This is a genomic window from Mesorhizobium sp. ESP-6-4 (assembly GCF_020164735.1).
Lineage (GTDB): Bacteria > Pseudomonadota > Alphaproteobacteria > Rhizobiales > Rhizobiaceae > Mesorhizobium.
Genome location: NZ_JAIUGS010000020.1, coordinates 1 through 104925, shown reverse-complemented (window position 1 = coordinate 104925; position 104925 = coordinate 1). Strand labels below are relative to the sequence as shown.

Genomic DNA, 104925 nt, shown 5'->3' with positions numbered 1-104925 from the left:
AACAGAGGGCAGACCTAGAAGCAAACTTCTTCGTCGCCAGCGGCGCACCGCCCTCGTTCGTGGGCCGTATATAGTCGGACCTCCCTCGACGCGTCAACACCGATTTCGAACTTTTTTGAATTTTTTGCGACGAATTTTTCGAACCGCTTTTTCGATAGCGGACTGCCCTTGCGGCAGCCCCTGGGTTATCCCCAACGAGGCCCTATTGCCGCCGCATTGGGGCGTGAAACCGGCCCGTATAAGGAAGGCGCGCGCGTACATGCGAGGCGCGCCGACGACGGATGACAGGGCGCCCTGCGCAAGGGGGCGCATGATTGGGGATATCGGCCCCGGCCTGCCGCTTCGTTGACTTCAACCGCCGTGACAGGCAATTGTCATGGCCACAACGACAACGACAAGCCGTTTCGCCTGGGGAAGAAGCAGCCTTTCTGGATGCAAGACACCGAAGAGGTCATAGCCGAACTCGGCAACGAGCCGCCGCTGATCGCGGACGGCCGCAGCGGTCCGCCCGACCGCCGCGAGGTCTCGGCGCGCTGGCTGTCAGGCACCTTCCTCACCGGCGTAACATCGAGCGTGTTGATGGGCGTGGCGTTGTTCGCCGCCCTTGACGGGCGCCAGCAATTGGCGACCCCGCCGGAAATCGCCGAGCTCATCGGCCTTGCCAGCGGCGGCGATGATTCCGGCGAGCAGGCAAAGACCACAAGGCTGGTGGCACCCCGACAGATCGCCCGGGCGAAGGACCGGCGGCGCATGGAAGTGTCGATGGTCACCAAGGTCGGCGACCGTGACGTTATCCACACCATGCCCTTCGTGCAGATCAAGATGGCCCTGGCCGCCGGCCACACCACCAGCCGCCCCTACCCGCCGTTCGACCCGATGCAGGTGTTCGGCGACGACGGCGACGACAACGCGCAACCCGCAACGGCCACCGCGGTCGCCGGACAGATTTACGGCGCCAAGGTCGAAAGCGAGATGAGCCTGAAGACGGTCGATTTCCCGATCGAGACGGCCTCCTTCGACGAAAAAAGCGATCTCTCCGCCGACGAGGTTGAAAAGGTGGTGCGGGACGCCGGCACCGGCTTGAGCGACGGCGCCGTCCAGGTGGCAGCGCTGCACTATATCGATCCGCAGCGGTTCGGCGATGCCTTCGCCGAATCGATGGCCGGCTCCTACGACGTGAAGATCACGCAGGAAAACGTCTCGGTGGCGCCGCGTGCCACGCCGGATGACCAGACGCCTGCCTTCGCCGAGGAAATCATTCCCTTCACCAAGGATACCGATATCGCCGAGGCCTTTGCCGATTCGGGCTACACCGGCGATGACGCGACTGGCATGGCGGAGGCGATCGCCAAGCTTTTGAACGCCCCGGCGCTAAAGGCCGGAACGGTGCTGCGCGTTGGCCTCGAGGTGCGCGGCGACATCGCCAAGGTCGTGCGCACCAGCGTCTACGACAAGACCACGCACATCGTCACCATAGCGCTCGACGACCGTGGCCAGTATGTGCCGGCGCAGGAGCCGGAGCCCAATCCCGAGCTTTTGACGGCGTTCGACGATTCGCAGCCCGTCGTGGTGCGTGGCAATCTGCCCAATGTCTATGACGGCATCTACCGCACCGCCTATTCCTATGGCATGTCGAAAGCGATGACGCAGAAGCTGATCAAGCTGCTCGCTTCCGACGTGGATTTCCAGTCGCGGCTCTCGCCTTCCGACCGCCTCGAAGTGCTGTTCTCCCAACCCGACGGCGACGACCAGGCCTCCGACGGCTCCGAGCTTCTCTACGTCTCATCGACCTTCGGCGGACAAACACGCAACTTCTATCGCTTCCAGATGCAGGACGGCAGCGTCGACTATTTCGATGAGAACGGCAGCAGCGCCAAGCAGTTCCTGCTGCGCAATCCGCTTCCCAATGGGCGCTTCACCTCCGGCTTCGGCGCACGCCGGCATCCAATCCTTGGCTACGTCCGGATGCACACCGGCACCGACTGGGCAGCGCCGATCGGCACGCCGATCATCGCCGCCGGCAACGGCGTGGTCGAGAAGGCCGGCTGGGCCGGCGGCTACGGCAAGCAGATCATCATCCGCCACGCCAATGGTTACGAGACCTCCTACAATCACCAGAGCGCTTTCGCCAAAGGCATCGAGGAAGGCGTTCATGTCCGGCAGGGGCAGGTCATCGGCTATCTCGGCCAGACCGGCCTCTCTACCGGCCCGCACCTTCACTACGAACTGATCGTCAACGGCACCAAGGTCGATTCGATGCGCGTGCGCCTGCCGGTCGGCAAGGTTCTGAAGGGCGACGATCTCGTCGCCTTCAAGAAAGAGCGCGAGCGCATCGACGATCTTCTGAAGCAGGAAGACGGCAACGCGCTGAAGGTTGCCAGCGCCAAGACTGATTCGCAGCTTCCGAACTAATCTTGCTCATCGTTTGTCTTTTGCGGCCAGGGCGATGCCTGTCCGGGAACCGTGAACCAGACGGTGAGTGAAGACAGCACGCAAAGCAGCGCCGTCACCGCCGCGACCGCGGCGAAAGCCGAATCGCTTGCCGCAATCCTGGCCGCTTCGATATTGGCGGCCAGCCCGGAGGCCGGCGGCTCGCCGAAACCGGGCACCCCGGCGGCATTGCCGGTCATCCGCGCGTAAACCCAGGCCGCCAGCGAGCCCATCGCCGCCACCGCGATCAGGCCGCCGACGCGCGAGACCGCGTTGTTGATGCCGGATGCAGCCCCGGTATCCTTGTCCTCCACGGACGTCATGACCGCGGTCGACAGCGGCGACACGACTTGCGCCATGCCAAGCCCCATCAGCGTCATCAGCGGAAAGGTGCCGATCCAGAAATCGTGGATGCCGAAATGGGTAAGCAAGGCAAGGCCGGCGAAGGCGATGGCGACGACCATGCTGCCGCTGGCGATCGGGAAACGCGGACCGATGCGATCCGACCACTGGCCGACCGGTCCGGACAAAAGCGCGATCGACGCCGACAGCGGCACGAAGATGAAGCCGACCTCGGCCTCGCTCAGCCTCCAGCCGGCGATCAACAGCATCGGCAGGTAGAACAAATTGGCCGACAGCGCGAAATAAAGGAAAAACGTCGCCAGATTGGCGCCGGCAAAGGCCCTGATCCGGAACAGGCCGAGATCGATCATCGGGTCGCGCCGCCTGTGCTCGTAAAAGATGAAGACAACAAGCAGGACCACGCCGGCAACGATCGCCGGGCCCGACATCAACCCTGCGCCTTCGGCATTCATCGCCGTCAACCCGTAGGCGAGCAGGCCGAAAGCAAGCGTCGCCAGCGCCGCGCCGCCAAGGTCGAGGCTGCGTTTTTCGGTCGGCTTGTCGGCCGGCACCTTGGCCAGAAGCAGATAGATCGAGATCAGCCCAAGCGGCAGGTTGATGGCAAAGATCGCGCGCCAGACGCCATTGCCGAAAGTCGACAGCACGAAGCCGCCCAGCACGGGACCGAGCGCCGTGGTCAGCGCCGAGGCGGCGGCCCAGATGCCGATCGCCCGGCCGCGCTCCTTCTTCGGATAGGCTTTGGCGATGAGGGCCAGGCTGCCCGGCACCATGATCGCCGCACCAATGCCCTGGATGGCGCGGAAGGCAATCAATATAGCCGGATCAGGCGCCAGCGCGCAGGCGAGCGAAGCCGCGACGAACAGCGCGATCCCGATCACGAAGGCGCGCCGCAGTCCAAACCGGTCGCCGGCAGCGCCCCCTACCAGGATGAGCGCCGACAGCGTCAACGCATAGGCGTTGGAAATCCACTGCGCTTGCGCCAGGCTGGCGCCGAGATCCGCGCGCAGCGCCGGCATGGCGATCGCCAGGATCGAACCGTCGATGAAGCCGAGCGCAGAGGCGAGGATCGCAGCGACCAGCACGAATTTTCGCTGGGTCTGAGGACAAAACGTGCCGTTCGCCCGCGCGGGCGAATGCGAATCGGCAGTGGTTTCATTCGCTGATGACATCGGATCCTTGCTTAGCCCCCTTGCGCGGGCGCAACAACAAGCCAGGGCATCGCTGTTCTTGAAACCAGATGACAGAGCATGATGCCGAAACGTGTGAAGCGGTTTTCGGACGACATCATGCTCTCTCTTTTTGATTCAGGGGCCGGATGGCGAGGTGGGCTCAATCCTGATGCAAACCGCCACCGGCGTGCTAGGTTCCACGATCATGCGTGAGAGGGGGAATCCATGAAGCGGCCGCTCGAACCGTCGGCGGAAGGACGCGGACGCATCGTCGGCGTGACCGACGGCGTTTTCGCCATCGCGCTGACCTTGATCGTGCTGGAGATCAGAGTGCCGTCGCATGAGGCGGTGCATTCGGAAGGCGAATTGCTCGCCGCGATCCTGGCGCTGGCGCCGCGATTCCTGACTTATGCGCTGAGCTTCCTCACGCTCACCATCTTCTGGTTCGGACAGCAGGCACAGCATGGCCTGATTGCGAAATCGGACCGGCGGCTCGCGACGCTCAACCTGTGCTTCCTTGCCTTTATCGCGCTGCTGCCCTTCTCAACCGACCTTCTCGCCGATTTCCTGGCATTCAGGGGCGCGGTACTGGTCTACTGGCTGAACCTGCTGATGCTGGGCGCCACACTGTACGCAAGCTGGTGGTATGCCGACAGGAACGGCATGATCTCCGAGGACGTCGATGCTGAAACGCGACGCACCGTCTACAAGCGGATCGTCAAGGCGCAGATCCTGTGGGCGGTCGGCGCGGCGCTTTGCCTGATCACGCCGCTGCTCAGCATAGGCTTCATCCTGCTGGTGCAGCTCATCTATGCCGCGGCGCCGCGCGCCTTACTGCTGCGTAAACTCATCGGTTGAGGTCCCGCCAATATCCGCGATTGTTGATCCGCCCACGAACTCCACCGTGACGCCCGGCGACACCAGCTTGGCAAGCTCGCGTGCATCCCAGTTGGTCAGGCGCACGCAGCCATGGCTCTCGGTTTTGCCAATCTTAGAGGGATCGGGCGTGCCGTGAATACCGTAGGTCGGCTTGTCGAGTGCGATCCAGACCGAACCGACCGGACCGTTCGGTCCCGGGGGGACGGTCAGGATCTTGTCGTTCTGGCCCTGCTTGAAATTGATGTTCGGATTGTAGGTGTAGTTCGGGTCGAGAGCGATGCGCGAGACGGCATGAATGCCGGTCGGCGACGGCGTGTCGGCCGAGCCGATGGTCGCGGGATAGGCCGCGACCAGCTTGCCGCTCCCATCATAGGCGTAGACTTCCTTCTTGGTCTTGTCGGCGATGATACGCGTTACCGGCGTCGAGACCAGCCTGCCGAAATTGGCGACCTTGATCATCGTGCCCGGGCGATTGAAGTCCACGCCCTTGTTGATCGATTTCAGATAGGTCTCGTCCATATGGAAGCGTTCGGCCAGCGCCTCGGTGACCGAGGTGTAGCACATGCAGTCGAGCTTGGCCTTCTGGCTGTAGTCCTCCGGTATCGAGGCGACGTAAGGGCCGGCCGCGTCTTCCGGCGTGATCGTGTAGGAGGCGAAGGCGTCGCCGCCCGACTGTGCAAGCGCCGCCTGGATGCCGACTGCATCGGTCGACTTCAGATTGGTACCGTTTATTTCGTTGTAGGCGGCCAGCGCCTTGTCGACGTTCGAGCCGAAGCGCCCGTCGATCACGCCCGGCGAAGCGCCTCCGCGATCGAGCAGCACCTGCAGCGCGGCAACGTCCTGGCGCACACCGAGCGACAGCGACGGATCGACCGTGGCCTTGCCACCAGTGTTCGGCGGCTGTGCCGCCTGGGCATCCGGATTGACCTGCAGCACTTCGCCCTGGCCCGGCTGCTCCGGATCGATCGACGCCTCGTTCAGTGGCTGGCGCTTGATGGTGTCGGATTTCGGCGCCTCCGGATAAGTAGTGGCATAGCCTTCATCGTTGTTGGGCGCCGGCGGATAGGCATCGACTGAATTGTCGTCGTACTCATCGACCGGCGGCGGGATGACACGGCCGTTCTCTTCCAATTGCCGACGACGGAAGCGAGCCATGTCATCGGGATTGTCGAGATAATAGCGGTCGTCGTCTTCGGCCGGCGCGCGGCCGAGTTCCTGCATGCGCATCTGCCGGCGAAGCGCGCGGCGGTCGAGCCTGCTGCCCGGCGGCTGGATGGCGATGACCTTGCCGGTGTCGGCATCGACCAGCACCCGGTTGCCCCTGGCGTCGTAGTAGATATCGATATTGCCGTCCTGGGCCAGCATCAGCGCGCCGCGCTCAGCCGGGCGCGCAGGCCGCGCACCATCCGCGCTCGGCATGGCGAACGCACTGGAAGACACCAGCCCGGCCGCGAGTGCCGAAAGGGAAAAGATCAAGCGCAGCATGGGGGTCAAGCTCTCCGGTCGACTCGGGCTTCTGGCGGGCGAACCTTCGTCAGCAAACCAGCTACCAAGTTAAGATTCCAACATGAACCGGGCATGAAGATGGCGGTTTTCCGGTACCTTGAGGAATATGAGCTCATGCATGTTGCTCAAAAATACGCAGCGGTTCTGGGGGCCGACATGCGAAACAACAGCTAAAGCGCATCGACCACATCCGTTTCGGCGCGACGCGCCTTAGCCTGCGGCAAGCCCCAATTCCTTGCGTGCCTGTCTGGTCAGCTTGAGGACGACCAGGCGATGGCTCTCGCGCAGATAGTCCTCGAGCGCCGCATCATCCATGCTTTGGCTTGTCTGACGCTGGATCCATTTCATGCCGCGCGAGGCGAGATAGGGCGCCGGCCGGCAGCCCGGCTGATCCTTCAGCACGTCATAGGCCATCTCGGAACATTTGAAGGTGACGAAGAGCTCGCCGCCCTCGTTCCAGCCGCCGATGGCGAACACCTTGCCGCCGACCTTCCAGACATGGGCGCCGCCCCACTGAACGACATGCGTCGTGGCGGGCAATGAAGCGCAGAAGCCGTTGTAATCGTCGAGCTTCATCAAGTCCTTCGCGGTCATCCGAATCGGCAGCCGATTATGCGCAATCACTGCGAATAACAAAGCGCGCCGCACCATACGATGCGACGCGCTTCGCGTTCATTCAAGCTCGCCCGAAATCAGGCGGCGGCTTCCGTCGCCACCACGGTCTGCTTCGAGCGGAAGTTCAACCGGTCGGAGCCGGCGGTGACCTTGACTGTCGAACCGTCGAGAATCTCGCCGAGCAGGATCTTCTCCGCCAGCGGATCCTGCAGCTCCTTCTGCATCACCCGCTTCAGCGGTCTGGCGCCATAGGCCGGATCGTAGCCCTTCGACGCCAGCCACTCGATGGCGTCGTGATCCAGCGACAGCGCGATCTTGCGGTCGGTAAGCAGGTTCTCCAGCCGCTTGAGCTGGATCTCGACAATGCGGTCCATATCCAGCCGGCGCAGCCGGTGGAACAGGATCACCTCGTCGACGCGGTTGAGGAACTCCGGCCGGAACGAGGCCTTCACCACGCTCATCACCTCGTCGCGCACGGCGTCGACATCCTGGTCGTCGCTGAGATTGACCAGATACTCGGCGCCAAGATTGGACGTCATGATGATCAGCGTGTTGCGGAAGTCGACCGTGCGGCCCTGGCCGTCGGTCAGCCTTCCGTCGTCGAGCACCTGCAGGAGCACGTTGAACACGTCCGGATGCGCCTTCTCGATCTCATCGAACAGCACGACCTGATAGGGCCGGCGCCGCACCGCTTCGGTCAGCGCGCCGCCCTCCTCATAACCGACATAGCCGGGAGGCGCGCCGATCAGCCGGGCGACGGAGTGCTTCTCCATGAACTCCGACATGTCGATGCGCACCAGCGCCGTCTCGTCGTCGAACAGGAAGCTGGCCAGCGCCTTGGTGAGCTCGGTCTTGCCGACGCCGGTCGGTCCGAGGAACATGAACGAGCCGATCGGCCGGTTCGGATCCTGCAGCCCGGCGCGGGCGCGGCGCACGGCCTTGGATACCGCCTGCACGGCTTCGCCCTGGCCGACGACGCGCTTGCCGATCTCGTCTTCCATGCGCAAGAGCTTCTCGCGCTGCCCCTCCAGCATCTTGTCGACCGGAATGCCGGTCCAGCGCGACACGACATGCGCGACGTGGTCGGGCGTGACCACCTCTTCCACCATGCCGGTCTTGCCGTCCTGCGCCTCGGCTTCCTTGAGCTTCTTCTCGAGCTCCGGGATCTTGCCATAGGCAAGCTCGCCGGCGCGCTGGAACTCGCCCTTGCGCTGCGCGATCGCCAGTTCGTTGCGCGTCTCGTCGAGCTGTTTCTTCAGGTCGGCGGCAAGGCCAAGCTTCTGCTTTTCGGCCTGCCACTTGGTGGTCAGCTCGCTCGATTCCTCCTCGAGATCGGCGAGTTCCTTCTCCAGCCGGGCAAGCCGGTCCTTCGAGGCCTCGTCCTTCTCGACCTTCAGCGCCTCGCGTTCGATCTTGAGCTGCATGATGCGGCGGTCGATCTCGTCCAGCGCCTCGGGCTTGGAATCGACCTGCATGCGCAGCCTGGACGCCGCCTCGTCTATCAGGTCGATTGCCTTGTCCGGCAGAAAGCGGTCGGCGATGTAGCGGTTGGAAAGCGCGGCCGCCGATACAAGTGCGGAATCGGAGATGCGCACCTTGTGGTGCTGCTCGTACTTCTCCTTCAGGCCGCGCAGGATCGAAACCGTGTCTTCCACCGTCGGCTCGTCGACGAAGACGGGCTGGAAACGGCGGGCAAGCGCGGCATCCTTTTCGACATGCTTGCGGTATTCGTCGAGTGTGGTCGCGCCGACGCAGTGCAATTCGCCGCGCGCCAGCGCGGGCTTCAACAGGTTCGAGGCGTCCATCGCGCCGTCCGCCTTGCCGGCGCCGACCAGCGTGTGCATCTCGTCGATGAACAGGATGATGTTGCCGCTGGCCGAGGTTACCTCGTTGAGCACGGCCTTCAGCCGCTCCTCGAACTCGCCGCGATATTTGGCGCCGGCAATCAGCGCGCCCATGTCGAGCGCCATCAATTGCTTGTCCTTCAGCGATTCCGGCACGTCGCCATTGACGATGCGCAGCGCCAGGCCCTCGGCAATCGCCGTCTTGCCGACGCCCGGCTCGCCGATCAGCACGGGATTGTTCTTGGTGCGCCGCGACAGCACTTGGATGGTGCGGCGGATCTCGTCGTCGCGGCCGATGACCGGATCGAGCTTGCCGGCGCGGGCGTCGGCGGTGAGGTCGCGCGCGTATTTCTTCAGCGCGTCATAGCCCTGCTCGGCGCTGGCCGAATCGGCGGTGCGGCCCTTGCGGATGTCGTTGATCGCCTGGTTGAGCGCCTGCGCGGTGACGCCCGCCTTGGACAGGATGTCGGCGGTCTTGGCCGACTTCTCCATGACAAGCGCCTGCAGCAGCCGCTCGACGGTGACGAAGCTGTCGCCGGCCTTCTTGGCCAGGTCCTCGGCGGTTGAGAACACTTTGGCCAGCGGCTGGGCGAGGTAAAGCTGGCCGTTGCCACCTTCGACCTTGGGCATCGCCTCAAGCGCCGTCTCGACGCCGAGCTTGACGTCGCGGACATTGCCGCCGGCGCGCTCGATCAAGGATGCGGCGAGGCCCTCGTCATCGTCGACGAGCACCTTCAGTATATGTTCGGGCGTAAATTGCTGGTGGTTGCGCGAGAGCGCCATGGTCTGCGCGGACTGGATGAAGCCGCGCACGCGCTCCGAGTATTTTTCAAGATTCATTCGCTGTCTCCTTCCATCACCGGCCCACTTTGCGGCACCGGATCAGATTGCGGTGACGGACCCGCTCAAAAGAGCCGAGCCCTGTTCAGCCGAGATATGGTGTATGGGCCACGGTCCCTCAAGACGCCTTGATGTCGATCAATGCAGAATATTCCCAGGCGCGCATATACAAAAACGGCGGAGATTTCTCTCCGCCGTCAGCGATGCTTGAAATGGCGTCTGGATCAGTTGTTTGCGTCGGCAGCTACAGGCTCGCCGGCGGCTTCGTTGACAACAGGTGCCGGCTCGCTTGCGGCAGGCTCCCTCGCCTGGTTCGCCTGTTCGGCCGGCTTGGCGCCGACCTCGTCGCTATTGTTCGCCGCGTTGCGCGTTTCGCCTGAACTTTCAGGACCGGAACCTTCGGGGCTCGAGCCCTCCGGCTGGTCGCTCTGCCCGCCACCGACCTGGTCGGCATAGCTGCCGCGAGGACGCCGCGAACGCCGCGGACGGCGGCCGCCATTGTCCTGGGCGGCTTCGTTGAGCTCGGCCTGTGCGGCAAGGGCGGCAGGCGAGAAACTGTCGAACTGCGGCGCCTGCACGGCCTGTGAACCAGCCTCGCCGGTCGCCTCGGGCTGCGCCTGTCCCTCATTGCGGCGGTTCTGGTCGAACTGCTGGCCGCCCTGCTCGCCGCGCTGCGCGTTTTCGCCACGCTGACCGTTCTGGCCATACTGGCCGCCGCCGTTGCGGCGGTCACGATGCCGGTCGCGGCCATTGTTGTCGCGCTGGTTGTTGTCGCGACGGCTGTTGTTGTCGCGGCCGTTTTCCTGGTTGTAGGCGAGTTCCGCCGGCGTGCCTTCGATCACTGGCTGCGGGCCGGAGCCGCTCGCCGTGCCCGGCGCATCGGCGCCGTTGCCGCTGTTGTTGCCGATATTGTCGAACTCCTCGCGATCTTCGTCCATATCGTCGTCGAAGTCGTCGCGGTTCTGCTGAGTGTTCTGGATCGGCATCTGCGCCTGCGCGGCGGCAATGATGCGATTGTAATGCTCGGCGTGCTGGAGGTAGTTCTCCGCCATAACCCGGTCGCCGGAGCTTTGCGCGTCACGGGCGAGTGTGGCGTATTTTTCGGCGATCTGCTGAGCCGATCCGCGGATCTTCACGTCCGGGCCGTTGCTCTCGTAGTTGCGGGTCAGGGGATTGGGCCCCTTGCGGTTGTTGTTGTTGCCACCGCCGCCATTGTTGTTGCGACCGCGCATGCGCCTGTTCTGCTGTTGTGGCCTCATTAGACTCTCTTCATAGTGAATTTTCGAAAAACTCTTCACGAACGGTGGCGCTCATGCAGCCAGCCGTTTCGTCTCTTCACCGGCGTTCGCCCGCATCAATTGCGTTGGCGCCACGTGCCATCCTGTCCCGGTTACATCACTTGCCGGATGATTCCCGCACGAAGCTTGGGCGTCGTTTGCGCAAGAAGGCAGCTATTTCCAAGGAAAACCGAATCGCTGGGAGCACTGCCTGCTTCGTCTCATCCGGTTGAGCCGGACCCTAACTGCATTCCCGGGTATTGCCAAGCGGTTTTTTCGCACTGCATCAGGGCCTTCAACGCTCGAACACCAGAACTCTGTCATTGCCGCCGAGATCGCGATGTGACCCGGTTAACACATAGCCGGCTGCCGCGAATATCCCGGTGACCTCGTTTTTCTGCGTATGGCCGATCTCGACCGCTACCTTGCCTTGCGCTTGCAGAAATTCTGCCGCTTCAGCGGCAATGACCCGATAGGGGTCCAACCCGTCCGCACCGCCGTCCAGGGCCCGGTGCGGGTCGAAATCGCGGACCTCGTCCTGCAGATTTCCGATGTCTCGACTGGGTATATAGGGAGGGTTCGAGGCAATTACATGGTAGTGGCCCGAAACTTTTTCGAACCAGTTGGAATGCAAGGCTTTGAAGCGTTCGCCGAGCCCCAGGTCGCGGGCATTTCCAGCCGCAACTGCCAATGCGTCGAGCGAAATGTCGACGCCTGTCGCGGTGGCGGCCGGAACGGCGCTGAGCAGCGCCAGCGCGATGGCGCCGGTGCCCGTGCCGAGATCGAGAATGCGGCATTCGCCAAGCCTTTCGGCCGTTGCCCGCGCAAAGGGCAGGACGGCGTCGACCAGCGTCTCGGTATCCGGCCGGGGCTCCAGCGTCTCCGACGAAAGCGACAGGCGCAAACCGTAGAATTCGCGGTAGCCGAGGATGCGGTGCACCGGCTCGCCTGCGACGCGACGCCTCAGGGCCGCTTCGATGGCCGATAGCGCCGCCGAACCAACCTCTTGTCCCGGTTCGGCGATGGCCTGGGTACGGGTCGTGCCCGAGAAATGCTCGACGATCAGCCGCGAATCGAGCGCCGGATCGTCGATGCCGGCTATAGCCAGACGCTCGCGCGCTGCCCTGAGCAGCGGTCCGAGCGCGGCGGGCAGTCGATCAGCCATCGAGGCTCATATCGGCAAGCAGCTTCGACTGATGATCGGCGATCAGCGCGCCGACGATCTCGTCCAACTCGCCCATCATCACCCGGTCGAGCTTGTAGAGCGTGAGGTTGATACGGTGGTCGGTGACACGGCCTTGCGGGAAATTGTAGGTGCGGATGCGCTCCGAGCGGTCGCCCGAGCCGACCTGCGATTTTCGCGACGACGAGCGCTCCTCATCCGCGCGGCCGCGCTCGAGATCGTAGAGTCTGGCCCTCAGGATCTGCATGGCGCGCGCCCGGTTCTGGTGCTGCGACTTTTCCGCCTGCACCACCATGATGCCGGTCGGCAAATGGGTGATGCGAACCGCCGAATCGGTGGTGTTGACGTGCTGGCCGCCCGAGCCGGAGGCCCGCATCGTGTCGATGCGGATGTCCTCCGCCCGGATTTCGATATCGACCTCCTCGGCCTCGGGCAGCACGGCGACGGTCGCGGCCGAGGTGTGGATGCGCCCGCCGGCCTCGGTTTCCGGCACGCGCTGCACGCGGTGCACGCCGGATTCGAACTTCAGATGCGCGAACACGCCCTTGCCCGATACCGCGGCGATGATTTCCTTGTAGCCGCCGACCTCGCCCTCGCTCGCCGATACCACCTCGAAGCGCCAGCCGCGCGAGGCGGCATAGCGCTCATACATGCGAAAGAGATCGCCGGCGAACAACGCCGCCTCGTCGCCGCCTGTGCCGGCGCGGATTTCGAGGATGGCGTTCCTCTCGTCGGCCGCATCCTTGGGCAGCAGCAGGATCTGGATGTCCTTCTGCAGCGCCTCGATGCGGCTCTCGACCTCCGGCAGGTCGGCCTCGGCCAGCGCGCGCATCTCGGCATCGGTCGCTTTGTCGGCAAGCATCGCCTCGAGGTCCGCCTGCTCCTGCTCGGCGGCGCGCAGCGCCCGGATCTTGCCCACCATGTCCTGGATGTCGGCATATTCCGAAGCCATCTTCACATAGGCGTCGGCGGCGGGTCCGGCCGACATCTGCGCCTCGAGCATGTCGAAACGCTTGACGACTTGATCCATACGGTCGCGGGGCAGGTTGATCATGATCTTCGAACTTCGATGGAATTCACGCCAGGGCATTTAGGTACATGAGCACCGGAAGCGCAGAAAATCGCCATTTGCAGACCGCCCTCACGTGAATCTAGAGCGGAATCGAGCGATCGTCTGCAAAGGCCTGTAGCAAGGCTCGCATCGGCAATTTCTGGCTGGGCGCCATTAGATTGTCGTCGAAAAAGGCCTTCAGTTCCTGCAGCGGCAGCTCGGTGAGCATCGCCTTGACCGGGCCGATGGATGCCGGCGACATGGAGATCGAGCGGAAGCCGAGACCGATCAGCGCCATGGCCGAGATCGGCTTGCCGGCCAGCTCGCCGCAGAGCGTCACCGGGGTGTCGTTGCGCACGCCGGCATCGGCAATCGTCTTCAGCACCCGCAGAAACGGCGTCGACAGGTTGTCGAAGCGGTCGGCGAGCTGGGTGTTGCCGCGATCGACGGCCATGACGAACTGGAAGAGGTCGTTGGAGCCGACCGAAACGAAATCCACCGCCTTCATCAATTCGTCGAGCTGGAACAGCAGCGACGGCACTTCCAGCATCGCGCCGAGCTTGAGGCTGGTGGGCAGGTGATGCGCGAAGCGCGACAAATGCCGGACCTCGCGGTCGATGATCTCGCGCGCCTGCGCGATTTCCGACAGCTCGGTCACCATCGGCAGCATCAGCTTCAGCTCGCGGCCGCCGCTGGCCTTCAGCAGCGCCCGTATCTGAGTCCTGAGCAGGCCGGGACGGTCGAGGGTGAGCCGGATCGCCCGCCAGCCCAGCGCCGGGTTCTCTTCCTGCACCGCGCCCTTGAAATAGGGCAGCACCTTGTCGCCGCCGATGTCTATGGTGCGGAAGGTGACCGGCTTGCCGCGCGCCGCCTCGAGCACGTCGCGGTAAAGCCGTTCCTGCGCCTCGGCGCGGGGGAAGGTCGAGGCAACCATGAACTGCAATTCGGTGCGGAACAGGCCGATGCCGGCGGCGCCCGATTCGGTCAGCTGCGGCAGGTCGACCGCCAGGCCCGCATTCATCAGCAGATCGACCGGAACCCCGTCCTTGGTCAGCGACGGCTTCTTGCGCAGCTCGCGATAGACTTCCTGTCGCCGCGCCCTGAAGCGGACTTTTTCGGCATAGGCGGCTTCCAGGTCGGATTGCGGCCTGAGATGGATGGTGCCTTCCTCGCCGTCGACGATGATGGCGTCGCCGTTTTCCGCCATGGAAACGGCGCCCTTCATTTGTCCGGCGACGGGAATGCCCATGGCGCGCGCGACGATCACGACATGGCTGGTGGCGGCGCCGTCCTCCAGCACCAGGCCGCGCAGCTTGTCGCGCGGATAATCGAGCAGCTCGGCCGCGCCCATCGAGCGGGCGACGATGATGGCGTCCTTGGGCAGCGAGGCCGCGACATCTTCCGGACCGCGTCCCATCAGCTGGCGCAGCAACCGGTTTGCGAGGTCGTCGAAATCGCTCATCCGCTCGCGCAGATAAGGGTCGGTCATGTGCAGCATGCGCGCGCGCATGTCGCTCTGCACCTTTTCGACGGCGGCTTCCGCCGTCAGGCCGTTTCGGATCGCCTCTTCCAGCCGCCGCACCCAACCGCTGTCGTTGGCGAACATGCGATAGGCCTCAAGCACCTCGCGGTGCTCGCCCTCGAACGCGACCTCGCGCCGCTCCAGCATGTCGTCGATGGAGAGCCGGAGCGAGCCGAGTGAGGACTGCAGCCGGCGCACCTCCTCCTCGCTGTCCTCGTTGAAGAGGTTGGTGACGACGATGCGCGGCTCGTGCAGCACGACATGGCCGAGCCCGACGCCCTCATTGAAGGAAAGGCCGGTGAAGCTCACCGGGCGGCGCAGGTCGAGTTCCAGCCCCGGCTTGGTCAGGCGGGCGAGATCGCCGGTGGCGATCATCTCGGCGATCACCATCGCCGTCGTTTCCAGCGCCTCGACCTCGTCGTCGCGGTAATGGCGCATGGTCTTGTTCTGCACCACCAGCACGCCTAGCGTGCGCCCTGCCCGCAGCACCGGTACGCCGAGGAAGGAGTTGTATATCTCTTCGCCCGTCTCCGGCAGGTAGGCGAAAGCCGGATGCTCCTGCGCATTGGATAGATTGAGCGGTCGCGCGCTGGCGGCGATCGTGCCGACCAGGCCCTGCCCGAGCCGCAGCTGCGCCAGGTGGACGGCGTTGGGGTTCAAACCTTCGGTGGCGTAGAGCTCGAGCACCGAATCCGCGCGCAGCACGTAGAGCGAGCAGACTTCGGCGACCATGTTGGAGGCGATGTCGCGCACGATGCGGTCGAGCCGCTCCTGCGGCTCCAGCGGCTCCTGCATGAGCTCGCGAAGCCGTTTGAGCAGAACGCGCGGGCCACTGGCCGTATCACGCATCGCGGCTTGTTCTCCAATGGGCATTTCGCCCGCCGCAGTTTCTCCCGCGGCCGGCGTTCACGCAACAACTGACTCAGTTCTTGCTATTGCTTATCGAGCCCGTAGACGGAATGCAAAGTACGAACTGCAAGTTCCGTATAGGGACCGTCGATCAGTATCGAGATTTTGATCTCGGAAGTGGTGATGGCGCGGATGTTGATCGCCTTGTCGGCCAGCGCCTTGAAGGCGGTGGCGGCGACGCCGGCGTGGCTGCGCATGCCGATGCCGATGACCGAGACCTTCGACATGCCGGCTTCCGACTGGACGACGTCGTAGCCGACATCGGGTTTCAGCCTCTCCAGCACGGCAAGCGCCTTGTCGACATCGCCGGACGGCACGGTGAAGGTCATATCGGTGAACTTGCCGTCCTCGGAGATGTTCTGGACGATCATGTCGACATTGATGTTGGCTTCGGCCAGCGGGCCGAAGATGCCGGCGGCAACGCCTGGACGGTCGCCGACGCGGCGCAGCGAGATCTGCGCTTCGTCCTTGGCGTAGGCAATTCCGGTGACGACCTGCTGTTCCACGATCTCTTCCTCGTCGCAAATAAGCGTTCCGGGCGGATTGAGCAAATCCCCCATTCCGGGCGCGTCGGGATCGTCGAAGGACGACCGCACGAAGGTACGCACCCTGTGTACCATGGCAAGCTCGACCGAGCGCACTTGCAGCACCTTGGCGCCGAGCGAAGCCATTTCGAGCATTTCCTCGAACGAAATCTTGGCCAGCCGACGGGCTTTCGGCTCGATACGAGGGTCGGTCGTGTAGACGCCGTCGACATCGGTATAGATGTCGCAACGGTCGGCCTTGACCGCCGCCGCGATCGCCACGGCGCTGGTGTCGGAGCCGCCGCGGCCGAGCGTCGATATGCGGTTGTCCGGGCCGATGCCCTGGAAACCAGCGATGACCGCCACCTGGCCCTCGCCGAAGCGCTTGATCAGGAAGGCGCCGTCGATATCAAGGATGCGTGCTGCGCCATGCGCGTTGTCGGTCTTGATCGGGATCTGCCAGCCCTGCCAGGACCGTGCATGGATGCCCATGTTCTGCAGCGTGATCGCCAGGAGACCGGCCGTGACCTGCTCGCCCGACGCGACAACGGCGTCATATTCGCGCGCGTCGTGCATGGGCGAGGCTTCGCGGGTCCAGCCGACCAGCTCGTTGGTCTTGCCGGCCATCGCCGAGACCACCACGGCAACCTCGTGGCCGGCATCGACCTCGCGTTTGACATGGCGCGCCACGTTGCGGATGCGGGCGATGTCGGCGACCGAGGTTCCGCCGAATTTCATCACGATACGCGCCATGGAAGCGAAATGCCTTTGACTGAAGCCGGCTCGAGCCCGGAACGAGAGGAAACGCCGGGTAAGCCCGGCGCCGGAATGCGCGGCCTCCTTAGCCAAAACAGCAACGCTTCGCAAGCGAGCGCGGCCAAGAGCGGCCCGGCACCGTCTATCCTGACAGAATCTTGTCGCCGATCATGCCATAAGACTGGCGAAACGGCGCGCTGGAGAGTCTCATGACCGAAACCCTGGAAATCGTCACCTTCCGCCTCAAGCCCGGCGCCGAAGCCGGCTTTGTCGCCAGCAACGGCGTCATCACTGACTGGCTCGCCCGGCAGCCAGGCTTCCTCAGCCGGCATCTCGGCCGGCGCGAGGACGGAAGCTGGGTGGATGTGGTGCGCTGGCAGAGCATGGAACAGGCCCAGGCGGCGGCCGACCGCATCATGGCCGAGATCGGCGGCAGCGAAGCCGTGCAGGCGATCGAGCCGACCAGCGTCGCCATGAACCACGCAACGATCGCGCTGTCGCGTTGATCACGACATTGCCGGTCGCGCGCTCGCGGCTCAGGTAGCGCTTCGCCACAGACCGGGATAGTCGAGAACGAAACCGGCCGGCGAGACCGTCAGGACAGCATCGTAGCCGTACACGGGTGCGGCATAAGCATAGCGGCTGTCGTCGAGCCGCCGGTAGGTCTGTTCGAGACGCGAGAGCCTGAGTTCAGGAAAGGCCAGATAAGCGGCCGGCGCCGGCGCCGCCATGCCGTCGCCAAGCTCGAGCCGACGGATCGCCAGAAGATTGGTGGCGGGCGTGAAGCCGAGATCGACGTCGACGAGGCCGGCAACCTCCGCCTGGCTTGCGCCGTTCAGCAGCCACTGGCCGTCGGCAAGACGTTCAATCTGATAATGCATCTCCCGCATCCCGCAAAAGCCGTCGACCCGCGCCCTGCGGGTACGCCAGCTCAGGTCGCAATCCACCTCATAGGCAAGGCCGCACGGACCGGCGTCGTGGGCGAAAAGCGCATGGCCCTTGAGAGTCCGGCTGTCATCCGTCTCGCCAAGCAGGCAAGCGTCGTGCCCCTCCAGGTTGAGCCGTTGCCAAAGGATCGAAGCCAGAATTCGCATTTTCGCACAGCTCCCGTCTCGGTCTCGCTCCCTGTTCATGACAGCTTTTCGTTCGCCCATCCGATTTGTTTCGGCAGCGCGGCAACCAAGCTGTCAGGTGCTGACAGAACGCGGCCTGATCCATCGACATGGTTGGACCTGCCGGCGGTCTGACGTCAGCAGCAAAAAACCCGCCTTGACATTCCCTCCCCCGCGCCCGACTTCCTAGCGTTCCCCGACTTCTTGGCGTTCGAGGAGACCCGCCTATGCCAGAGCCCCGCCGATCGACCATCGATGCCGGAGAAGTGGAACGCTTCTCCGCCCTTGCCGCCGAATGGTGGAACCCGAATGGCAAGTTCCGTCCGCTGCACAAGTTCAATCCGGTGCGGCTTGCCTATATCCGCGATCAGGTTGCGGCCCGTTTCGGCCGCGATCCGCGCGCGGCGCGGCCTTTCGATGGCCTGCGCTTCCTCGATATCGGCTGCGGCGGCGGTTTGCTGTGCGAGCCGATGGCCAGGCTTGGCGCCGAAGTGGTCGGCGCCGATGCTTCCGCGACCAACATCGAAGTGGCGAAGCTGCACGCGGCGGAGGCCGGCGTCAGCGTCGACTACCGCGCCACCACGGCCGAGGCGCTGGCCGATGCCGGCGAGACCTTCGATGTCATCCTGAACATGGAAGTGGTCGAGCATGTCGCCGATGTCGACCTGTTCGTGGCCAAATGCGGCCAGATGGTCCGCCCCGGCGGCATCATGTTCGTCGCCACCATCAACCGCACGCTGAAAGCGCTCGGCCTTGCCATCATCGGCGCCGAATATCTGCTGCGCTGGCTGCCGCGCGGCACGCATCAGTTCGGCAAGCTGGTCCGTCCGGAGGAGCTTGCGAAGGCGCTGGGCGCTGCCGGGCTCACGGTGATCGACCGCACCGGCGTCATCTACCATCCGCTGGCCGACCGCTGGCAGAAATCCAGGGACATGGACGTCAATTACATGGTGTTGGCGGAGAAAGCTTCGGTCTGATCGGCGGCAAGCCGGACCGCCCGCCTCACGCCTCCAGTGGCCGGCGGCAACGAGAACTAGAGCGTTTCACCGTTTCACGGAAACGGCGAACCGCTCTATCTCTTTGTTTTGACGCAATTCCGGACGGAAAACCGCTCACACTTTTTCTGGAATTGCTCTAGCTGCGGGACGCCGCCGGCTCGACCCGGACCGGCGCCGGCGCGCCGGTCTGGCTTTGCGCGTTGGTCGTGATGAAGACGCCGGCGGTGATGATGGCGGCGCCCAGCCAGGTCAGAAGCTGGTAGTGCTCGCCGAGGAAGATCGTGCCGGCGAACAGGCCGACGGCCGCCGCCACATAGCCGATCTGGCTGAGATAGACCGGCCCGCCGACCGCCTGCAGGCGAAAGAAGAAGGCGAACATCGCCGAGGCCGACGCTACCTGGCCGACGACCACGAGCGGCACGCCGCCGAGCGGAATGAAGGCACGCGTGCCCAGAAGCGTAAAAATGCCGATGAGGAGGAGCGTGGCCGAGGCCAGATGGCTGCCGACCGCAAGCTCGATCGGGCCGGTGCCTTGCGGCCAGTCGACGGTGCGGTAGATGTTGCCGGCGGCAAGGCTGACCGGGATGAGCAGCCCGATCGCCACCCAGAAATAGTCGGCCGGCTGCCCTGCCTCGCCGCGCGTCAGCGCGACCATCACCGCGCCGACAAAGCCGACGGCGATGCCGATGACCCCGAGCAGATTGGGGCGCCTGACACCGAGCACGATCGAGAACACCAGCGTGATCACCGGCGACAGGGTGAACATGATGCCGGTGTAGCCGGCGCCGAGATGCGGGATGGCCGAGAACATCAAAAGATTGGGAATGGCGTAGGAAATCGCTGCGGTGACGAAGAAATAGCGCAGCTTGTGCGGCGTCAGCCGGATGCGCTCGCCACGCAGCAGGAGCGCCAGAAACAGCACGCCGCCTGCGCCCAGCGAGATGACGAAGGCCCAGGCCATGGCCGGCACCCCGGCGGCGGTGGCGAGCTTACCGAACGGCAGCGTCATGCCCAGCAGGCCGCCCGTCACGACCAGAAGCCAAATCGCTGAATCCCAGAGAAATCTCATTGGTTCGTCCTGTCGCTGCGAGACCGCTTGGCGGCCAGTTCTTGTTGCAGTAAGATAATGGCAAGATTCTTTATGTCAAGATACTTTACGGTGAGCGATATGGATCGAGCGAGCAGGGCCATGGAGCAGTGGCGACGGGAGCGACCAGACCTCGACGTGTCGCCGATGGGCGTCATCGGGCGGCTGAACGAGGTCTCGGCGCTCATCGCGCGCGACCGCCTGGCGCCGGTCTTCGCCCGCTTCGGGCTGCAGTCCGGCGAATTCGATGTGCTGGCGACGCTGCGCCGTTCCGGCGCGCCCTATGCGCTGACGCCGACCGAGCTTTACGAGGCGACGATGGTGACGTCGGGCGCCATGACCGCGCGCCTTGACCGGCTGGAGAAGGCCGGCCTAATCCAGCGCGCGCCGCATCCCAACGATCGGCGCGGTGTGGTGGTGCAATTGACCGGGAAAGGGCTCGAGCTCATCAACGAAGCGCTTGCCGCCCACGTCGCCAACGAGCACGAAATCCTCGCCGGCCTGACACGCGAGGACCGGGACATGCTGGCGAAACTGCTGGAAAAACTGATCGGAAGCTTGGGCCAAACCTCTGCCTAGCGTATGCCTCCTGCTTTCCACCTTCGTGAACTTGCGCCAAGGTGTATTGAGATTCAGGTCAGGCCGAGCCGAGAATGGTGGCTTACGAGAACCGGAGCGGAGCGTACTTAAAGTACGTGAGCACCGGAAGCGCAGGAAGCCGCCATTCGCAGGCCGGCATCACCTGAATATCGACACACCTCAGTTCCGGTCGTCCGGAAAGCTCGGAATCGGCATGAACTCGACGCCGTCCTCGACGAGGCTTTGCGCCTCTTCCGGCGTCGCTTCGCCATAGATGCCACGCGGATCGGTCTCGCCGAAATGGATCTTGCGCGCTTCCTCGGCGAATTTGTCGCCGACATAGTCGGCATTTTCGCGTACCTTCTCGGCCAGTGCCTTGAGCTGCGCCAGCGCCTGCTTCTGCGCCTCGCCGATGGCCAAAGCGACCTTCTCTCGGCTGCGGGACGTTGAGACGGCGGGCGCCATCAGCGCCTTCTCTATCCTGTGCGAGCCGCAGCGCGGGCAATCGACGAAACCGCGCTTCTTCTGGGTGTCGAAGTCGTCATTGCTGCGGAACCAGGCTTCGAATTCGTGCTCGTGTTCGCAGATCAGGGAAAAACGGATCAAGAGGCGGCACCCCTGAGATGTGGCGCTTCGCTTGTCCCGGCATTGACAGTGAAATCCCGCGCGTTCTTCAAATTGGGGATCTTGCGGCGCGCGGCAAGCGACTGCGCCGGATCGATCTCGGCGACGATCACGCCGGGCTCGTCATGCGCAGCCTCGGCGAGGACGCGCCCCCACGGATCGACAATCAGCGAATGGCCATAGGTTTCGCGCCCGTCCTCATGCAGGCCGCCCTGCGCGGCGGCGATGACATAGGCGCCGTTCTCGATGGCGCGGGCGCGCAACAGCACGTGCCAATGCGCCTCGCCGGTCTGGCGCGTGAAAGCGGCCGGCACCGTCAGCACCTCGGCCCCGGCCATCGCCTCGGCGCGAAACAGCTGCGGAAAGCGCAGGTCGTAGCACACGGCAAAGCCCAGCCTCGTCTCCCCGATATCGGTCACGACCGCTTCCGTTCCCGGCTCGTAGGAGGCGGATTCACGCCAGCTCTCGCCATTGTCGAGATCGACATCGAACATATGGATCTTGTCGTAACCGGCAATAAGGGCGCCGTCGGGCGAGAACAGGAACGCGCGGTTGGCGAGCTTGCCGTCGGCGCGCAGAATCGCCGTCGAGCCGACATGCAGATAAATGCCGAGCTCCTTCGCCAGCTTGCGCGCAGTCGCGACGACCACGTCCTTGTCTTCGGTGGTGAAGGCGGCCGCCCCCGCCTGCTTGTCGCGGATCAGCGCACCAGTCATTTCCGGCGTCTGGACGTAGGTGGCACCCTGATGTGCAGCATCGCGGACCAGTCTTTCCATGTCGGCCGCATTGCGCTCCGGGCTGGTCCCCGAACGCATCTGCACCGCCGCCGCCTTGAAAACACCCATGATCAAGCCCTCGCTTCGTTGGCAAGCAGCACGTCCAGCCGCCCCTGCGACTCCAATTCATGGAGATCGTCGCAGCCGCCAACATGCGTGTCGCCGATGAATATCTGCGGAAAAGTGGTGCGCCCATGCGCCCGTGAAATCATTTCCTGACGCAATGCCGGCGAGAATGAGGCATCGTGCTCGGTATAGGTCACGCCCTTGCGCTCGAGCAACCGCTTGGCGGCCGTGCAGTAACCGCACATCATGCGCGTATAGATCGTCACATCGACCATCAATCAGCAATCCTGCCTATCCACGTCGCCCGACAGTTGCGCGAAAACGACATGCACCAAAACAACAACTTAAGCACTATATAGTTGCAGACTCATCGGCCCGGAAGTCCCCCGGCAGGACGCGCGCGAAGGTCAGCACGTCGACCGCTCCGGCGCCGCCCCTCTTCAGCGCCTTGGCGACGGCCCGCACCGTTGCGCCGGTGGTATAGACATCGTCGACCACGAGCACCCGGCGCCCCGCTATCTCGATTTCAGCGTCCGGCGGCACGCGAAACGCGGCGCGCACATTCTCCTCGCGCTCGTGCCGTTCGAGCCCGACCTGCTGGCGCGTCAGCTTCACGCGCCTGACCGCGGATGGCGAGAAGGGCAGCCCGCCGAGCTTTGCAACGGCCCGTCCGAGTTCCGCGGACTGGTTGAATTGACGCCGGAAGAAGCGCCGCCAGTGCAACGGGACCGGCACGACCAGGTCGGCCTCCGCAATCAGTTCCGCGCCGGCGCGCATCATCCAGTTTGCCATCCAGGGCGCGAGGTCGGTGCGGTCCTGATATTTCAGCCCTTGCACCATCTGCCGCGCGACGCCCGAATAGAGGACGGCGGCCCGCGCCCGCTCGAAGGGCGGCGGATCGGCGATCGCCTCGGCGGAAAGAAACCCCTCGCCCATGTCGTGCGTGAAGGGCGTGCCCATCACCGGGCACCAGGGTTTTTCCAGCAGCCTAAGCTTCGGCCAGCAGGCGCCGCACAGCACACCGGGTTGCGACACATGACGACGGCAGCCGGCGCAAACCGGCGGAAACAACAGCCGCGCCGGCCAGGCCAGTGCCTGCCGCGTCATATCCTGGACCGCTGTGGTCTTGATCTTGTGCACCGGATCGGCCACGTGAAAGGAAACCGCGCGCCACCTTAACACCACTCCGGCACGCGCGGACAACAGGAAGCTTTTCATTGCAGCCCTTGATCGACACCGAGCTCTGGCTCGCTCGCAAGCGCCGGGCACTCGCGCGCCCCGTCGAAGGCGCCGATTTCCTGATGCGCCGCGCCGCGGAGGACCTTGCCGACCGGCTGGGCGCCGTCGAACGCCGCTTCGGCAAGGCGGCCGCGCTGTTCTGTCAGACTTCAGCGGCCGTGGACGTGCTTGCCGGCAGCGGCAAGGTCGGCGAAATCGTGCGCGTCGAGATGGACGAAGCGCTTCTGGCCGGCGGCATCGGCCTGGTAGCGCCGCCTGAGACCGTGCCGTTCGAGGAGGCCAGCCTCGATCTCGTCGTCTCCCTGCTCTCGATGCATGCAATGAACGACATTCCCGGCGTGCTTGCGCAAATCCGCCGGGCGTTGCGACCGGACGGGCTTTTCCTCGGCGCTTTCGCCGGCGCGGGCACATTGGCAGAATTGCGCGAGAGCATGCTGGCGGCCGAGACGGAGCTTTACGGCGGCGCAAGCCCGCGCATCCTTCCCTTCACCGACGTGCGCGACGCCGGCGCGCTGTTGCAGCGCGCCGGCCTGGCGTTGCCGGTCGCCGATGTCGAAACGGTCGCGGTGCGTTACGACACGCTGTTCGACCTCGCCGGCGACCTGCGCGCCATGGGCGAAACAAGCGCGCTCGTCGATCGCAGCCGCAGGCCGGCCGGCAGACGCCTTTTTGCCCGCGCCGCGGAGCTCTACGCCGAACGGTTCGCGGATCCGGATGGCCGTATCCGCGCGAGTTTTTCGATTGTCTGGATGTCCGGCTGGGCGCCCGACGCCTCGCAGCAAAAGCCGCTCAAGCCGGGATCCGGCAAGGTCTCGCTCAAGGCGGTCCTGGAGAACCCGTCCAGGACCTGAGCGCCCCCCGTGATGCCGTCAGTGAGCGAAGGCGTTGGCAAGCTTGCTGTTGTTGTCGGTGAACAGCCACACCAGCCCGTCTGCCGCCTGTTTGACCCCGGCAACGATGGCCAGCGACAACACCGCGACGATCAGACCATATTCGACGGCCGTAGCGCCCGTTTCGTCTTGAATGAATTGCTGCAGCAGGTTTTTCATGATCACCGATCCCTCATGCAGAAACGCTAATCCCTACCCGTTAAGAAAGGTTAACGGCAAAAGCTTAACAGCGAGTGAAACGCCGCCGCGCCGGAAAATCATTAACCAAGTCAGCACTCGCCGCTGCGGCTGCCGTCGTTGCGGATGACGCAGATTGAACTGGGAAAGGGCTGCAGCACGCTGCGGCGCACCGTATATGTATTGGGGCGATGGCCGATCGATCCGGTCGCGGTCATGTCGAGCCCGCCCGCGAAGCCGTCGCGAACGCTCTGCGGCCGGGCCTGGTTGTCCAGGAAAGGCGTTGCGATCAGCGCCAGCGCCACCGCCGCCGAGCCGAAGAGAAGCGTGATCCGCAGGATGCCCATGCCGGCGTCCACCGCGCGAAATCCCCGGTCGGGCCGGATCGAATCCCAGTCTCTTTCAAGGCTCATGCCGTGTTTCCCAGTCATCGACGATATCGCCGCGCGAAACGGCCTCGCGCAATTTTTCACGTCGAGATAAATCTTCCATTAACGCTGACTAAACCAGCTCCCGGAAACCTGCGGAAACACTCGGCCGCCCGGGAAACGCCGACCTGCCGCCAAGTCGGCGCGAAACTACAAAAGGTCGATGAGGAACTGGATCAGCGGCGCGTCGGCCGGCGGCATCGGGTAGTCGCGCATCTGCCGCGGCCTGACCCATTTGAGTCCCTGTCCTTCCCTGGGCTGCGCGATCCCGCGAAAGCGGCGACAGACATAAAGCGGCATCAGGAGATGGAAATCGTCATAGGAATGGCTGGCGAAGGTGAGCGGCGCCAGGCATGGGATCTCGGTCTCGATGCCGAGTTCCTCATGCAACTCGCGGACTAGGCACTCCTCCGGCGTCTCGCCGGGCTCGACCTTGCCGCCTGGAAACTCCCACAGGCCGGCAAGCTGCTTGCCTTCCGGGCGCTGCGCCAGAAGCACGCGCCGGTCGGTATCGACCAGCGCGCAGGCGGCGACCAGCAGCAGTCGCTTTCCGGCCGGCTTGACCTCGCTCATGCGCCCGGCGGCCGACGATAGTGGTAGCGATAGACTTCCTCGAAGCCGAGCGACCGGTAGAGCGAGAGCGCCGGCAGATTGCCGGCCTCGACCTGTAGCCAGGCCTCCCGCGCGCCGCGCAGCCTTGCCCATTTCAGCGCCGACAGGATGAGATTGCGGCCATGGCCCTTCTTGCGCGCCGACTTTTCGGTGGCGACCTCGAACAGACCCGCGAGATCGCCGTCATGAACGCAGATCAGCGTCGCCAGCGGCTCGTTGCCGTCCTCGAGCGCGAACAGCCCCGCTTCCGGCTGGATGGCGCCGATGACCTCGGACAGGCCGGGCCGCAGCGAGGCGTCCGAGCCGCTCGTCCTCAGCGAGGCGCCGATGAAACGGCTGATGTCCTTGAGCGGAATCTGGTCCATGGCCGCGCCAAGCTCGACCTCCTTCAGCGGCAACCGCATCACCAGGGATTCGTCGAACATGTTCCAGCCGGCCTTGTCGAGATGCGTGGACAAGACCTGTCCCGACAGCGGCGACATGCGAAAGGTGAGCGGCCTGCCATAGGCGTCGAAGCGTCTTGCGGCGCGGCCGATGCGCTCTTCGATGGCGTGAGTGTCGCCCGGATCGAGCGGATTGACGGAGTTGAGGCGCTTGGCGGGGAGACCTGCGGTCAGCCGCACGACCCAGGTCCCGTCATAATGGACGGCGGCCGCCGGCCAGGCGCGAAAACCCGCCGCCTCGTAGCGACGCACAACCGCGAGCACGCTTGCCGGATGCCTCGACACCGGCGCCATCAGCTCCGGTAATCGCCATTGATGGCGACATATTCCTTGGTGAGGTCGCAGGTCCACACCGTCGCCTTGCCGCGGCCGATGCCGAGATCGGCGCGGATGCGGATATCGTCGCGCTTCATATAGGCCGAGGTCGCTTCCTCCGAATAGGCCGGATCGCGCTCGCCCTCATGCGCCAGGCGGTTGTCGCCGAACCAGATCGACAGCCGGTCGCGGTCGGCCGGCTCGCCGGCCTTGCCGACGGCCATGACCACGCGGCCCCAATTGGCGTCCTCGCCGGCGACGGCCGTCTTGACCAGAGGCGAATTGGCGATCGAGAGCGCGATGCGCTTGGCCGAGCGGGCGGACTTCGCGCCGGTGACGGTGACCTCGACCTGCTTGCGCGCGCCCTCGCCGTCGCGCACCACCTGCAGCGCCAGCGACTTCAGCACCTTGCCGAGCGCCCGGCGGAAGGCGCCGAGCCGCGCATCCTTGGGATCGCCGATCGCCGGCGCGCCGCGCGCCGCGGCCTTGCCGGTGGCGAAGAAGAGCAGCGTGTCGCTGGTCGAGGTGTCGCTGTCGACGGTCACCGCATTGAAGGTCTTGGCCGTGCCGCGCGACAGCAGGTCCTGTAGCACGGGAGCTGCGATCGGCGCGTCGGTGGCAATGAAGGAGAGCATCGTCGCCATGTCGGGCGCTATCATGCCGGCGCCCTTGGCGATGCCGTTGATGGTGACGTCGGTGTCGCCGAGTTTGACCGTCGCCGTCGCCACCTTCGGATAGGTGTCCGTGGTCATGATCGCCTTGGCCGCCTCGGTCCACTGATCCGGCCTGCCGTCCTTGATCAGGCCGGCGAGCAGATGGCTGAATCTGGTCGTGTCGAGCGGCTCGCCGATGACGCCGGTCGAGGCCAGGAACACCTCGCTCTGCGAACATCCGGCGGCCTTCGCCGCCGCCTCGCCGGTCAGCGCGGTCGAAGCCTGGCCCTTCTTGCCCGTGAAGGCGTTGGCATTGCCGGAATTGACCACCAGGACACGCGCCTTGCCGGCGGGCAGGTTCTGACGGCAGAAGTCGACGGGCGCCGACGGACATTTCGACCTGGTGAACACGCCGGCGACAGCCGTGCCCGGATCGAAGGCCATGGCCAGCAGGTCGGTTCTGTTGCGGTACTTGATACCGGCTTCGGCGGTCGCGATGCGCACACCCTCGATGACCGGCATCTTCGGATATTTCTTCGGTGCGAGCGGCGAAATCGTAGCAGACATCGGTATCCCGGAGCGGCAAGAACACGAAAGGAAGGAAGCCGGTTTGCCCGATAGCGCGCGCCGGCGCAAGAGGCGTTCTGGCCGCGCCTTGCCGGCTTGGCCGGCGGCCTTGCAATTGGAAACACGTCGTTTCGTTTCGTCACCGAAGCCAATATGATCGGCCGCAGATTCACCGACCAAGGAAGACCTCGATGGGCGAAGCCGCCGCTCGCGGGCGCAAGTCGATCGGCGCAAAACGCAGTCCCGAGAGCGCCGATGCCATCCTCAACGCCGCCGAGGCGGTGTTGCGCGAGGCGGGCTATGCCGGCTTCTCGATCGAGGCCGTCGCCCGGCGGGCGCGGGCGGGAAAGCCGACCATCTATCGCTGGTGGCCGAGCAAGGCGGCCCTGCTGATCGAGGTTTACCAGCGGCAGAAGCGCGTCGAGACGCCCGACACCGGGAACGTCGAGGACGATCTGGCCGGCTTCCTCGAGAACCTGTTCGCGCATTGGCGCGACACCCCGTCGGGCAACATCTTCCGCTCGCTGATCGCAGAGGCGCAGTCGGACGAGACGGCCGCGGCCGCGCTTGCCGAATATTCAAAAGGACGCCGCAGCCATACCGGCCGGATGATCGAGCGCGCCAAGGCGCGCGGCGAGGTGGCGGCCGATGTCGATGCCGGGATCGTGGCCGACCTGGTCGCTTCTTTCGCCTGGAGGCATCTGCTGACCGAACGGCTCGACGAGGACAAGGCGGCGATCCGCGCCGCCATTCGCTACATCACGCGGGGCATAATGAACGCTTGACCCCCGAAAGCGAAAGGGCGCCCGAAGGCGCCCTTTCAGAATTATCCAGCCGCAAGCGGATTACTTGCCGGCTTCCAGCGTGTCGATGTCCTTCTTGAGCTTCTCGTCCGGGATCTCGACCTTGGCGGCCGCACGCAGCTCCTTGACCATGGCGAAATACTTGTCGCGGATCACCGCCTGCTTAGCCTGGTCCTTGACGTCGTCGAAGGCCGGCGGCTGCTTGGCGCGCTTGTCCTCGACCTTGATGACGTGCCAGCCGAACTGCGACTGCACCGGCTCCTTCGAATATTTGCCGACGTCGAGCGCGAACGCCGCCTTGTCGAATTCCGGCACCATCTGCCCCGGGCCGAACCAGCCGAGATCGCCGCCGCTGGTCTTGCCGCTCGGGTCGCTGGTGTGTTCGTTGGCGAGCTTCTGGAAATCGGCGCCGCCGTCGAGCTGCTTGATGATCGCCTCGGCCTCTTCCTTCGTCTTCACGAGGATGTGACGGGCATGGATTTCGTTGACCGGCGGCGTGTTGGCGATCTCCTGGTCATAGCGAGCGCGCACTTCGGCGTCCGTCACCTTGTCGACCACTTCCTTCTCGACGACCTCGCCATGCAGGGCTCGCGCCTGCAGGAAAGCCATGCGGCGCTGGAAGTCGGCGTCCTTGTCGAGGCCGCTGTCGACGGCCTTCTTGGCCATGACGCGGATTTCGATCGCCGCCGAGAGGGCCGCCGCGCGGCGCTGTTCAGGCGGCAGTTGCGCAAACTGCTGCGACAGTTCGCCTTCGGCGAGCCGAAGATCGGCCTCGGTCAGCTTCTCGCCGTTGACGGTGGCGATCACGGCATTGGGATCGACCGGAGCAGCCGCGGGCGCCGTGGCGTCCGGCTGGGCGGGCTTGGTCTCTTGCGCCATCAGCGGCGACAGGCAAAGAGCCGAGAGCCCGAAGGCCAGACCGAGGCTGGCGAGCGAGGCGCGGCGGATCGACAGGGACATCAAGATAAACTCCAATGGGGATTGCCAATAAGGATCGCGTGAGCGGAAGGGTTCCAGATCAGTCGAATTGTGGCGGAATTTGGCGCTGCCGATAGGGCTAACGCGGCGTTGACATCGATTGAGCCCCCTCTTATCTGTCCAACGACTTGGCGTCCAGAACCGTTTTCCGGGCGCTTTTTGCGTTTGTCCGCACTCACGCGGATTTGATGGGCCCGCCAGGTGCCTGTCGCAAACGGCTAAATTGCTATCGAAAGGGCCATTGGATGGTCAGTCTCGGCGGTCTCGCCCGTAAGGTTTTCGGTTCTTCCAACGACCGCCGCGTCAAGTCGACCCGGCCAAGGGTCGAAGCCATCAACGCCATGGAAAACGAGATGCGGGCGCTTTCCGATGCCGAGCTTGCGGGGCGCACGGAAAAGTTCCGCCAGGATCTGGCCAACGGCGCTGCGCTCGACGATCTCTTGGTTCCGGCCTTCGCCACGGTGCGCGAGGCCGCCCGCCGCGTGCTTGGCATGCGTCCCTTTGACGTGCAATTGATCGGTGGCATGGTGCTGCACAATGGCGGCATCGCCGAGATGCGCACCGGCGAGGGCAAGACGCTGGTCGCCACCTTGCCGGTTTACCTCAATGCGCTCGCCGGCAAGGGCGTGCATGTTGTCACCGTCAACGACTATCTCGCCAAGCGCGACGCCGAATGGATGGGCCGCGTCTACAAGTTCCTTGGCCTCAACGTCGGCGTCATCGTCCACGGCCTTTCCGACGAGGAACGCCGTGAGGCCTATGCCTGCGACGTCACCTATGCCACCAACAACGAGCTCGGCTTCGACTATCTGCGCGACAACATGAAGTATGAGCGCTCGCAGATGGTGCAGCGTGGACACTCGTACGCCATCGTCGACGAGGTCGATTCCATCCTGGTCGACGAAGCGCGCACGCCGCTGATCATTTCCGGTCCGCTCGAGGACCGCTCGGAAATGTACAACACCATCGACGCCTTCATGCTGAAGCTCGGCCCCGCCGACTATGAGGTTGACGAGAAGCAGAAGACGACGATCTTCACCGAGGACGGCACCGAGAAGCTGGAAAACATGCTGCGCGACGCCGGCCTGTTGAAAGGCGAGTCGCTCTACGACGTAGAGAATGTCGCCATCGTCCATCATGTCAACAACGCGCTAAAGGCGCACCTGTTGTTCCAGAAGGACAGGGACTACATCGTGCGCAACGGCGAGATCGTCATTATCGACGAGTTCACCGGCCGCATGATGCCGGGCCGCCGCTATTCAGAAGGCCTGCACCAGGCGCTCGAGGCCAAGGAGCACGTTCAGATCCAGCCCGAGAACCAGACGCTGGCCTCCGTCACCTTCCAGAACTATTTCCGCCTCTACAAGAAGCTCGCCGGCATGACCGGCACGGCACTGACCGAGGCGGAGGAATTCGGCAACATCTACGGCCTCGAGGTCACCGAAATCCCGACCAACCTGCCTGTCATCCGCAAGGATGAGGACGATGAGGTCTACCGGACGGTCGAGGAGAAGTACAAGGCGATCGTCAGGGAAATCCGCGAAGCCAGCGCCAAAGGCCAGCCGACGCTGGTCGGCACCACCTCGATCGAGAAATCCGAGCAGCTGGCCGAGCGCCTGCGCAAGGACGGCTTCAAGGACTTCGAAGTGCTGAACGCCCGTCACCACGAGCGCGAGGCGGCCATCGTCGCCCAGGCCGGCAAGCCCGGCGCCATCACCATCGCCACCAACATGGCCGGCCGCGGCACCGACATCAAGCTCGGCGGCAATGCCGAGATGCGCATCGCGGAGGAACTTGGAGACATGCCCGAGGGCCCCGAGCGCGAGGCCAGGGAAAGGGAAATCCACGCCGACGTCGAGCGCCTGAGGGAAAAGGCGCTGGCCGCCGGCGGCCTCTATGTTCTGGCCACCGAACGCCACGAATCGCGCCGCATCGACAACCAGCTTAGAGGTCGTTCGGGAAGACAAGGCGATCCCGGCCGCTCGAAATTCTTCCTGTCGCTGCAGGACGATCTGATGCGCATCTTCGGCTCCGAGCGCATGGACGGCATGCTGCAGAAGCTCGGCCTCAAGGAAGACGAGGCGATCATCCATCCCTGGATCAACAAGGCACTGGAAAAAGCGCAAAAGAAGGTCGAGGCGCGCAACTTCGACATCCGCAAGAACCTCCTGAAATATGACGACGTTGCCAACGACCAACGCAAGGCGGTGTTCCAGCGGCGCATCGAGCTGATGGACGGAGAAGGTCTCGCCGAAACCATTGCCGAGATGCGCGAAGGCGTCATCGAGGAGATCGTCGCCAAGAACATCCCCGAAAACGCCTATGCCGAGCAGTGGAACGTCGCCGGTCTCAAGGAGGAAGTGGCGCAGTACCTCAACCTCGACCTGCCGGTCGAGGAATGGGTCAAGGAAGAAGGCATCGCCGAGGACGACATTCGCGAGCGCATCACGGCCGCCGCCAACGCCGCCGCCAAGGAGCGCGCCGACCGCTTCGGCCCCGATGTGATGAACTATGTCGAACGCTCGGTGGTGCTGCAGACGCTCGACCATCTGTGGCGCGAGCACATCGTCAATCTCGACCATCTGCGCTCGGTCGTCGGCTTCCGCGGCTACGCCCAGCGCGACCCGCTGCAGGAATACAAGAGCGAGGCCTTCGAGCTGTTCCAGGCCATGCTCGGCAATCTGGAGCAGGCCGTCACCGCACAGCTGATGCGCGTCGAGCTGGTGCGCCAGGCGGCCGATGCGCCGCCGCCTGAAGCGCCCGAGATGTTCGGCAGCCATATCGACGGCTCCACCGGCGAGGATGATTTCCAAGGCGGCGAGACCGCGCTTCTGATACGTCAGGATACCAACGCCGTCGTCGCGCCGGAAAACCGCGATCCGAAGAACCCCGCGAGCTGGGGCAAGGTCGGCCGCAACGAGCTCTGCCCCTGCGGCTCCGGCAAGAAGTACAAGCACTGCCACGGCACGTTCGCCTGACGCCTATTTCCTTCTCCCCGTTCAACGGGGAGAAGGTGCCCGAAGGGCGGATGAGGGGCAGCGCCGGGGCCGGCGGTTTCCTTCAGGCGCAGAAAACAAGCCTCACACCAGACCCGACGCGCGCGCCGCGGCAGCCGCTTCGCCGCGCGAGATGACCTCCAGCTTCTCCAGCACGGCCGAAACGTGGTGATCGACCGTCTTGGGCGAAATGGCCAGATGCGCGGCGATCTTCTTGTTGGAAAAGCCTCGCTCGAGAAGTTCCAGGACTTCCATCTGGCGCTGCGTGAGGCCGGCCTGATTGGCGCGCGTCGCCTGTCGCGGCCCTCTCGCGATGTGACTGATGCCGCTTTCCCGCATGAGGCTGCGCGCCTGCTGCGCGACCGCCCTCGCGCCAAGGTCCTCGAAAATGGCGAGCGCCTCGCGCTGCGCCGCTTCGTCGCCGAGCAGCAAGGCCATTGCCTGTTCGAAAGGCGCCCCCATTTCGGCCCATAGCCTGGCGGCGGCGCGCCAGTCGCCCGTCAGTTGCAGGCGGTGCGGCTCCGCCATGCCGTCCGTGTCGCCGGGTTCGGATCCCGGCGACAACAGTTCCCGCCAGGTGGCAAGTTCGCCGAACACGGCCGGCGTCGGCGCGAGATTTTCGGCAACCGCGATCAGGCGCAAGGCTTCCTGCCTGTCGGCTTGTCCAAGCCAGGCCGATTCGGCCAGCACCTGGGCAAACGCCACCAGGCGCTGCAGCTCCATGCCCTTGTCCAGGAACCGCCTCATCTCTTCGACGATCGGCTCGGCCGACGGGTCGCCGCGGCGGATGCGCAATCGTGCCAGCGCCACCAGCGACGGATAGCGCACCAGCGGCGTCGTTGCGTCGTCGTCGACAACCTCATGCGCCATTGTCGCGGCGTCGTTCCACAAGCCGCGGCGAAGCAAAAGCTGCGCCTGCACGCCGCGCATGTAGTCGCGCCATGTCGCGAGATCGTTCTCGACGCAATAGCCGATGCCGCGATCCAGGAACGACGCCGCCTCCTTGAAGTTGAGCCTGTTCATCTCGACGCAGGCGCAATTCGTGAAGGCGCGCGCCGCATGCTCCTGGTAGTTGCCCGACAGCGCAATCCCGAGGCTGCGGGCGAGATCGCGCCGCCCCTTGGCAAAATCCAGCCATTGTCCGGCGGCGCCGACATTGTTCAGCGCATGACATAGAATGTCCGCCCGGTTGAGCCGCTCCGCCAGCTCTACCGCCTTGCCGCCGAGCGAAAGCGCGTCCTCGAGCCGCTCGGCCAGCATCGCTAGTTGCGAGAGGTTCGAATAAGCCATCGCCAGCTCGGGGCTGTCGGGCGCGGTCTCCAGAAGCCCCACGGCCTGCTCTCCGAAACGGTCCGCTGCCTCGCGATCGCCGAGCAGGTAGGCGAAGCGCGACAGGCATCTGAGGCTGTCGCCTTCCTTCAGCCGGTCCCCCAGTGCCTGGCGCAGCTGGCGCGCCCGGCCTTGCGCTTCCATCGCCGTGTCGACGCGGCCGATCAGGTGGCACTCGAACGCATGGCCTTCGTAAAGCTCCGCCTGCTTCTCGATCGGCAGAGTATCGGCATAGCGCAGGGCGACCTCGTAATAGCCCGCTGCATCGCGATGCGCGCCGACGCGGGATGCCTCCCGCGCGGCAACCGGCGCCAGCTCGCGCACCACATCCAGGCTTTGCGCTTCCACGGCATGATGCACCAGCCTTGCGGTGGCGACTTGCGGATTTTCCCGTAACGCCGCCAGCGCGCGCTCATTGTACTCGCGTCGTTTGCTGGGCGTCAGCGCCATCTCGATGGCCGTGCGGGCGATCTCGTGCCGGAAAGCATAGCCATCGCCGAAATCCTCGAGCAGGCCGTTGGCCACGCATTCGGCGAGCTGGCCGGCGGCGGCAATCCCGCAAAGACCGCTCAGCGCCCAGGCATCGGCGCGGCGCGGAAACACCGAGACTGCGTCGAGCATCGAGCGGGCGCCGGGCGACAATCTTTCGGCGCGCGCCAGCACGGCGTCGCGGACGCTCGCCGGCAACGCGCCATCGACTGCGGCGGCGAGCAGCTCGGTGACGAAGAAGGCGTTGCCCGCCGTTGCGCGGTAGATCGCGTCGCCGTCGCGCTCGGCCGCCGCGGCGAGCGAGAGCACCGCGCTTTCGCTGAGCAGCGGCACTTCTATGCGTTGGATATTGCCGGCCGGTATCTCGCCGAGCGCCCGGCGCACGCGCATCTGTCCTTCGCTGCGGTCAGTGCGCGCCGTGATCAGAAGCAGGATGTGCGTGTTTGCAATGCGCCGGCCAAGGAAACGCACGAAATCGAGCGTCGCGTCATCGGCCCAATGCAGGTCCTCGATGACGAGCAGGCAAGGACCTTTCGCCTCGAAGACGTCGAGCGCCTCGGAAAACAAAGGCAGCCGCTGCACCTGGCGGTCGTCCATCGCCCGCGGCGGCTCCCAGTGCGCCTCGCGGGCCAGATCGTAAAGCGGCCCCAGGGGATCTGGAATGGAGAGGTCCTCGCAGGCGCTGCGAAGAACGGGCAGCCCCTCGCCCAAGCGGCCTGCGAACGCCTCGGCCAGCGCCGTCTTGCCGGCGCCGGCCTCGCCCGACAAAACCACGACGCGGCCGCGGCCGCCTGTTGCATCCGCCAGCAAGGCACCCATTTGCTGCAGCTGCGTCTGCCGTTCCAGAAGCATTGTCACCCTCTCGCCAAATCAGAATTTCCATCGTGGCGGGCCGCCGCCGCAATAGCCTGGGAAACGGCGCGACAATGTGACTTTCCACACACTGAGGTGCCATCTTCCACATAAAACGTCGCAAAGATAGGGATTCGTCCCGGCCAATATGGGGAATGGCTCCGATGCGCGCCTGCCGCGAAGGTGATTTCTGCTGGGTCGCGCTTGAACCGAGCGCAATTCACCAATGAAAGGAAACCGATCGTGCCTCGTTACCTGATTGAACGTACCTTCCCCGATGGGCTGCACGTGCCCATGAACGACGCCGGCGCAACCGCGATGGGCGGCGTCATCGCCCGCAATGCCGAGAAAGGCGTAACCTGGGTGCAATCCTTCGTCTCGCCCGACAAGAGCAAGAGCTTCTGCATCTACGATGCGCCCTCGCCGGAGGCGATCCGCAGCACCGCGCAGAAGAATTCGCTTCCCGTCGACAAGATCACGGAGGTCCGGGTCCTCGACCCCTACTTTTATCGCTGATCGGGCAGACCATGTTGGGCAGACCATACCCGTCGCCGGCGGACCTGACGCCGTGCCAGAAGACGAGGCTGCATCCGCCGCGGCGGACATCGTCCCGTCACGGCGCGGCTTCATGCGACGGGCTGTGTCGGCGTTGCTTTCGCCCCTGCGACACCGGCGACGCTTTCTGCCACCGCAGGACGACTACCTGAGACGCGACATCGGCCTGCACGAGCGGGAAAACCCGCGCGAATACTGGGAATATTGGTGGCATCACAGCTGATCCCGCACCGGGCAATTCCAAGAAGACTGCGCAGCGGTTTTCCGTCCGGAATTGCGCAAAACAAAGACTTGGAGCGGTTCGTTCGGTGAACCGCTCTGGTCGGGATCAGCGACCATCCCTTTAACAAACAGGCGCCGCCGGCGTTCGGAGTTGGCCTACCGGCCGACTGCCGCCGCTTGCGCGCCTCAATTGGAGAGACAAATGAACATTCAGACCTTAATCAAATGCGTTGTCGGCGCTTCTGCCTCGATCATCATGCTGATGGCGGGCGCGGCCACGGCCGAAACCGTCAATCCGCTTGCCGAAAAGGTGCGGGCGCTCGACAGCCGCTTCGAGGACGTCGCCGTGGCGAAAGCCGAAGGCTACGCGCCGATCCCCTGCGCCAGCGGCCTCACCGGCGGCGCCATGGGCATCCACTACGTCAACGCCGCCTATCTGAAGGACGACGCCGTCGACGTCGCCAAGCCGGAAGCGGTGATGTACGAGCCGATGGCCGACGGCACGCTGAAGCTGATCGCGGTCGAATACATCACCGCGAAGGGCCCGGCCTCGCTCGAAGGCCATCTGTTCAACTTCAACACCGCGCCCAACCGCTACGGCCTCGGCCCGTTCTACGAGTTGCACGTCTGGGCCTGGAAGCAGAACCCCACCGGCGCCTTCGCCGACATGAACCCGAACGTGACCTGCGACGCCATGCAGGGGATGTGAGCAGCGCTCTAGCCTTCTCCCCTTGTGGGAGAAGGTGGATCGGCGCGATAGCGCCGAGACGGATGAGGGGTGTTCCAGCGGAGTGAGAGGTCTGCGTTCCCTGGAACACCCCTCATCCGTCGCCTTCGGCGACACCTTCTCCCACAAGGGGAGAAGGAAAAGCCCGCACCCCACCCACCCTTTCTTAAGGTGTTTCGGATAGACCGAAACCTTGGAAAGAGGCGGAAAACGGAGAGTATTCGGGGTGCGCTTTTCCGCGGCGACGACTGCCGGGCGGTTCCTGCCGCAGCGCTGGGCGCTGCGCATGCGGCCATTGCTTGGCCGCATCGATGCCGTGCTGTCCACCGCCGACGAGCGCGGCGAAGCCGGGCGCATGTCGCTGATCGCCTTCTCCATCCGCATCGTCAGCGCCTTCATCGCCTTTGTCAGCCAGGTGCTGATGGCACGCTGGATGGGCTCGTTCGAATACGGTATCTCGGTGCTGGTCTGGGTGACGATGGTCATCGTCGGCAACCTCGCCTGCCTCGGCTTTCACACCTCGGTCATCCGCTTCATCCCCGAATATCGCGAGCGCGGCATGCTGGCCGAGTTGCGCGGCATCGTGCAGGCGAGCCGCCTGTTCGTGCTCGTCGCCTCGACGCTGGTGGCAGGCCTCGGCGCCCTTGGCGTCTGGCTCGCCTCGGATTGGATCGAGAACTACTACGTCATCCCCTTCATCCTCGGTGTCATCTGTCTGCCGATGATCGCGCTCGGCGACCTTCTGCAAGGGCTGGCGCGCGCCAATTCCTGGGCGCTGCTGGCGCTGTCGCCCACCTATCTGGTGCGGCCGGTGCTGATCCTGGCTTTCATGGCGCTGATGCTTGGCCTGCACTATGTGCCCGACGCCAAGACCGCGATCTTCGCCTCCATCGCCGCAACCTATGTCACCACGCTCGGCCAGCTGATGGCCGTCACCTCGCGCATGGAGAAAAAGATCCCGGCCGGGCCGATGGCGGTGCATTTCGGCCAGTGGATCCTCGTCTCGCTGCCGATCTTCCTGGTCGAGGGCTTCTTCTTCCTGCTCACCAATGCCGACGTGCTGATGGTGGGCGCCTATCTCGACCCCAATGACGTCGCGGTCTATTTCGCCACGGTGAAGACGCTGGCGCTCGTGCATTTCGTCTATTTCGCGGTCAAGGCCGGCGTTGCACAGCGCTACGCCCAGTTCACGCATGGCGAGCCGCATCGGCTCGCCGCCTTCGCCCGGGAGACCGTCTCCTGGACCTTCTGGCCCTCGCTGCTGATGGCGCTCATGGTGCTGGCGCTGGGCGAGCCTATGCTGGTGCTGTTCGGTCCCGAATTCGCCGCCGGCTACCCGCTGCTCTTCCTGCTGGTTCTGGGCGTCGTGGCGCGCGCCGCCGTCGGCCCCTGCGAAAGCCTGCTCACCATGAGCGGCAACCAGAACATCTGCGCCGCCGTCTATGCCATGACGCTTGCGCTCAACATCGGCCTCAACGTGATCCTCATTCCGCTGTTCGGCCTCTGGGGCGCGGCAATCGCCACCAGCCTGGCCATGGTCTTCGAGGCCAGCGCGCTCTCCTTCACCGTCTGGCGCAAGCTCGGCATCGTGATGGCGATCTTTGTGCCCGCAAACAAGGAAGTCGCCTGATGGCCGCCGTCCCGTTGCTCGAAGAGACCAGCGGCGGCACCGCCGGCGCCATGGTTTCCAACCTTGCCGGCCTGGCGCGCGAGGTCGACCCCGCCCATATCGAGCTCTTCGCCAGCAACAGGCCGGAGCGCAAGCTCGCCATCTATCCGGCCTCGGCCGGCTTCGATCTTGTCGAGGAGCTTGACTATCTCAGCGCCCGCACGATCGAACCGAACGTCTTCTTCAACCCGCGCTTCCTGGCGCCGGCGATGCCGCGGCTGGAAGACCGGGAGGTGCGGCTGGCCGTCATCCGCGACGGCGACGAATACCGCAACCGGCTCCGGCTTCTGGCGCCGTTCTCGGTCGAGCGGCCGGCGATCCCGCTCGGCGTCCCGGTAATGCGCACATGGTCGAGCCCGTTCGGCCCGCTCGGAACGCCGCTGGTCGATCGCGACGATCCGGTCGGCGTCATCGAGGATTTCTTCTCGATGCTGTCGCGGCCGCATCTCAAGCTGCCAAAAGTCTTCGTGCTGCCCGATATGCGCCTCGACGGTCCGGTGGCAAGCCTGCTCACCTCCTTTGCCGACAGCCGCGGCTTGACCATGGTGACCACCGGCAAGGTCGAGCGTCCGGTGCTGGAAAGCGACGCCGACGGCGAGGACTACCTCAAGGCATCGCTGCGCGCGCATCACTATCGCGAATTCCGCCGCCTGAAGCGGCGTCTCGCCGACCTCGGCAAGCTGGAGCACACCGTGGCGCGCGGGCCGGACGAGATCCGCCACGCCATCGAAAGCTTCCTGACGCTGGAAGCGGCCGGCTGGAAAGGCCGCGAGCGCACCGCGATGGCGATCGACCGCTACCGCGCCGCCTTCGCCCGCGAGGCCGTGCACCGGCTGGCCGAGCAGGACATGTGCCGCATCCACCTCTTGACGCTCGACGGCCGCACCATCGCCTGCCTGGTCGTCTTCGTCGAGGCCGGCGTCGCCTATACCTGGAAGACGGCCTATGACGAGGCGCTCTCCGCCCATTCGCCGGGCACGCTCTTGATGATCGAGGTAACCAGGCAACATCTCGACGATCCAAACATCGTCATGACGGATTCCTGCGCGGTTCCGGACCATCCGGTGATGAGCCGTCTGTGGAGCGAGCGCAAGCCGATGGGCACGCTGGTGATCGGGCTGACGCCGGACGCCGACCGGCTGGCCCGTCAGGCCGCCTCGCAACTGCATCTCTACCGCGAGACCCGCAACATGGCGCGCATCCTGCGCAACCGCATGCGGAGCCTGCTGAAAAGACGCTAGATGGGCGGCGAGACACCGGCTATGGCTTGCGGCGGCCGGACCCGGCCTGCCTTCACCACAAAGCTTCAAATGATCGATACCGTCCTGCGCTTCGCCCGCCTTTGTGCGCCGCTTGTTCTGCTCGCCGTGTTTCCGGCTCGAGCCGTGGCCGATACCTGCCCGGAGGATTGCAGCGATCCGCCGCCTCCCCCGGTCAATATCTACAGCCAGACCACGGCCGGCCATCTGAGCCCAGCCACCGCCGGCGCGCTGCCGCGCGTCTATGTGCCGAACCGCTCCTCCAACAGCGTCTCGGTGATCGACACCGTCACCTTGAAGGAGGTCGGCCGCTTCCCGGTCGGCAGCAAGCCGCAGCATGTCGTGCCGTCCTGGGATTTGAAGACGCTGTGGGTCGCTAACAACGGCACCGGCAAGAACGGCAGCCTGACGCCGATCGACCCGATAACGGCTAAGCCCGGCCAGCAGGTTGCGGTCGACGACCCCTACAATCTGTATTTCATGCCGGACGGCAGCGCGGCAATCGTCGTCGACGAGGCTATGGAGCAGCTCGATTTCCGCGATCCGACGACCATGGCGTTGAAATCCAGCCTGCCGACGCCGACTTGCCCGGGGATCAACCATGCCGACTTCTCTGCCGACGGCTCCTACGCGATCTTCACCTGCGAATATGGCGACGGCGGCCTGGCCAAGATCGACCTGAAGAACCAGAAGCTGCTCGGCCATCTCGACTTCTCCAAGACGGGCATGCCGCAGGACATCCGCCTGTCGCCCGACGGCAAGGTCTTCTACGTCGCCGACATGATGAATGACGGTGTGTTCCTGGTCGACGGCGACAGTTTTCGGGAAATCGGCTTCATCCCGACCGGCATCGGCGCGCACGGCTTCGTCGTCAGCCGCGACGGCAAGCGGCTCTACGTATCGAACCGCGGCTCGCACAGGATGGAGCAGGGCAAGGCCAGGGGCCCGGGAAGCGTCACGGTGATCGACTTCGCCACCCGCGCCGTGGTCGCGCAATGGCCGATCCCCGGCGGCGGCAGCCCCGACATGGGCAATGTCAGCGCCGACGGCAGGCAGCTATGGCTGTCGGGCCGCTTCGACAGCGAGGCTTATATGATCGACACCACCAGCGGCGCCGTGACGAAAATCCGCGTCGGCGCCGAGCCGCATGGCCTGACGGTATGGCCGCAGCCGGGGCGCTACTCGCAGGGACATACGGGGAATATGCGGTAGGGCACTTTTGTGAAGGCCCGCCATCCGAAGCTCGCAGAGCGAAGGATGGTGCCCCTAGCCGGGATCGAACCAGCACTCCTTGCGGAACTCGATTTTGAGTCGAGCGCGTCTACCAATTCCGCCATAGGGGCTCAGGCCGGGCGGCCTGGATGGGCGCGGACTATACGGTTGGACGGCCTTTCGTCAACTGGCCTGTTGCGGATTTGCCGGCACCGCTTGGGCCAAACAGCATCCGGCGGTCTTGTAAGGACCACCGCCATTGTGCGCGGCAGGAAATCTTTCTAGAGAGGCGAATGTTTAAGGTGCCCGGTCGATAATGACGGCTGCGGCGCTTTGGGTCCTTGTTTCGTACGTGCCGGTGGCCGAAAACCGCTGCGCCGTTTGGGGTGACATGCATTAGGTAATTCCAGGAAAAGCGCAGCGGTTTTCCCGTCCGGAATTGTGTCAATCGCATTAGGAGAGCCGATGCTTCGCGGACTTTACGACTGGACCCTGTCGCTGGCGGCGCGCAAATCGGCCGAATGGTGGCTGGCCTTCATTGCCTTCGTCGAAAGCTCGGTCTTCCTGGTGCCGGCCGACGTGCTCTTCCTGCCGATGGCGCTGTCCAAACCCCAGCGCGCCTATCGCTATGCGCTGATCGCCACGGTCGCTTCGGTTCTGGGCGGCGTCGCCGGCTGGTTCATCGGCCACTATGCCTATGAGGCAGTCGCCAAGCCGGTGCTTGAATTCTACGGCAAATATGATGAGTTCGAGCAGTTGCGCACCTCGTCCGGCGTCGGCTTCATCATCCTGATGCTGGTCACCTCGGGCGCGGCCCATCTGCCGCCGATCAAGGTGGTGACGATCCTGTCCGGCGTCATCGGCGTCAATCTCCTGCTCTTCATCGGGCTCGCGATCGTGGCGCGCGGCGCCCGTTTCCTGCTGCTTGCCTGGCTGCTTCGCCGCTATGGCGAGGAGATCAGGGAGTTCATCGAAAAGCGCTTGGGATTGATTGTCGGCGCCGGCGCCGCTGCCCTGATTTTGCTCTATATCCTCGTCAGATACGCCCACGGATAGCGACGCAACAACGGACCGATAGATGACCGCGACCATGAATGCCGACACCGGACGCCAGCGCATGCGCGCGGCGCTGTTTCTCGCCGTCGCCATGGCCGCGACGGTCGGCTCGGCGCTCGCCTTCCAATATATCGGCGGCTACATCCCCTGCCATCTCTGCCTGGAGCAGCGCACGCCCTACTATATCGGCGTGCCGCTGATGGTGCTGGCGGCGATCGCCTCGATGCTGCGTGCGCCGGCCTGGGTGACGCGCGGGCTGCTCGCGATCGGCGGCTTGCTGATGCTCTACGGCCTCTATCTCGGCGTCTATCATTCGGGCGTCGAATGGGCATGGTGGCAAGGTCCGGCCGACTGCACCGCCGGCGCCGGTCCGGTCGACACTGGCGGCAAGGGCGTGCTCGACGCGCTCGACAAGTTCGTGCCGCCCTCCTGCGACAAGGCAGCTCTGCGCATCCTCGGCCTGTCGCTCGCCGGCTGGAACGCCATAGCCAGCCTCGTCCTCGCCGCCGTCGCCTTTCGCAGCGCGCTCGCGCGGGATTGAGCCGGCACCAAAGCGGCGGCGCGAGATCGTTCACAGAATTCGGCAGGATGAGTCGTATGAAGTGAGCGTCGAGAACCGGAGCGGAGCGTACTTACAGTACGTGAGCACCGGAAGCGCAGACGCTTGCTTCAGACGGCCAGCCTCCCGAATTCTCGAACGATCTCAAGGTTCGAGTTCGACATCCCAGTAGAGATAATCCATCCAGCTTTCATGCAGATGGTTGGGTGGGAACAGGCGGCCGTTGTTGTGCAGGTCGTGCACCGTCGGCTGATAAGGCTTTTGCAGCGGCCACATCTTGGCCTGGGCCGGCATCATGCCGCCCTTGCGAAGGTTGCAGGGCGAGCAGGCGGCGACGACATTCTCCCAGGTCGTCGCTCCGCCGCGATGGCGCGGGATGACATGGTCGAACGTCAGATCCTCGGGCGTTCCGCAATACTGGCACTGGAAGCGGTCGCGCAGGAAGACGTTGAAGCGGGTGAAGGCGGGATGCCTGGACGGCTTCACATAGGCTTTGAGGCTGACCACGCTCGGCAGCTTCATCGAGAAGGTCGGCGAAGAGACGGCGTGCTCGTATTCGGCGACGATGTTCACCCGGTCGAGGAAGACGGCCTTGATGGCGTCCTGCCACGACCAGAGCGACAGGGGATAGTAGCTGAGCGGACGGTAGTCCGCGTTCAGCACCAGCGCGGGAAGCCCATCCGGAGATACGGCAACCGTCACGTCCTTCGCCTCCTTGCTTCTAGAACCGAACGGCGCGGATACTGTAAGCCCGACATGACAGGGATGTGAAGCGGATTGTCGTGCGTCGAAATCGCCAAAACCGCATGATTTTCAGGCTTTTTTTGCCATTTCGATAGTCGGCGCCGCATCCCTGCCCTTCAATTCCCGGTAATAAGCCCAAAAAAGCCGCGACGCGACACCCCGCCACGGCCTCCATGATTCGGCCAGCCGGATAAGCATTTTCTCCGGCGGACGCGGGTCGATGCCGAGCGCATGGCCGACCGCCGTCTGCAAGGCGACGTCGCGCGCGGGAAACACATCCGGATGGCCGGCGGCAAACAAAAGGTAGCATTCCGCCGTCCAAGGACCGATGCCGGGCACGGCCGTCATCGCTGCGATCGCCTCGCCGGCGTCCAGCGTGCACAGGTGATCGAGATCCAGCCCGCCGGCCACCGCTTCAGCGACGGCGAGCAGCCCGCGCTGTTTCGGCCGCGACAGCCCGGCCTCGCGAAACACGCCCTCGTCGGCGGCAAGGATCGCCTGCGGCGTCAGCGGATCGACAAGCTTCACCAGCCGCCCGAAGATAGCGTCAGCGCTGGCGCGGGAAACTTGCTGTGAAACGATAATGGAAGCGAGGCTCTGAAAGCCAGGTTCCGACAGCCGCAGCGGCACTTTGCCCGCCCGGCCGCGCACGGCCGCCAGCCGCGGATCGATCCGGCAGAGCGCGTCGAGCCCTGTCGCAATGTCGTCCAGCGAGGCGATGCGTTGCACGTTGCTTGTTCCCAGGGCGCCCGCGAAATGGCAATTGATGGCTAACTAGCAACCGGCGGAAGCGCCTTTCAACCCGAATACCGCCCGAGATATGACACTCCTGACATTCCGCTTCGCGCCGAGCCCCAATGGCCAATTGCATCTCGGCCATGCCTACTCGGCTCTGCTCAACCAGCGCATGGCGGCGCAGGTCGGCGGGCGCCTGCTGCTGCGCATCGAGGATATCGATGTCACCCGCTGCACACCCGAATTCGAAGCCGGCATTTTTCGCGACCTCGAATGGCTGGGATTGCACTGGGAAGAACCGGTGCGCTGCCAGTCCGAGCATTTCGCCGAATACCGGGAGGTGCTGGACCGGTTGATCGCCGAGGAACTCGTTTATCCGGCCTTCATGAGTCGCGGCGAGATCCGCGCCTTTATCGCCGAGACCGGCGGCCGCGACTGGCCGCGCGATCCGGACGGCGTGCCGCTCTATCCGCCGCTCGACAAGGCATTGTCGGCCAGGGAGCGCAAGCGGCGGCTGGCCGAGGACGTGCCCTTCGCCTGGCGGCTCGACGTCGAGGCGGCGATGGCGCGCGTCACGGCCGGCCTGTCATGGGTGGAGTTCACCGACGAGACGATGTCGGCGACGCGAGCAATCGAAGCGCAACCGCGGGCCTGGGGCGACGTCATCGTCGCCCGCCGCGACATCCCGACCAGTTACCATCTCGCCGTCGTCGTCGACGACGCGCTGCAGGCTGTCAGCCATGTCGTGCGCGGCCAGGACCTCTATTCGGCGACCGGGGTGCAGTGCCTGCTGCAGCAACTGCTCGGCCTGCCACAGCCGCGTTATTTCCACCACCGCCTGATCCTCGGTCCCAACGGCAGGAAACTGTCCAAGAGCTTCAAGGACACCGGCCTGGCCTCCCTCCGGGAGGCGGGCATGTCGCCGCAGGACGTCAGAAGATTGGTCGGTTTTTAGTTGGCTAGAGGCGCGCCATCCCGGCCTTGATCAGCGCCAGCACGCTGATGAAGACAAAGGCGCCGCCCAGCCCGCAGGCCACCGCCAGCTTGAGATCGCTCAGGCTGATGCCATGCTTGTTTGCGACCCCCACCGCGACGAAAAAGCCGAAGATGAACAGCAGCGTGTTGCCGGTCGGGCCGAAGCCGCTCTCCCCCATGATCGCGTCGAGCGCCGTGCCGAAGAAGAAGCCGAAGCCGGCGATGATCGCGAAGGCGAACAACAGCCAGGTCGTGTCCAGATGCAAAAACATGCCCCACCATGGCGCGGCGACGCGCCATGCCCCTCTTGGCACGGTTTGATGAATTCAACTTAGCTTATGGATCAACCGTTTCGTTTTGCTTGCGGGATTGAACGGCATTAGAGCAATTGCCGTCATCAACCATTCATCCCGGCAGCCTCCCCCATGCAGAGCATCAAGCGGGTCATTCCCGCCTCCTTCGTCGTTCTGTGGGCGACCGGCTTCATTGGCGCGCGCTATGCCATGCCCTGGGCGGAACCCTTCACCTTCCTTGCCATCCGCTTCGTGCTCGCGGCGGCCCTGTTCACGGGGCTGACCGTTGTGCTTGGCTCGCGCAAGGCGACGCGCGAAGAGGCGCTGCACGCAACGGTGGCCGGCGTCCTCATGCATGGTGTCTATCTCGGCGCCGTCTTCTGGGCGATCCACAGGGGCATGCCGGCCGGGTTTTCGGCGCTGATTGTCGGCCTGCAGCCGTTGATCACCGCCGTGCTCGCTGGAAAGTTCCTCGGCGAAGCGATCCTGCCGCGCCATTGGGCCGGCCTCGCCGTCGGCCTTCTCGGCGTCGTCATCGTGCTGTGGCCGAAGCTGGGCGCGCTGGGCGGCGGCGTCACACCGGCGACGCTGACGGCTTCGCTCGTCTCCGTGCTCGGCATGAGCGCCGGCACCATCTGGCAGAAGCGCTATGCCTCAGGCGGCGATCTGGTGTCGGCGACGATGTGGCAGTATGTCGGCGGCTCCGCCGTGATGATCCTGGGCTCGCTCGCCTTCGAGACCCGCGCCGTCACCGTCAATGGCGAATTGATCTTCGCCATGGCCTGGCTGGTCCTGGTGCTGTCGGTCGGCGCCATATTCCTGCTGATGGTGATGATCAGGGACGGTGAGATGTCGAAGGTCGCCTCGCTGTTCTATCTGGTGCCGGCCGTAACCGCGGTCATTGCCTGGGCGCTTTTCAATGAGCAGCTCAATCTGCTGCAGATCGCCGGCGTGGCGATCGCCACGCTCGGCGTCGCCCTGGCGACGGCGCGGCAGGCGAGGAAAGGGGAATTGAGGAATTGAGGAATTGAAGAAGAAGGGCGGAGCCAAGCGTCGGCGCATTTTCCCCAGTTCCTCAATTCTTCAATTCTCCAGTTCTTCAGCTCCTCTTCTGACCGGCGCCAACTCACCCAACCCGCGCTCGGGCTTCGAGATAACGGCTGATCGCGGCGTTGAGCTCGCCGCCGAGGATGAAGATCGCCGAGATGATGTAGAGGAAGACGACCGCGATCATGATCGAGGCGAGCCCGGCATAGGTCGTCACATAGGACGAGAAATGGTCGAGATAGGTGGCAAAGATCGTCGACCCGACCAGCCAGGCGACCAGCGTGAAGACGATGCCCGGTATGATCGAGACGAAGCGCCGCTTGCCGGCCGGCAGCCAGATATGCACGGAGAACAGCCCGATGACGATGACCGTCGAGGCGATCACGTAACGCCAGATGGTGATCGTGCCCATATACGGCTTGATCCACTCCAGATGCGCCTCCGCCAGCCGTGCGAGCAGCGGCGCGAACACCAAAAGCACGCTGATGGCGAGAAAGCAGGCGGTGGCGATCAGGACGAAGATGATGCTTTGCACCCGGCGGTGGATGATGCCGCGCGTCTCGGTAACCCGATAAGCGCGGTTGAGCGAAGTGCGCAGGGCTTCGATGCCGTTGGAAGCGAAATAGGCCGCAAGCAGCACGCCATAGGTCAGAAGGTCGGTGCGGCGCACCGTGAGCACGTTGAGCACCTCATGCGCGATCGGCTTGGCGATCTGCTCCGGCCATGTGTCGAAGACCAGATGCACGGCCGTGTCGGCGAAGGCGCGCGCGCCGAGGAAGCTGGCAAGCGTGGTGGCGAAGATCAGGAACGGAAACAGTGCCATCAGCGAGGTGATCGCCAGATGGCTGGCCATCGCCCAGCCGTCATCGGTGTTGAAGTGGCCTATCGCATCGTAGAGCACGCGCTTGAGGGCGACGATATTCCGCAGCAAGGGCCCGCGCTCCGCTCGATTGTGTCAACGCCGCGAATATGGGAAGTGATTGCGGTAAATGGCAACCCCAGGTCTCACAACGCGCCCCGCGGCAGAAGAGTTGCGCACCGTCATCGTCACCGGCGCCTCCTCCGGCATCGGCGCCTATTGCGCGCGGGCGTTGAAGGCGGAAGGCTGGCGGGTCTTCGCCACGGCGCGCAAGCCGGCCGACATCGCAGCCCTCGAGGCCGACGGCCTGGAGGCCTTCTATCTCGACTATCGCGAGCCCGAATCCATCGCCGCCTTGGTCGATGCGGTGCTGGAGCGGACCGGCGGCACGCTTGACGCGCTCTTCAACAATGGCGCGTATGCCCAGCCCGGCGCCGTCGAGGACCTGTCGGTCGCAGCACTTCGCGAGCAGTTCGAGGCCAATTTCTTCGGCTGGCACGATCTCACCCGGCGGGTCGTGCCGGTCATGCGCCGCCAGGGGCATGGCCGGCTCGTCCACTGCTCCTCGATCCTCGGACTGGCTCCGGTCCGCTTCCGCGGCGCCTATTCAGCCTCCAAGCATGCCATCGAAGGCCTGATGCTGTGCATGCGCCAGGAACTCGAAGGCAGCGGCATCCACCTATCCTTGATCGAACCGGGACCGGTGAGGTCGAAGATCGCCAGCAATGGCCTGCATTGGTTCTTGAAGAATATCGACGTCGAGAATTCCGTCCACCGCGCCGATTATCAGGCGCAGCTCGCAAGGCTTCAGGCGGGCGGCAGCGTGTCGAAGCTGAAGCCGGGACCGGAGATCGTGCACAGGGCGTTGCGCCACGCGCTTCTGTCACAGCGCCCGCGCCCGCACTATGTGGTAACGCTGCCGGCCAGGATCGGCGCGGCGCTGAAACGCATCCTGCCGGCCTCCCTGCTCTACCGCGTGCTCGCCAGGCGCGCCTGACCGAACTTGAACCGGAGCCAGCCAGATGCTCATCATCTTTAAGATTCTCGCCATCGTCGCGATGGCCGCCGTGGTGATCGTGCTGGTTCGCGGCCTGATCAACATGATGCGCGGCGGCTCCGGCTTCACCTCGAACAAGCTGATGCAGGCGCGCATCATGCTGCAGGCCGTGGCCCTGGCGCTGCTGTTGCTGGTTGTCTATTTCACGCGCAAATAGAGGATCTCAGAGGGACGGCGTGGTCAAGCTCAACAAGATCTACACCCGCACCGGCGACGACGGCACCACCGGGCTCGGCACCGGGGAGCGGCGGCTGAAATCCGACCTGCGCGTCGACGCCTACGGCACCGTCGACGAGGCCAATGCCTGCATCGGCATGGCCCGCATCCACACCGCCGCCGAAAATCCCGCGATCGACGCCATGCTGTCGCGTATCCAGAACGATCTGTTCGATCTGGGCGCCGACCTCGCCGTGCCGGATGACGGCAGGCCGCTGGAATACGAGCCGCTGCGCATCGTCGCCGCCCAGACCGACCGCGTCGAGCAGGACATCGACGCGCTCAACAAGGAACTGCAGCCGCTGAAATCCTTCGTGCTGAACGGCGGCACGCCCGCCGCGGCCGCGCTCCATCTTGCCCGCACCGTGGCGCGCCGCGCTGAGCGCCTGATGGTGGCGCTGGCGCAGGATCCGGCCGAGCATGTCAACCGCGAGGCGCTCAAATACATCAACCGCGTCTCGGATTTCCTGTTCGTCGCCGCCCGCGCGGTCAATGACAATGGAAAGGCCGACGTGCTATGGGTTCCCGGCAAGAACCGCTGAATCCGCAGGCGGGAGGGTCCGATGTTCATCCCGCTTTACGACACCAACAGGCTGCGTCACATCCGGCTGCAATATGTGACGATCGGCCTGATCGTGGCGAACGTGCTGGTCTACTTGGCGACCACGCTCGGCGGTGAGAACTTCACCAATGCCGCGGTTCTCGGTCTCGGCTTCATCCCGTCGGTGGTTCACGACAAGGTCGAGCTCTCGCCCGAATTCGTCGTCATCCCCGAGAGCCTGAGCTACCTCACCTATTCCTTCCTGCATGCCGACATCTTCCATCTCGGCGGCAACATGCTGTTCCTCTGGGTGTTCGGCGACAATGTCGAGGATGCGCTCGGCCATATCCGCTATCTGATCTTTTACCTTGCCTGCGCCATCGCCGGCGCCTTCTTCCAGGGGTTGGTGGCCTGGGATTCGCAGGTGCCGTTGATCGGCGCTTCGGGCGCCATCGCCGGGGTCGTCGCCGCCTACCTGATCCTCTACCCCCGGGTGAAAGTCTGGGTGCTGGCCTTTGCGCGCATTCCGTTGCGCATCCCGGCCTTCATTCCGCTGATCCTATGGATCCTGTTCCAGATCGTGATGTTCGCAGCGGCCGGCGAGGACCAGATCTCCTGGGCATGCCATATCGGCGGCATCATCGCCGGATCGATCCTGGTGCTGGTTCTGCGCAGCCGGGGCGTGCCGCTGCTGGCCGGCGCCGACGGCGAGCCGGACCCGACGCCCAACATCCAGCAGCCGCCTGTTCCTGTTGAGCCGGCCGCGAGCGATCCGGCGCAGCCGGCGGCGCAATGGGGCCGTGGAGCAGCGGCGCCCCGGGACTGAACCGATTTGGGTGCGTCGTGGGATATTGACGCGCCGATTTGTCGCCACTACGGAAACGGCACAGTTGGGCGGATATTCCGTCCGCGATGTCGGCTTTCGACAACTCTGACAGGGCGCACGCTGCTATAGCGCCCCGACTATCTCAGGAGAGGTGACAGGAAAATGAAGATCCTTGTGCCCGTGAAGCGGGTTGTGGACGCCAACGTCAAGGTCCGGGTGAAAGCCGACGGACTGGGCGTCGAGCTTGCCAACGTCAAGATGGCGATGAACCCGTTCGACGAGATCGCGGTCGAGGAAGCGATCCGCATCAAGGAAGCTGGCAAGGCTGAAGAAATCATCGTCGTGTCGATCGGCCCGCAGCAGGCGCAGGAGACGCTGCGCACCGCGCTAGCCATGGGCGCCGACCGTGCCATTCTGGTCAAGACCGACGAGCAGACCGAGCCGCTCGGGGTCGCCAAGGTGCTGAAGGGCGTGGTCGAGGCGGAGGCGCCCGGCCTCGTCATCCTCGGCAAGCAGGCGATCGACGACGATTCGAACCAGACCGGCCAGATGCTGGCGGCGCTGCTTGGCTGGGCTCAAGGGACATTCGCCTCCAAGATCGTGCTCGAAGGCGATCAGGCCAAGGTGACGCGCGAGGTCGACGGCGGCCTGCAGACGGTGGAATTGAAGATGCCGGCGATCGTCACCGCCGACCTTCGCCTCAACCAGCCGCGCTATGCCTCGCTGCCCAACATCATGAAGGCCAAGAAGAAGCCGCTCGACGAGAAGAGCCCGGCCGACTACGGCGCCGACGTCAAGCCGCGCCTCAAGGTGATCAAGACCGAGGAGCCCGGCGGCCGCAAGGCGGGCGTCAAGGTCAAGAGCGTGGCCGAACTGGTCGAAAAGCTCAAGAACGAAGCCGGCGTGCTTTAAAGCGATCGGGAAAGGACAAAGAAAATGGCAATTCTCCTCATCGCCGAACACGACAACACAAGTCTTTCCGAGCAGACCGCCAAGGCGCTGTCGGCCGCCCTCCAGATCGGCTCCGATGTCGACGTGCTGGTGGCCGGCAAGGGCGCCAAGGGCGCGGCTGATGCCGCCGCCAAGCTGAAGGGTGTGCGCAAGGTGATGCTGGCCGAGGCCGACGAGCTTGCCGAGCGTCTCGCCGAGCCGACGGCGGCGCTGGTCGTCTCGCTCGCCGGCTCCTATGACGCGATCGTCGCGCCCGCGACCTCGTCGGGCAAGAACGTCGCGCCGCGCGTGGCGGCACTCCTCGACGTCGCCCAGGTGTCCGAGATCATCGAGGTGGTCTCGCCCGACACCTTCAAGCGGCCGATCTATGCCGGCAACGCCATCCAGACCGTGCAGTCGACCGACGCCAAGAAGGTCATCACGGTGCGCACCGCGTCCTTCGCGGCGGCGCCCGAAGGCGGCTCGGCCGCGGTCGAGACGGTCAACGCCGCTGCCAATCCAGGCCTCTCCTCCTTCATCGAGAACAAGCTCTCCGAGAACGACCGTCCGGAGCTGACCTCGGCCAAGATCATCATCTCGGGCGGCCGCGCGCTTGGCTCCTCGGAGAAGTTCCAGGAAGTCATCCTGCCGGTCGCCGACAAGCTCGGCGCCGCGGTCGGCGCCTCGCGTGCCGCGGTCGACGCCGGCTACGCGCCGAACGACTGGCAGGTCGGCCAGACCGGCAAGGTGGTCGCGCCCGATCTCTACATCGCCGTCGGCATCTCCGGCGCCATCCAGCACCTGGCCGGCATGAAGGACTCGAAGGTGATCGTCGCCATCAACAAGGATGAGGAAGCCCCGATCTTCCAGGTCGCCGATTACGGCCTGGTCGGCGATCTCTTCGTCATCCTGCCGGAGCTGCAAAAGGCGCTTTGACGCCACCGGTTCTGGCATATTAAAATCGGAAGGGTGGGGTAGACGAAGTCGCCCCGCCCTTTTAGTTTGCACTGCACAAAAAGCGGGCCATCAAGGCCTGAAGCCAATCCGGCGATTTTGCGTCCGGATTGCAGGAAATGAACAACAGGAGCGTTTCCGCGCTTCAAGACGCGGAAGATGCTCCGGACGGGATCGGGGTCATGAGCAAGATCGAGACGATCGGCATTGTCGGCGCGGGTCAGATGGGTGGCGGTATCGCCCATGTCTCGGCGCTGGGCGGCTACAAGGTCCTGATCCACGACGTGTCGCCCGACCGTATCGAGAAGGGCATCGCCACCATCAGCGGCAACATGGCGCGCCAGGTCGGTTCCGGCAAGCTCGAGGAGAAGGCGCGCAACGAAGCAATGGCGCGTATTTCCGCCGCCCCGACCATGGCCGATCTCGCGGCCGCCGATCTGGTAATCGAAGCGGCGACCGAGGATGAGACGGTCAAGCGCAAGATCTACGCGCAGCTTTGCCCGCAGCTCAACCCGGAAGCGATCCTGGCGACAAACACCTCGTCGATCTCGATCACCCGGCTTGCCGCGCAGACCGACCGGCCGGAACGCTTCATCGGCATTCATTTCATGAACCCGGTGCCGGTGATGAAGCTGGTCGAGCTGGTGCGCGGCATCGCCACCGAGGACCAGACCTTCGAGGCCGCCAAGAGCTATGTGAAGCACCTCGACAAGACGATCACCGTTTCCGAGGATTTCCCGGCCTTCATCGTCAACCGCATCCTTTTGCCGATGATCAACGAGGCGATCTACACGCTCTATGAGGGCGTCGGCACAGTCGACGCCATCGATACCGCCATGCGGCTCGGCGCCAACCACCCGATGGGACCGCTGCAGCTTGCCGACTTCATCGGCCTCGACACCTGCCTGTCGATCATGCAGGTGCTGCATGAGGGCTTGTCGGATTCGAAATACCGCCCCTGCCCGCTGCTGGTGAAATATGTCGAGGCCGGCTGGCTCGGCCGCAAGACCGGCCGCGGCTTCTACGACTATCGCGGCGACCATCCGGTGCCGACGCGCTGATCTTCCCCGGCTGAACCCTTTCGAAACGGCTCAGGACGCCGCGGCGAGCGGCGGAAGTGGCACGCCGCCGTTCGAAATTTCGCCTGTCGAAACTCCGTCGGGCGCGGCGGAAACGCAGCCGCGCCCGGCCGCCTTGGCGGCATAGCAGGCGGCGTCAGCGCGGGCGATGATCTCGTCCACTTCGCCGCAACCGGCGCGGATCGGCGCAAGCCCGATGCTGGCGCCGATCGAATGCGGGCGCCCGTCCCAGCTGAAGTCGAGATTGCCGATGGCGTCGATGATCGAGCGCGCCGCGATCGGCCCGCACGCCGCGGCGCCCGATTTGAGGACGATGGCGAACTCGTCGCCGCCAAGCCGCGCGACGATGTCTTCCGGGCCAAGCACATTGCGCAGGGCGTCGGCCACGCGCTTGAGCAGCGCATCGCCCGCGGCATGGCCGCCGGTGTCGTTGACCGCCTTGAAGTGATCGAGATCGACGAACATGAACTGATGCTCACCGCCATTGAGGCGGCACTGGTCAACGAGATCTTCCATGATGCGGATGAAGCTCGAGCGATTGGCGAGCCCGGTCAGCGCGTCGTGGGCGGCGGCGTAGGCTAGCTGGCGCTGCAGGGCGCGCGCGTCGCTGAAATCCTGGAAGACGATAACGAGGCCGCAGAACTCGTCGCGGTCGTTCATGATCGGCGACACCACCTGGCGGATGCTGCAGCGCGTGTCGTCGCGCCGGACAAGCACAGCGCGCGTGTTCTGGTCGCAGTGCGGCTGCTCGCTCGCGGAAGGGCGCGAGAGCCCGATTTTCTGCCCGCTTTCCTCGTCGACCGCCCAGTAGACATGGCCGAGCAGCTTGCCCAGGGCCTCGCCGACCACGACGCCGGTGAGTTTTTCCGCGACCGGGTTCATGAAGGTGATGCGGTTGGCGGCATCGGTGCAGATCACCGCGTCGCCGATCGACTGCAACGTCACCCTGAGACGCTCTTTCTCGTCGGCCAGCATGGCCGCCGAAACCATCAGCCGCGCCTCGGCCTCCTTGCGTTCCGTGATATCGGTCAGGCTGCCGATTGCTCGAATCAGCCGGCCCTCGCCATCGCGCTCGATCGCCTTGCCGCGGTCGAGAATCCAGACCCAGCGGCCGTCCTTGTGCCGCATGCGGAACTCGGCCTCGAAAAAGGGCGTCTCGCCGGCAAGATGCGCGCGATCCGCCTCGGCGACGCGTTCCTGGTCGTCGGGATGGATCATGGCCAGCCAGCGATCGGGGTCGCCGTCGAGCTCGCCATCGGCATAGCCCAGCATCTTCACCCAGGTTTCGGAATAGGTGGTGCCGCCCCTGCGCATATCGAGGCTCCAGATACCCTGTCCGGCACTGGTGAGCGCGAAATTCCACCGGTCTTCTGCCTCGGCGATGCGCGCTTCGGCCTGCTTGCGCGCATCGATGTCCTCAATCTGCGACACCAGATAGAGAGGACGACCCGTCTCCTCTTCACGAATGACCGAGCCGGCGAGCTGCGCCCAGACCGGGGTGCCGTCCTTGCGCAGATACCGCTTCTCGAAATGGAAGGAGTGGATCTTGCCTTCCTTCAGGCTCGTCATCGTCTCGCGGCCGATCTGCAGATCGTCGGGATGCGTAATCTGGAAGAAGGTCAGCGCCTCGATTTCCGAGCGGGTGTATCCCAGCATGTCGGCGAAGGCAGGATTGGCCTGAACGATGCGGCCATCGAGGCCGACAATGGCGACGCCGATCGCCGAATCCTCCATGGCCCGGCGGAAGCGTTGCTCGCTCTCGGCAATCTGCCGGCGGTCGTCGATGATCTTGCGGATGGACAGCGCGGAGACAAACAGCGTGACGGCCGTGACGGCGACGGATATCTGCAGGCAGACCTTCAACGCGTCCGTGCCGAGTTCCAGCGCCGGCAACAGGACCGATGCAGTCAAGGCAACGAGACCGGCTGCCATCAAGACGGGCACGGCGCGCTTGCCGGCCCGCGGACCTTTCCAACTCAACCACGCCACAATGCGATCCCACCCAATGCGCGACTGCGCGTTGCCACAACTCTGGCGGATCGATTTTAAGGAATGGTTGCATGAGCGGCAGCGGCCGCTCCGATAACCGGCAAACAATTGCCGGTATGATTAAGGTACTGTTTCAAAACTGTACCGAAGGATCGGTGTCTAATCCTACCAGCGGACGAAAAACCGTCCGCCTAGCGCGCCGAGCGCGGTCAGGAAGGCGATCGTGACCGTATACCAGGTGGCGACGAAGAGGGGCGAATCATCGAAGCAATGCGCGGCGTAGAAGGTCGCCGCGAGCCCGCCGGCGAGCAGGCCGGCCACCGCGCCCGCCAACACCGGCCGCGTCGGCGCGCCATAGCGCAGCATGCCGAGGAAGATAGCCAGCGGGCCGATGCCGATCAGCGGGATGAAGCTCATGCAGATCATCATGTTCGAGCCGATGAGCCGCTTGCCCCAATCGGCCTCGGGCACGACGAAAAGCTCGAGAACTACCGCGAGCACCACCAGAAGCGGTGCGGCAATCATCGAGGTCATCGCCCGCCTGGTCGAAGCACCCGGCATCGACAGCGCGCGAATCAACGCGAAGGCACTGGCGGCGAGCGTCAGCGTGAACACGAATTTGGACATGAAGCGCATCGTGTGCATGGCCGGCATGATGTCGGGACGCGGCCCGATGGTCGCAAAGAAGACCATCGCCGCGATCGCCATGGCCACGCCGACCGCCAGCCACCAGGCCCTGCCCATCGGCATCGCCTCGTCGCGGGCATCGGCGTCGAGCGCCTTGATGAGATCCTCTGTCCTCATGTCGCTGTTCGTCCAAACCGTTTGGCGATCGCGGCCAGGCCGCGATGCAGCGACACGCGCACCGCCGTCTCGCTGATGCCGAGCTTGCTCGCCGTCTCGCCGATCGAATGGCCATCGACCGAGATCGATGCCACCACCGAGCGTTGCGCCGGCGGCAGGCCGTCTAGCGCCCGGTTGATGTCGCGCTCGCTCACTGTTTCCGCCTCCGGCTCGGCGAAGGTTTCCGCGATCTCGTCGATCTCGACCTCGATGCGCCGCCCGCGCCGGCGGAACGCATCGATCAGCTTGAACCGGGCGATCGCATAGACCCAGGGCAGCACCGGCGCATCAGGCCGCCAGGTGTGGCGTTTGACATGAATGGCCAGCAAGGTTTCCTGCACGACATCCTCGGGATCGACCCCGCCTTGAACGATCTTGCGCCGGACAAAGCCGCGAACGAGGGCGGCGATCCCGTGCAGAAAGTCGGCATACGCCCTTTCGTCTCCCGCGATCGCGGCCCTGAGCAGCCGGGAAAGCTCGGCCTCGTCCTTGCCGGTCACAAGAGTTTACCCCCAATGTTCGCGTCTCGGCCCTGGTTTGTTACGTGGCCGGCGAAATAATGTCCAAGCCAAACTGCCGCAAAATCACGAAAGTTTGCGGAATGGCGACCGATTGAAGCAGGGTCGCAATGTTGACTATAACAATCATGTATTGATAGGTGCAGCCGTGCCCAAAACCCCTGTCTCGAAGTGAGGACGATGCCCATGAAAATTGCCCTTTCCACGCTTGCCGGCGCCGTGCTGGCGCTCGGCCTGATCGCCGGCCCGGCCATGGCCGAGGATCAAGGCATCATCGTCTACAATGCCCAGCATGAGAGCCTGGCCAAGGAATGGGCGAAGGGATTCACCAAGGAAACCGGCATCAAGGTCACGCTGCGCAATGGCGGCGACAGCGACTTCTCCAACCAGATCGTCGCCGAGGGAGCGGCCTCGCCGGCCGACGTGTTCCTGACCGAGAATTCGCCGGCAATGGCGCTGGTCGAGGCCGCCGGACTGTTCGCGCCGGTCGACGCCGATACGCTGGCGCAGGTTCCGCAGGAATACCAGCCGTCGACTGGCAAATGGGTCGGCGTTGCCGCCCGCAGCACCGTCTTTGCCTATAACAAGGCCAAGCTGAAGGAAGACCAGTTGCCGAAGTCGCTGCTCGATCTTGCCGATCCGAGCTGGAAGGGCCGCTGGGCCGCCTCGCCGTCCGGCCCCGACTTCCAGGCCATTGTCAGCGCCCTGCTTGAACTCAAGGGCGAGGCCGCTACCGCCGACTGGCTGAAGGCGATGAAGGAGAATTTCACCGCCTACAAGGGCAACTCAACGGTGATGAAGGCGGTCAATGCCGGCGAGATCGATGGCGGCGTGATCTATCACTATTACTATTTCGGCGATCAGGCCAAGACCGGCGAAAACAGCCGGAATGTCGCCCTGCATTATTTCAAGAACCAGGATCCGGGCGCCTTCGTGTCGATCTCCGGCGGCGGCGTGCTGGCGTCGAGCAAGCACCCGAAGGAAGCCCAGGCGTTCCTGAAGTGGGTGACCGGCAAGGGCGGCCAGGACGTGCTGAAGACCGGAACGTCCTATGAATATGCGGTCGGCAAGGATGCCCAGTCCAACCCGAAGCTGGTGCCGCTGGCCGATCTGCAGGCGCCGAAAGTGGATCCGGCCAGATTGAATTCCAAGAAGGTCATCGAGTTGATGACGCAAGCCGGCTTGCTTTAGTTCGCGTTCGTCCTAAAAGGGCGAACGACCGTGCTCCCGCGGCAATTCGCCTTCCGCGGGAGCGTTTTTGTTTGGAGATCGCCCCGTCGATGACAGTCGACCGCGCTTCGACCCGCCTGAGTGGCACATCGGACCGCTTCCGCCGGCAGGCGGAGGCGACCCAGCGGCCTGCCTGATGCAATCGGCGATCGACATGACGCCGGCAAGACTGCCTGCGGTCCGGATGAAGGAGCGCCGGCCCACGTCATGGATCACGCTCGCAGCGGCTCTCATCTCGCTCGTTGCGCTGCTGCCGCTCGCCTTCATCGTCTGGGTCGCGATCCAGACCGGCTGGGACACCGCGGTGGCGCTGATCTTTCGCCCGCGCGTCGGCGAATTGCTGGTCAACACCGTGCTCCTCGTGGTCGTCACGGTGCCGATCGCCATCGTGCTGTCGGTGGCGCTGGCCTGGCTGACAGAGCGCAGCGACCTGCCGGGCAACCGCTGGTGGTCCTGGCTGTCGGTCGCACCGCTCGCCATCCCCGCTTTCGTGCACTCCTATGCCTGGATCAGCTTCGTTCCGGGCCTGCACGGGCTGTGGGCCGGCGTGCTGGTCTCCGTAATCGCTTATTTCCCATTCCTTTACCTGCCGATCGCCGCCGCGCTGCGCCGGCTCGATCCGGCGCTGGAAGATGCGGCCGCGGCGCTCGGTCTTGGCCCGTGGCGGGTCTTCGCGCGCGTCGTTCTGCCGCAGCTGAGGCTCGCCATCTGCGGCGGCTCGCTGCTGGTCGGCCTGCATCTCTTGGCCGAATACGGCCTCTATGTCTTCATCCGTTTCGACACCTTCACCACCGCGATCGTCGACCAGTTCCAGTCGACCTTCAACGGTCCGGCGGCCAACATGCTGGCCGCCGTGCTGGTGGTCTGCTGCCTCTTCCTGCTCGCCCTCGAGGTGATGATACGCGGCGAGGAGCGCTATGCCCGCGTCGGTTCCGGAGCCGCGCGCAAGCAGCAGCGTGCTCGCCTCGGCCGCGCCACCTTGCCCTGCCTGCTTTTGCCGGCCGGCGTCGCGCTGCTGTCGCTCGGCGTGCCCTTCGTCACGGTCGGCCGCTGGCTGCTTGCCGGGGGCACCGAAGTCTGGCGGTGGGACGAGATCGGCCTGGCACTCGGCCAGACGCTGTTCCTCGCCATTGCCGGCGCGGTGCTCGCGACAATTGCCGCCATGCCGATGGCCTGGATTTCGATCCGCGCCCCGGGGCCGCTGCAGCGTTTGCTCGAGAGCTGCAACTATATCGTCGGCGCGTTGCCGGGCGTGGTCATCGCGCTGGCGCTGGTGACCATCACCGTGCGCGTCGCGCTGCCGCTCTACCAGACGCTGTTCACCATCCTGTTCGGTTACGCGCTGATGTTCCTGCCGCGCGCGCTGATAAGCCTGCGTGCCTCGATCGCGCAGGCGCCGGTGGAGCTGGAGCGCGCCGCCTCCAGCCTCGGCCGTCCCCCGGTCAAGGCGCTGTGGTCGACGACCATCCGCCTTTCGGCGCCGGGCGCCGCGGCCGGCATGGCGATGGTGGCGCTCGGCATCACCAACGAGCTCACCGCCACCCAGATGCTGGCGCCCAACGGCACCCGCACGCTGGCGATGGCATTCTGGTCCTATAGCGGCGAGATCGACTACGTCTCCGCCGCCCCTTACGCGCTGATCATGGTGGCGATGTCATTGCCGATGACCTGGTGGCTCTACATCCAGTCGAAGCGGATGGCCGGACGATGAGCTTTCTCGAACTCAGCGGCGTCGCGAAAAGCTACGGCCCGGTGACGGCGCTCGCCGGCGTCGACCTTGCGGTGGAAAGCGGCAGCCGCACCGCGATCGTCGGACCTTCCGGCTGCGGCAAGACCACCTTGCTCAGGCTGATCGCCGGTTTCGAGGCGCCGGACCGCGGCCGCATCGCACTCGACGGCAAGGTGCTCGCCAACGGCGGCGCGGCCGTGCCCGCGCATCGCCGCGGCATCGGCGTGGTGGCCCAGGACGGTGCCCTGTTCCCGCATCTCACCATCGCCGACAATATCGGCTTCGGCATCCCGCGGAATGCCGACAAGCGAGCCGAGCATATCGTCGAGCTCGCCTACATCGTGGGGCTGGACAAGGCGATCCTGAAGCGCCGGCCGCACGAGCTTTCCGGCGGCCAGCAGCAGCGCGTGGCGCTTGCCCGCGCCATGGCGATGAAGCCCCGGCTGATGCTGCTTGACGAGCCGTTCTCGGCGCTCGATACCGGGCTTCGCGCTTCGATGCGCAAGGCGGTGGCCGAGCTTCTGGAAGAGGCGGGCATCACCACCATCCTGGTCACGCACGATCAGGCCGAGGCGCTGTCCTTCGCCAGCCAGGTGGCGGTGATGCGCGAAGGGCTGTTCTCGCAGGTCGGCACGCCGCGAGAGCTCTATTTCCAACCCAGGGACAGGATGGTCGCCGAGTTCCTCGGCGACGCCATCATCGTGCCGGCCAGGATCGCGGACGGCTTCGCCGTATCGCGGCTCGGCCGCATCGCCGTCGACACGAAGGGACGGCGCGATGTCGCCCGCATCATGCTGCGGCCCGAGCAGATCCTGCTCAAACGGACCTCGCGCGAAGGCATGTCGGGCACACCCGACATGCTGTTCGGCGAAGTGACGGACTGCGAGTTCGCTGGTTCGGTCTGCACCGTCGCGGTGCGGCTGCTCAACAGCCCGGACCCGCCCGATGCGGCCGCCATCGGCAACACGCCGCTGATCCTGCGCAGGACAGGCATGGACGCGCCGGAGATCGGCGAGATCGTGCGCTTGACCGTCACCGGCAAGGCGCATGTCTTTGCTTAGGTCGGGGTTGAGGCGTGTCGATATTCAGGTCAGGCCGGCCTGCAAACGGCGGGTTTCGAGAACCGGAGTGGAGCGTACTTGAAGTACGTGAGCACCGGAAGCGCAGGAAACCGCCGTTTGCAGGCCGGCTTCACCTGAATATCGGCATGCCTCGGCGCACGCGCTGCCCAGTTGCAGGCGACCAAAGCGGCCATTGCTCCAGGAAATCAACGCTGTGGATGACCACGCGCTGCCCATCGATCAGGATAATCGAATAGGCGGGCGGCGCCTGCTCGACCACTTCGTCGCCGACTAGGTCGAGCATGAAGCGGGCATGCAGGCCGCGCTGCACCGAGAACGGAATGCCGGCGACGGTGCCGGCGATGTCGCGATGGACATGGCCGAAGAAGATGTAGCGGACATTGCCGTGGCGGGTCAGCACGTCGATGAGCCGCTGCGGCTGTTCGAGGCCGAGCGGGTCGAGCAGAGTGAGGCCAAGCTCGACGGGTGGATGATGCAGGAAGATATAAGCCGCCTTGCCTGCCGCCTCGCCAAGTCGTGCGTCGAGCCATGCAAGCCGGTTGTCGCACAACTCGCCGGTGACGCGGCCCTCCGCCATGCTGTCGAGAAAAACGAGTCGCCCTTCCGGCGTGTCGAGCACCGACTGCACGAAGCCGTTGCCGTCCGTCCCGTTATCCGGAAAGGCGGCGATCAGATTGGCGCGCCGGTCATGGTTTCCAGGCAGCAGCTGGTAAGGCACAGTGAGCCGGCTCAGCGCCGATTTCAAATCGGCATAGCTCTCGGCTTCGCCGTCGTCGGCCAGATCGCCGGTGAAGATGCAGAGCGCCGCATCTCCATGCCGAGCATTGATATGGTCTATGCAGCGATCGAGCCGCTCGTTCAGATCCGCGCCATAGCGTATCTGGCGCCGACGATCGAGATGGACGTCGGTGACCTGGATGATCTTCATTCCGTGAACCCTCAGATAATTTGCAAAGTCAGCCTTGCAAGGCCCGCCTTACAGCACCGGTTCCGGCACCGAGGCCTTGAACACGTCGAGCCTGCCGCCCGTCTCCGAGGAGAAAAAGTGCAGGTCCGCTTCGGCGAACTGCAGGCCGATCGTGCTGCCCGGTTCGGAGTGGACGATCTCCGACGTCACGACAGAGAACGGCGCGCCGTCGAGATCGACATAGACGACGCGGCCGGCGCCCAATTCCTCGATGAGGTCGACGGTCGCCGCAAGCGCTCCCGGCGTGCCCGGCGCCACCATGCGCACCGCCTCCGGCCGGATACCGACCGCGACTTTCGCGCCCACAGGAACGCCCGTGCGCGACACGTTGAGCTTGCGGCTGCCTCCGAGCAATGACAGCCCGTCGAGCGTGACGGTGCCTTCGAGCATGTTCATCGCCGGCGCGCCGACAAAGGTGGCGACGAAGCGGCTGGCCGGCCGGCTATAGACTTCCGCCGGTGTGCCGACCTGCTCGACACGGCCGCCATTCATCACCACCAGCCGGTCGGCCAACGTCATCGCCTCGACCTGGTCGTGAGTGACGAAGACGGAAGTGGCGCTGAGGCGCCGGTGCAGCTTGCGGATCTCGGAGCGCATCTGCACCCGCAGCTTGGCGTCGAGGTTTGAGAGCGGTTCGTCGAAGAGGAACACCTTCGGCTCGCGGATCATGGCGCGGCCCATGGCGACGCGCTGGCGTTGGCCGCCGGAGAGCGCCATCGGCTTGCGGTCGAGCAGCTGCTCCAGTTCCAGGACGCGCGCCACCGCCTGGACGCGCTGGGCGCGTTCGGCCGACGGAACGCCGGCCACCTTCAGCGAATAGCCGATGTTCTGGGCCACGCTCATATGCGGGTAGAGCGCGTAGTTCTGGAACACCATGGCGCAGCCGCGCTCGCGCGGCTCGAGCTTGTTGACCACCGTGCCGTCGATCGCGATCGTGCCGTCGGAAATCTCTTCCAGCCCGGCAATCATTCTAAGCAGCGTGGACTTGCCGCAACCGGACGGCCCGAGGATGACGACGAATTCGCCCGAAGCGAAGTCGAGGTCGACGCCATGCACGACCTGCGTCTTGGCGTAGTTCTTCTTGACGCCGCGAATGGTGATGGAGGCCATTTTCCGTCTCCCTATTTTTCGGTGGCGATCAGGCCGCGCACGAACCAGCGCTGCATCAGCACCACGACGATCAGCGGCGGCAGCATGACGATCAGCGTGCCGGCCATGGCGATATGCCATTCCGGCGCGCCGCCGACATTGGGGATGAGCTGCTTCAGCTCTGTCACCGCCATCGCATGCGACTGGTCGGTGGTGATAAGCAACGGCCACAGATACTGGTTCCAGGCCCACAGGAACATGATGGTGCCGAGCGCCGCCATGTTGTTGCGCGACAGCGGCAGTAGGATATCGACGAAGAAGCGCAGCGCGCCGGCGCCGTCCATGCGCGCCGCTTCGGTCAACTCGTCCGGCACGGTCAGGAAGAACTGGCGGTAGAGAAAGGTGCCGGTGGCGGTCGCGACCAGCGGCAGGATCAGGCCGCTATAGGAATTGAGCAGTCCCAGGCTGAGCGAAACCTGCACGCCCGAGACCTTTTCGATCAGCCAGGAGAGGCCGGTCAGGTTCATGATCGCCTGATAGGGCTCGAGCACGTTGGCGACCACCGCGTAGGTCGGCACGATGCGCACCTCGAGCGGCAGCATCAGCGTGATGAAGATCAGCCAGAACATCAGCATGCGGCCGGGATAACGGAAATAGACGATCGAGAAGGCGGTCAGCGCCGAGATGATGACTTTGCCGGCGGCGACGCCGAACGCCATGATGAAGGAATTGAACAGCTTCGGGCCGAGATCGGCGGTCGTCCAGGCCGTCCTGATGTTGACCCAGAAATCGCTACCCGGCAGCAGCGACATCGGCACGTCGTTGACGTCCTTCAGATTATGCGAGGCGGCGATCGCTACGATGACGAACGGCGCCACGCAGAATACGAAGCCGACGAACAGGATCAGATGCGTGAAGAAATTCAGGATCGGGGTGCGCTCGACCATGGCCCGCCTCAACGATAATGCACGCGCCGCTCGATGAAGCGGAACTGGACGATGGTGAGCGCGATGATGAGCAGCATCAGGATGATGCTCTGCGCGGCGGCGCCCGAATAATCGAGGCCTTTGAAGCCGTCGGAATAGATCTTGTAGACCATCAGATTGGTGGCGTTGGCCGGTCCGCCTGCGGTCATGATGTCGACGATGCCGAAGGAATCCTGGAAGCTCTCGGTGATGTTGATGACCAGCAGGAAGAAGATGGTCGGCGTGACCAGCGGAAACTGGATATCCCAGAAGCGCCTGATGACGCCGGAGCCGTCCATCGCCGCCGCCTCGATCAGCGAGCGCGGAATCGCCTGGAGGGCGGCGAGGAAGAAAATGAAATTATAGCCGACATATTTCCACGAGAAGGCGATGATGATCGAGGCCATGGCGTCGGCGCCGTCAAGTCCAGGGTCCCAGGAGCCGGGCCAGACTTGGTTGACCACGGCCATGAAGCCGGCTTCCGGTGCCAGGATGAAGCGAAACGCCAGCGCCAGCGCCGGTGCGGCGATGCCGTAAGGCCAGATCAGCACCACGCGGTAAAGCCATGAGCCGGCAAGCTGGCGGTCGGTCAAGGCGGCGAGCACCAGCGCGATTGTCATCGCAAGTCCCGTGCTGATCCCTGCGAAGATCATGCTGGCGGTGATCGAGTCCCAGTAGCTGGCGTTGGACAGGATCGAGCGGAAATTGTCGAGCCCGACCCAGATATTGCCGCCGCCCCAGGGCTGCTGCAGCGTCAGCGACCAGTAAACCGCCTGCCCGGCCGGCCAGTAGAAGAAGGTGAAGATCAGAATTAGCTGCGGCACCGCGAACAGGATGCCGATCGTCCATTTGCTGAAAGTGACGCGTTTTTCCATCGATCCGCCGATGTCGTTGAACCGCCAACCCGCTCGCGCGGCACAAGACTAAGGCATGTCTCCCGAAAGTGGGAACCGGTTTCGGGAGACAAAGACATGCCCAAATCAAAAATCCATATGAAATGGCCGCCCGTCGATGCTCGGCGGGCGGCCGTTCCAGTATCCGGGATCAGGGCAGGGTCTTACCCGGATAGGTCTGCTGGAAGCGCTCGAGGATCGCGTCGCCATTCTTGACCAGCGCGTCGAGACCTTCCTGCACGCTGACCTTGTTGGCGAAGATCGCCTGCATCTGCGTGCCGAACTCGGCGCGGATCTGGGTGAAGTTGCCGAGGCGGATGCCGCGGGTGATCTCGGTCGGCTCCGACGCGGTCAGGCTGGCGATCGCCACTTCGCGTCCCTTATAGGGCGCCTTGTCGTAGAAGCCGTTGGACTTCATGAAATCGAAGCCCGACTTCGTCACCGGGATATAGCCGGTGTTGGTCGACCAGAACAAAGCGGTCTTGGGGTCGTGGATGAAGTTGAGGAACGCTGCCGCGCCCTTGTATTCCGCGTCCGACTTGCCCGACAGCACCCATAGCGAAGCGCCGCCGACGAGCGAGTTCTTGCGCTCGGTGCCGGCATAGACCGGCAGCTCGGCCACGTCCCATTTCATGCCTTCCTTCTGGGTGCGGCCGACCGTGCCATGATCGCCGACCGAGGTCAGGATGAGCTGGCAGGTGCCGGTGGCGAAGGCCTGAACCATGTCTTGGCCGAGGTCCTTGGACTTGATCTTGACCAGACCGGAATCATACCACTTCTTGAGATCGGTGACGTACTGGACGAACTTGGTCTTGTTGACTTCCAGACGCGCGTCGAGACCGTCATAGCCATTGTTCTTGGTGGCGATCGGCTGGTTGTGCAGCGCCGAGAACTGCTCCATCAGTTGCCAGCTTTCATTGGCCGAGATGTTAATCGCCATCGGGCAATCATAGCCGGCGTCCTTCAGCGCCTTGAGGTCGGCGGCGACGTCTTCCCATGTCTTCGGCGCCTCGGTCTTGCCGATCTTGGCGAAGGCGTCCTTGTTCCAGTACATCAGCGCCGTCGACGAGTTGAACGGGAAGGACAGCATCTCGCCCTTCGACGTCGCGTAGTAGCGGGCGATGCCTGGGAAATAGTCGCTATAGTCGATCTTGTAGCCGTTCTCCTCCATCAGCTTGTCGGCGGGCTTGTAGGCGCCCGACAGCATCATGGTGGCAGTGCCGACGTCATAGACCTGGACGACGGTCGGCTGCTTGCCGGCGCGGAAGGCGGCGATCGTGTTCTGCAGCGTGGCGTCGTAATTGCCCTGGCTGGTGCAGACGACCTGGTAGTCCTTCTGGGAATCGTTGAAGTTCTTGCACAGCGTGTCGACGACGCGGGCGAGATCGCCCGAAAGACCGAACCAGAAATCGAATTTGACCGGCTCCGCAAATGCAGGAACCGCAAGCGCGGTGCTGAGCGCGCCGGCGGCAAGGGCGGCAAAGCCCCGCTTGAAGATCGTCATGGTTTTTCCCTCTTGAGTGGCAGTGTGACAAGGTTTTGCGCAAGTCCTTGCCCGCTCTCATAGAGAAGGTATGTGACAGTTCTGTTGTGGGCTCGAAGCCCTCGTGGACAGCCAGTCTCTCCTCCCCTGGCAGCGGTCGCGCCGGCATGAAAACGTCACATCGGCGCTTTAGAGAGCTAGGGCGCCGCCAGGCGGCGAAAAGGCCTCCGTGATTAACCGGCTAACTGGATGAGAAGAGACATGCTGGTCCCGCAGCTCACGCACGTGCCCGTCGCCGCCCGCAACGCCATGCGGGACGGACCGCGCGACAGCGCCGCCCATCTGCGCCACGCCGCCGCCGTTCCCGCCCTCGGCGAGATCGAGATCGGCGGCAAGGCGTCGCGCGAGAGCGCCGGCGAAAGCCTGACCGTCATGGCCTGGAACGTCGAGCGGCTGCGTCATGTCGATGCCATCGCTACTACGATCGCCGGCCGGGCGCCGCACGTCGTGCTGCTGTCCGAAGTCGACAAGGGCATGGCGCGCTCCGGCAACGGCCATCTTCTGAGCCGGCTTGCCGATCGTCTAGGCCATTCCTATGCCTATGGCGTCGAGTTCCTCGAACTCGGCACCGGCAATGAGGCGGAGCAAGCGGCAAATGGCGGCGCCGAGAACGTTGAGGGCTTCCATGGCAACGCCATAACCAGCGCCGTCCCGCTGCTGCGGCCTTTCCTCGTTCGGCTGGATGCGGCCGGCGCCTGGTTCTTGCCGGAGCACGGCCAGCCGCGCATCGGCGGCCGCATGGCGCTTGGCGGCCAGGTGATGGTGGGCGAGCGCCGAGTCACCGTCGTCTCGGTGCATCTCGAGAACCGTACGACGCCTGCCGGCCGTGCCGACCAGACGCGCCACCTCCTCGACGCCATCGACAGGTATGACGCCGAAGCGCCGGTCCTGATCGGCGGCGACTTCAACACGCTGACCGCCACCTATGAAGAGCGTCACGCCGATCCGGCCGCATGGCAGGCGCGCATCGATGCCGAACCGGACCGGCTGATGTGCCCCGACCGCCACGAGCCCCTCTTCGCCGTCATGGCCGGGCGTGGCTACGATTGGCGCGACGCCAACGCGTTTGACAAGCCGACGCAGCGACGCCCGGCGGGCGACGCCACGCCCACCGGCCATATCGACTGGTTCTTCACCCGCGGCCTCGCGGCACGCGCGCCGGCGACACTGCCGGCGGTGTTGCAGGACGGCAGCCCGAGCGCCGACCACGAGGCGCTGGTGGTTACGGTGCGGGTAAGATAGCGGCCACGATCAGGGCTCGAGCGCCGCTTCCACCAGCCGCTTGGCGTCGGGGCTCGACCATTCGGCCGGGCCGTTCATATGCGCGATCAGGCAGCCTTCGCCATCGATCAGCATGGTCACGGGAAGCCCGAGCGCCAGCCCGCGCGTCTTCGCCTCATTGAACAGGGCGATCGTCGGGTCCCGGTAGAAGCCGAGCGTCTCGACGCCGATTTCCTTGAGGAACTTCTTCGGCTTCGTATCGTCGCCGGTGTCGACATTGACCGCGATCACCTCGAAGTCCTTGCCGCCCTTCTCCTTCTGCAGCGCGTCGAGCGCCGGCATCTCGGCGCGGCACGGCGCGCACCATGTCGCCCACAGATTGAGCAGCACGGTCTTGCTGGCATAGTCGGCAATTGTCATTGGCTTGCCGTCGGGGCCGTTGAAGGCCAAGCTCTTCAGCGATTGCGGCGGATCGGCCGGCTGCAGGGCCGCGACCTGGCCGACGGCCTTGGCGGCAACCTGCTTGGCGCGGGCGGCCTTTGGCGCGCAGGCGGCATCGTCCTTGCCGGCGACCGCGACGGCCTTCTCGGGAGCGTTGTTGCCAGAACCGCTCTCGCTGACATATACCGCGACCGTGCCGGCCAGCACGCCCGCCACCAAAGCGGCGAGGATGAGGCGCGTAGTCGGAAAAAACAATCTCTTGCCGTCTGCCATTTTCAAAACTGCTCCGGAGCACGGGTTATAGCGATGAGCGACAAGAAGGCCAGCAACCAGATGTGGGGCGGACGTTTTGCCTCGGGTCCGGCCGCGATCATGGAAGCGATCAATGCGTCGATCGGCTTCGACCGCAAGCTCTATGCGCAGGACATAAGCGGATCGATCGCCCATAGCGAGATGTTGGCTCAAACCGGCATTATTTCGGCCGCCGATCAAGAAAAAATCGCTCACGGGCTGAACACGATCTTGAAAGAGATCGAGGCCGGCACGTTCGAATTCTCGACCAAGCTCGAAGACATCCACATGAATGTCGAGGCCCGCCTTGCCGACCTGATCGGCCCGGCGGCCGGCCGCCTGCACACCGCCCGCTCGCGCAACGATCAGGTGGCGGTCGATCTCCGGCTCTGGGTCAAGCAGGAGTGCCAGCGCGTCGCCCGGGCGCTGAAGGAGCTGATCGCCGCGTTCCTGGAACGCGCCGAGGAGCATGCGGCGACCGTCATGCCCGGCTTCACCCATATGCAGGCGGCGCAGCCGGTGACCCTCGGCCACCACTTGATGGCCTATGTCGAGATGTTCGGCCGCGACCTCTCGCGCGTCCGCGACGCCATCGAGCGCATGGATGAAAGCCCGCTGGGCGCCGCGGCCCTTGCCGGCACGAGCTTTTCCATCGACCGCCACATGACGGCGAAGGCGCTGGGTTTCCGCGAGCCGACGCGCAATTCCCTCGACAGCGTTTCGGACCGCGATTTCGCGCTCGAGTTCCTGAGCCTTGCCGCGATCTGCGCGACGCATCTCTCCAGGCTCGCCGAGGAGATCATCATCTGGTCGACGCCGCAATTCGGCTTCATCCGCCTGTCGGATTCCTTCTCCACCGGCTCCTCGATCATGCCGCAGAAGAAGAACCCGGATGCCGCCGAGCTGGTGCGCGGCAAGACCGGCCGCGTCAACGGCCATCTCGTCGGCCTGCTGACCGTGATGAAGGGCATGCCGCTGACCTACGGCAAGGACATGCAGGAGGACAAGGAGGCGGTCTTCGACGCCGCCGAGACGCTCGACCTGATGCTGGCGGCAACCGCCGGCATGGTGCGCGACATGACCGTCAACGTCGCCGCCATGAAGAAGGCCGCAGGCGCCGGTCACGCCACCGCGACCGATCTTGCGGACTGGCTGGTGCGCAATCTGGGCCTCCCCTTCCGCGAAGCCCACCATGTCACCGGCCGCGCCGTGGCGCTGGCCGAGGAGAAGAAGCTCGGGCTGGAAAAGCTCTCGCTGGACGACCTGCGCTCGATCCATTCGGGCATCACTAACGACATCTTCTCGGTGCTTGCCGTGCAAAATTCGGTGAAGAGCCGCACGAGCTTCGGCGGCACCGCGCCGTCGGAAGTGCGAAAGCAGATCCGCTACTGGAAAAAGCGGCTCGCCAAGGCTTAATGCATGTTGCCCAGAAGTGTGCAGCGGTTCTGGGACAACGACATGCATCAAAACAAAGATTTAAAGCGCGCCGCGCTTTAAATTGCCGGGATGCAAAGCGCTGAGAACTCGGCTAAAAGCGCAGCACGCAATCAGTTTCGAACGGATGGATCGATGACCCGTAGCAGGATTTTGGTGACGCTGGCGCTGCTGGCTGCGGTAGTCACCGTCACGGCCTGCGGCAGGAAGACCGGCCTCGACACGCCTTATGAGGCGGCGGAGCAGGCGCGCAAGGATGCCGAACGCGCCAAGCAGCCGGTGCCGCCCGAGCCGGAAAAACCCGTCAAGGACAGGAAGTTCATCCTCGATCCCCTGCTGTAGAGCCGGTGAGATCGACCCGGTCTCATCGAGCTTCAACTTTCCGGAACCAACACCGTGAACCACTTCGATTACCGCGACGGCGTGCTTCATGCCGAGGACGTCGCCATTCCCGACATCGCAGCCGAGGTCGGCACGCCCTTCTATTGCTATTCGACCGCGACGCTGACCCGGCATTTCCGCGTCTTCAAGGAGGCTTTTTCCGGCCTCGACGCACTGGTCTGCTACGCCATGAAGGCGAATTCCAACCAGGCCGTGCTGAGGACGCTGGCCAGGCAGGGCGCAGGCGCCGACGTGGTCTCCGAAGGCGAATTGCGCCGCGCTTTGGCCGCCGGCATCCCGGCCGGCAAGATCCTGTTTTCCGGCGTCGGCAAGACGGCGCGCGAGATGGACTTTGCGCTTTCGGCCGGCATTCTCTGCTTCAACGTCGAATCCGAGCCTGAGCTGGAGCTTTTGTCGGCGCGCGCCGTGGCCCTCGGCAAGGTGGCGCCCATCTCGCTGCGCATCAATCCGGATGTCGATGCAAGGACGCACAAGAAGATCTCGACCGGCAAGGCCGAGAACAAGTTCGGCATTCCCTGGCAGCGCGCGCGGCAGGTCTATGCCCGCGCGGCTGAACTGCCCGGGATCAAGGTAACCGGCATCGACACCCATATCGGCAGCCAGATCACCGAATTGCAGCCTTTCGACGATGCCTTCGCATTGCTGGTCGAGCTGGTCGGAGCGCTGCGCGCCGACGGGCATGAGATCGAGCATGTCGATCTCGGCGGCGGCCTCGGCATTCCTTACCGCGTCGACAACAGCCCGCCCCCTTTGCCCGACGCCTACGCCGAAATCGTCAGGAAGCACGTCACCAGGCTCGGTCTCAAGGTGATGTTCGAGCCCGGCCGCCTGATCGTCGGCAATGCCGGCATCCTCGTGTCTGAGGTCATCTACGTGAAGGAGGGCGACGCCAAGAACTTCCTCGTCGTTGACGCCGCCATGAACGACCTGATCCGGCCGACGCTCTATGACGCCTTCCACGACATCAGGCCGGTGGTGCAGCCGCCCGCCTCCACGCCGCGCATGAAGGTCGACGTCGTCGGCCCGGTCTGCGAGACCGGCGACTTCATCGGTCTCGACCGCGACCTACCAAAGCTGAAGGCGGGCGACCTGATCGCGGTTTCCACCGCCGGCGCCTATGGCGCGGTGCAGGCCGGCACCTACAACACCAGGCTCCTGGTGCCCGAGGTGCTGGTCGACGGCGACCGTTTTCATGTCGTGCGGCCGCGCCAGACCTATGAGAACCTGATTGGATTGGATTCGGTCCCCGACTGGCTGAAGTAACCGAGCGGCGCGCCTTAAGGAGCTGCCCATGCTGGAAAAAAAGACGATCACGCGCGAACGCATCGCCGCCGTGGAGCCGCGTATCCGGCCCTATGTGCGTCACACGCCGGTCATGCGCATCGACATGGCGGATTTCGACCGGCCCGCCTTTCCGGTCGACCTGAAGCTCGAATGCCTCCAGCATTCCGGGTCGTTCAAGGCGCGCGGCGCCTTCACCAACCTGCTCGAACGCCAAGTGCCCGAAGCGGGCGTGGTCGCCGCGTCCGGCGGCAATCATGGTGCCGCCGTCGCTTACGCCGCCATGAAGCTCGGGCACAAGGCGACCATCTTCGTGCCCGAAGTCAGCCCGCCGGCGAAGCTCGCGCGCATTCGCGGCTACGGCGCCGAGCTGATCGTCGGCGGCGCGCGCTATGCCGAAGCGCTGGCCGCCAGCGAAGACTTCGCGGCCAGGACCGGCGCCTTGCAGGTGCACGCCTTCAACCAGGAAGAAACGCTGCTCGGCCAGGGCACGCTCGGCCTGGAGATCGAGGCCGATCTGCCCGAGATCGACACGCTGCTGGTCGCGGTCGGCGGCGGCGGTCTGATCGGCGGCATCGCGGCCTGGTTTTCGGGGCGCATCCGCATCGTCGCCATCGAGCCCGAGGGAGCGCCGACGCTTTACCGCGCCCTGGAGGCCGGCGAGCCGGTCGATGCGCCCGCCGAGGGCATTGCCGCCGATTCGCTCGCGCCGAAGCGCGTCGGCGAGATGATGTTTCCGATCGCCGAGGCCTTCGTCGAGCGCTCGATCCTGGTCAGCGACGACGACATCGTCGCGGCGCAGAAGGCGCTGTGGGACCGCGTGCGAATCATCGCCGAGCCGGGCGGCGCCGCCGCTTTCGCCGCCATGCTTTCCGGACGCTATGTGCCCGGAGACGGCGAGCGCGTGGCCGTCCTCGTCTGCGGCTCGAACACGAATCTCGCCAATTTCTGATCATAACCCGGCCAAACCGCTTCACGTTTTTTGGAACCCGCCTCGCCTTTGCCGTGTTTGCTGGTATCCTTCTGGCGATGACGTCCGGGCTATCGTGCCCGGGCAGGAAGGGCCGATGACCGAACGACCCATTTCCAGCGGCGAACGCAGCCGGGCCAGCGATGGACGCGGCTTTGCAGGGCGCTTGGCGCTCAGCCGGTTGGCGACGCGGGCCTCCATGACCTTCGAGCGCGCCTGGCCGCTCGTGCTGCCGCTGCTGGTCGTCGCCAGCCTGTTCTTCAGCTTTTCGTGGTTTGGCCTGTTCCCGCGCCTGCCCGACGCGGCGCGCGTCGGCCTTCTGATCCTGTTCGGGCTGGCGGCGGTCGCCGCGCTCTACCCGCTGCGCTTCTTCCGCATGCCCTCGGCCGCCGAGATCGACAGGCGCATCGAGGCGGCGAACGAATTGCTGCACAGCCCGGTGCAGGTGCAGACCGACCGGCCGAGCGGCGCCGAGAGCATCTTCTCGCAGGCGCTGTGGCGCGAGCACCAGAAGCGCATGGCCGAGCGGCTTTCGAGCCTCGGCGCCGACCGGCCGCGCACCGGCGTGCCGGACTACGACCGCTGGGGCTTGCGCGCCGTGGCGGGGCTGCTGTTCGTCACGGCGCTTGCCTTCTCCTTCGGACCCTTTGGCGGCAGGGTCAGCGACGGTTTCGTCGCGCGCGCCTCGCATGATGCCGTGCCCCCGCGCATCGACGCCTGGGTGACGCCGCCTGCCTACACCGGCAAGGCCCCGGTGTTCCTGACGGCCGATGCCAACCAGGCCGTCCAGACCTTTTCCGTTCCGCAAGGCAGCGACATCTCGCTGCGCGTCACCGGCGGTTCGGGCGAGGAGACGCTGAGCTATGCCGATCAAGGCGGCAATGACCGTGCCATCGAGCCCGCCGCGCCGAAAGGCCCCGCGCCTGCCGCCGGCCAGACCGCACCAAAAGTGCGCCAGTTCTCCGGCAAGCTGAACACCAACGGCACGCTGACGCTGAAATCCGGCGAAGGCGATCTTGGCCACTGGGCCTTTGCCGTCATTCCCGACAAGCCGCCGACGATCCGCTTCATCGGCGAGCCGAAGCGCGCCGTCAACGGCGCCATCGAGCTCAATTACGAGATCGCCGACGACTATGGTGCAGCCTCCGCCAAGGCCGTTTTCGAGCTGTCGGATCCGCCTGCCGCCAACGCGCATCCGCTCTACGGCGCGCCCGACATGCCATTGACGCTGCCGCGCCGCGGCGGCAAGCCGAGCGCGGCCAAGACGACCAAGGACCTGACCGAGCATGTCTGGGCCGGCAGCAACATCAAGCTGACGCTCACTGCAACGGACGACGCCGGCCACACGGCCACCAGTGAAACCAAAACGCTTGTCATGCCGGAGCGGCCCTTCGCCAATCCGCTGGCTAGAGCGGTGATCGAACAGCGCCGGCTGGTGGCGCTCGACACCAATGCCAAGCCGCGCGTTCTCGACCTGATGGATGCGGTCACGCTGCGGCCCGAGGACACGTTCGACAACATGTCGAACTATCTCGCCATCATGAGCGCGAGGAGCCGGCTGAAGCTCTCCGAGAGCGACGATCAGTTGCGCAACGTCGTGTCCTATCTGTGGGAGATCGCGCTCGGCATTGAGGAAGGCAATCTGTCGGCCGCCGAGCGGCGGCTGCGCCAGGCGCAGCAGGCGTTACAGGACGCCATCAAGAACGGCGCCAGCGATCAGGAGATCGAAAAGGCGATGAAGGAACTGCGCGAGGCGATGAACCAGTTCCTGCAGGAATTCGCCCAGCGCGCGCAGCAGAACCCGAATGCGCCGCAGATGCAGCAGAACGGCCGCGAGCTGCGCCAGAGCGATATCGACCGCATGATGGACCAGATCGAGAATCTGGCCAAATCGGGCGATCGCGACAAGGCCCAGCAGCTTCTCTCCGAGCTGCAGGACATGATGAACAACCTGCAGGCCGGCCGCCAGCAGCCGGGCGGCGAGCAGGACAGCGAGATGCGCCAGCAGATGGACAAGCTCGGCGATATCATGCGCCGCCAGCAGGAAATGATGAACGACACCTTCCGGCTGGACCAGATGCAGCGCGGGCAGCGTGGCGAAGGCGGCGAGCAGCAGCAGCTTGGCGAGGATGGCGAACAGGGCCAGTCCGACGACCAGCAGCAGCGGCCCGGTCCCGGCCAGGACCGCGATCCGCTGGGCCGGCCGAAAATGTCCCCGAAGGATTTGGCCGATGCGCTGAAGCAGCTGCAGGAAGGCCAGGGCCAGTTGCAGAGCGAGCTCGATCAGTTGAAGAAAGGCCTTGAGGGAATGGGCATGGAGCCCAATGAAGGCTTCGGCGAGGCCGGCAAATCGATGGGCAATGCCGAACAATCGCTCGGCCAAGGCGACGGCGACCAGGCCGTCGGCCACCAGGGCCGCGCGCTGGAGGCGCTCCGCCGCGGTGCCAAGGAAATGATGAAGCAGATGCAGGCCATGCAGGGCGATCAGGGCGGCAGCGAGCAGGGCGGCCGCCAGCAGGACGCCGACCGCGATCCGCTAGGACGACCGCGCGCCACCAACGGTCCCGATGACGGCACCTCGGTCAAGGTTCCCGACGAGATCGACGTCCAGCGCGCGCGCCAGATCCTCGACGCGATCCGCAAACGGCTCGGCAACGCGCTCAGCCCCGATATCGAGCGCAGCTATCTCGAGCGGCTGCTGGAGCTGAAATAGCCCGTCATCGGCGTTGCGAGATTGCCCTGCACATTCAGAACCGGTAGCGTCATGGCCGAGAGCATGGGGCGATGATCGATTTCTGGTTTTCCATCGGCAGCACTTACACCTACCTTTCGGTGATGCGACTGGCGAAGATCCAGGCTGAGACCGGCATCGAGTTCCGCTGGCGGCCATTCAACGTGCGCTCGATCATGATCGAGATGGACAATATCCCCTTCGCCAAGAAGCCGGTGAAGGCCGCCTATATGTGGCGCGACATAGAGCGTCGCGCGGCGATGTACAGGATGGTGCCTAAGCTGCCCGCGCCCTACCCGCTTGCCGAACTTGAGCGCGCCAATCGCGTCGCCGTCATTGCCGCGCGGGAGGGCTGGTGCGAGGCCTATGCCAGGGAGAGCTACCGACGCTGGTTCGAGATGGGTGAGCCGGCCGGCAGCGAGCCGAACATCTCGGCAAGCATCAAGAAAGCGGGGCAGGAACCGGAACCGATCCTGCGGGAGGCCGACGGCGATGCCGCCAAGGCTGACCTCGCCGCCGCGACCGAACAAGCCAAGACGCTCGGCATTTTCGGCTCGCCGAGTTTCCTCGTCGACGGCGAGCTGTTCTGGGGCGACGATCGCCTCGATGATGCCATGCGCTGGCTCAGGCAGATTGAAAGTGGCCCGCCGGACTAAAGCCCGGCCGCCGCGCCCGCCTGCCTGGTCAGCATGAACGCCTCGCGTATGGCGTTCTCCATGCCGTCGATCGCTTCGCCGGTTGCCAGCGGATTGCGGTGCAGGACGACGTTGGAGGAATCGATATCGCCGAAACCGTCGGCGGCCGTCAGTTCGCGGCAATCAGGCGGGATGTTGCTGCGCGAGATCGGCGCGATTGCCAGGCCGGACGTGACGGCGAGCGTCAGGCCGCCATTGGTATCGCTGGTGTAGGCGACGCGGTAGTCGAGGCCGCGCTGCTGCAGCGACTTGATGGCGAAGTCGCGGCACCAGCCGTTGCGGCTGTAGAGCGCGATCGGCACCGGCCGTTCCTCATGCATGTGGTGCAGCGTCGACGTCACCCAGACCGTCGGGTCGTGCATCAGCACCTCGCCGCCGGAAGAGCCCTCCCATTCGAACACCACGGCGAGGTCGAGCTCGCCGGCCGCGAGCGCCCGCACCTGAGAATCCGAATGTGCGTAGCGCACTGTGACCTCGACGCGCGGATGGCGCTTGGCGAATTCGCCCAGCGCCCGCGACAGGATCGAGCGGCCGTACTCGGCCGGAATGCCGATGCGCACCAGCCCGCCCAGCGGCGGCGCCACCAGCGAGGCAGCGGTCTCGTCCAGCAGCGAGACGATGCGGCGCGCGTTGGCGATGAGCTCGCCGCCGCGGCGCGTCAGCGCCACGCCGCGCGAGCCGCGCTCGAACAGATTGTCGCCGACCATGTCCTCCAGCTTCTTCATCTGCATGGACACGGCCGATTGCGTGCGCCCGGCTTTCTCCGCCGCGCGGGTGAAATTGCCGGTTTCGGCCACCGCCACGAAGGTGCGCAAGAGATCGCTGTCGAGGACTGGTCGCATCGAGTCGCCATAAGCAAAGTTGATTGCTGGCATCATTCCAATTCGTTTGCCAGATGTCAAACGCCGCAGGATAGTCATGACACCCATTGGATATGCGGCCGCGAAATCGGTCGCGGACCAATCGAAGAGTCCTCACTCGTACCCGCTGCCTGAAAATGGTGGCGGGTTCTTTTTCGCTGGATCGATCATGCAGAACCGGACGGTGCTTGGCATTCTGAGCCTCTGCCTCGGCGTGCTGGTTTTTTCACTGCAGGATCCGCTGGTGAAGGCGGTTTCGGGCGGCTATCCGGTGACCGAGGTGATGGCGATCCGCGCCATCGTCGCGCTGCCGATCCTGATCGTGCTCGTCCAGGCCGATGTCGGCCTGAAGTCAGTGCTGTCGAAGCGCTTCGGCATGCTGACGCTGCGCGCCTTCATCCAGTTCTCGTCCTACACGGTCTATTATCTGGCGATCGCCGCCTTGCCGCTGGCCGATGCGGTGGCGCTCTATTTCATGGCGCCGCTGTTCATCATGGCGATGGCCGGTCCCTATCTCGGCGAGCGGGTCTCATGGAAGATGCTGTCGACGGTGCTGATCGGCCTAGTCGGCGTGCTTGTGATGGTGCGTCCCGGCGCCGGCGTGTTGGACTGGGCGGCGCTGCTGTCGCTGGGCTCGGCCTTCCTCTACGGCTTCTCGCAACTGATAGCGCGCCGTATCGGCGACACCGAATCATCGACCGTGATGGCCTTCTATCAGAACGGCGCGTATCTCAGCGGCGCCATCGCCGTCGCAACCGTCTTCCACCTTGCCGGCATCACCCATGCGGCGCATCCGAGCGTCGAATTCCTGGTGCGGCCATGGGTATGGCCGACAATGCCGGACTTCCTGAAGATGGCCGCCTGCGGCCTCGTCGCGTCCGCCGGCATGATCCTGCTGTCGCAGGCCTACCGGATGGCGCCCGCAAACCGCGTCGCCACGTTCGAATATACCGGCATCCTGTGGTCGCCGCTGTGGGGTTTCCTGTTCTTCGCCGAAGTGCCGCGCGAAACCACGGTGCTGGGCGCGGCGCTGATCATCGGCGCCGGCCTGCTTGCGCTCAGCGGCGGGCGTCGGCGAAGTGCGGCGCCGGCCGCCCCTGTCACGGCCGATGCGGTCTCAAGCGAAGCAGCTTAATGCCTTGCCGACGCGGCCGCGGATCTCGGCAAGCGTGAACGGCTTCTGCACGACATCGAGGATGATGCCGTTGAGCTCCTCGGCGCGCTCGCGCTGGTCGGCATAGCCGGTCATCAGCATGATCCGCATCGTCGGGAACTCTCTTGAGGCCGCCGTCGCCATCTCGATGCCGTCCATCTCCGGCATGCGGATGTCGGACACCACCAGATCGAAACCGCCGCGCGCCTGCCGGATCATGTCCAGCCCCTGCGCGCCGTCGGTGGCGATGGTGACATTATGGCCATCGCGCTCGAGCGCGCGGGCAGCGAGGGTGCGGACGGACTCATCGTCCTCGACGATCAGAAGCTTTGCCATGCCGAGATAGATGCCGCCGAAACGTTGATGTTTTCTGAAAATTCTAACGATCGGCGGCTTTTCGGAATGGCGCCGCCTTCTCAGGCGTCGCCTTTCACCACCCCGACAAATGGCAGCTCGCGGAACGCATGGGCCACATCCATGCCGTAGCCGACGACGAAATAGTCCGGGCAGTCGAAGCCCACATAATCGGCGTTGAGCGAGGTCTGGCGGCGCATCCGCTTGTCGAGCAGCACCGCGATGGCGCAGCTCTTGGCGCCGCGCGAAAGCATCAGGTCGCGGGTGTAGGAAAGCGTCTTGCCGGATTCGAGTATGTCGTCGATCAACAGCACGTCGCGGCCGGCGACTTCGTTGTCGATGTCGCGCAGCACCCTGACCTCGCCGCTGGTCGTGCCGGCGCCGTAGCTGGAGATGAAGATGAACTCGACTTCAGGCGACAGGCCGACATCATGCATGGCGCGGATGAGATCGGCGGCGAAGACGAACGAGCCCTTGAGGATCGAGATCACCAGCAGGTCGTGGTAATCGCGCCCGGCGATTTCCTTGGCGAGCTCGAGATTGCGGCGCGCGATCGCCGACGCCGAAAACAGGACCTCGATGTCCTTGCCGCGTACAACTGGCATTCTTTTGTCCTTCAAAACCACCTAGGACGCCAGGCGCTAGGTGTGTCGAGATTCAGGTCAGGCCGAGTCGAGAACGATGGCTTCCGAGAACCGAAGCGGAGCGTACTTGAAGTACGTGAGCACCGGCCTACGCCGGCCATAGCCTCAATTTGACTGCCACGCCACTCCTAAGTGCTTCGGCCGGCGAAGGCCGGAAGCGAAGGAAGCCCTCGTTCGCAGGCCGGCCTCACCTGAATATCGACACACCTAGCCGGCGAAGATTACGGAGACTGTCCTGACGCCGTCTTTAGGCACATCGAGGCGGCTCGAAAAGCCGAATCTTTCGCCCGGGCCCAGCGAACGGTTGGATGTCCCCAGCCTGTAGCGGATGATATTGGCGTTGTTATCGGTGACGCGGATTTCGAGCGGCGGCAGCGTTTCCGACTTCATCCCGTCATTCGCCGCCTCGCCATCCACGAACAGCACCGGCTTCAATCCCGACACATCGATGCGCGACGTCACGCCGGAAATGGTGAGCGCGCTCGCCGGCGCGGCGGTCGTCCAGAAGGGGCTTTGCCGGACCAGCGCATGACCGCCCGACACCCAGAAGGATGCGAGCGCTATGCCGACGCCGGCTATCCAGAACAATGGACCGCCACGCGAGGATCGCGACGGCGCCGCCTCCGGTCTGCGCAGCATGCCCATGCCGCCGATCGATGGCGTCGACGGCATCTGCGGCGGCGGTGCCGATTCTGGATAAGCGGAAAAACGCGGCAGCACCACATAATCGGCATCGACGATGTCGGCCGCATCGAACGTGACGCGTTCCGGCGCGGCATTTGTTGCCGTGCCGGTCATGATTTCGCCGGAAACAGGGCGCGCGGTTCTTTCGTCAGCCATTACGGCACCAGTGCAGTCTTCGTTTCTTTTGCGTAAACGCAATTGGTTAACGCTTCCCCACCGGAATGGCTTTGATGCATGCTGGACGTTGCAAAATTAACCGCCGGTTAACCATGCCGGCCGATGGTCTGTTAGAGTAGATTGTGGCGCGTCGCCGCCGAGAGTTTCCAGGTCGCCGAACGTGATCCGCTTCGAAAATGTCGGCCTCCGCTATGGCATGGGTCCGGAGATCCTCCGGGACATCTCCCTGCACATTCCGGAGCGCTCCTTCCAGTTCCTGAGCGGCCCTTCGGGCGCCGGCAAGACGACCTTGCTGCGCCTTTTGTTCATGTCGCTGAAGCCGACGCGCGGCCTGATCACAATCTTCGGCAAGGACCGCTCGCGCATATCGCGCGGCGAGCTGCCGCTGCTGCGCCGCCGCATCGGCGTGGTGTTCCAGGATTTCCGCCTGCTCGACCACATGACGACCTACGAGAATGTCGCCCTGCCCTTGCGCGTGCGCGGGCGCGAGGAGGCGACCTACCGCACCGACGTCACCGAGCTGCTGAAATGGGTCGGGCTCGGCGACCGCATGCATGTGCTGCCGCCGGTGCTGTCGGGCGGCGAGAAGCAGCGCGCCGCGATCGCCCGGGCCTTGATCGAACAGCCGGAGATCCTGCTTGCCGACGAGCCGACCGGCAATGTCGACCCGCCGCTGGCGCGCCGGCTGCTCCGGCTGTTCATCGAGCTCAACCGGCTGGGCACCGCCGTGGTGATCGCCACCCACGACCTCGGCCTGATGGAACAGGTCGATGCGCGTCGCATGATCCTGGCCGGAGGAAGGTTGGACGTTTATGACTGACCTTCCGGCCGATCACCTCCAGCATGAAACGCTCGAGACGACGACGGTCCGGCGCGTCCAGCGCAAGACGGCGCCGATCGTGCCGGCGCAGAACATCGCTGGACGGGCGCTGGTGCTGGTCATCGCCATCATGACCTTCCTGTCCTGCCTCACCTTCGGCGCCGTGACGCTGGTGCGCGATACCGCCTCCGTCTGGGAGAACCAGATATCGCGCGAGGCGACGATCCAGATCAAGCCGGCTGACGGTCTGGACATGGAGGCGGCCCTTGCGCAGGCCTCGCAGATCGCCAGCGAGTTCCCCGGCGTGAAGGGCACCAAGATCATCGACCGCGACGCGACCGCACGTCTTCTGGAACCATGGCTGGGCAGCGGCCTCAACATTGACGAGTTGCCGGTGCCGCGCCTCATCATCGTCACCATCGACGAAGCCAGCCCGCCCGATTTTGCCGCCATGCGCGCCGCCATCACGCCGAAAATACCGACCGCGGCACTCGACGATCACCGCACCTGGGTCGACCGGCTGGTCGCCATGGCGCGCACGACCGTGACGATCGGCATTGCCGTTCTGGTGCTGATGCTGTCGGCAACCGTGCTGACGGTGGTGTTCGCTACGCGCGGCGCCATGGCCGGCAACGGCCACATCATCGAGGTGCTGCATTTCGTCGGCGCCGAGGCGCGCTTCATCGCGCGTGAATTCCGCTGGCATTTCCTGGTCACCGGCATGAAGGGCGCGGCCGCCGGCGGCGCCCTGGCGATCGCCGTCTTCATCGTCTTTTCCTGGTGGTCGTCGCGCAACATGGCGACGCCCCAGGCCGACCAGGCAACCGCTTTGTTCGGCAATTTCGCCATCGGCTCAGCCGGCTATTTCGGCGTCGGTCTGATGGTGCTGGTGATCGGCGCGCTGACCGCGGCCACCTCGCATGCGACCGTCGTCGCCTATCTCAGCGACATCGACGTTCGCCAGCCGGATGCGGGCTGACCCATGAGATCAATCCGGAAACCGGCGCAAAGCGCTATAGACAAACAAGACAAGGATCACGCGCGGGATACCTGCCGTAACGCAATGTGCGTCGTCTCACCTATCAACGGCCGCATTTCGGAGTTAACCATTAGAGGCTTTCAGGATTAACCTGGGGATGATGGAAGCGCGGGATTCGATCGAGACGGCTGGACGAATGCCGGCGATGCGTGTGCGCAGCGCTGCCTTCGCCGGGTTCGGTCGTTTGAGGCTCGCGCTGCGCGTCTGCGGTTTCGTGGCTCTCGCCGCGCTGGTGCTTTTTGCCGGCGGCTTCGGCTGGTTTGCCGACAAGGTCAGCCATATGACGACTCCGGCCAATCCGGCCAGGGCCGACGCCATCATCGTGCTCACCGGCGGGCAGTCGCGGCTCGACGCGGCGATGGACCTGTTGGCCTCCGGCAAGGGCGAACGGCTGCTGATCAGCGGCGTCCATCCGTCGGCAACCAAGCGCCAGCTGCAGGCGGCGATGGGCGGCGACAAACAGCTCTTTTCCTGTTGCGTCGATATCGACCGCGCCGCGCTCGACACCATCGGCAATGCCGAGGAAAGCGCCAAATGGGTGGAAAACCACGCCTATGGCAGCATCATCATCGTCACCAACAATTACCACATGCCGCGCAGCTTGCTCGAGATGGGCCGGCTGCTGCATGGCGCGCGCCTGGAGCCCTATCCGGTGGTCAACACCAATCTCGGCAACGGCGGCTGGCTGACCAAGCCGGAGGCCCTGCGTGTGCTGCTCACCGAATACAGCAAATATGTGCTGTCTCTGGCGCGCGGCTTCCTTCCGCTGCGCGCGACGCCCGAAGGCGTCACGCTCGCCGAAGCCTCGACGGTGGTCAAGAACTAGACTTCGCCTGGCGCGCTGTTGCGCAGGCGCGCAATCTCCTGCTCCAGGCCGGCGATGCGCCGGTCGCGCTCGGCAAGTGCGGCCGCGACATCCGCCGCCTCGAAGCGCTGCGGGATGTGCTGCGGGCAATTGGCATCCCAGGCTGATACCGTGAACAGGATCGCCTGCTCCGGCCGCGCCTTGTAGTCCGCGGGCATCAGCTTCGCCGTCAGCTCCGGGTCATTCTCGACGACGCGCGCCCTGCCCCAGATCTTGATGCGCTGCCGGAGCATATAGTCGATCAGGAACAGGAAGGCCTGGTCATTGTCCTCGAGATTGCCCTGGGTGATGAACTGCCGATTGCCGGAAAAGTCCGCAAAGCCGATCATGTGCTCGTCCAGCACCTTGAGGAAACCGGCCGGCCCACCGCGATGCTGGATGTAGGGCTGGCCTTCGGCGTTGGCCGTCGCCAGGAACACGCTGGTCTGTGCTTCGATGAAGGCGGCAAGATCCGGAGCGATCGTTGCCCGCCAGCCGCCGTGCTGCTCGACGCGCGCATAGGAATTGCGCGACCCTTTGCGGGACTGGATGGCCTTGACGGTAGGCGTGAAGGCGACGTCGCTGGTGAATTCATTCATGCTGGCGCTCCGCGGACAGGATCGCACATCAATTAGGCTCTTCCGAAAACCGGATGTAGAGAGCATGTTTGCAATCTAACTTTCCATATTTCGGAAGAATAATGGACCGCCTCGACGCTATGTCCCTGTTCGTTGCCACGGTGGAGGCCGGCAGCCTTTCCGCTGCAGCCAAGCGCGCCGGCGTGCCGCTGCCGACGGTGAGCCGCAAGCTCTCCGAATTGGAGAAGCATTTGGGGACGCGCCTGCTCAACCGCTCGACGCGGCGCCTGACGCTGACCGATGCCGGCCAGTCCTATCTTGCCGCCTGCCGTCGCATCCTCGACGAGGTGAGCGAGGCCGAGCGCGATGCTGCCGGCGAATATTCGAGCCCGACCGGCGAGCTGGTCATCACGGCGCCGGTCGTGTTCGGCCGCCTGCATGTGCTGCCGGTGATCGCCGGCTTTCTCGCCGTCTACCCGCAGGTGGATGTCCGCTTGACCCTGTCGGACCGGATCACCCAACTGGTCGAGGAGCATATCGATCTCGCCCTGCGCATCGGCGAGCTGCCGGATTCGGCGATGGTTGCGATCCGCGTCGGCTCGATCCGCCGTATCGTCTGCGCAAGTCCCGCCTATCTCGCCTTGCACGGCACGCCGACGACCCCGCAAGACCTTGCCGGCCACGACTGTGTCACCTTCGAAGGTCTCGCCGCTCCCGCGGCATGGAGCTTCGGAACCGGCAAGGCGGAAACGACAATCCCTGTTCGCTCGCGCCTGCAAGTCAACACCGCCGAAGCGGCCATTGATGCCGCGATTGCCGGGCTCGGGCTGACGAAGGTGCTCTCCTACCAGGCGGATGCCGCGGTGCGCGCCGGCGCGCTGCGGCTGGTGCTGCAGGCCTTCGAACCGCCGCCCTGGCCGGTGAGCCTCGTCCATGCCGGCCAGGGCCGGCTGCCGGTAAAGCTGCGCGCCTTCCTCGATTTCGCCGCGCCGCGTCTCAAGGAACGGCTGGCTCGGTCACTCTAGCGGCAGCATTCGACAATGGCGGCGTTTCCTTTTTGCCGCCGCTTGGTGTAACCAACGCACACTTCCTCACGGGCCCCTTGCATGCTCATCATCCGCTCGCTGGCGTTCAACTTCGTCTTCTATCTCAGCCTGATCGCCCAGATGATCTTCTGGACGCCTTTCTATTTCCTGTCGCCGCGCCACCGCGCCTGGTTCGTGCCGAAATTCTGGTCGCGCACCTCGATCTGGCTCTATGACAAGATCGCCGCGACGAAGAGTGAGATCACCGGTGTCGAGAACCTGCCCGAAGGCTCCTTCATCCTGGCGCCGAAGCATCAGTCCTTCTGGGATGCGATCGCCTTCTTCCCCTATCTCGACGACGCGCTCTACATCCTGAAGCGCGAACTGACCTGGATCCCCTTTTTCGGCTGGTACATCTTGAAGATGCGCATGATCCCGGTCGACCGAGGCAACCGTTCGAAAGCGCTGAAGGCGGTCGTCGTCGCGACCAGGCAGGAGATGAACCGCAATCCGCGCCAGCTCATCATCTATCCCGAAGGCACGCGCCGCCCGCCGGGCGCCGAGCCGTCTTACAAATACGGTATCGTCGAGCTTTACACGCAGCTCGGCGTTCCCGTCGTGCCGGTTGCCCATGTTGCCGGTCTCTACTGGCCGCGCCGCAAGTTCCTGCGCTATCCCGGCACCATCAAGGCCCGCTTCTTGCCCGCGATCCCGCCAGGCCTCCAGAAGGAGGAATTCATGCAGCGGCTGATCGGCGAGACCGAGGCCGCCTGCGACCAGATGCTTATCGAAGCGGCGCAGGCGCCGAACCCGCCGCCCATGCCGCCGACGGCGGTGAAGCGGCTGGCGGAACTCGGCGTAACCGCGAAGGTCTGATCGGCTACCGCAGCACCGCCAGCAGGGTCGTCAGCACCAGCGTGGCGGCAAACACCAGGTTGATGATCCGCGAGGCCAGCGGATGGCGCAGGACGCGTGCGAACGCCGTTCCGGCAAGCAGCCACACGACGTGGATGGCGACGATCATGGCGGCAAGCAACAGCAGCCTGGTGGAGACGCCGAGCGCATCGGCCTGCGACGCGGCGCCGGCGAAAACCGCGCCGATCGCCACATAAGCTTTCGGATTGGCGACGGCGAGCATGAAGCCGCCGAGAAAATCAGGCTTCGTCGCCGTGCTCCCGCGCTCGGCCAATGGCGGCGCTGTCGCTATTTTGAAGGCGAGATAAAGGATGTAGCCTGCCGAGGCGACCGCCAGCACCGGCGCCACTCCCGGCACCGAGGTCAGCATGCCGAAAATCCCGCCCGCCACTGCCACCAGCACGGCGATCGTGCCGAGCGCCACACCGGACGTGTAACCCAGGGAAGGGCGCAGACCGAAAGCCGCACCGACCGCGGTCACGCTGATCGTCGCCGGTCCCGGGCTGCCCATGACGACCGTCGCCGCCAGGATAAGCGCCAGCACCTGCTGCCAGGTCTGCGCCTCGTTCAAGATGCCATCGGCCATGCCGAACCCTCCTGCCGCCGCGATGCGACAGGATTTAGGAGGGATCGTCATGGCCGTCTTGGACGTTCGTGCGCAGCGCCCGTCTCAGGCGCTGGCCCGGTCCAATGCCGCGATATCGTCGGCCGAAAGCTTGAGCGACGCGGCGCGGATCAGGCTGTCCATCTGGGCCGGGGTCGTGGCGCTGGCGATCGGCGCGGTGACGCCCGGCCGCGCGATGATCCAGGCCAGCGCCACCTCCGCCTGCTTGGCCGCATGGCGCTCGGCCACGGCATCGAGCGCGGAAAGGATGCGCATGCCGCGCTCGTTGAGATATTCGGCGACGTCTTCGCCGCGCTCGCTCTGGCCGAGATCGGCCTTGCTGCGGTATTTGCCGCTCAGGAATCCCTTGGCGAGGCTGAAATAGGTGATGACGCCGATATCCTCGGCTTTGCAGAGGTCGAGCAGCGGTCCGTCGAGCGACGAGCGGTCGTACAAATTGTATTCGGGCTGCAGCACCTCGTAACGTGGCAGGCTGCGCAGGCTGGCGACGTCGAGCGCGGCGCGCAGCTGGCCGGCATCGAGATTGGAGCAGCCGGGATAGCGGATCTTGCCCTTTTCGAGCAGCCGCTGATAGGCACCGAGCGTTTCCTCGTAAGGCGTGGCCGGATCCGGCCAGTGCGACAGATAGAGGTCGATGACATCGGTTTGCAGCCGCTTCAGTGAAGCGTCGACCGCCTTTTCGATATAGGCAGCGGAGAGGTCGCGCTTGCCCTGGCCCATGTCCGAACCGACCTTGGTGATGACGATGACCTGATCGCGGTTGCCGCGGCTCTTCATCCAGTTGCCGATGATCGTTTCCGATTCGCCGCCCTTGTTGCCGGGAACCCAGCGCGAATAGGCATCGGCCGTATCGACGGCGTTGAAGCCGGCAGCGATGAACCGGTCGAGCAGGTCGAAGGAGGTCTTCTCGTCGGCGGTCCAGCCGAAGACGTTGCCGCCCAGGACCAGCGGCGCGATGGAAAGGTCGGTGCGACCGAGACGACGTTTCTGCAAGACTGATCTCCGTGATGCTGGAACGGGCCTGACGCCCAAGGATGGGATGCCGCTAAGCTAGGTCGCGGCCGGGCGAGGTCAAAGGCATGGTTTTGTTTTTTGATCGGACCAGAGCAATTCCAGCAAAACTGCGTCGCGGTTTTGCGTCAGGAATTGTGTAAAAACAAATAGATAGAGCATTGGAGGCGAAATTATTTCGCCGAAAATGCGCGTCACGAAGACGCGACCCGACGGCCCACCTCCTCCAGCCAGTGATCGCGGATGCCGAGCGCCTCGAGATGCTCAAGCGTGCTCAAGACATAGTCCTCGTTCCGGCCGGATTGGCCGACGGCGCCACGAACGATCCTTGCCGCATGATCGGCATCGAGCGCGCCGGCATACTGCTCATGCTGGCGGTCGACGGTGTAGGCGACCGCCTCGACCGCGCCGCTGCCATCCAGCCGGACATCGAGAATGCGTTCAAGATAGACGCTGGTGACCAGCTCGCGCTCGCGCAGATAGGAAAGCACCTCGTCGCGCAAATTGCCGGGAACACGGTAGGCGAGGCCGACGCAGGAGCCGCCCCGGTCGAGGCCGAGCACCAGGCCCGGCCGCGCGCGCGTGCCGCGATGCACAAAGGAATAGACGCAAAGCGAGCGGCGATAGCCGTAGAGCCTGGCGCGACGCGTCTCGACATGGGCAAATCCGGGCCGCCAGATCAGCGACCCATAGCCAAAAACCCAAAAATCGGCCATATCGCCAAGCCTGATCGCATTCGAGTGAACGACACCGCACCGCGGAGGTGCTTCTTCTGGCCCCCGCTTGTTTGCGTATTGGTAAATGCCCGCTCGCCGGGTTAACGAGAGCCGCAGCATGACGTCAAGTGACAAGCGATCGCCCAAACTTCGCCGCCGGCTGTTCTGGCTTGCCGCACTCCTTGTCGTGCTATTCGCCGCCTATAGCGGCGGCTGGTTCTATCTCGCCGACAGGCTCAAGACCGAGGCCGACCAGGCGGTGGCGAGACTGGGCAGCAAAGGCATCGCCGCCGGCTGCGCCAACCTCACCGTCAGCGGCTACCCGATGAGCTTCACGGTCTCCTGCGACAACATCGCCTATGAAGACGACACCAGGAAGGTCGCCGCCTCCACCGGCAGCTTCAACGCCGTCGCCGGGATCGCCGGACCCCTGTCGCCGGTCGCCGACCTGGGCGGGCCGCTTAGGATGATGGCGCCCGGCATGCCGCCGCTCTGGATTGACTGGGACCGGTTGCAGGCCAATGTCAAAGTGTGGTGGCCGTTGCCAAGGAGCGTTTCCGTGCAGGCTGAAGGCCTGAACGGTCAGACCGACCCGCAGGACGACACGGATCCGATGCAATTGTTCAGCGCCGGCAAGGCGGCCGGCCAATTGCAGCCGGCCGGCCAGGACATCAATTATGTCGGCAGCTTCGGCGACCTGGAGATCAACGCGGATGCCATCGACGGACGCGTGCTGCCGGCGCTGGACGGCAGTGGCGACGTGACGCTGAAGAACGGCGTGGCGCTGATCCCAGCGCCCCCGAAGAGCCTGCGCGGCCAGTCGATCGAGATCGCCAAGCTCGACCTGTCGTCGGGCACGGCGCGCATCATCGTGTCCGGACCGGTCTCCGTCGACGCGGAAGGGCTGGTCAACGGGGACCTGACGATCAAGCTCAAGGACCCGAAAGCGGTGGCATCTATCCTTGCCGGCGCGGTTCCCGAGCATAAAAGCGAAATCGAGCAGGGCTTTGCCGCCCTGTCGATGCTTAGAAAAGAACCCTCGATGCCGCTCAAGATCGTCAAGGGCAAGGCCTCGCTGGGCTTTATCCCACTCGGCAAGATCAAGCCGCTTGAATAACGGGGACAATGGCGAAGCCGGTCAGACTGCTCAGCGTCGGCGCCTTCACCCTCGATACGATCCTTCGCGTCGAGACGCTGCCCGCGCATCAGGGCAAGTTCATCGCCAGCGACGGCGTCCAGATCGCTTCCGGCATGGCGACGAGCGCCGCCTGCGCCGCACATCGCCTCGGCGCCGAGGTCTCGCTTTGGGCAAGCACGGGCGACGATCCGGTCGGCGACCAGCTTATCGCCGACATTCAGGCCGAAGGTATCGACTGCAGCCTAATCCGCCGGGTTCCCGGCGCGCGATCGGCGCTGGCCGCGATCGTGGTGGACGCGCATGGCGAGCGCATCATCGTTCCCTTCTATGACAAAAAGGCGCAAGCCGACCCGGAGGCGTTGCCGCTCGCCGACCTCTCCGGCTTCGACGCCGTGCTGGTGGATGTCCGCTGGCCAGGCGCCGCGGCCCTTGCCTTAAACGCGGCCAGATCGATCGGCCGTCCGGCGATCCTCGACGCCGACACGGCGCCAGTCGAGGTGCTGGAGCGGCTGTTGCCCTTGGCCTCGCACATCGTCGCTTCCGAACCGGCGGCGCGCATCGTCTGCGGCCACGCGCTCGACCCAGAAAGCGCCTGCGCCGACCTCGCTTCGCGCACCGATGCCTTTGTCGCGGTGACCGGCGGCGCGGCCGGCACCTGGTGGCACGACCGCGCGACTCGGCGCGTGCGCCATGTCGAGGCGCCGAAGGTCAAGGCGATCGACACGCTCGCCGCCGGCGATGTCTTCCACGGCGCCTTCGCCGTCGGCCTCGCCGAGGCCCTGCCCATGGAGGAAGCCCTGCGCTTTGCCAGCGCCGCCGCGGCGCTCAAATGCCTGCGCTTCGGCGGCCGCCTCGGCGCGCCGGATCGGGCCGAAACGCTGGCGATGATGGCGGCGCACTGGCCGCCAGCCCAGGGCTAGAACGCAAAAGTATCTCGGCTATTTCCGCGAAATCGGCACAAATGCTGGGGTTGGCGTAAGCCGCTCAACCTCGTCATTCCAGGGCGGAGCAGCCGCGAAGCGGCGTCGCGGAGATCCATTCCGTGACCTGAGCCATGGAATGCGGCGGAGCAGAATTCTGCACCGCGACAGCGCTCGGAAGTCACGGAATGGATGCTCGGGTCTGCGCGCGTCGCTTCGCTCCTTGCTCAGCCCGTGGATGACGATCGCGATGGGCGTTTCGGCCAATCTCCAGCGTATGCGCCTGCCCAGGCTGACAGGTCAATCCACGCCAGAGAACGAGGGAAAAGCCTAAGGCTTGGCCGGGTGCTCGACCGCCTGGCGGCCAAAATCCGGCACATCGATATCCTGGCCGGCCTCGATGATCGAACGGCGGATTGCGCGGGTGCGGGTGAAGAGGTCGAACAGCTTCTCGCCGTCGCCCCAGCGGATCGCCCGCTGCAGTGAGGCCAGATCCTCCGAGAAACGCGCCAGCATCTCCAGGATCGCGTCCTTGTTGTGCAGGCACACGTCCCGCCACATGGTCGGGTCGGAGGCGGCAAGACGGGTGAAGTCGCGGAAGCCGGAAGCGGAATATTTGATGACTTCACTCTTGGTCACCGCTTCCAGATCGTCCGCCGTGCCGACGATGTTGTAGGCGATGATATGCGGCAGATGCGAAACGATCGCGAGCGTCATGTCGTGGTGCTGCGGGTCCATCGTATCGATGTTGGAGCCGCAGCGCTGCCAGAATTCCGAAAGCGTCTCGAGCGCGGCGGGATCGGTGCCCGGCAGCGGCGTGAAGATGCACCAGCGGTTCTCGAAGAGATCGGCAAAGCCGGCATCGGGTCCGGACTTTTCCGTGCCGGCCAACGGATGTCCGGGGATGAAGTGCACGCCTTCGGGCACATGCGGCTGCATTTGCGCGATGACGGAGGCTTTGGTCGAGCCGACATCGGTGAGGATGGCGCCGTTCTTCAGCGCAGGCGCGATCTCGGCCGCAACCTCGCCGGACGAGCCGACCGGAACCGAAACGATGACGAGATCGGCGTCGCGCACGGCTTCGCGAGCATCGGTGCTATAGGAATCGCCGAGGCCAAGCTCCTCGGCGCGCTTGAGCGTCGATTGGCTGCGCGTCGCTATGGCGATATGGCGCGCCAGACCCTCGCGGCGGACAATGCGGGCAAGCGACGAGCCGATCAGGCCGATGCCGACCAGCGCTATTTTCTCGAACATCGGTGACGCCATGGTGTTCTAGCTTTTCAGGAAGGTCGTGAGCGCATCGATGACGCCGCGATTGGCTTCCTCGGTGCCGACGCTCATGCGCAGCGCATTGGGGAAGCCGTAGCCGGTGACGCGGCGCAGGATGTAGCCGCGGGCGCTCAGATAGTCGTCCGCGGCCGTCGCCGAATGTTTCTCGCCGTCGGGGAAATGGATCAGGACGAAATTGCCGACGCTGGGCGTGACGCGCAGGCCGAGCCCGGTGAGCTCGCCGCTGAGCCAGGCCAGCCATTTCTCGTTATGCGCCACGCTGCGCTCGATATGGGCGCGGTCGCGGATCGCGGCGATGCCGGCCTCAATCGCCGTAGCGTTGACGTTGAAGGGGCCGCGAATGCGGTTGATCGCATCGACGATATGCGCCGGCCCGTACATCCAGCCAACGCGCGCGCCGCCGAGGCCGAGCTTGGAGAAGGTGCGGGTCATCACCACGTTCTCGGAACTGCCGGCGAGCTCGATGCCGGCCTCGTAGTCGTTGCGCCGCACATATTCGGCGTAGGCCGCGTCTAGCACCAGGAGCACGTTCTTCGGCAATGCAGCGTGCAGCCGGCGCACTTCCTGGAACGGCACGTAGGTGCCGGTCGGATTGTTGGGGTTGGCGAGGAACACGATCCGCGTCGCCGGCGTCACCGCCGCGAGAATCGCGTCGATGTCGGCGCGCTCCTCGGTTTCCTTGACCGCCACCGGCTTTGCGCCCGCCGCCTGGATATAGATTTTGTAGACCATGAAGGCGTGCTCGGTGAACACGGCCTCGTCGCCCGGCGCGAGATAGGTCTGCGCCAGCAGCCCCAGGATCTCGTCGGAGCCGTTGGAGCAGATGATGTTGGTCGGGTTGAGGCCATGCACCTCGGCGATCGCCTCGCGCAGCCGGCGGGCAGAGCCGTCCGGATAGACATCGAGCTTCGCCGCCACTTCGCGCGCGGCCTCGATCGCTTTCGGCGAGGGCCCGAGCGGATTTTCGTTCGCCGACAGCTTATAGACCTTCGTCACGCCGGCCGGCGCGGTGCTTTTTCCCGGCACATAGGCCTCGATGTCCATAATGCCCGCGCGGGGCGTCGGACGGGGCTGATCCTGCTTCATGTCACAAATCCGTCGAGAAGGCCTTCAAGGCCGCAGCGGAAATACAGGCCACGGGCTGGAATGTCGAGTGCCGCCGGCTGGCACCCGTATCCGGTCGCGAGGAGGCCACCCGTTGACGAAGCGCGGCGCTGGTCCTAGAAGGATTGCCAGACTCCCGTGGTGATTTGGCCGGTCGGCTTGCAGCCACGTTAAACAACTCGCTAAAGGGCCGTTTGCAACCTGTAACCGGCTTTGCGACGGCAATGCCGGTTTTTTATTGTCCGCTGCCGGCCGGACACCGCGTCGGGACGAAACCGATGCGGGACAGGATGAGGACGGACATGGCCGCTCAGCGTGCTGCAAGAACCAACGACGAGGCCGACCATCCGTCGAGCCCGGTGCTGCGGTTCGGCCCCGACAAGCCGCTGAAGCTCGACGCCGGAACGCTGCTCTCGCCCTTCCAGATTGCCTACCAGACCTATGGCACGCTCAACGACGCGCGTTCCAATGCCATCCTCGTCTGCCATGCGCTGACCGGCGACCAGCACGTCGCCAACACCAATCCGGTGACCGGCAAGCCGGGCTGGTGGGAGGTTCTGATCGGCCCCGGCAGGATCATCGACACCAACCGTTTCTTCGTCATCTGCTCCAACGTCGTCGGCGGCTGCCTCGGCTCGACTGGTCCGGCCTCCACCAACCCGGCGACCGGCAAGCCCTACGGGCTCGACCTGCCGATCATCACCATCCGCGACATGGTGCGCGCGCAGACGATGCTGGTCGATCATTTCGGCATCGAGAAGCTGTTTTGCGTGCTTGGCGGCTCGATGGGCGGCATGCAGGTTCTGGAATGGGCGGCGAGCCATTCGGAGCGCGTGTTCTGCGTCCTGCCGATCGCCACCGGCGCCCGCCATTCCTCGCAGAACATCGCCTTCCATGAAGTCGGCCGACAGGCCGTCATGGCCGATCCCGACTGGCATGGCGGCAAATATCTCGATTTCGGCAAGCGGCCGGAAAAAGGGCTCGCCGTCGCGCGCATGGCCGCTCACATCACCTACCTTTCGGAAGCCGCGCTCCACCGCAAGTTCGGCCGCAATTTGCAGGACCGCGAGGCGCTGACCTTCGGCTTCGACGCCGATTTCCAGATCGAGAGCTATCTGCGCCATCAGGGCATGACCTTCGTCGACCGCTTCGACGCCAATTCCTACCTCTATCTGACCCGCGCGATGGACTATTTCGACCTTGCCGCCGATCACGGCGGGCGCCTGGCCGACGCCTTCGCCGGCACCAAGACGCGTTTTTGCCTGGTTTCCTTCACCAGCGACTGGCTGTTCCCGACCGAGGAGAGCCGATCGATCGTGCATGCCTTGAACGCGGCGGGCGCTTCCGTCTCCTTCGTCGAGATCGAGACCGATCGCGGCCACGACGCCTTCCTGCTCGACGAGCCGGAGCTGTTCGCGGCCATCAACGGCTTCATCGCCTCCGCCGCCCGCGCCAGGGGGCTAAGCCTATGACCCCGACAAGTCGCCGACTTTTCGGACCGCGATCATGCGCTATGCAGGAGGCGAAGCCATGAGCGTCAATCGCGCCCAGCGTGTCGACCTCGAGGTCGTCACCGATCTCATCCCGGCCAATTCGCGCGTCCTCGATGTCGGCTCGGGCGATGGACTGCTTCTGGAACTCCTGCAGGAGACCAAGCAGGTCGACGGCCGCGGGCTGGAACTGTCGCAGCGCGGCGTCAACGAATGCGTGGCGCGCGGCCTTTCCGTCGTTCAGGGCGATGCCGACAAGGACCTCGAATTCTATCCCGACAAGGGCTTCGACTTCGTCGTGCTCTCACAGACCCTGCAGGCGACCCGCAACCCGAAGCTGGTGCTCGACGAGCTGCTTCGTATCGGCAACCGCGCCATCGTCTCCTTCCCCAATTTCGGCCACTGGCGCGTGCGCTTCTCGCTGTTGGTCAAGGGCAGGATGCCGGTCACCAAGGACCTGCCCTACTCCTGGTACGACACGCCCAACATCCATTTCTGCACCATCCGCGACTTCGTCAATCTGTGCGAGGAGCTTGGCGCGACCGTCGAGAAGGCAACCGCGCTCGACGCCAACGGCCAGAAGATCGGCCTGTCGATGCCCTGGTGGTTCTGGAATTTTTTTGGTCAGCAGGCGGTGTTTTTGCTGAGGCGATGACGGTAGCTTTGGTCGAACCTTGTGTTTTCTGCGATTACGAGATGGGTGCGAACGGTGGCAATGGAACATCCAACCTATTCGATTGTGATTGAAATGGAAAATGCCAGATCCGTCGACTGGGACGAGATCGGTTTGGGATTGAAGGCCCTGGCGCGCGAGATCGCCGCTGTTTCAGCAAAAGGCTTTGCGCGACCGAAGGTTATCATCTCGCATGCCGGGTCAGACGCCGACGCCTCGATCCTGCAAAGCCACATTAAGGCCGAAGCGCCGCAGTTGGGCGAAGCCGCCGAGATGATCTTCGCCGCCTGCCCAGGTGGCCGGTATTACGAGCTCAAGAACAATGGCGTGCGTTTAGCCGAAGGGAACGCAGTCATTTTCACGGATTCCGACACGGTTACGGAGCAGGGTTGGCTCGCAGCCATGCTGACGCCCTTTCGCGATAACGAAACCGTCTGCGTCAACGGTCATACCTATCTTTGGTACGATGATTTCTCTTCGCGAACCTTCGCCTTGATCTGGTTCTTCCCGATGGCCCGTGGAGACACGAGATTTGCGGCGAAGCGAGCCATCAATGCCAACAATGTCGCCTTCCGGCGCGACTGGATTTCCAGTCATCCCTTTCCGAAACATAATGGTTTCAAGGTGTCTTGCACGCTGTTGATGCATCAGCTTTGGCGCGAGGGCCACAAAATCGTCAATGTCGACGCGCGCGCTTACCACTACCCGCCGCGCGGTTTGCGTTTCTTCTGTTGGCGCGCTCTGGTGACTGGCAGGGATGCCGACCGGAAGTTCGTCGCGCTTCATGCCCCTAATCGCGCCCGGCGGATCGCCAAATCGTTCTCTCGCTGGGGAACGATGTCGTGGCGCACAACACGTCGCGTGATCGCTCATGCGCCACAGGCTGGCATGCCTTTCTGGCAGATTCCGTTTTCGCTGGCGCTCGGCCTAGCATTCTACACCCTTGCCTTTCTCGGCCATTTCGGCCTGGCTGCCGGCATCGTTCGCGACCAGATCGAGACCTTGCCCGACTATACCGGGCACAGCTAATTTAGGCAGTGCGCACGCCAATTCGTCTTCGTCGGCCGTTCAGCCAAGCACATCCGTAGCCTTGTGCGGATGCTCGACGCCGTCGACGAAGATCACGTCGGACTGCGAGTTCTCGGTGCGCAGCGAAAGGATCGCCTGATAGGCCGGTGAATTGTACCAGTCCCGCATGTGCTGCCTGCCGGGGAATTCGATGACGATCAGGTGCCCGGGCCAGCTGTTCTCGACGACCTCGACGTCGCCGCCGTGGACGACGAAGCGCCCGCCGAACGGCGCCAGCGTGGCGTCTATCCTCTCGAGATATTCGAGTATCCAGGGACCCGGGGTGACTTGGCGCATATGGGCAACGGCGTAAGCGGTCATGATCCTGCTCCTTGATGAAACAAAGCCGATCGGTCGGCTTCTTGGAGATCACCATGCGGCAGCTAGGTAGTTCGGTCGATTACCTCAGAAATAATCGGGACAAAACCGTCCGTTGGTTCCTATTGGCGGGCCGCCCAATCAACAGGAAGGCCAGTTGTGTTGCCATCAGACCGCAATGTTGCGGAAAAACCGCTAATTTCGGCATTTCTCGGCCGGCCTGGCGTGACACAAAGGGGGTTTTTTTGTAGCGTCGGCCGCAAATCAGAGGTGGGACACGAAGATAGCCATCGGACCCATCCGACAAACGCTAGATCCGACCGGTGGTGGCAGCCCGATGTCGAGCCAGGACGTTCCGCTGATCTCAGTGATCACGCCAACCCATAACCGTCGCAGCCAGGTCGTGCGCGCGGTGGAAAGCGTTCTGGCGCAGACACTTACCCGCTTCGAGCACATTGTGGTCGACGACGGTTCGACCGACGGGACGGCCGCTGCGCTCGCCGAAATCCGCGACCCGAGGCTGATTTATGTCGGCGCCAAATGGCGCGGCGCAAATGCCGCGCGCAATGCGGGCATCGAGCGCGCGCGGGCGCCGATCGTGACGTTTCTCGATTCGGACGATGTCTACCTGCCCGACCGGCTGGAACGGACGCTGGCGCGCTTCGACCAGAACTCCTCGCTCGAAGTCCTCATTAGCTCGTTCGTATCGCTGAAGGGCGGCCGCAGCACCAAATGCATCAATCGCGACGCCTTCCTCGACAAGAGCACGCTGCAGCGCGCCCTGGTCTCGCAGACCATCTTCATTGCCGGCTCGGCGATCACCGCAAGGCGCGAGTCGCTGCTCGCGATCGGCGGCTATGACAGCGACATCACGCGCATGCAGGATCGCGAATTGCTGCTGCGCTTTGCCCAACGCGGCGGCGCCTTGCTGTCCGAAGACATCGACTGGAAGAAGTACAATTCGGAGAATTCGATCTCAGGCCGCCGCGATGGCTATGTCGAGGCCTATGCCAGTCTGATCGACAAGCATCCTTATATCGCCGACCGCTATCCCGACGTTCCGCCTTACATGATAGCGCGCCAGATCATCGCCGATATCCTCAAGGGCAGGTTGCCGCAGGCGTTTTCGGGCTATCATGCCAACCGGGCGTCCAAGTCGCTCGGCTACTCGCCCGCCGAACTCTTGCGCGGCTATGTCGTCGGCCGCCGCTGGCGGCGCGACTGCTATGATGAGTTCCGCGCCAAATACGGCGCCCGGGCGATCTGAGAACCGCACGACGGCTATCTGTCGAGTTCCGGGAAATAAGGATCGGAAAACCGCTGCCGCAGGCGCTCGCCCAGCAGGCAATCGACCGGCATCGCATCCTCGACGTGGAAGGATCTGGCGTCTGTCAGGCCGCTGACTTCCTGGACCAGCTTGCGGCGGACGGCGGTCGAGAATTCGGACGCCGCGTAGATCGGCAGCACGAACGAACCGGCTCCTCCGGTCACGCAGTCGGCGTAGTAGCGGTCGAGACGGCCGACACTCGGCGACGGACTGATCAGTATGGGCAGGCCGTTGATGACGACACCGCTGGCAACGGCGGCGTCACGGGCTGCGGTGACGGGCAGCCCGGTATTGTTGGGCCCGTCTCCCGATATGTCGATGACGCGGCGTGGCGCCGAAAAGCCGGTTCTCTCCAGGAGCCCGGCGCCGAAGCCGAGGGCGCCCGAGATCGAGGTGCCGCGGAAGCTGCGGAACGGCCGCGTGGCGATCTTGTCGGCGAAGGCGTTGGCGCTGTCCTCGCCGTCGATGATCTGCCAGGCAATGGCCCCGTCCTCGCGCACGACGCCCGCCCATTCGAAATAGGCGAGCGCTATGCGGCCATTTGGACCCGCGCGTACGGCGTTGATGAAGTCGGGATGGCGCAGCGCTTCGACATAGCCGGCGCGCTGCAGGGCGAGTTCACGCTGGTCCATCGACTGCGAGATATCGACGGCAAGCACAAGTTCCACGTCCACCGGCGCGCCTTTGCCCGGGATGGGCAATGGCGCCGCCTCGGCGCAGGCAAGGCACACAAGCAGGCCGAGCATCGCAAGCATGGCAGCCTCGAACGACCCGGCGGATTTTCCCGGCGATCACGGCGAAAATAAGCTATTTCTTCCCCTGGCGGGCAGCGATGGGTGGTGGCTCGATCGCGCCGGCGCGGACACGGGCCGGCTTCAAAGCCGGTGCGCCGGTATCCTTCACGATATTCAGCGCGCGCGGGAAGAACTGGGTGTTGTGCTGGCCCCGCCCGATATTGATGATTGCGGTTTCGGGCAGGCGCTTCTGCAGCATGGCTAGCACCCGCCGCAACGTCGGCCCGTCGAACGCATCCAGGGCTTCGTCGATGATCACCCATTTCGGCTTGCGCAAGGCGAGCCTGGCGAAAGCCAGCGCCCGTTGTTCGTCATCGCCGAGCTCGCGTTCCCATCGCCTGGGACGATCAAGGGTGGTTGCCAGTGGATCGAGGCCGACCTCGCCAAGCACCGCCGCGATCTCGGCATCGCTGGCCGGGGCCTCGCCGTTCGGATGATCGAGCACCTCGCGCAGCGTGCCGGCCGGGAAATAGGGCACGCGCGGCACGAAGATGGGGGTCTCGCCGGCCGGCAGGCCGATCCGCCCGCTCCCCCACGGCCACAGGCCGGCAAGGGCGCGGAAGAACAATGTCTTGCCGGCGCCCGGCTCGCCGGTGATCATGACGCGCTCGCCGGCGTGGATTTCGACATCCGTCTGGGCAAGCTTGGTGCAGCCTTCCGGCGAAGCCACCTGAAGCGTGTCGAAGGTCAGGCTGCCATTGGCGTTTTCGCCGAACTGGATGTGTTTTTCCGTATCATGCAGCGCGTCGGTTTCGGTGAGCGCGATGCGGAAATCGGCCACGCGCATCAGAGTCGCGCGCCAGTCGGCTATGCTGCCGATGTTGTTGATGAACCAGCGCAGGGAAGAATGAACCTGGTTGAAGGCGCCGACCGCCATCATCAACCCGCCGAATGAGATGTCGCCCGAGAAATAGACCGGCGAAGCCACCAGGATAGGCGCCACCACCGTTATCCAGCCATAGGTGTCGGTCACCCAGGCCAGGTTGATCTGGGCGGCGAAGATGCGCCGCATGGCGCCCAGCACCGTGCCGAGATCGAGCTCGAGCCGGCGCCTGGCGTCTGGTTCGCCATGATAGAGCGCGATCGCATCGACATTCTCGTTGACCCGCACCATGGAGGAGCGCAGCTCCGCCTCGCGGGTGTAGCGCTCGCTGTTGAGGCCGATCAGCGGACGCCCGACCAGCCAACTCAGCCACGAGGCGATGCCGGCATAGAGGAACGCGGCCCAGACCATGTAGCCCGGTATCTCCAGCGAATGGCCGCCGACATGGAACACGAAGCCGGAAGACAGCTCCCACAGCACGCCGATGAAGGAGACAAGCAGAATGAACGACTGCAGCAGGCCGACGCCCAGATCCGTCGACAGATCCGACAAATGAGCGGCATCCTGCTGCATGCGCTGGTCGGGATTGACGCCGATGGCGCCGGCATTGGCAAGCCGGAAGGCCCGCGCCGGGCGCATCCATTGATCGATCAGGTCGAGCGTCAGCGCCTCGCGCAGCCTCAGACGGATCATCTGGTTGAGCCAGGTCTGGCCGATATTGAGCACCAGAAGCCCGCCGGCGATCATCGCAAAGACCAGAAGCTGGTGCAGGAAGGCCGTCATGTCGCGCCGGGCCAGCGCATCGTAGAAAGGCTGGTTCCAGCGATTGAGCAGGACCTGTCCGACCGAGGTTGCGACGATGACCGCGACGATACCGATGGAGACCCAGGCAAGTTGCCTGCGCACCGGCGAGGATTTCAGCCCCAGCTTGATCGTCGCCACCTGGTCGGCGAGGCTGCTCGCCTCCACCGAGACAACGGGTTTCTGCGGCCCCGGCTTTTTATTGGTCTGGTCGTCCATGAAGGATATTCCTGGTTTTCCGCTGCGGTCATGAATACCGCGCCGAGCGAGCATGCCTTAGCTCGGGCATGCCTCAGATAGGGTGACGATTGCCGCGCGATGCAAGGCGCGGCGATCACGAACGCGTCACTTGGCCAGGCGCGGCGTCAGCCGCACGCCGGCCAAGCCGCGTTGCGCCCTGCGGCGAGAAGACCGGCACGAAGACGCGGCGGGAGGCACGCTGCGCGACCGGCACGCCCTGGTAGAGCCGCTTCTGCGCCTCGACGACGATGACGCCGGAAAAGATCGGCCAGAACCGCCGGCCGGCCTTCTCCAGCACATTGTGGAAGCGCATCATGAAACGCCGCGGCGACGGCGGGAAGAACAGCGCATCGCTCCATGTCGCCGGGGTGAAATTCGCCTCGCGCAGCAGCTCGGTCAACTGGCCACGCGAGAACGGCCGGCCATTGCCGAAGGGCGTGTGCTCGAACCGCGCCCAGACGCCGCGCCGGTTGGGCACGACGATGACAACGCGCCCGGCCGGCGACAGCACGCGCCAGATCTCGTTCAGCGTCTCGCGCGGATTTTCGGCATGTTCGAGCGAATGCACCAAAAGCACGCGGTCGATGCAGGAATCGACCAGCGGCAGTTCCTCGTCGAAGACCAGCGCCGTCGCCGTCGGCCCCGACACCGGCCACACCACCGCGCCTTGCGTTGCCGGCATGAAGGCGAAGACGCGCTCGGCATCGGTGCCGAAGCGTTCCAGCCATGGCAGCGCATAGCCGAGGCCGACCAGCCGCTCATTGGGAACGGTCGCCCATACGGACGACAGCGCCATGGTGATCGAATGCTCGGCCAGGCGCCCGAGCGTGGTCGAATAGAAGGAACGCAGGTCGACGATATCCGAATGCATGCGCGCGACGGTAGCTGCGAAGGGGCCCAAGTTCAACAAAGGCGGAAAGTTCAACAAAGGTGCCGAGTTCAACAAACCCGGATGACATCGGCGGCCGGCCGCCCTATGTCTGCGACGACAAAGGGAGACATGCGATGCCGGTCGAAATCGAGCAGTTCATGTGCCGCACCGACAATTTCGGCGTGCTGGTCCACGATCCGAAAAGCGGACAGACGGCGATCATCGACGCGCCGCAAGAAGCGCCGATCCTGGCGGCGGTCAAGCGCACCGGCTGGACGCCGACATTGATCCTCACCACGCACCATCATGCTGACCATGTCGAAGCCAATCTGGCGCTGAAGGAACGCTTCAAATTGCGCATCGTCGGCCCGGAAGCCGAGAAGGCGAAGATCCCCGGCATCGACGAGACGGTCAGCCAAGGCTCGGTCGTGCTCCTTGGCGAGGAACGAATCGAGGTCATCGAGACGCCCGGCCATACCGCCGGCCACGTCTCCTACTATCTGCCGGCCTCGAAAGTGGCCTTCACCGCCGATACGCTGTTTGCGCTGGGTTGCGGCCGCCTGTTCGAATGCAAGCCGCCGGTCATGTATGACTCTTTGAAGAAGCTGGCGGCGCTGCCGGCGCAAACCGCCATCTACTGCGGCCACGAATACACCTTGGCCAATGCCCGTTTCGCGGTGACGGTCGACCCGACCAACTCAGCGCTGAAGCAGCGCGCGGCGAGGATCGAAGCGCTGCGCGCCGACGACAAGCCGACATTGCCGACGACCATCGGCGAGGAGTTGTCGACCAACCCGTTCCTGCGCTGGCACGACCCGACGATCCGCAAGCACCTCGGCATGGAGAACGCCTCGGACGCCGAGGTGTTTGCCGAGATCCGCAAGCGCAAGGATAATTTTTAGTTCCACCGCATGTCGACCAAAAGGCTCGACGTTCGTCGCAGCAAAGGCCGCCAATGACCAGCGCCGCCGAGATCATCGCAAGGCTAGGCCTCGAGCCGCATCCGGAGGGCGGCTGGTACGCCGAGACCTTTCGCGACGCCGCGGGCGGCCCGCGCGGTCATTCGACCGCGATCTACTTCCTGCTCGAGCACGGCCAGCTTTCGGCCTGGCACCGGGTGAAGGACGCGGCCGAGGTCTGGCATTTTTATGCCGGAGCGCCGCTGGCGCTGTCGATGCATGAGGAAGGCGCAGGCGCCGTCATCGAGCAGGTGCTTGGCACGGCTCTTACCGCCGGCGAGCGGCCGCAGATCGTCGTGCCGGCCGGCTGGTGGCAGTCGGCGCGCAGCCTGGGCGAGTGGACGCTGGTCGGCTGCACCGTGGCGCCGGGCTTCGATTTCGCCGCTTTCGAGCTGGCCGAGCCGGGCTGGCAGCCGGCTAGACTAGGCGAGTAGAAGTCCCAGCGTGATCGCCAGCTGGGCGGCGTAGTAAAGCACCCAGACCGCGTGGCGCATCCACACGAGCTGCGGCGAGATCGCCGCGACCAGAAAGCGCTCCGTTGCCAGCAGCCCGTCCGAGGCGATGAACAGCACCGCGCCGGCAATCACCCAGGGATGGTCCGTGGTGAGCGCCGAAATGCCCATGGCGAGGATCGCCGCGACATAGACGGCGACCGGCGCGCGCAGTTGCGGGCCGACGCGGCGCCAGAGCGCGGCAAGCATGACGATGCTGAATGCGGCCATGGCCAGGGCGATCGCGCCGCGCCAGGGTTCGGCGCTCAACAGGCCGAGCCCGCCGCCTGCCTGCGAAAACAGCGCAACATAGGCGATATGACCGGCGAGAAAGCTCGCCAGCCCGCCGAGAAAGGCCTTTTCGCCGTCGCGCGACAGGAAGGCGTCGCCGACGGCGCTGAGTGCCAGCGCCGCGACCAGCAGCAGCGGACCGCCCTGCATGGCGGCAAGCACGGCCAGCAAAGCCACGGCAACCGTCTTTGCCGCCGTGCGCGTCCACTTCGGCGGCATGTCGAGCGCAAAGGCGTAGATCACGGCCGCGACGAACGAGAACAAAAGCGTCGCGTTGGCGTTGGCCTCGACGCCGCCGGAAAACGGCATCATGCGTTGACCTCTTTCGCCGCCGGCTTGCGCATCAGCAGCGACTTCGCCGCGAGCGCAGCGCCACCGGTGATGAGCACGCAGGCAGCGAGGATGCGCAGCGACGGCTCGGCGACGCCGGCAGCGATCAGCACCAGCGTCGACAGAAGCGGCGCGGCATAGCTCGCCGCGCCCAGCACCTGGATGTTGCCGCGCTTGACGCCGATATCCCAGGCATAGAAGGCCGCGCCCACCGGCATCAGGCCGAGCCCGATGACGGCCAGCCATTGTCCGAGGCTGTCCGGCAGCACCGTCTTCTCAAGCAGCAGATGGCAGGCCAGCGACAGCGCCGACGTCGCCGCGCAGAACCAGGTGACGATCGAGGTCGGCACCGACGGAAAACGCCGCGACAAGAGCGAATAGGACGACCACAACAGCGCGCAGACGGCCGCCATCGCATAGCCGAAGGCGTAGCGCGCGTCGAAGGCCAGCCCGCCGCCCTTGGTGACGATCAGGAAGGTGCCGGCAAGGCCGAGCAGCGCCCCGACGACATGGTTCCAGGCAAGCCGCTCGCCCGGCATCAGCGCCGAGCCGAGCACGATCAGCAGCGGCCACAAATAGGCGATCAGGCTCGCCTCGACCGCCGGCGCATTGCGCAGCGCCGTGAAGTAGAAGAAATGATAACCGAACAGCCCGGCAATGCCGATCACCCAGACTTGGCGAGGGATCTTCCGGCCCCGGTCGGAAGCCGGCATCACCAGCCGCGCCACGAGCCCGACGCAGGTGCCGATGGCGAAGGTGATGGCCGACAACAGGAAGGGTGGCACCTGTCCGGAAGCGTTGGTGAGCAGCGCCAGCAGCGCCCACATGGCGACCGCCGAAAACCCGATCAGTGTTGCGCGCCCCATATTTCCCCCGCCGGCGCGCGGTGGCGCCTGTCCTAATTTACCGCCTCGAACCGTCTCGCGCTGATGGTCAGCGGACCAATCTGGGTCCCGACCGTGGCGCGGATCGGCGCATATATGCCGGATTGGCCGAGCGGTGCAAACGTCACCAGCATGCGGCTCTTGTTCTTCAGGAAATTCAAAGCCTTGCGGCCCTTGCGATAGCCCGCCACCGGCTCGAAGGCCATTTTGCAGGTCACCGTGTCGCCCTTGTAGCCCGGCACCGAGATCGATCCCTTGGAGGCATAAGTCAAGGTCAGGTCGGCGCGCATCTCGCCATCATAGAACTTGACCGTGCGTCCGCAGACCTTGTCCAGGCTGTCGGCATGGATGACGGTCGCGGCCATCGGATCGAGCACCGATTTCAGGTCGCTATCGCCCAGCGGCACCCAGCTCTTCGGATCGCGCTTCTTTGGCGCGGGAACGACTTGCGTGGAGGTGACGGCGCCGTTGTTGAAGCGGATATCGACCATCGAGGCCTTCTTGCCCGACGTATAGTCGGCCCGGAATGCGTGCGGTTGCATCTGCTTACCGGAAATGGTGCCTTTCGAGGAAATCGTGCCTTTCGTGTCGTCGAACAACTTGCCGAGGCCGGCGGCCGAGACGGTACCGTCAATGGCATAGTTGTCGCCTTGGTATCGGCTGGAGAAAGTCGCCCTGGCGATCGAAAGGCCGAGAAACGACACCGTATACTCGCCCTTGAACGACTGCGGCGGCGCGGCGGCGAAGCTCGTTGCCGGCACGGCAACGGCAAGCAGGGCGGCAAGTGCATAAGAAGGACGGAGCATGGCGGCTGGCTGATCCCTGGCGGTTCGGCCGGAACGCAGCGGCTCCAGCCTGGCAGATCCCTTCGCGATGGGCTTATACTGTGAAATCCGGCCTTTATATGGAGCGTGCCTGACAGCGGGGCGCGTGCCGGAGCTTGACGCAGTGGTGAAATGCCACTATGGAACGCCAACTTTTCCAAAGGCCGCCTGACCGAGACCGCGCGCCGCCCGGCGCGGGCAGAATGGTTTGGCAGGCTTAGAACTGAGGTTAGACAAGATGTCCCGCACCTGCGAACTCACTGCCAAGGCAGTCCAGACTGGCAACAATGTGAGCCACGCCAACAACAAGACCAAGCGTCGCTTCCTGCCGAATCTGGTTAATGTGACGCTGATTTCCGAAGCGCTGAACCAGAATGTTCGCCTGCGCATTTCGGCCAACGCGCTGCGTTCGGTCGAGCACCGCGGCGGCCTCGACGCTTTCCTGGCCAAGGCCGACGTCAAGGAATTGTCGCAGCGCGCCCGTCTGCTCAAGAAGCAGATCGCCAAGAAGCTGGCCGAGCAGTCGGCCGCTTAAAGCCGCAGCTTTCAGGCGGGGGACGACCGCCTCGAGCCCCGGCCAGACCGGTGCTCGAAACAGGAGCGAGCGTCGGCATGACGCTCGGCTGGTTCCATTACCCAGGATAAAAAAATGTATTTCCTGACGCGATATTTGCCCTTCGTGGCCGCCATGGCGCTTGTCGTCGTGGCGTCGAACATCCTCGTGCAGTTCCCGATGCAGGGCCAAGTCGGCGGCCTGTCGCTGGCCGACCTGCTGACCTGGGGCGCCTTCACCTATCCTTTCTCCTTCCTGGTCACCGACCTCGCCAACCGCCGCTATGGTCCGGCCGTGGCGCGCAAGGTGGTGTTCGTCGGCTTCATGACCGCGGTGACCTGTTCGATCCTGATTCCGCCCTTCCTGTTCCGTCATGGACTGATCGAGTTCGAGACCGCCGCCGACCGGCTGGTGCGCATCGCAGCCGCCTCGGGAGCTGCCTTCCTCGCCGCGCAATTGCTGGACGTTACCGTCTTCAACCGGCTGCGCCGGCAGAGCTGGTGGCGCGCGCCGATCGTCGGCACGCTGGTCGGCTCCATCTTCGATACCGTCGTCTTCTTCGGCGTCGCCTTCTCCGCCGCCTTCGCCTTTGCCGGTCCCAACGACAGCTTCGCACTGGAGACCGCGCCGCTGATGGGCGTGCTGCCGGTCGAGACGATGCGCTGGGTCTCCTGGGCGCTTGGCGACCTTTCGGTCAAGCTGATCATCGCCGTGGTGGCGCTGATCCCCTACCGGCTGCTCGCCGCGCGCTGGAGCCAGCCGGCGGTCGCGTTCTAGGCCATGAACCCAGCAAGTGGAATCAGGCCGTGATCCCCTGGATTCAGCTTGACTCCGCCCGCACGCCCGATGGCGGCCAGGAGCTGCGCCTGAAGCGGCGCGGCGCTGAATTCTCGATCATGCTCGGCACCAACGAGCTGATGAACAGCCGCCTCAGCGGTTCCGAGGAAGCGCTGGCCAGGCTTTCCTGTCAGCGTATCGCCGGACGCGAGCGGCCAAGCATCCTTATCGGCGGGCTCGGCATGGGCTTCACCTTGCGCGCCGCCCTCGCCGCGCTCGATCGGAACGCTGCCGTCACCGTGGCCGAGCTCGTCCCCGCGGTCGTCGACTGGGCACGCGGCCCCATGTCGGGGATCTTCGGCGGCTGCCTCGACGATCCCCGCGTCACCATTCGCGAGGTCGATGTCGGCCAGGTGATAGGGGCGGAGAAAGCCGCCTGGGACGCGATCCTGCTCGATGTCGACAATGGTCCCGAAGGCATCGTCTACGAGGGCAATGACACGCTCTACGGCGCCGCCGGCCTTGCGGCCGCGCGCACCGCGTTAAGGCCCGGCGGCGTGCTGGCGGTCTGGTCGCAGGGACCGGACGCCGGCTTCACCCGGCGGCTGAAACAGGCCGGCTTCGCGGTCGAGGAGATCAACACGCGGGCCAACGGCAAGCGCGGCGCCCGCCACGTCATCTGGATCGCAATCAACCAGGCCTGACGCTTTCAGCCACAGCCGCGGCGGCTTTACGCTTTGTTACGCCCGATCGTGCAGGATCGCGAAAATTCTCCAGAGTGGTGCGCCCAGTAGCAGAAAAAGC

Annotated in this window: 104 protein-coding genes, 1 tRNA gene and 1 riboswitch; of the genes, 52 read left to right on the top strand and 53 right to left on the bottom strand. The window is 64.6% G+C overall.

The features are described from left to right. Nucleotides 1-432 precede the first annotated feature (432 nt). Complete coding sequence (locus LB523_RS25360) at nucleotides 433-2412, top strand: M23 family metallopeptidase (protein WP_224608131.1); 1980 nt, start codon at nucleotides 433-435, stop codon at nucleotides 2410-2412. On the opposite strand, the gene LB523_RS25355 is transcribed toward LB523_RS25360, so the two are convergent. Beyond that, nucleotides 2409-3962 carry an MFS transporter gene (locus LB523_RS25355; RefSeq protein ID WP_224608128.1) on the bottom strand — a complete coding sequence of 518 codons (1554 nt, stop codon included), beginning with the start codon at nucleotides 3960-3962 and terminating at the stop codon, nucleotides 2409-2411. The genes LB523_RS25360 and LB523_RS25355 overlap by 4 nt on opposite strands. Nucleotides 3963-4187: 225 nt before the next feature. Here LB523_RS25355 and LB523_RS25350 point away from each other — a divergent pair, with 225 nt between their 5' ends. Continuing rightward, nucleotides 4188-4820 (top strand): TMEM175 family protein, encoded by a 633-nt coding sequence (locus LB523_RS25350; protein WP_224608125.1) that lies wholly within the window; start codon nucleotides 4188-4190, stop codon nucleotides 4818-4820. Here the strand turns inward: LB523_RS25350 and LB523_RS25345 are convergent. From LB523_RS25345 to LB523_RS25310, 8 genes are all read right to left on the bottom strand, one after another. Then, the gene (locus LB523_RS25345) at nucleotides 4794-6326 is read right to left on the bottom strand and encodes a L,D-transpeptidase family protein (protein WP_224608122.1); all 1533 of its coding nucleotides are present in this window, start codon (nucleotides 6324-6326) and stop codon (nucleotides 4794-4796) included. The genes LB523_RS25350 and LB523_RS25345 overlap by 27 nt on opposite strands. Before the next feature lie 231 nt (nucleotides 6327-6557). Further along, nucleotides 6558-6923 carry an MmcQ/YjbR family DNA-binding protein gene (locus tag LB523_RS25340; protein ID WP_140543607.1) on the bottom strand — a complete coding sequence of 122 codons (366 nt, stop codon included), beginning with the start codon at nucleotides 6921-6923 and terminating at the stop codon, nucleotides 6558-6560. A gap of 116 nt (nucleotides 6924-7039) precedes the next feature. Beyond that, nucleotides 7040-9646: an ATP-dependent chaperone ClpB gene (gene clpB / locus LB523_RS25335; RefSeq protein WP_224608119.1), complete on the bottom strand. Its 2607-nt coding sequence runs from the start codon at nucleotides 9644-9646 to the stop codon at nucleotides 7040-7042. Nucleotides 9647-9870: 224 nt separating this feature from the next. Next, complete coding sequence (locus tag LB523_RS25330) at nucleotides 9871-10905, bottom strand: DUF4167 domain-containing protein (RefSeq protein WP_224608116.1); 1035 nt, start codon at nucleotides 10903-10905, stop codon at nucleotides 9871-9873. A 313-nt stretch (nucleotides 10906-11218) separates the two neighbouring features. Then, the gene (gene prmC / locus LB523_RS25325; RefSeq protein WP_224608113.1) at nucleotides 11219-12088 is read right to left on the bottom strand and encodes a peptide chain release factor N(5)-glutamine methyltransferase; all 870 of its coding nucleotides are present in this window, start codon (nucleotides 12086-12088) and stop codon (nucleotides 11219-11221) included. After that, the gene (prfA, locus tag LB523_RS25320) at nucleotides 12081-13160 is read right to left on the bottom strand and encodes a peptide chain release factor 1 (RefSeq protein WP_224608110.1); all 1080 of its coding nucleotides are present in this window, start codon (nucleotides 13158-13160) and stop codon (nucleotides 12081-12083) included. Before prfA ends, prmC begins: the two co-directional genes overlap by 8 nt. Nucleotides 13161-13257: 97 nt before the next feature. Next, nucleotides 13258-15528, bottom strand: a complete 2271-nt coding sequence (ptsP, locus tag LB523_RS25315) for a phosphoenolpyruvate--protein phosphotransferase (RefSeq protein WP_140632771.1) — start codon at nucleotides 15526-15528, stop codon at nucleotides 13258-13260. 83 nt (nucleotides 15529-15611) lie between these two features. Further along, nucleotides 15612-16865 carry an aspartate kinase gene (locus tag LB523_RS25310; RefSeq protein WP_140847379.1) on the bottom strand — a complete coding sequence of 418 codons (1254 nt, stop codon included), beginning with the start codon at nucleotides 16863-16865 and terminating at the stop codon, nucleotides 15612-15614. A 212-nt stretch (nucleotides 16866-17077) separates the two neighbouring features. Here LB523_RS25310 and LB523_RS25305 point away from each other — a divergent pair, with 212 nt between their 5' ends. Then, complete coding sequence (locus tag LB523_RS25305; RefSeq protein ID WP_140847382.1) at nucleotides 17078-17374, top strand: antibiotic biosynthesis monooxygenase family protein; 297 nt, start codon at nucleotides 17078-17080, stop codon at nucleotides 17372-17374. Nucleotides 17375-17404: 30 nt separating this feature from the next. Here the strand turns inward: LB523_RS25305 and LB523_RS25300 are convergent, their stop codons facing one another. Beyond that, nucleotides 17405-17962 carry a putative glycolipid-binding domain-containing protein gene (locus LB523_RS25300; RefSeq protein WP_140847385.1) on the bottom strand — a complete coding sequence of 186 codons (558 nt, stop codon included), beginning with the start codon at nucleotides 17960-17962 and terminating at the stop codon, nucleotides 17405-17407. Nucleotides 17963-18207: 245 nt separating this feature from the next. On the opposite strand from LB523_RS25300, the gene ubiG reads away from it, so the two are divergent. Further along, the gene (gene ubiG, locus LB523_RS25295) at nucleotides 18208-18957 is read left to right on the top strand and encodes a bifunctional 2-polyprenyl-6-hydroxyphenol methylase/3-demethylubiquinol 3-O-methyltransferase UbiG (RefSeq protein ID WP_095767522.1); all 750 of its coding nucleotides are present in this window, start codon (nucleotides 18208-18210) and stop codon (nucleotides 18955-18957) included. A gap of 157 nt (nucleotides 18958-19114) precedes the next feature. Here the strand turns inward: ubiG and LB523_RS25290 are convergent, their stop codons facing one another. Next, nucleotides 19115-20047, bottom strand: coding sequence for a DMT family transporter (locus tag LB523_RS25290; RefSeq protein WP_224608107.1), 933 nt, complete (start codon nucleotides 20045-20047; stop codon nucleotides 19115-19117). Nucleotides 20048-20146: 99 nt separating this feature from the next. Here LB523_RS25290 and LB523_RS25285 point away from each other — a divergent pair, with 99 nt between their 5' ends. Further along, entirely contained in the window at nucleotides 20147-20644 is a 498-nt protein-coding gene (locus LB523_RS25285) for a MarR family winged helix-turn-helix transcriptional regulator (protein WP_224608104.1), read from the top strand. A gap of 180 nt (nucleotides 20645-20824) precedes the next feature. Here LB523_RS25285 and LB523_RS25280 read toward each other — a convergent pair whose 3' ends face one another. From LB523_RS25280 to LB523_RS25265, 4 genes are all read right to left on the bottom strand, one after another. Next, the gene (locus LB523_RS25280; RefSeq protein WP_140692522.1) at nucleotides 20825-21250 is read right to left on the bottom strand and encodes a DUF1178 family protein; all 426 of its coding nucleotides are present in this window, start codon (nucleotides 21248-21250) and stop codon (nucleotides 20825-20827) included. After that, nucleotides 21247-22113: a carbon-nitrogen hydrolase family protein gene (locus LB523_RS25275; protein WP_224608101.1), complete on the bottom strand. Its 867-nt coding sequence runs from the start codon at nucleotides 22111-22113 to the stop codon at nucleotides 21247-21249. Before LB523_RS25275 ends, LB523_RS25280 begins: the two co-directional genes overlap by 4 nt. Nucleotides 22114-22115: 2 nt before the next feature. Continuing rightward, the gene (gene grxC, locus LB523_RS25270; protein WP_095767517.1) at nucleotides 22116-22385 is read right to left on the bottom strand and encodes a glutaredoxin 3; all 270 of its coding nucleotides are present in this window, start codon (nucleotides 22383-22385) and stop codon (nucleotides 22116-22118) included. A gap of 76 nt (nucleotides 22386-22461) precedes the next feature. Beyond that, nucleotides 22462-23262, bottom strand: a complete 801-nt coding sequence (locus tag LB523_RS25265; protein ID WP_224608134.1) for a ComF family protein — start codon at nucleotides 23260-23262, stop codon at nucleotides 22462-22464. Nucleotides 23263-23327: 65 nt separating this feature from the next. Between LB523_RS25265 and LB523_RS25260 the strand changes: the two genes are divergently transcribed. Further along, entirely contained in the window at nucleotides 23328-24200 is an 873-nt protein-coding gene (locus LB523_RS25260; RefSeq protein ID WP_224608098.1) for a methyltransferase domain-containing protein, read from the top strand. Between the two features lie 18 nt (nucleotides 24201-24218). Here LB523_RS25260 and LB523_RS25255 read toward each other — a convergent pair whose 3' ends face one another. From LB523_RS25255 to argJ, 5 genes are all read right to left on the bottom strand, one after another. Next, nucleotides 24219-24398, bottom strand: a complete 180-nt coding sequence (locus tag LB523_RS25255) for a Flp family type IVb pilin (protein WP_140847402.1) — start codon at nucleotides 24396-24398, stop codon at nucleotides 24219-24221. Between the two features lie 110 nt (nucleotides 24399-24508). Continuing rightward, nucleotides 24509-24829, bottom strand: coding sequence for a hypothetical protein (locus LB523_RS25250; protein ID WP_224608095.1), 321 nt, complete (start codon nucleotides 24827-24829; stop codon nucleotides 24509-24511). Nucleotides 24830-24994: 165 nt separating this feature from the next. Next, nucleotides 24995-25417: a (deoxy)nucleoside triphosphate pyrophosphohydrolase gene (locus LB523_RS25245; protein WP_095767513.1), complete on the bottom strand. Its 423-nt coding sequence runs from the start codon at nucleotides 25415-25417 to the stop codon at nucleotides 24995-24997. Beyond that, nucleotides 25414-26193 carry a GNAT family N-acetyltransferase gene (locus LB523_RS25240; RefSeq protein WP_176477018.1) on the bottom strand — a complete coding sequence of 260 codons (780 nt, stop codon included), beginning with the start codon at nucleotides 26191-26193 and terminating at the stop codon, nucleotides 25414-25416. The genes LB523_RS25245 and LB523_RS25240 overlap by 4 nt, the downstream gene beginning before the upstream one ends. Continuing rightward, nucleotides 26193-27434 (bottom strand): bifunctional glutamate N-acetyltransferase/amino-acid acetyltransferase ArgJ, encoded by a 1242-nt coding sequence (gene argJ, locus LB523_RS25235; protein WP_224608092.1) that lies wholly within the window; start codon nucleotides 27432-27434, stop codon nucleotides 26193-26195. The genes LB523_RS25240 and argJ overlap by 1 nt, the downstream gene beginning before the upstream one ends. 191 nt (nucleotides 27435-27625) lie before the next feature. Between argJ and LB523_RS25230 the strand changes: the two genes are divergently transcribed. Continuing rightward, a complete protein-coding gene (locus tag LB523_RS25230) occupies nucleotides 27626-28219 on the top strand; it encodes a TetR/AcrR family transcriptional regulator (protein ID WP_095767511.1) in 594 nt (197 codons plus the stop codon). Between the two features lie 60 nt (nucleotides 28220-28279). On the opposite strand, the gene LB523_RS25225 is transcribed toward LB523_RS25230, so the two are convergent. Continuing rightward, the gene (locus LB523_RS25225) at nucleotides 28280-29197 is read right to left on the bottom strand and encodes a peptidylprolyl isomerase (RefSeq protein ID WP_095767510.1); all 918 of its coding nucleotides are present in this window, start codon (nucleotides 29195-29197) and stop codon (nucleotides 28280-28282) included. Between the two features lie 263 nt (nucleotides 29198-29460). Here LB523_RS25225 and secA point away from each other — a divergent pair, with 263 nt between their 5' ends. Beyond that, nucleotides 29461-32193 (top strand): preprotein translocase subunit SecA, encoded by a 2733-nt coding sequence (gene secA / locus LB523_RS25220; protein ID WP_224608089.1) that lies wholly within the window; start codon nucleotides 29461-29463, stop codon nucleotides 32191-32193. Between the two features lie 102 nt (nucleotides 32194-32295). Here secA and LB523_RS25215 read toward each other — a convergent pair whose 3' ends face one another. After that, nucleotides 32296-34881: a helix-turn-helix transcriptional regulator gene (locus LB523_RS25215; protein ID WP_224608086.1), complete on the bottom strand. Its 2586-nt coding sequence runs from the start codon at nucleotides 34879-34881 to the stop codon at nucleotides 32296-32298. A 243-nt stretch (nucleotides 34882-35124) separates the two neighbouring features. Here LB523_RS25215 and LB523_RS25210 point away from each other — a divergent pair, with 243 nt between their 5' ends. The 6 genes from LB523_RS25210 (at nucleotide 35125) to LB523_RS25185 (ending at nucleotide 40525) form a co-directional block, all read left to right on the top strand. Further along, entirely contained in the window at nucleotides 35125-35397 is a 273-nt protein-coding gene (locus tag LB523_RS25210; protein WP_095767571.1) for a DUF4242 domain-containing protein, read from the top strand. A 52-nt stretch (nucleotides 35398-35449) separates the two neighbouring features. Then, nucleotides 35450-35659, top strand: a complete 210-nt coding sequence (locus tag LB523_RS25205) for a hypothetical protein (RefSeq protein WP_140847420.1) — start codon at nucleotides 35450-35452, stop codon at nucleotides 35657-35659. 255 nt (nucleotides 35660-35914) lie between these two features. Then, nucleotides 35915-36367: a hypothetical protein gene (locus LB523_RS25200; protein ID WP_140847423.1), complete on the top strand. Its 453-nt coding sequence runs from the start codon at nucleotides 35915-35917 to the stop codon at nucleotides 36365-36367. Between the two features lie 244 nt (nucleotides 36368-36611). Beyond that, nucleotides 36612-38015, top strand: a complete 1404-nt coding sequence (locus LB523_RS25195; protein ID WP_095767507.1) for a lipopolysaccharide biosynthesis protein — start codon at nucleotides 36612-36614, stop codon at nucleotides 38013-38015. Continuing rightward, the gene (locus tag LB523_RS25190) at nucleotides 38015-39295 is read left to right on the top strand and encodes a GNAT family N-acetyltransferase (RefSeq protein ID WP_224608082.1); all 1281 of its coding nucleotides are present in this window, start codon (nucleotides 38015-38017) and stop codon (nucleotides 39293-39295) included. Before LB523_RS25195 ends, LB523_RS25190 begins: the two co-directional genes overlap by 1 nt. A gap of 69 nt (nucleotides 39296-39364) precedes the next feature. Next, entirely contained in the window at nucleotides 39365-40525 is a 1161-nt protein-coding gene (locus tag LB523_RS25185; RefSeq protein WP_224608078.1) for a YncE family protein, read from the top strand. Nucleotides 40526-40571: 46 nt separating this feature from the next. Here the strand turns inward: LB523_RS25185 and LB523_RS25180 are convergent. Then, a tRNA-Leu gene (locus tag LB523_RS25180) sits at nucleotides 40572-40656 on the bottom strand. A 334-nt stretch (nucleotides 40657-40990) separates the two neighbouring features. Here LB523_RS25180 and LB523_RS25175 point away from each other — a divergent pair. Together LB523_RS25175 and LB523_RS25170 are read left to right on the top strand one after the other, a co-directional pair. Next, a complete protein-coding gene (locus LB523_RS25175; protein WP_224527497.1) occupies nucleotides 40991-41581 on the top strand; it encodes a YqaA family protein in 591 nt (196 codons plus the stop codon). 22 nt (nucleotides 41582-41603) lie between these two features. Next, nucleotides 41604-42122: a disulfide bond formation protein B gene (locus LB523_RS25170; RefSeq protein WP_095767503.1), complete on the top strand. Its 519-nt coding sequence runs from the start codon at nucleotides 41604-41606 to the stop codon at nucleotides 42120-42122. 162 nt (nucleotides 42123-42284) lie between these two features. Here LB523_RS25170 and LB523_RS25165 read toward each other — a convergent pair whose 3' ends face one another. Together LB523_RS25165 and LB523_RS25160 are read right to left on the bottom strand one after the other, a co-directional pair. Beyond that, nucleotides 42285-42842, bottom strand: a complete 558-nt coding sequence (locus LB523_RS25165) for an HNH endonuclease (RefSeq protein WP_027167440.1) — start codon at nucleotides 42840-42842, stop codon at nucleotides 42285-42287. 111 nt (nucleotides 42843-42953) lie between these two features. Continuing rightward, complete coding sequence (locus tag LB523_RS25160; protein WP_140845917.1) at nucleotides 42954-43613, bottom strand: DNA-3-methyladenine glycosylase family protein; 660 nt, start codon at nucleotides 43611-43613, stop codon at nucleotides 42954-42956. A 91-nt stretch (nucleotides 43614-43704) separates the two neighbouring features. On the opposite strand from LB523_RS25160, the gene gluQRS reads away from it, so the two are divergent. Beyond that, nucleotides 43705-44574, top strand: coding sequence for a tRNA glutamyl-Q(34) synthetase GluQRS (gene gluQRS / locus LB523_RS25155; RefSeq protein WP_224608075.1), 870 nt, complete (start codon nucleotides 43705-43707; stop codon nucleotides 44572-44574). 4 nt (nucleotides 44575-44578) lie between these two features. Here the strand turns inward: gluQRS and LB523_RS25150 are convergent, their stop codons facing one another. Beyond that, complete coding sequence (locus tag LB523_RS25150; protein ID WP_224608072.1) at nucleotides 44579-44836, bottom strand: hypothetical protein; 258 nt, start codon at nucleotides 44834-44836, stop codon at nucleotides 44579-44581. A gap of 183 nt (nucleotides 44837-45019) precedes the next feature. On the opposite strand from LB523_RS25150, the gene LB523_RS25145 reads away from it, so the two are divergent. After that, entirely contained in the window at nucleotides 45020-45910 is an 891-nt protein-coding gene (locus LB523_RS25145) for a DMT family transporter (RefSeq protein ID WP_224608068.1), read from the top strand. A 103-nt stretch (nucleotides 45911-46013) separates the two neighbouring features. Here the strand turns inward: LB523_RS25145 and LB523_RS25140 are convergent, their stop codons facing one another. After that, nucleotides 46014-46865: a YihY/virulence factor BrkB family protein gene (locus LB523_RS25140; RefSeq protein WP_095767497.1), complete on the bottom strand. Its 852-nt coding sequence runs from the start codon at nucleotides 46863-46865 to the stop codon at nucleotides 46014-46016. 58 nt (nucleotides 46866-46923) lie between these two features. Between LB523_RS25140 and LB523_RS25135 the strand changes: the two genes are divergently transcribed. From LB523_RS25135 to LB523_RS25105, 7 genes are all read left to right on the top strand, one after another. Then, complete coding sequence (locus tag LB523_RS25135; RefSeq protein WP_224608065.1) at nucleotides 46924-47790, top strand: SDR family oxidoreductase; 867 nt, start codon at nucleotides 46924-46926, stop codon at nucleotides 47788-47790. A gap of 25 nt (nucleotides 47791-47815) precedes the next feature. Beyond that, nucleotides 47816-48007, top strand: coding sequence for a twin transmembrane helix small protein (locus tag LB523_RS25130; protein WP_095767495.1), 192 nt, complete (start codon nucleotides 47816-47818; stop codon nucleotides 48005-48007). A gap of 19 nt (nucleotides 48008-48026) precedes the next feature. Beyond that, nucleotides 48027-48608 (top strand): cob(I)yrinic acid a,c-diamide adenosyltransferase, encoded by a 582-nt coding sequence (locus LB523_RS25125; RefSeq protein WP_224608062.1) that lies wholly within the window; start codon nucleotides 48027-48029, stop codon nucleotides 48606-48608. A 21-nt stretch (nucleotides 48609-48629) separates the two neighbouring features. Beyond that, the gene (locus LB523_RS25120; protein ID WP_095767493.1) at nucleotides 48630-49433 is read left to right on the top strand and encodes a rhomboid family intramembrane serine protease; all 804 of its coding nucleotides are present in this window, start codon (nucleotides 48630-48632) and stop codon (nucleotides 49431-49433) included. A 162-nt stretch (nucleotides 49434-49595) separates the two neighbouring features. Continuing rightward, nucleotides 49596-50345: an electron transfer flavoprotein subunit beta/FixA family protein gene (locus LB523_RS25115; RefSeq protein ID WP_224608059.1), complete on the top strand. Its 750-nt coding sequence runs from the start codon at nucleotides 49596-49598 to the stop codon at nucleotides 50343-50345. A 24-nt stretch (nucleotides 50346-50369) separates the two neighbouring features. After that, nucleotides 50370-51299 carry an electron transfer flavoprotein subunit alpha/FixB family protein gene (locus LB523_RS25110; protein WP_224608056.1) on the top strand — a complete coding sequence of 310 codons (930 nt, stop codon included), beginning with the start codon at nucleotides 50370-50372 and terminating at the stop codon, nucleotides 51297-51299. Between the two features lie 200 nt (nucleotides 51300-51499). Further along, nucleotides 51500-52378, top strand: coding sequence for a 3-hydroxybutyryl-CoA dehydrogenase (locus LB523_RS25105; RefSeq protein WP_140632869.1), 879 nt, complete (start codon nucleotides 51500-51502; stop codon nucleotides 52376-52378). 30 nt (nucleotides 52379-52408) lie between these two features. Here LB523_RS25105 and LB523_RS25100 read toward each other — a convergent pair whose 3' ends face one another. The 3 genes from LB523_RS25100 to LB523_RS25090 all read right to left on the bottom strand — a co-directional run bounded on the left by LB523_RS25100 (nucleotide 52409) and on the right by LB523_RS25090 (nucleotide 55728). Next, entirely contained in the window at nucleotides 52409-54307 is a 1899-nt protein-coding gene (locus tag LB523_RS25100) for a PAS domain S-box protein (protein WP_224608053.1), read from the bottom strand. A 243-nt stretch (nucleotides 54308-54550) separates the two neighbouring features. Next, nucleotides 54551-55189: an NrsF family protein gene (locus LB523_RS25095; protein ID WP_224608050.1), complete on the bottom strand. Its 639-nt coding sequence runs from the start codon at nucleotides 55187-55189 to the stop codon at nucleotides 54551-54553. After that, entirely contained in the window at nucleotides 55186-55728 is a 543-nt protein-coding gene (locus LB523_RS25090) for a sigma-70 family RNA polymerase sigma factor (RefSeq protein WP_095767489.1), read from the bottom strand. Before LB523_RS25090 ends, LB523_RS25095 begins: the two co-directional genes overlap by 4 nt. Before the next feature lie 204 nt (nucleotides 55729-55932). Here LB523_RS25090 and LB523_RS25085 point away from each other — a divergent pair, with 204 nt between their 5' ends. The 3 genes from LB523_RS25085 to LB523_RS25075 all read left to right on the top strand — a co-directional run bounded on the left by LB523_RS25085 (nucleotide 55933) and on the right by LB523_RS25075 (nucleotide 59766). After that, nucleotides 55933-56937, top strand: a complete 1005-nt coding sequence (locus tag LB523_RS25085; protein WP_224608047.1) for an iron ABC transporter substrate-binding protein — start codon at nucleotides 55933-55935, stop codon at nucleotides 56935-56937. A gap of 175 nt (nucleotides 56938-57112) precedes the next feature. Beyond that, on the top strand, nucleotides 57113-58687 hold the full coding sequence (locus LB523_RS25080) for an ABC transporter permease (RefSeq protein ID WP_224608044.1): 1575 nt from the start codon (nucleotides 57113-57115) through the stop codon (nucleotides 58685-58687). Beyond that, entirely contained in the window at nucleotides 58684-59766 is a 1083-nt protein-coding gene (locus LB523_RS25075) for an ABC transporter ATP-binding protein (protein ID WP_095767486.1), read from the top strand. The genes LB523_RS25080 and LB523_RS25075 overlap by 4 nt, the downstream gene beginning before the upstream one ends. A 130-nt stretch (nucleotides 59767-59896) precedes the next feature. Here LB523_RS25075 and LB523_RS25070 read toward each other — a convergent pair whose 3' ends face one another. The 5 genes from LB523_RS25070 to LB523_RS25050 all read right to left on the bottom strand — a co-directional run bounded on the left by LB523_RS25070 (nucleotide 59897) and on the right by LB523_RS25050 (nucleotide 65205). After that, nucleotides 59897-60715: a phosphodiesterase gene (locus LB523_RS25070; RefSeq protein WP_224608041.1), complete on the bottom strand. Its 819-nt coding sequence runs from the start codon at nucleotides 60713-60715 to the stop codon at nucleotides 59897-59899. A gap of 48 nt (nucleotides 60716-60763) precedes the next feature. Further along, nucleotides 60764-61864: a sn-glycerol-3-phosphate ABC transporter ATP-binding protein UgpC gene (ugpC, locus tag LB523_RS25065; RefSeq protein ID WP_224608038.1), complete on the bottom strand. Its 1101-nt coding sequence runs from the start codon at nucleotides 61862-61864 to the stop codon at nucleotides 60764-60766. Between the two features lie 11 nt (nucleotides 61865-61875). Then, nucleotides 61876-62790 (bottom strand): ABC transporter permease subunit, encoded by a 915-nt coding sequence (locus tag LB523_RS25060; RefSeq protein ID WP_224608035.1) that lies wholly within the window; start codon nucleotides 62788-62790, stop codon nucleotides 61876-61878. A gap of 8 nt (nucleotides 62791-62798) precedes the next feature. Next, complete coding sequence (locus LB523_RS25055) at nucleotides 62799-63683, bottom strand: ABC transporter permease subunit (protein WP_224608032.1); 885 nt, start codon at nucleotides 63681-63683, stop codon at nucleotides 62799-62801. Nucleotides 63684-63852: 169 nt separating this feature from the next. After that, entirely contained in the window at nucleotides 63853-65205 is a 1353-nt protein-coding gene (locus tag LB523_RS25050) for an extracellular solute-binding protein (protein WP_224608029.1), read from the bottom strand. A 240-nt stretch (nucleotides 65206-65445) separates the two neighbouring features. On the opposite strand from LB523_RS25050, the gene LB523_RS25045 reads away from it, so the two are divergent. Next, the gene (locus LB523_RS25045) at nucleotides 65446-66486 is read left to right on the top strand and encodes an endonuclease/exonuclease/phosphatase family protein (protein WP_224608026.1); all 1041 of its coding nucleotides are present in this window, start codon (nucleotides 65446-65448) and stop codon (nucleotides 66484-66486) included. Nucleotides 66487-66495: 9 nt separating this feature from the next. Here the strand turns inward: LB523_RS25045 and tlpA are convergent, their stop codons facing one another. Continuing rightward, nucleotides 66496-67179, bottom strand: a complete 684-nt coding sequence (gene tlpA / locus LB523_RS25040; protein ID WP_224608022.1) for a thiol:disulfide interchange protein TlpA — start codon at nucleotides 67177-67179, stop codon at nucleotides 66496-66498. A 33-nt stretch (nucleotides 67180-67212) separates the two neighbouring features. On the opposite strand from tlpA, the gene argH reads away from it, so the two are divergent. The 6 genes from argH (at nucleotide 67213) to LB523_RS25010 (ending at nucleotide 74671) form a co-directional block, all read left to right on the top strand. Beyond that, nucleotides 67213-68613 carry an argininosuccinate lyase gene (gene argH / locus LB523_RS25035; RefSeq protein WP_224608019.1) on the top strand — a complete coding sequence of 467 codons (1401 nt, stop codon included), beginning with the start codon at nucleotides 67213-67215 and terminating at the stop codon, nucleotides 68611-68613. A gap of 153 nt (nucleotides 68614-68766) precedes the next feature. Then, a complete protein-coding gene (locus tag LB523_RS25030) occupies nucleotides 68767-68973 on the top strand; it encodes a lipoprotein (protein ID WP_095767477.1) in 207 nt (68 codons plus the stop codon). A gap of 54 nt (nucleotides 68974-69027) precedes the next feature. Continuing rightward, complete coding sequence (gene lysA / locus LB523_RS25025; RefSeq protein WP_224608016.1) at nucleotides 69028-70296, top strand: diaminopimelate decarboxylase; 1269 nt, start codon at nucleotides 69028-69030, stop codon at nucleotides 70294-70296. Between the two features lie 28 nt (nucleotides 70297-70324). Continuing rightward, nucleotides 70325-71266 (top strand): threonine/serine dehydratase, encoded by a 942-nt coding sequence (locus LB523_RS25020; protein ID WP_224608013.1) that lies wholly within the window; start codon nucleotides 70325-70327, stop codon nucleotides 71264-71266. A gap of 115 nt (nucleotides 71267-71381) precedes the next feature. After that, complete coding sequence (locus LB523_RS25015) at nucleotides 71382-73997, top strand: TIGR02302 family protein (RefSeq protein ID WP_224608010.1); 2616 nt, start codon at nucleotides 71382-71384, stop codon at nucleotides 73995-73997. Nucleotides 73998-74068: 71 nt separating this feature from the next. Beyond that, nucleotides 74069-74671, top strand: a complete 603-nt coding sequence (locus tag LB523_RS25010; RefSeq protein ID WP_224608006.1) for a 2-hydroxychromene-2-carboxylate isomerase — start codon at nucleotides 74069-74071, stop codon at nucleotides 74669-74671. Here the strand turns inward: LB523_RS25010 and LB523_RS25005 are convergent. Continuing rightward, complete coding sequence (locus LB523_RS25005) at nucleotides 74668-75552, bottom strand: LysR family transcriptional regulator (protein WP_095767564.1); 885 nt, start codon at nucleotides 75550-75552, stop codon at nucleotides 74668-74670. The two genes, LB523_RS25010 and LB523_RS25005, sit on opposite strands and share 4 nt — an antisense overlap. A 187-nt stretch (nucleotides 75553-75739) precedes the next feature. Here LB523_RS25005 and LB523_RS25000 point away from each other — a divergent pair, with 187 nt between their 5' ends. Beyond that, nucleotides 75740-76705: a DMT family transporter gene (locus LB523_RS25000; protein ID WP_224608003.1), complete on the top strand. Its 966-nt coding sequence runs from the start codon at nucleotides 75740-75742 to the stop codon at nucleotides 76703-76705. Here the strand turns inward: LB523_RS25000 and LB523_RS24995 are convergent. From LB523_RS24995 to LB523_RS24985, 3 genes are all read right to left on the bottom strand, one after another. Then, complete coding sequence (locus tag LB523_RS24995; protein ID WP_224588439.1) at nucleotides 76688-77059, bottom strand: response regulator; 372 nt, start codon at nucleotides 77057-77059, stop codon at nucleotides 76688-76690. The two genes, LB523_RS25000 and LB523_RS24995, sit on opposite strands and share 18 nt — an antisense overlap. Before the next feature lie 80 nt (nucleotides 77060-77139). After that, a complete protein-coding gene (gene hpt, locus LB523_RS24990; RefSeq protein ID WP_095767471.1) occupies nucleotides 77140-77682 on the bottom strand; it encodes a hypoxanthine phosphoribosyltransferase in 543 nt (180 codons plus the stop codon). Between the two features lie 246 nt (nucleotides 77683-77928). Beyond that, nucleotides 77929-78561 (bottom strand): hypothetical protein, encoded by a 633-nt coding sequence (locus LB523_RS24985; RefSeq protein WP_224608000.1) that lies wholly within the window; start codon nucleotides 78559-78561, stop codon nucleotides 77929-77931. 181 nt (nucleotides 78562-78742) lie between these two features. Here LB523_RS24985 and ftsE point away from each other — a divergent pair, with 181 nt between their 5' ends. From ftsE to LB523_RS24970, 3 genes are all read left to right on the top strand, one after another. Beyond that, nucleotides 78743-79402, top strand: coding sequence for a cell division ATP-binding protein FtsE (gene ftsE / locus LB523_RS24980; protein ID WP_140632926.1), 660 nt, complete (start codon nucleotides 78743-78745; stop codon nucleotides 79400-79402). Continuing rightward, complete coding sequence (locus LB523_RS24975; protein WP_224607996.1) at nucleotides 79395-80381, top strand: cell division protein FtsX; 987 nt, start codon at nucleotides 79395-79397, stop codon at nucleotides 80379-80381. The genes ftsE and LB523_RS24975 overlap by 8 nt, the downstream gene beginning before the upstream one ends. Before the next feature lie 157 nt (nucleotides 80382-80538). Next, complete coding sequence (locus LB523_RS24970; RefSeq protein ID WP_224607993.1) at nucleotides 80539-81267, top strand: YdcF family protein; 729 nt, start codon at nucleotides 80539-80541, stop codon at nucleotides 81265-81267. Here the strand turns inward: LB523_RS24970 and LB523_RS24965 are convergent. After that, nucleotides 81264-81884 (bottom strand): pyridoxamine 5'-phosphate oxidase family protein, encoded by a 621-nt coding sequence (locus LB523_RS24965; protein ID WP_224607989.1) that lies wholly within the window; start codon nucleotides 81882-81884, stop codon nucleotides 81264-81266. The genes LB523_RS24970 and LB523_RS24965 overlap by 4 nt on opposite strands. A 101-nt stretch (nucleotides 81885-81985) precedes the next feature. Here LB523_RS24965 and LB523_RS24960 point away from each other — a divergent pair, with 101 nt between their 5' ends. Continuing rightward, entirely contained in the window at nucleotides 81986-82888 is a 903-nt protein-coding gene (locus LB523_RS24960; protein ID WP_224607986.1) for a LysR family transcriptional regulator, read from the top strand. Between the two features lie 81 nt (nucleotides 82889-82969). Continuing rightward, complete coding sequence (locus LB523_RS24955) at nucleotides 82970-83764, top strand: lysophospholipid acyltransferase family protein (RefSeq protein ID WP_224607983.1); 795 nt, start codon at nucleotides 82970-82972, stop codon at nucleotides 83762-83764. Between the two features lie 4 nt (nucleotides 83765-83768). Here the strand turns inward: LB523_RS24955 and LB523_RS24950 are convergent, their stop codons facing one another. The 3 genes from LB523_RS24950 to LB523_RS24940 all read right to left on the bottom strand — a co-directional run bounded on the left by LB523_RS24950 (nucleotide 83769) and on the right by LB523_RS24940 (nucleotide 86155). Further along, a complete protein-coding gene (locus LB523_RS24950) occupies nucleotides 83769-84389 on the bottom strand; it encodes a LysE family translocator (protein ID WP_224607980.1) in 621 nt (206 codons plus the stop codon). 84 nt (nucleotides 84390-84473) lie between these two features. Continuing rightward, complete coding sequence (locus LB523_RS24945; protein ID WP_224607977.1) at nucleotides 84474-85421, bottom strand: aldo/keto reductase; 948 nt, start codon at nucleotides 85419-85421, stop codon at nucleotides 84474-84476. A gap of 212 nt (nucleotides 85422-85633) precedes the next feature. Continuing rightward, the gene (locus LB523_RS24940) at nucleotides 85634-86155 is read right to left on the bottom strand and encodes a gamma-glutamylcyclotransferase (protein WP_224607974.1); all 522 of its coding nucleotides are present in this window, start codon (nucleotides 86153-86155) and stop codon (nucleotides 85634-85636) included. 118 nt (nucleotides 86156-86273) lie between these two features. On the opposite strand from LB523_RS24940, the gene LB523_RS24935 reads away from it, so the two are divergent. Beyond that, on the top strand, nucleotides 86274-87272 hold the full coding sequence (locus LB523_RS24935) for a DUF2125 domain-containing protein (protein ID WP_224607971.1): 999 nt from the start codon (nucleotides 86274-86276) through the stop codon (nucleotides 87270-87272). A gap of 8 nt (nucleotides 87273-87280) precedes the next feature. After that, a complete protein-coding gene (locus LB523_RS24930) occupies nucleotides 87281-88213 on the top strand; it encodes a sugar kinase (RefSeq protein ID WP_224607968.1) in 933 nt (310 codons plus the stop codon). Nucleotides 88214-88543: 330 nt separating this feature from the next. Here the strand turns inward: LB523_RS24930 and LB523_RS24925 are convergent, their stop codons facing one another. Both LB523_RS24925 and hisC read right to left on the bottom strand, forming a co-directional pair. Continuing rightward, entirely contained in the window at nucleotides 88544-89479 is a 936-nt protein-coding gene (locus LB523_RS24925; protein ID WP_224607965.1) for a prephenate/arogenate dehydrogenase family protein, read from the bottom strand. A gap of 6 nt (nucleotides 89480-89485) precedes the next feature. Then, nucleotides 89486-90589: a histidinol-phosphate transaminase gene (gene hisC, locus LB523_RS24920; RefSeq protein WP_224607962.1), complete on the bottom strand. Its 1104-nt coding sequence runs from the start codon at nucleotides 90587-90589 to the stop codon at nucleotides 89486-89488. A gap of 146 nt (nucleotides 90590-90735) precedes the next feature. Next, a riboswitch (SAM riboswitch) is annotated at nucleotides 90736-90813 on the top strand. A 96-nt stretch (nucleotides 90814-90909) separates the two neighbouring features. Between hisC and metX the strand changes: the two genes are divergently transcribed. Genes metX through LB523_RS24905 form a run of 3 tightly spaced genes read left to right on the top strand, consistent with a single transcriptional unit; the run spans nucleotide 90910 to nucleotide 93799 of the window. Continuing rightward, nucleotides 90910-92079: a homoserine O-acetyltransferase MetX gene (gene metX, locus LB523_RS24915; RefSeq protein WP_224527392.1), complete on the top strand. Its 1170-nt coding sequence runs from the start codon at nucleotides 90910-90912 to the stop codon at nucleotides 92077-92079. Between the two features lie 58 nt (nucleotides 92080-92137). Further along, the gene (gene metW, locus LB523_RS24910) at nucleotides 92138-92752 is read left to right on the top strand and encodes a methionine biosynthesis protein MetW (protein WP_095767561.1); all 615 of its coding nucleotides are present in this window, start codon (nucleotides 92138-92140) and stop codon (nucleotides 92750-92752) included. A gap of 60 nt (nucleotides 92753-92812) precedes the next feature. Beyond that, a complete protein-coding gene (locus tag LB523_RS24905; protein WP_224607959.1) occupies nucleotides 92813-93799 on the top strand; it encodes a glycosyltransferase in 987 nt (328 codons plus the stop codon). A 39-nt stretch (nucleotides 93800-93838) separates the two neighbouring features. Here the strand turns inward: LB523_RS24905 and LB523_RS24900 are convergent, their stop codons facing one another. Continuing rightward, nucleotides 93839-94159: a DUF1330 domain-containing protein gene (locus LB523_RS24900; RefSeq protein WP_224607956.1), complete on the bottom strand. Its 321-nt coding sequence runs from the start codon at nucleotides 94157-94159 to the stop codon at nucleotides 93839-93841. 334 nt (nucleotides 94160-94493) lie between these two features. Here LB523_RS24900 and LB523_RS24895 point away from each other — a divergent pair, with 334 nt between their 5' ends. Next, nucleotides 94494-95423 carry a glycosyltransferase family 2 protein gene (locus tag LB523_RS24895; RefSeq protein ID WP_224607952.1) on the top strand — a complete coding sequence of 310 codons (930 nt, stop codon included), beginning with the start codon at nucleotides 94494-94496 and terminating at the stop codon, nucleotides 95421-95423. 14 nt (nucleotides 95424-95437) lie between these two features. Here LB523_RS24895 and LB523_RS24890 read toward each other — a convergent pair whose 3' ends face one another. From LB523_RS24890 to LB523_RS24880, 3 genes are all read right to left on the bottom strand, one after another. After that, on the bottom strand, nucleotides 95438-96229 hold the full coding sequence (locus LB523_RS24890; protein WP_411966492.1) for a DUF1194 domain-containing protein: 792 nt from the start codon (nucleotides 96227-96229) through the stop codon (nucleotides 95438-95440). A gap of 61 nt (nucleotides 96230-96290) precedes the next feature. Beyond that, nucleotides 96291-98120, bottom strand: coding sequence for an ABC transporter ATP-binding protein/permease (locus LB523_RS24885; RefSeq protein WP_224607946.1), 1830 nt, complete (start codon nucleotides 98118-98120; stop codon nucleotides 96291-96293). 115 nt (nucleotides 98121-98235) lie between these two features. Continuing rightward, entirely contained in the window at nucleotides 98236-99012 is a 777-nt protein-coding gene (locus LB523_RS24880; RefSeq protein ID WP_095767455.1) for a class I SAM-dependent methyltransferase, read from the bottom strand. 134 nt (nucleotides 99013-99146) lie between these two features. On the opposite strand from LB523_RS24880, the gene gloB reads away from it, so the two are divergent. Continuing rightward, nucleotides 99147-99914 (top strand): hydroxyacylglutathione hydrolase, encoded by a 768-nt coding sequence (gloB, locus tag LB523_RS24875; protein ID WP_224607943.1) that lies wholly within the window; start codon nucleotides 99147-99149, stop codon nucleotides 99912-99914. A 53-nt stretch (nucleotides 99915-99967) separates the two neighbouring features. Next, the gene (locus LB523_RS24870) at nucleotides 99968-100405 is read left to right on the top strand and encodes a cupin domain-containing protein (protein ID WP_224607939.1); all 438 of its coding nucleotides are present in this window, start codon (nucleotides 99968-99970) and stop codon (nucleotides 100403-100405) included. Here the strand turns inward: LB523_RS24870 and LB523_RS24865 are convergent. The 3 genes from LB523_RS24865 to LB523_RS24855 are packed head-to-tail and all read right to left on the bottom strand — an operon-like array spanning nucleotide 100394 to nucleotide 102773. Further along, on the bottom strand, nucleotides 100394-101065 hold the full coding sequence (locus LB523_RS24865; protein WP_224607936.1) for a lysoplasmalogenase: 672 nt from the start codon (nucleotides 101063-101065) through the stop codon (nucleotides 100394-100396). The genes LB523_RS24870 and LB523_RS24865 overlap by 12 nt on opposite strands. Continuing rightward, complete coding sequence (locus LB523_RS24860) at nucleotides 101062-101949, bottom strand: DMT family transporter (RefSeq protein ID WP_095767451.1); 888 nt, start codon at nucleotides 101947-101949, stop codon at nucleotides 101062-101064. The genes LB523_RS24865 and LB523_RS24860 overlap by 4 nt, the downstream gene beginning before the upstream one ends. A 32-nt stretch (nucleotides 101950-101981) precedes the next feature. Next, the gene (locus LB523_RS24855) at nucleotides 101982-102773 is read right to left on the bottom strand and encodes a DUF3108 domain-containing protein (RefSeq protein WP_224607933.1); all 792 of its coding nucleotides are present in this window, start codon (nucleotides 102771-102773) and stop codon (nucleotides 101982-101984) included. Nucleotides 102774-103029: 256 nt separating this feature from the next. On the opposite strand from LB523_RS24855, the gene rpmB reads away from it, so the two are divergent. From rpmB to LB523_RS24840, 3 genes are all read left to right on the top strand, one after another. Next, the gene (rpmB, locus tag LB523_RS24850; protein WP_095767449.1) at nucleotides 103030-103326 is read left to right on the top strand and encodes a 50S ribosomal protein L28; all 297 of its coding nucleotides are present in this window, start codon (nucleotides 103030-103032) and stop codon (nucleotides 103324-103326) included. Nucleotides 103327-103440: 114 nt separating this feature from the next. Next, the gene (locus LB523_RS24845) at nucleotides 103441-104121 is read left to right on the top strand and encodes a queuosine precursor transporter (protein ID WP_224607930.1); all 681 of its coding nucleotides are present in this window, start codon (nucleotides 103441-103443) and stop codon (nucleotides 104119-104121) included. Between the two features lie 29 nt (nucleotides 104122-104150). Beyond that, nucleotides 104151-104825, top strand: coding sequence for a hypothetical protein (locus LB523_RS24840; protein ID WP_224607926.1), 675 nt, complete (start codon nucleotides 104151-104153; stop codon nucleotides 104823-104825). Nucleotides 104826-104925 lie beyond the last annotated feature (100 nt).

Bases quoted from the DNA above. Each gene is read 5' to 3' on its own strand.
- LB523_RS24865 (WP_224607936.1), bottom strand. From the start codon at position 101,065: ATGATGCCGTTTTCCGGCGGCGTCGAGGCCAACGCCAACGCGACGCTT.
- LB523_RS25010 (WP_224608006.1), top strand. From the start codon at position 74,069: ATGATCGATTTCTGGTTTTCCATCGGCAGCACTTACACCTACCTTTCG.
- LB523_RS25240 (WP_176477018.1), bottom strand. From the start codon at position 26,193: ATGGCGCCGGTGTCGAGGCATCCGGCAAGCGTGCTCGCGGTTGTGCGT.
- LB523_RS24960 (WP_224607986.1), top strand. From the start codon at position 81,986: ATGGACCGCCTCGACGCTATGTCCCTGTTCGTTGCCACGGTGGAGGCC.
- LB523_RS24930 (WP_224607968.1), top strand. From the start codon at position 87,281: ATGGCGAAGCCGGTCAGACTGCTCAGCGTCGGCGCCTTCACCCTCGAT.
- LB523_RS24995 (WP_224588439.1), bottom strand. From the start codon at position 77,059: ATGGCAAAGCTTCTGATCGTCGAGGACGATGAGTCCGTCCGCACCCTC.
- gloB (WP_224607943.1), top strand. From the start codon at position 99,147: ATGCCGGTCGAAATCGAGCAGTTCATGTGCCGCACCGACAATTTCGGC.
- LB523_RS25170 (WP_095767503.1), top strand. From the start codon at position 41,604: ATGACCGCGACCATGAATGCCGACACCGGACGCCAGCGCATGCGCGCG.
- LB523_RS25200 (WP_140847423.1), top strand. From the start codon at position 35,915: ATGCTGATGGCGGGCGCGGCCACGGCCGAAACCGTCAATCCGCTTGCC.
- LB523_RS24885 (WP_224607946.1), bottom strand. From the start codon at position 98,120: ATGGACGACCAGACCAATAAAAAGCCGGGGCCGCAGAAACCCGTTGTC.
- hpt (WP_095767471.1), bottom strand. From the start codon at position 77,682: ATGCCAGTTGTACGCGGCAAGGACATCGAGGTCCTGTTTTCGGCGTCG.
- LB523_RS25175 (WP_224527497.1), top strand. From the start codon at position 40,991: ATGCTTCGCGGACTTTACGACTGGACCCTGTCGCTGGCGGCGCGCAAA.
- LB523_RS25310 (WP_140847379.1), bottom strand. From the start codon at position 16,865: ATGGCGCGTATCGTGATGAAATTCGGCGGAACCTCGGTCGCCGACATC.
- LB523_RS25110 (WP_224608056.1), top strand. From the start codon at position 50,370: ATGGCAATTCTCCTCATCGCCGAACACGACAACACAAGTCTTTCCGAG.
- ubiG (WP_095767522.1), top strand. From the start codon at position 18,208: ATGCCAGAGCCCCGCCGATCGACCATCGATGCCGGAGAAGTGGAACGC.
- LB523_RS25005 (WP_095767564.1), bottom strand. From the start codon at position 75,552: ATGCGACCAGTCCTCGACAGCGATCTCTTGCGCACCTTCGTGGCGGTG.
- rpmB (WP_095767449.1), top strand. From the start codon at position 103,030: ATGTCCCGCACCTGCGAACTCACTGCCAAGGCAGTCCAGACTGGCAAC.
- LB523_RS25015 (WP_224608010.1), top strand. From the start codon at position 71,382: ATGACCGAACGACCCATTTCCAGCGGCGAACGCAGCCGGGCCAGCGAT.
- LB523_RS25225 (WP_095767510.1), bottom strand. From the start codon at position 29,197: ATGTCCCTGTCGATCCGCCGCGCCTCGCTCGCCAGCCTCGGTCTGGCC.
- LB523_RS25285 (WP_224608104.1), top strand. From the start codon at position 20,147: ATGGATCGAGCGAGCAGGGCCATGGAGCAGTGGCGACGGGAGCGACCA.
- LB523_RS25350 (WP_224608125.1), top strand. From the start codon at position 4,188: ATGAAGCGGCCGCTCGAACCGTCGGCGGAAGGACGCGGACGCATCGTC.
- argJ (WP_224608092.1), bottom strand. From the start codon at position 27,434: ATGTCTGCTACGATTTCGCCGCTCGCACCGAAGAAATATCCGAAGATG.
- LB523_RS25060 (WP_224608035.1), bottom strand. From the start codon at position 62,790: ATGGTCGAGCGCACCCCGATCCTGAATTTCTTCACGCATCTGATCCTG.
- LB523_RS25250 (WP_224608095.1), bottom strand. From the start codon at position 24,829: ATGAGCCTTGAAAGAGACTGGGATTCGATCCGGCCCGACCGGGGATTT.
- LB523_RS24985 (WP_224608000.1), bottom strand. From the start codon at position 78,561: ATGGCTGACGAAAGAACCGCGCGCCCTGTTTCCGGCGAAATCATGACC.
- LB523_RS24905 (WP_224607959.1), top strand. From the start codon at position 92,813: ATGGAACATCCAACCTATTCGATTGTGATTGAAATGGAAAATGCCAGA.
- LB523_RS25330 (WP_224608116.1), bottom strand. From the start codon at position 10,905: ATGAGGCCACAACAGCAGAACAGGCGCATGCGCGGTCGCAACAACAAT.
- LB523_RS25070 (WP_224608041.1), bottom strand. From the start codon at position 60,715: ATGAAGATCATCCAGGTCACCGACGTCCATCTCGATCGTCGGCGCCAG.
- LB523_RS25305 (WP_140847382.1), top strand. From the start codon at position 17,078: ATGACCGAAACCCTGGAAATCGTCACCTTCCGCCTCAAGCCCGGCGCC.
- LB523_RS25050 (WP_224608029.1), bottom strand. From the start codon at position 65,205: ATGACGATCTTCAAGCGGGGCTTTGCCGCCCTTGCCGCCGGCGCGCTC.
- grxC (WP_095767517.1), bottom strand. From the start codon at position 22,385: ATGGTCGATGTGACGATCTATACGCGCATGATGTGCGGTTACTGCACG.
- LB523_RS25190 (WP_224608082.1), top strand. From the start codon at position 38,015: ATGGCCGCCGTCCCGTTGCTCGAAGAGACCAGCGGCGGCACCGCCGGC.
- hisC (WP_224607962.1), bottom strand. From the start codon at position 90,589: ATGAAGCAGGATCAGCCCCGTCCGACGCCCCGCGCGGGCATTATGGAC.
- LB523_RS24855 (WP_224607933.1), bottom strand. From the start codon at position 102,773: ATGCTCCGTCCTTCTTATGCACTTGCCGCCCTGCTTGCCGTTGCCGTG.
- LB523_RS24890 (WP_411966492.1), bottom strand. From the start codon at position 96,229: ATGCTCGGCCTGCTTGTGTGCCTTGCCTGCGCCGAGGCGGCGCCATTG.
- LB523_RS25055 (WP_224608032.1), bottom strand. From the start codon at position 63,683: ATGGAAAAACGCGTCACTTTCAGCAAATGGACGATCGGCATCCTGTTC.
- ugpC (WP_224608038.1), bottom strand. From the start codon at position 61,864: ATGGCCTCCATCACCATTCGCGGCGTCAAGAAGAACTACGCCAAGACG.
- prmC (WP_224608113.1), bottom strand. From the start codon at position 12,088: ATGGCTGATCGACTGCCCGCCGCGCTCGGACCGCTGCTCAGGGCAGCG.
- LB523_RS25300 (WP_140847385.1), bottom strand. From the start codon at position 17,962: ATGCGAATTCTGGCTTCGATCCTTTGGCAACGGCTCAACCTGGAGGGG.
- LB523_RS25185 (WP_224608078.1), top strand. From the start codon at position 39,365: ATGATCGATACCGTCCTGCGCTTCGCCCGCCTTTGTGCGCCGCTTGTT.
- LB523_RS25030 (WP_095767477.1), top strand. From the start codon at position 68,767: ATGACCCGTAGCAGGATTTTGGTGACGCTGGCGCTGCTGGCTGCGGTA.
- LB523_RS25075 (WP_095767486.1), top strand. From the start codon at position 58,684: ATGAGCTTTCTCGAACTCAGCGGCGTCGCGAAAAGCTACGGCCCGGTG.
- tlpA (WP_224608022.1), bottom strand. From the start codon at position 67,179: ATGGCAGACGGCAAGAGATTGTTTTTTCCGACTACGCGCCTCATCCTC.
- LB523_RS25340 (WP_140543607.1), bottom strand. From the start codon at position 6,923: ATGAAGCTCGACGATTACAACGGCTTCTGCGCTTCATTGCCCGCCACG.
- LB523_RS25080 (WP_224608044.1), top strand. From the start codon at position 57,113: ATGCAATCGGCGATCGACATGACGCCGGCAAGACTGCCTGCGGTCCGG.
- LB523_RS25085 (WP_224608047.1), top strand. From the start codon at position 55,933: ATGAAAATTGCCCTTTCCACGCTTGCCGGCGCCGTGCTGGCGCTCGGC.
- LB523_RS24860 (WP_095767451.1), bottom strand. From the start codon at position 101,949: ATGGGGCGCGCAACACTGATCGGGTTTTCGGCGGTCGCCATGTGGGCG.
- LB523_RS25345 (WP_224608122.1), bottom strand. From the start codon at position 6,326: ATGCTGCGCTTGATCTTTTCCCTTTCGGCACTCGCGGCCGGGCTGGTG.
- LB523_RS25245 (WP_095767513.1), bottom strand. From the start codon at position 25,417: ATGAGCGAGGTCAAGCCGGCCGGAAAGCGACTGCTGCTGGTCGCCGCC.
- LB523_RS24845 (WP_224607930.1), top strand. From the start codon at position 103,441: ATGTATTTCCTGACGCGATATTTGCCCTTCGTGGCCGCCATGGCGCTT.
- LB523_RS25020 (WP_224608013.1), top strand. From the start codon at position 70,325: ATGCTGGAAAAAAAGACGATCACGCGCGAACGCATCGCCGCCGTGGAG.
- secA (WP_224608089.1), top strand. From the start codon at position 29,461: ATGGTCAGTCTCGGCGGTCTCGCCCGTAAGGTTTTCGGTTCTTCCAAC.
- LB523_RS25145 (WP_224608068.1), top strand. From the start codon at position 45,020: ATGCAGAGCATCAAGCGGGTCATTCCCGCCTCCTTCGTCGTTCTGTGG.
- LB523_RS25135 (WP_224608065.1), top strand. From the start codon at position 46,924: ATGGCAACCCCAGGTCTCACAACGCGCCCCGCGGCAGAAGAGTTGCGC.
- LB523_RS25105 (WP_140632869.1), top strand. From the start codon at position 51,500: ATGAGCAAGATCGAGACGATCGGCATTGTCGGCGCGGGTCAGATGGGT.
- metW (WP_095767561.1), top strand. From the start codon at position 92,138: ATGAGCGTCAATCGCGCCCAGCGTGTCGACCTCGAGGTCGTCACCGAT.
- LB523_RS25275 (WP_224608101.1), bottom strand. From the start codon at position 22,113: ATGGGTGTTTTCAAGGCGGCGGCGGTGCAGATGCGTTCGGGGACCAGC.
- LB523_RS25230 (WP_095767511.1), top strand. From the start codon at position 27,626: ATGGGCGAAGCCGCCGCTCGCGGGCGCAAGTCGATCGGCGCAAAACGC.
- LB523_RS24965 (WP_224607989.1), bottom strand. From the start codon at position 81,884: ATGAATGAATTCACCAGCGACGTCGCCTTCACGCCTACCGTCAAGGCC.
- LB523_RS24925 (WP_224607965.1), bottom strand. From the start codon at position 89,479: ATGGCGTCACCGATGTTCGAGAAAATAGCGCTGGTCGGCATCGGCCTG.
- LB523_RS25215 (WP_224608086.1), bottom strand. From the start codon at position 34,881: ATGCTTCTGGAACGGCAGACGCAGCTGCAGCAAATGGGTGCCTTGCTG.
- LB523_RS25360 (WP_224608131.1), top strand. From the start codon at position 433: ATGCAAGACACCGAAGAGGTCATAGCCGAACTCGGCAACGAGCCGCCG.
- LB523_RS24970 (WP_224607993.1), top strand. From the start codon at position 80,539: ATGATGGAAGCGCGGGATTCGATCGAGACGGCTGGACGAATGCCGGCG.
- prfA (WP_224608110.1), bottom strand. From the start codon at position 13,160: ATGATCAACCTGCCCCGCGACCGTATGGATCAAGTCGTCAAGCGTTTC.
- LB523_RS25115 (WP_224608059.1), top strand. From the start codon at position 49,596: ATGAAGATCCTTGTGCCCGTGAAGCGGGTTGTGGACGCCAACGTCAAG.
- clpB (WP_224608119.1), bottom strand. From the start codon at position 9,646: ATGAATCTTGAAAAATACTCGGAGCGCGTGCGCGGCTTCATCCAGTCC.
- LB523_RS24975 (WP_224607996.1), top strand. From the start codon at position 79,395: ATGACTGACCTTCCGGCCGATCACCTCCAGCATGAAACGCTCGAGACG.
- LB523_RS25045 (WP_224608026.1), top strand. From the start codon at position 65,446: ATGCTGGTCCCGCAGCTCACGCACGTGCCCGTCGCCGCCCGCAACGCC.
- argH (WP_224608019.1), top strand. From the start codon at position 67,213: ATGAGCGACAAGAAGGCCAGCAACCAGATGTGGGGCGGACGTTTTGCC.
- LB523_RS25120 (WP_095767493.1), top strand. From the start codon at position 48,630: ATGTTCATCCCGCTTTACGACACCAACAGGCTGCGTCACATCCGGCTG.
- LB523_RS25290 (WP_224608107.1), bottom strand. From the start codon at position 20,047: ATGAGATTTCTCTGGGATTCAGCGATTTGGCTTCTGGTCGTGACGGGC.
- LB523_RS25130 (WP_095767495.1), top strand. From the start codon at position 47,816: ATGCTCATCATCTTTAAGATTCTCGCCATCGTCGCGATGGCCGCCGTG.
- gluQRS (WP_224608075.1), top strand. From the start codon at position 43,705: ATGACACTCCTGACATTCCGCTTCGCGCCGAGCCCCAATGGCCAATTG.
- metX (WP_224527392.1), top strand. From the start codon at position 90,910: ATGGCCGCTCAGCGTGCTGCAAGAACCAACGACGAGGCCGACCATCCG.
- LB523_RS25355 (WP_224608128.1), bottom strand. From the start codon at position 3,962: ATGTCATCAGCGAATGAAACCACTGCCGATTCGCATTCGCCCGCGCGG.
- LB523_RS24880 (WP_095767455.1), bottom strand. From the start codon at position 99,012: ATGCATTCGGATATCGTCGACCTGCGTTCCTTCTATTCGACCACGCTC.
- LB523_RS24955 (WP_224607983.1), top strand. From the start codon at position 82,970: ATGCTCATCATCCGCTCGCTGGCGTTCAACTTCGTCTTCTATCTCAGC.
- LB523_RS25000 (WP_224608003.1), top strand. From the start codon at position 75,740: ATGCAGAACCGGACGGTGCTTGGCATTCTGAGCCTCTGCCTCGGCGTG.
- LB523_RS24940 (WP_224607974.1), bottom strand. From the start codon at position 86,155: ATGGCCGATTTTTGGGTTTTTGGCTATGGGTCGCTGATCTGGCGGCCC.
- LB523_RS24935 (WP_224607971.1), top strand. From the start codon at position 86,274: ATGACGTCAAGTGACAAGCGATCGCCCAAACTTCGCCGCCGGCTGTTC.
- LB523_RS24900 (WP_224607956.1), bottom strand. From the start codon at position 94,159: ATGACCGCTTACGCCGTTGCCCATATGCGCCAAGTCACCCCGGGTCCC.
- LB523_RS24870 (WP_224607939.1), top strand. From the start codon at position 99,968: ATGACCAGCGCCGCCGAGATCATCGCAAGGCTAGGCCTCGAGCCGCAT.
- LB523_RS25095 (WP_224608050.1), bottom strand. From the start codon at position 55,189: ATGAGGACAGAGGATCTCATCAAGGCGCTCGACGCCGATGCCCGCGAC.
- ptsP (WP_140632771.1), bottom strand. From the start codon at position 15,528: ATGCGTGATACGGCCAGTGGCCCGCGCGTTCTGCTCAAACGGCTTCGC.
- LB523_RS25255 (WP_140847402.1), bottom strand. From the start codon at position 24,398: ATGAAAAACCTGCTGCAGCAATTCATTCAAGACGAAACGGGCGCTACG.
- LB523_RS24895 (WP_224607952.1), top strand. From the start codon at position 94,494: ATGTCGAGCCAGGACGTTCCGCTGATCTCAGTGATCACGCCAACCCAT.
- LB523_RS24950 (WP_224607980.1), bottom strand. From the start codon at position 84,389: ATGGCCGATGGCATCTTGAACGAGGCGCAGACCTGGCAGCAGGTGCTG.